We start from the raw sequence: 87,100 nt of genomic DNA on the forward strand, positions 1-87,100 counted from the left end.
AACGACCAGTTGCCGTTTTCATCGATAACGGTAGTGACGGTGCTGCCGTCCGGCAGTTCGACGACCACGGTGCTGCCAGGCTCGCCGGTACCGCTGATACCCGATTCATTGTTCTGGTCAACGGTCGGTGCCGCAGGTGGAGTCTGGTCGCTGGAACCGGTGTTCACAGCCTCGCTGGCGTTGCCCGTCGGGTCGATGACGGTGATCGAGCCTGCTTCGCCCGGTTGCAGCGGGTTTGGTACAAACGACCAGTTGCCGTTTTCATCGATAACGGTAGTGACGGTGCTGCCATCCGGCAGTTCGACGACCACGGTGCTGCCCGGCTCGCCGGTACCGCTAATGCCGTCGCCGTTGTTCTGGTCAACGGTCGGCGCCGCCGGTGGAGTCTGATCGCTGGAACCGGTGTTCACCGCTTCGCTGGTGTTGCCCGCCGGGTCGATGACGGTGATCGAACCTGCTTCACCCGGTTGCAGTGGGTTCGGCACGAACGACCAGTTGCCGTTTTCATCGATAACGGTAGTGACGGTGCTGCCGTCCGGCAGTTCGACGACCACGGTGCTGCCCGGCTCGCCGGTGCCGCTCAGGCCATCACCATTGTTCTGGTCAATAGTGGGAGCAGCAGGAGGATTCTGGTCAGCGGGAGCTGGGGATGGCTGCTGGTCATTGGTACCAGTGTTCACCCCTTCAGTGGCGTTGCCAGCCGGGTCGATGACGGTGATCGAACCTGCTTCACCCGGCTGCAGCGGGTTCGGCACGAACGACCAGTTGCCGTTTTCATCGACAGTGGTGGTCACGGTGCTGCCGTCCGGCAGTTCAACGACTACAGTGCTGCCCGGCTCGCCGGTGCCGCTCAGGCCATCGCCATTGTTCTGGTCAACGGTCGGGACCGCAGGTGGGGTCTGATCGCTGGAACCCGTGTCGACGCCAGTGCTGGTGTTGCCATCTGGATCGGTGATGGTGACCGAGCCTTCTTCACCCGGTTGCAACGGGTTCGGCACGAACGACCAATTACCGTCTCCGTCGACGATGGTGGTCACGGTACTGCCGTCTGGCAGTTCGACGGTCACGGTGCTGCCTGGCTCGCCGGTGCCACTCAGGCCATCGGCGTTGTTCTGGTCAACAGTGGGAGGTACCGGTTGCGTGGAATTGATGATTCCGGTGTCGACGCTCGCACTGGAGTTACCGGCGGCATCAGTGACGACGATCGATCCGCTAACGCCCGGAGTCAGCGGGTTCGGGGTGACATTCCACTGACCGTCTGCCCCCACGGTCGCAATGACGGTACTGCCATCGGCAAGACTGACGGTAATGGTACTGCCCGGCTCGGCCATACCGGCCAGGCCATCCTGGTTGTTCTGGGTCACTACCGGCTCGGCGGGCGCCGTGACGTCAGCCACGCCGGTGCTGGTGGAACCGCTCTGCACGCCATTCAGGCTGGCTTGCAGGGAACCCTGTTCGCCATCGGCCAGCGGATTGGGGTTGAAATGCCAGAGCCCGGTATCGTCGGCCACAGTAGTGACCACGGTACCGTCAGCCAAGGTAAGGGCAACGGTAGCCCCGGCATCGGACTTGCCGGTCAGGCCATGCATGTTGTTGAACAGCACGCTCGGTGTCGAAGGCGTGGTCAGCCCCTGATCGGCATTCGCCGCATCAGCACTGCTACCGCCACCGCCACCGCTGTTATGGTTGGCAATCGCCACCGCACCGCCCACGGCGGCCAGGCCCAGCAAGGGCGCCAGCAGGCCCATGGAATCGGCCTCGGCCACGACAAGCAGCGAATCGATCGACTCAAGCGGCACCAGGGCAACGCCGGTCCAAGGGACCGAATAATCAGCGATCAGCAGCTCGCCGGTCTTGGGATCTTCAAACACCAGATCGCTTTTCACGCCGTCGATCACATCGAAGAAGCCATCGATGGAGATGGTTTCGCCAGTCTTGAGCTTGATGACCAGACGTTCGCCTTCGCGACTGACCGACTGAATATCTTCCGCTGGCGCGGACATCTTGATGACCGCCGGCCGATTGATTGTCAGCAGATTGCTGCCAGTGACATCCAGGGGATGCCCAGTGTCTTTTGCGATGATCTTGATCGGTAACATAACCACTCCGTTAAACATTCAATTCAAGTCCTGCACAGAGCGAAACGGCTACTCAAATGGCGTTTCGTACTGTCGTACCTCCTTCCAATGCCGGCCTGCGGGAACAGCTTTTTCTCAGGGCTGCTTCACAATGGGCAGAGCCAGTGCTTGGAATTGATCAAATGGTAAGGAGCGCCCCTGGAGGGGTATTTAGGGAAAAACCTAAAACGCGCCGATCCGAGCAGAGTCGAGGCGCGATCAAGGAAGGAATCAAAATACGAGCAGCAAGAATCCAATTGGATCAATGCTGGAGACATGACCACCCAAGGTGGTCAGCAACACGAAAAATAGTCGCAAGAAGGTAAGTCAGTCGTTGAATCCAGGTCCTTTCAGACGACCTGATGCTCCTGACAGAATGCGAACAGCTCCTGGTCGGAGTGGACACATAATTTGCGCATGACCGAAGTCTTCTGAGTACTGACAGTCTTTGCACTGCGTTGCAGGCTGGTAGCGATATCCTTGAGCCGCTCACCCGCCAAAAACAGCCGCAGCACTTCTGCTTCCTTGATTGAAATACTCGCGATGCGCTCACTGACTGACGACGTAGAAGCCATCACACTGTCAGGCTCAAGAGTGAAGTTGCCCTTGTAGATGCCGCCCTTGGAGATAGTGCGCAACGCCACATTTATTTCATCGAGGTTGATGCTTTTCTGCAGCACGCCGGACACTCCGCAATCGTAAAGGCTCCCCAGGATCGAACGGTTGTTCAGCATGGTCAGCACCAGAAAACGCACCTGCGGGAAATGACGCACCAGGTAGCTGATCAGGCGCATGCCATCGCCATAGTGCTCATCGCCTGGCATGTAGAAATCAGTGATCACGATATCCGGCGAATGTTCGTTGATGGCACTCATCAACTCGCCAGACGTCTTGGCCACGCTCACCACGTCATACACGCCGTCACTCTCGATCGTTTCTTTCACCCCTGCCAATACGATGGGGTGATCATCGGCCAGCACCACTTTTATTTTATTCATGCTAAGACTGCCCTTGAAAAAGAAATGACCAAACCGCTCCCGACGCTCTCCGTAGCATTCATAACTTTTCCATCTCCTGCGTGATTTGCTCGAGGACATCCTCTACTTCACGCCGTCTTTCCTCCACCCAACCCTGTGCATCCAGTTGCGCTTCAATAGCCACGCAACGATCGAGCAGATCCTGTGCCTGAACCACCGACAACCCACCGCGTATCCGGTGCAACATGGAGCCCACTGCCTTGGCATCTTTGTCCCGCACTGCTGCGCGAGTTTTGGCAAGGTCTTCCTTGAACGTCTGAATGAATACATCACGCAATTGACTGGACACTTGCATGACACTTTTCTCTTCCGACGCCTCTTCCTCGGACAGTATTGCGCCATCCAGGTGTCCGCAGAGCTTCAACAGCACATTGTGCAGGGTTTGCAATGACATCGGCTTGACCACACAAGCGTTCATGCCTACGCCGATACAGCGTTCCTCTTCCTCGCGCAACGCGTTGGCGGTCACGCCGACAATGGGGGTGTTGCTATCGGCTCGACGTAGCGCCGTGGTCAATTCATACCCATTCATTTCCGGCATATTGACGTCAGTCAGCACGACATCGAAAGCATCATGATCCCAGAGTCGCAGCGCTTCCACGCCGTTGGATGCCAATGCCACGCTGCACCCCAGCTGCTGGAGCTGCTCCTTGATCAAGGTCTGGTTGATCGGGTTATCTTCGGCGACGAGCACATGCAAGCTGAACCGACACCAACTCTGTATCGCTTCGGCGCTTTCATTCGCAGCCAATGGCTCGCCCTGGGCCAGGGCCACAGCTCGTAGCAGGCCCTTGAGGCTGTGCAGACTGACGGTATAGCCATCGGCGGTACGCTGTGGCTTGATCAATCCCTCTTCCGAGCAACGAACCCGCTCACCACTCCATTCCAGCGCCGGCAAAAGTTCCGGGATCACATCGACAAGCACCGCGCCAGGATAGCGGTCATCGGATACCTCGCTACCGGTCACCGCCAGCGCTCCGAAATGCGACAGCCAGTTACAGACGCTGATGGCCAACTCCTTGATGGGAGCGCGTACTGCAACGGCCTCGTTCTTCAGGGTGAACCCAGGCAGGAGCGGATGTTCACCAGGCACAACCGTGAGTGGCAGGCTCAAGGTGAAACTGCTGCCCAGTCCTGTGTCACTGACGATCGCCAGGTTGCCGCCCATCAATTGCGTCAAGCGCCAGCAAATCGACAGGCCAAGCCCGGTACCACCGACGGTGTGCTGCTGGCTATGTGCCTGATAGAAGGGTTCGAACAGGCGGACCTGATGCTCGCTGGAAATGCCACAGCCGGTATCGGTGACCTGCCACTGAAACTGCCAGGCACCCTCGACCTGCTCGCTTTTGACCCGCAAGGCGATTCGTCCGACATCGGTGAACTTGATCGCATTGCTGAGCAAATTGTTGAGTATCTGCCGAATTCTGGCTGCGTCGCCTCTGACTCTTCGCGGTAGCTCGACTTCCACGCAGGCATAGAGGTGCAGACCTTTGGCACCCGCAGCAGCCGAATAGGCCTGCAGGACATCCTCGATCATTTCCAATGGACTGAACTCGACGTGTTCGATCGCCAGTTGCCCGGCTTCGATTTTCGACACGTCCAGAATATCGCTGATCACCTGCAACAGAATCGAAGAGGAACGTTGCATGGTTTGCACTTGCGAACGTTGCAGGGCATTGAGCGGCGACAGGGTCAGGAGTTCCAGGGTGCCGAGCACCCCATACAGCGGCGTGCGGATCTCATGGCTCATGGTCGCCAGAAATACGGTCTTGGCCTCGTTTGAAGCGTCCGCCGATTGCTTGGCTTGAGCCAGTGCCCGCTCCGCCAGCTTGTAAGCACTGATGTCACTGAACGCACAAAGCACCACGTCTTCGCCTTGATAGCGCGACGGCAAAAAACTGACTTCCAGCTGTCGGTCGTTGATTGTGATCGATAGATGCTTGTCCTCGACGGCTCCAGCCGATTCGGCTACGGAAGGCCAGCCGCGGCTAAGCTGACTGATGGTTTGTGTGTCTCCCAGCCATTGCAGCGCCAGCTCGTTTTCCATCACCACCTTGCGATCTTTGCGCGCCAGCACGCACAACGCCACTGGGGCGTTCTGAATGATCGCGCGGCTGAACGAGTCACTCTCTACAACCCGGTCATGAGCCCGGCGAGCCGGTACGACCACTCTCATGGCATACCAGCGCAACAAGAAATAACCCACGACAACAAACGCCAGACACACAGCCAGCAACACCAGTAACTGCCACTTGGCATATTGAAAAAAGCTTCGGTAATCAAGGTGATAGTAACCGCGCCAGCCGTCTTTGCTGGTGGTCTTGACCAGGAACCCGGCACTGGTCAATTGCAACCCTTCTTGAGCATCGTCGAAGCTGGGTATCTTGCCCGTCAGCAACAACCCATCGGGGGTTATGAGTTCCATGGCATCGAATACCGTCCAATCGCTGAGACGAGAAGAGTCGGTAATTGAACGCAGATCCAGCAACGAGGCGATGACCAGTTGACGCTTCGATTGATCGTGGACCAACAGGTTTTGTGGCGTGTCGGTGTACATGTAGGTAATGAACTTGATAGACGACCCATCACCCTGGACATGATTGGCCGGCGCCCACATCACGGCATTATCCGATTGTGCCGGGCGGAACTTCAAAATTTGCTTTTTCAGGTTTTCACTCAGCTCCAGGTAGTCGTTCTTACCGACCTGTCCATTTTCCCTTGAGGCAGTGGCTGCCGGAACACCAATGCTGATTGAGCTATCAAGATCCAGCAGTAGCGTTTGCGGCGCAGCATAAGAAGAAATGCTCCAGTACGAGCCGTACAAGTTGGAAATCAGCACCCCAAACTTCCCAATACCGGCAACTTGATCTTCACCCTGCGAAGCCATCTCAGTGGGCACAGCCAGAGTGAACGGCATGGAAAAGGAGAATTCGCGTCCTTCGTAGATCCAGGAGTCGCGTGCTTCCTTGAGCAAGCGATGCTGAAACGGAATGACTGCCTGATCCCGTTTTTGTGTCACCTCATCGCTATGCCGGGCAACACGCAGCAAGAATTCTTCCTGCTCATGGATGTTGCCCATCAAGCGCGAGAAGTGAAATTCTATCTTGTACAACTGTTCCTGAACCAGGCGCTCGGCAGCCCAGTAGGTCATGGCGAACAACAGAATTGCCAGCGAAACCGCTACGATCAGTAGCATGTTCAACCGCAAGGAAGTACGGGCAAAATTTTTAATTAGATTATCGTTTCCCATAAATCATCCGGCTGATCCAACCCAGTGAGAAGCCTAGAGGGTCGACTGTTTCATCATCGACCCTCCTGTTGTAGCAAAGCCGAAAACGACTCTTTCGATACGGCTTTGGAAATCAAGAACCCCTGTACCGCGTCACACTCGAACTGGCGCAATAACGCCAGCTGCGCGTGATTCTCAACACCCTCTGCAACGACTTCAAGTCCCAAATGCTGCCCCAGTGCAATAATACTTTTGAGCGCCGCGGCGGTACTTTCTTCATGCTCGCAATTGGCTATTAGCGCACGGTCGATTTTCAACTCGGTAAAGGGCGTTTTCACCAGGTTGTAAAACGAACTGAACCCTTGTCCGAAGTCATCCTGGGCCAATCCGAAACCTTTCATCCGCAACCGGCATACCCCGGCGATGTAGTGGCTGAGCAACTCGGTCATGCTGCATTCGGTCAGTTCGAAACACAGCCTGGACGGCATGCCGTTCAAGCGTAGAACACATTCATGAAGCCGATCGGGCAAGGTCGGGTCATTCAACAAGTGAGTCGGCAGGTTGATCGAAACCGGAACTCGAAAACCACTGTTCTGCCAGCTGAACTGGGCCTTCACAGTTTGTTCGATCATGCAGAACAACAATGCCTCTTCCAGCCCGGCATCAACCATCTGCGATAGAAACTGCCCAGGCAACAAAGTCCCCAAAGCCGGGTGTTCCCAACGCACCAACGCCTCGGCCGAGGCGATCCTGCCGCTTCTCAACGCCTTCTTCGGTTGGAACCACGCTTTGAACTGCCCCTGTTCCAAGGCCTCCTGCAACTGCTGTCGGTTGAAAACCAACACCGGAGCCGGCGCGCTCTCGGGAACCGCCCGGGGAGCCGCACACTTGTCAATCAGGCTCCTGATCGAGGCCGGCATGGCAGGTTTGGAAATCGTATCGATCACTTCGATTCCCAGCATTTCAGCCACGGTACAGGCGCTCCCCAGCATGCGTCGCGAGGACGAGCTCATCAGCGCCAGGCGGGGCGGCTTCTTCGACAACGACAGCTGCTGGATGAACTGCACGCCATCGAGCTCCGGCATCATCAGATCACTGAGCACCAGATCGAAGTCTCGCTTGTCCAGCCATTGCAGGGCTTCCTGTCCGTCAGCGGCAATCTCGATACGATGCACGCCCTCGGCCTTGAACAGCGATTTCAGATATTCGCGTTGAAAATGGTGATCTTCGACGATCAATACACTCATGGCGCACATACGATTTTCTCCGGCTTTAAGGCGTTCAAGCTGTTGAACAGGGACAGAAGATCCACGGGCTTCGTCAAACACAGGTTCATGCCCGAATCAAGACAACGCGCAGCTTCTTCGGGGTCAGTGTTGGCCGTTGCTCCCACGATCGGCACGGCGCAACCGATACGGCGCATGTGTCGCGCCAATTGGTGGCCATCCATGCCAGGCATGTTGATGTCGGTCAGCACCAGATCGAAGGTGCCGCATGCCCATTGCATCAGCGCTTCGCGTCCGTCGCTGGCCAGAGTCACCTCACAGCCCAGCACTTCGAGTTGTTCCTTGAGCACCAACTGATTGATGGGGTTGTCTTCGATCACTAACACTCGTTGCAACAATTGACGAAAGGGTTCGGTGCTGGTCTCGGCACGCGCCTGGCTGCTGCCTTGAGCCAGGCTGACCGCCTGGCCGATAGCGTGAATATTGTTGAGGTTGACCTCCCAGGCGCTGTCCGTCAGTACTGGCTGCCCTGGCGCCCCAAGGTAAGCCCGTACCCGCGAACTGCTGGGTAATAGCAGTGAGTTGGCAGCGCCGTTCTCGACGGTCAGTTCCACCAACGTCGCCCTAGGCGGCAGTTGCAATTCGGTGCTGTTGAGGATCTGAGCGGACGCCCCCCAACGGTTCAGCCAGCCGCACACGTTTTCTGCCGCTTCCTGGAGAGGAGAGCTGACGAAAACCGGTAACGATGCCAGGCGAATGCCCTGCTCGCTCATGCTCTCCGGGCGACCCAGCTCCAGCGGTAACGACAAGGTGAAACTGCTACCCAACCCGTAGGCACTGACCAGACGGATATCGCCATTCATCAACTCGGCCAGACGCTGACAAATAGACAAGCCCAGCCCGGTACCACCGGCTCGGCTCTGACGGTCTCCGGCCTGATAAAACGGCTCGAACAGACGACTTTGCTCTTCCATGCGAATGCCGCAGCCGGTGTCGGTCACTTGCCAAAGCAGGTTCAACCGTTCGCAATCGCGACTTTCGATCCTGACGCGCAACACCACTCGACCGGAGTCAGTGAACTTCAAGGCATTGCCCAGCAGATTGCTGAGAATCTGCCGAATCCGCGCCGCATCTCCGCGCATCATCATCGGTAGTTTCGGGTCGCAGAACGCTTGTAGGATCAATCCCTTGCGTTGTGCTGCCGCGGAAAACATCTGAATCAACTCCTGCACCAATTCGCAGGGGTTGAAATCATCGGGCTCAAGCACCAACTGGCCAGCTTCGATCTTGGAGACATCCAATACATCGTTGATCAAATGTCCCAAGGTCGATGCTGAGCGCTGCATGGCATCCAGATAATTCGCCTGCTGTGGTTCGAGCTTCGTCAAGCCAAGCAACTCCAGCGTGCCGAGCAACCCATAAAGAGGCGTGCGGATTTCGTGACTGATGGTCGCGAGAAAGACGCTTTTAGCCTCGTTGGTCGCATCGGAATGCTGCTTGGCCCGAGCCAAGGCCAGCTCCATTTGTTTGCGCGCGCTGATATCGCTGAAGGCACAGAGCAGCACGTCCTCCCCCTTGTAGCGGGTAGGCACCGAGCTCAGGTGCAAATGATGACCACTGGCAGCCTCCAACTCCTCGCAGACAGGTGAATTGTTGTCGAACGCGCGTCGTATCCAGTCCTGCTCCAGAGCAATGCGCTGTGCGTCTCCACCTAACCACTGCACGCACAGACGATTTTCCAGCACCACCTGGCCATCAAGACGCCGTAACACACACAGGGCTACCGGAGCCGTGTCGATGACCGTACGACTGAACTCTTCACTTTCGATCAAGGCTTCCAAACGATGCAGAGCCGGGTTGACCAACCGCCGATTAATCCGCAGCACCAGACGCTGAACGCCTATGGCCATCAGGCCGAACACCAGCAGGGCCAGCACGGAGTCCCGCCACAGCGGCGTCAGCAGCGCCTTGAACGGTACGTAGTAGATCAACATCCACCTTGAACCGCCGATGCTTTTGCTCAGGGACAGATAACCGAGGTTCAGGCCGCGGCCAGTAAAGCCGAAGTCGTCCTTGGACCAGACCCTGGAAAAATAGGTGCTCAGGTCTTTGTCCGGCTCGCTGCCCAACACTTGCTGGCGCGCCCTGTTCAACAACAGATAACCATCCGAACCTTGGCCAAGCAGCCCCGCCGCCAGCTCTTTGCCAACAATTTCCAAGCCCAGCCAACCAGCATCCTGACCATTGGAAATGCGCCGAAAGATGTAGATTCGCGTGAGCGGATCACCAGGATCGTTCAACCAGATGAACTGCTGATTACTTGCCATGGTCGTCGCAGCCAGCGCATTGAGCACGCTGCTCGGCAGGACGTAATGGTCGAAGCTGCGATCGTAGATGCGGCTGATGGTGTGCTCTGCATTGTTGGACACATACACGAGGCCGAGCTGAAACTCTTCCAACTCGCGAATATCGCGCCCGGAAAGAGTCAGGCTCCAAGGCGAATCGTAGTTGCCCAGCAGGATTCTCTTGCGTTGGTCCTGACCCAAAGGAACTTTCAGTGCTTCGGGTGCAGACACCACATCCGGTGAATTCAAATGAACCGAGCGGCTGAAATGCAGCAACAAGGCCTCGCGCTGAAACAGCGACTCTTGAACGCTGTAAACCTCGTCATTCATCACTCGGCGGTGCTTGGAGATTTCGTTATTTAAACTGGACACCCAATAGAAGCAGAGACCGCAGAACAGGCACAACAGGAGTAACCAGGCCAAAAGCAGAAGGAGCTTGCCAACCGCCTTGGGCGAGGAAAAGTTTTTGTCCAGTGGTTGAAGAAACTGTTTGTATTTCATGCATCCAAGGTTAGGGATGCAGCCAAACAGAACCTATCGGAAAATCCCTAAAGCCACCTTTGTGCGTTCAGACCAGCCCATGATGCAATTAATAAGAACATTGACCTTCATCACCTGCCCGATAGGCGGATATCCATCCAGGCAGCAGAGGGTTCGACAGCCCTTCGCGTTGTACCTGTGTAGCTTTTCCCCCCTTTCCAGTTCACCTGAGCGCTGCGACGCGAGCTTCAGCGCACTCCTCACTCGCCTGCGAATCAACTCGCACCGGCCTGGAACTTCTTGCGGTACGCCGCCGGCAGCAGGCCGACCCGTTGCTGGAACAGCCGGCGAAACGAGTTGCTGTCTTCGTAGCCCACTTTGTAGGTGATGCTGTCCAGGGTCATGCGCGTGGATTCCAGCAGCTCCTTGGCCTTTTCCAGGCGCAGGGTCTGCAGATAGGCCAGCGGTGTGTAGCCGGTGGCGTCCTTGAAGCGGCGCTTGAAGTTCCGCACGCCAAAGCCGAAGCGCCGGGCCGTATCGTCGATCAGCAGTGGCTGGTCGAAGTGTTCCTCCAGCCAGTCCTGCACCCGCAGGATCTCGCCATCGCCATGGCTCTTGGGCAGCGACCACATGACATAGACCGACTGCTCGCTGCGCACCTTGTCGATCAGCAGGTACTTGCCGCACTTCTGCGCCAGCTCCAGGGACGCGAAACGCCGCACCAAATGCAGCAGCAGGTCCATGGCCGCGCTCGCGCCGCCGCTGGTGATCAGGCGATCGTCCTCGCAGAGGAGTTGCCCCTCGTCCAGCTCGACCCCGGCATAACGCCGCCGGAACAGCTCGGCGAAGGCCCAGTGGGTAGTGGCGCGGGCGCCCTTCAATAGGCCGGCTTCGGCCAGCAGGAAGGTGGCGGTGCACATCGAGGCCAGCACCGCGCCCCGGGAGTGCTGTTGCCGCAACCAGGGCCCATGCCTGGCAAATGCCGGCAAGGCTTCCTTCAGGGTGAAGAGAAAACCGGGGATCAGCACCAGATCGGTCTGGGCGATCTCGGCCACCGAGCGCTGCACCCGCAGCGCTTGCCCGCCCCAGGCGCTGACATCGGCGCCATCCAGCGAGGCGACCACCACCTCGAACGGCGCGCTGGCGCTGTCGGCGAACAGGTTGGCGGCGCTCAGCACTTCCAGGGCCAGGGTGGCGCTGGCGGCGGAACAGTGATCGGCCAGGAGCAAGGTGACGTGCATAGTGGATTCCGTTGCGCTTTTCGCATGAAAAATGTCATTTGCGCACCTAGCTTAGCCGATCCCCCTTGCCTAAAGTGCGGCCATCCTTTCAATCATCGGTGTACTCATGAATCTCTGGTTCCGCATGCTGCTCATGCTGTTTCGTCGTCCGTGGCGCAAGCCGGTCGAAGGCCTGGCCACCACCGTGGTGCGCATGCGCGTCTGGCCGCTCGACCTCGACCTCAACCGCCACGTCACCAATGGCCGCTACTTCACCCTGGCCGACCTCGGGCGCATGGACTTCGTCCTGCGCAGCGGCGCCTATCGCGTGGCCCTGCGCCACAGGGCCGTGCCGATCGTTGGCGATGTGTGGGGCAAGTTCCGCCGTGAACTGAAGCTGTTCGAAGCCTTCGAGATCCACAGCCGGATCCTCGGCTGGGACGAGAAATGGAGCTTTATGGAACACCGCTTCGTGAGCAAAGGCCGGGTGATCGGCGTGGTGGTGATGCGCGGACTGTTCCGCTCGGCCAAAGGCACGATTGCTCCCGGAGAGTTCGTCCACGAACTGGGCGTGGACCAATCACCCAAGTTGCCGCAGTGGCTGCAAGACTGGTCGCAAAGCTGCGACGACATGAGCGTTCAGTTGCGCGCCGAGGAAGATCCAGCGCGTTAAGGCGGTTCGCTGAAACAACAACGCCATTGCCGATCCAGGTCGACAATGGCGTTGTTGCGCGACAGCCAGCGCTTGAGCGAGCGCGACGCCGTGATGGCGCCGCGCCCGCCCGTCACTCAGTGCGGGGCGCGGGGGATGGTCTTGAGCAGGTCTTCGGGGCTGATGTGGCCGACCACGCTGCCCGGTTGCGGCATGTTGAGGATATGGCCTTTCATCTTGCCGATGATGTGCATCTCGCACGGCTTGCAGTCGAACTTCAGGGTCAGCACTTCGTCACCGTGAATCAGCTGCATCGGCGCCACCTTGGTGCGCACGCCGGTGACGCCCTTGGCCTGTTTCGGGCACAGGTTGAAGGAGAAACGCAGGCAGTGCTTGGTGATCATCACCGGCACTTCGCCGGCCTCTTCGTGGGCCTCGTAGGCCGCATCGATCAGCTTCACCCCATGGCGATGGTAGAAGTCGCGGGCCTTCTGGTTGTACACGTTGGCCAGGAACGACAGGTGCGACTCCGGGTACACCGGTGGCGGCGTGGTCTCGGCCTTGCGGCTGCCACGCGGGTGAGCGGCAACCCGCGCGGCGGTCAAGGCTTCGATCACTTCGCGGCGCAAGGCCTTAAGCTGCGAGTTGGGGATGAAGTAAGCCTGCGGCGCATCGAGCTTGATGTCGATGGCGTGGTACTGCGTGGTGCCGAGCTGGCCGAGCAGGTCGCGCAGTTGTTCCAGCGCCTGCTCCGGCTTGTTGGCGACGCCGAACGGGCCGTCCAGGGTCACGCTGGCGCTGATCCCCTCTTCACTCGTCGCGGTCACTTCCAGCTGTTCTTCGCGCAGGCGCGCGACCCAGCTCAGGGCCACGCGACGCTCGGACGAAGTCTTCTGCAGGGCCTGCTGCCAGTTGTGATCGAGGTTGCGGTTCAGCGGGTGGTTCGGCCGCAGCTTGTACAGGCCTTCCGGCATCTCGTTGGGCTCGACGCGATAGCGATAGCGCTTTTCGCCGTCCTCTTCGAACTCGCCCTTGGGCTCGGCGATGTTGGCGCGGAAACCCACCACTTCGCGCTTGACCAGCACATTGAGGCCGTCGCCATTGGACAACGGCTCATGGGTCACCACGTGCAGGTCGCGCTTGGCGACTTTCTCGACCACACCCACCGGCAGACCGGTAAAGGTCGGCGAGTCGAAAGCGCCGATGTCGATCTTGCGATCGGTGACGAAATAATCGGTGCTGCCGCGGTGGAAAGTCTTTTCCGGGTCGGGCAGGAAGAAGTGCGCGGTGCGGCCGCTGGAAGCGCGGGCCAGGTCGATACGGTCTTCGAGCACGTCGTCCAGGCGCTGGCGGTAATAGGCAGTGATGTTCTTCACATAACCCATGTCCTTGTAGCGCCCTTCGATCTTGAACGAACGCACGCCGGCTTCCACCAGGGCGCGGATGTTGGCGCTCTGGTTGTTGTCCTTCATCGACAGCAGGTGCTTCTCGTAGGCGATCACACCGCCCTTTTCATCCTTGAGGGTGTACGGCAGGCGGCAGGCCTGGGAGCAGTCGCCACGGTTGGCGCTGCGGCCGGTCTGCGCATGGGAGATGTTGCACTGGCCGGAGAAGGCCACGCACAGCGCGCCATGGATGAAGAACTCGATCGCCGCGTCGGTCTCGTCGGCGATGGCGCGGATTTCCTGCAGGTTCAGCTCGCGGGCCAGGACCAGTTGCGAGAAGCCGGCCTGGTCGAGGAACTTGGCCCGGGCCAGGGTGCGGATATCGGTCTGGGTGCTGGCGTGCAGCTCGATCGGCGGAATGTCCAGCTCCATCACGCCCAGGTCCTGGACGATCAACGCATCGACGCCCGCGTCGTACAGCTGGTGGATCAGCTTGCGCGCCGGCTCCAGCTCGTTGTCGTGGAGGATGGTGTTGATGGTGGTGAAGATCCGCGCGTGGTAACGGCGGGCGAACTCCACCAGCTCGGCGATTTCACTCACTTCGTTGCAGGCGTTGTGGCGCGCGCCGAAGCTCGGGCCGCCGATGTACACGGCGTCGGCGCCATGCAGGATGGCCTCGCGGGCGATGGCGACATCGCGGGCAGGGCTGAGCAATTCCAGGTGATGCTTGGGCAAGGACATATTTTTTTAGTCAGGCTTGTCACAGTCGAGGCGCGCATTGTAGCGGCGAAACGCCTGACCGGCACCCGTGTACTGCCCGGTGGCGCCCACTCGCCGAGCGGCACCACCGGATAACGCCGCAAACTCAGCCCTTGGCCGCCATCGCGGTGACTTCCACGCGCATGCCTTCGACCGCCAGGGACGCCACGCCAACGGCGGCGCGCACCGGCCAGGGCTTGGCGAAGAAGCGCTGGTAGACCGCATTGAACGCGGCGCGCTCGGCCATGTCGGTGAGGTAGATGGTCAGGTGCAGGACCCGGTCCATGGAACTGCCGGCCTTTTCCAGGGCCACCTTGAGCGCCTGCAGGGTGCACTCGCTCTGCGCAGTGATGTCGCCCAGTTCCAGGCTGCCGTCGGCGCGGGTGGGGATCTGGGTGGAGACCAGGATGCCGGCGAAACCGGCAACGTCGGAGGAGATGGAATCCGCGTCGGGATCGGGAATGAAATCGATATCGTGGTTGGCCATGGGGCTCTCTTGTTCGAGGGGATAAAGGGCGCCAGTTTACAGCCCCGGCGCCGGGTCGTGCGCGAATCGGCGGGAAAACCCGGCCCTGCTGCCACCGGTACATCAAATACGGAGGAAGAACCCCATGAAGATCGTGATCACCAGCGTGGTCGTCGACGACCAGGCCAAGGCCCTGGCCTTCTACCGGGACGTGCTGGGTTTTCAGCTCAAGCACGACATCGCCATGGGCGAGCATCGCTGGCTGACGCTGACCTCCCCCGGCGATCCCGACGGCGTCGAATTGCTGCTGGAGCCCGACGCTCACCCGGCCGCCAAGCCATTCACCTCGGCACTGAAACGCGATGGCATCCCCTTCACTTTCTTCGGGGTCGAGGATGTACACGCCGAATATGCCCGGCTGAGCACCTTGGGCGTGCAGTTCACCCGAGCGCCGACAGTTGCCGGCCCGGTGACCCTCGCGGTCTTCGACGATACGTGCGGCAACCTGATCCAGATCGTGCAGCAGAACTGAACAGCCCCGGCGCGGCGAGCTGAAAACAAACGGGTCCTCTCCCTTGCGGGAGAGGACGGGCGAAGACTTTCAAGCGTGGTGAATATCCCGATCCTTGGTTTCCGGCAGGAACAAGGTGCCCAGGATCGCCGTCATCACCGCGATGACGATCGGGTACCAGAGCCCGTAGTAGATGTCCCCGGTGGCCGCCACCATGGCGAACGCCACCGTCGGCAGGAAGCCGCCGAACCAGCCGTTACCGATGTGATACGGCAGCGACATCGAGGTGTAGCGGATGCGCGCCGGGAACAGCTCCACCAGCCAGGCGGCGATCGGGCCGTAGACCATGGTCACGTAGATCACCAGCAGGGTCAGCAATGCCAGCACCGCCGGATAGTTGGTCTTGGCCGGATCGGCCTTCTCGGGGTAGCCGGCGTCCTTGAGGGCGCTGCCCAGGGTGGCGACGAAGGCATCGTTCTGCGCCTTGAAGTCGGCGGCCGGCAGGCCGGTGCCTTCGAAGCTCGGCAGCACCTTGTCGCCGATCCGCACCTGCGCTACCGCGCCCGGCATGGCCTTCTCGTTCTCGTAGGGAATGGCCTTCTTTGCCAGCACGCTCTTGGCCAGGTCGCAGGAACTGGTGAATTTGGCCTTGCCCACCGGGTCGAACTGGAACGAGCACTGGGCGGGATCGGCGACCACCGTGACCGGGTTGCGCTCCTGGGCGCTGAACACCTCGGGGTTACCGTATTCAGTCAGCGCCTTGAAGATCGGAAAGTAGGTCAGCGCCGCGAGGACGCAGCCGGCCATGATGATGCCCTTGCGCCCGATGCGGTCCGACAGGCTGCCGAACAGGATGAAGAACGGCGTGCCGATCAGCAGCGAGCCGGCGATCAGCAGGTTGGCGGTCTGCGGGTCGATCTTGAGCGTCTGCAGCAGGAAGAACAGCGCGTAGAACTGCCCGGTGTACCAGACCACCGCCTGGCCGGCGGTGCCGCCGAGCAGCGCCATGATCACGATCTTGAGGTTGTCCCAGCGGGCGAAGGACTCGGTCAGCGGCGCCTTGGATGACTTGCCTTCGGCCTTCATCCTCTGGAACACCGGCGACTCGCTCAGTTGCAGGCGGATGTACACCGAGACGATCAGCAGCAGGATCGACAGCAGGAAAGGAATCCTCCAGCCCCAGGCCTCGAAGGCTTCGGTGCCGAGGATCGTGCGGCAGGCGAGGATCACCAGCAGCGACAGGAACAGGCCCAGGGTCGCCGTGGTCTGGATCCACGACGTAAAGTAGCCGCGCTTGCCCTTGGGGGCGTGCTCGGCCACATAGGTCGCCGCGCCGCCATACTCGCCGCCCAGCGCCAGGCCTTGCAGCAGGCGCAGGCTGATCAGGATGATCGGCGCCGCCACGCCGATGGTCGTATAGCTGGGCAGCAGGCCGACCACGGCGGTGGAGACACCCATGATCACGATGGTGATGAGGAAGGTGTGCTTGCGCCCGATCATGTCGCCCAGGCGGCCGAACACGATCGCGCCGAACGGCCGCACGGCAAAGCCCGCGGCGAATGCCAGGTTTCCCTGAAGCATAATCAGCTTCGTGCAGATATCCACTCGCCCGCCGCCTGGCGGCCCTCATGCCACGCCGCCGTCAACCATCACTGCCGTCGATCATTCAAATCATGAAAGCGGATTTTTCATTTTCCAGCGATGCCTTCAGAATGGCGCCACCTTCAATACCGTCGGACAAGTACGTCATGAATATCAATTTTGCGGTCGCCTGCATGATCGTGGTTTCCTTTGCCATCGCCCTGTTCCACACCTGATCGGCAGCCCCGCTCGACATAGCCCCCGGCCATCGGCACGGGTGCAGGCCACTGACTTGCCGCGTTCCCCACGCGGCATTTGTGTTTAAAATGCCCGCCCTTTTCCGCTGCTGGCCCCTGCGATGAACTCCGACGCCCTCTCCATCCTGCACCATCACCTGCTGACAGCCCTGGCCTGCGCTCCGGCGGAAACCCGGCGCCTGTTCCATGGCCGCGGGCGTTGCTGGCCGGGGCTGGAGCAAGTGACCGTGGACTGGCTGCAGGGCGTGGTGCTGGTGGCGCTGTTCAAGGAGCCGGAGCCGCAGCAGCTGGAGGCGCTCAAGCAGTTGCTGCTGGCACTCAGCACCTCGCCGCAGTGGCAGGCCTGTGGCGCCCATACCCTGCTGCTGCAACACCGTTATCAGCTGCAAAGCCCGGTGGACTGGCTGGTGGGCGAACCTATCGATGAATGGACCCTGGTCGAGGAAGGCCTGCGCTATCGGGTGGACCTGGGCCAGAAGCAGAACAACGGCCTGTTTCTCGACATGCGCTACGGTCGCAACTGGGTGCGCGCCAATGCCCGGGGCAAGCGCGTGCTGAACCTGTTCGCCTACACCTGCGGCTTCTCGGTGGCGGCCATCGAAGGCGGCGCGACCCATGTGGTCAACCTCGACATGTCGCGCGCGGCCCTGAGCCGTGGCCGCGACAACCACCGGCTCAACGGCCACGACCTGAGCCGGGTGAGCTTTCTCGGCCACGACCTGTTCAAGTCCTGGAGCAAGGTGAAAAGTAGCGGGCCCTACGACCTGGTGATCATCGACCCGCCTTCCTTCCAGAAAGGCAGCTTCCTGCTGACCAAGGACTACGCCCGGGTGCTGCGGCGCCTGCCGGAATTGCTCACGGCCGACGGCTGCGTGCTGGCCTGCATGAACGACCCGGCCGTCGGCTCGGACTTCCTGATCGACGGCGTCACCCGCGAGGCCCCGGGCCTGCGCTTCGAGCAACGCCTGGACAACCCGCCGGAGTTTCCCGACAGCGATATCGAGAGTGGCTTGAAGGCGCTGGTGTTCCGCCGGGTCGAATAAGCCCGGCGCCCCTCGCCCGGCCCCTCAGCAGACACCACCGCCCTCGGCCTGAGCCCCGATAGCCTAGAGGTCACTCCAGCCCCAACCCACGCCGGCCGATGGCGTTGAGTTCCTCGGGGCCGAACCGGCCCTGCCAGGTGCTTTCATAGTCTTCCCGGGGAAAGTCCGGCGGCGATACGCCCCGCTCGAAAGCGCCATACACCGCCTTGGCGTAAGCCTGGTTTTTCGCGCACATGGGCGCCGCCGGCACGTACATCACATTGCCCCAGCCCTGCTGGTTTTCCACGGCGGCCACGCTGTGGACCAGGTCGCAATGCCACCACACCGAGTCACCGGCGCGAACCTCGGGGATCGGCCGCAAGGCCTGCATCAACAGCGGGTGCCATTGCCGGGAAACCGGCAACACCTGGCCCGGCGCCACGCCACACAATTCATCTTCCGGCACGTCGTCGAGCAACGGGCGCAACAGCAGGTAGGCCATGGCCTTGGGAATCGGCACGCAGTGCAGCACGCCCTGGTCGGCGCGCATGTCCGACAGCGCGGTCCAGCCCTGGAAGGTCCTGAACACCGAGCACGTCACCGTGTCGCGGTAAGCGTACTCGTCGACCTCGGTGCGATGCGCCGCGTCCCAGGGATCATAGGCCGCGAAGTCATTGCGGTAGAGGCTGTCGAAGACCTTCAGGTAGGCCGGGTGCAGCCAGCGTTCCAGAGCGCCGGAATCGGTGTGCGGGCCCAGGCCCCTGGAACAGGTGCCCGGCGGCCCGCGCCGGACCCGGTCGGGGTACAGCGCATTCACCTGCGGGTCGAACCATTGCCGGCCCTGGGACTCGCTCTTCCACAGCCGATTGAGAAAGACCTGCACCCGGGCCATGCGCTCGTGCTGGCGCAACTGCATCTGCGCCCGCGACCAGTAGATCGGCAAGATCTGCGGCCGCGAAGCCTCCAGGTTGCCGAAGAAGCGGTCGACCGGGCCGCGGTAAACCCGTTCGAAATCATTGCGCGCCAGATAGCCCAGCAGATCCTGGTCCCAGGCGCTGACCCTGTCCCGGGCGAAATGCCCGCGCACCACCACGCAACCGCGCCGGTGGATCGCCGCGCGCTGTTCGGCGCTGACCCGGCCCGCGGCGATCTGCGCATAGTCCAGCTGCGGCCAGGCCTGGCCGCCCTGGGCATCGATCGAGGCGATCTCCTGCTCGATAAAGGCGCTGACCTCGGCGAACAGCGACTGCACGTCGCCGATCCGCGCACGCAGGGCGCGCTTCATCCGCACTATGTGCTCACGGTAGTTGTCGGGCAGGGTCTGGCAGTGGAAGGCAGCGTAAGGATTCATGGTCATGGCCTGTGTCGTTCGGGTCGAGAGAAGCGCTGCGCGAACAGGGCGCCGCGCTATTGCCATGAAACCCCAGGGCCCTGGCCGCAGGCAGTGGGGTTTGGCGCGTCGAGCGATACGATTGTGGCGTTTCCAGCGCCGCTGGCAGCAGGATACTGTCACTGGAAATGCGCGCGGTGGCGCTGGCGGAAAGCCGAAGGGGTCATGCCCTGCCGGGCCTTGAACTGGCGATTGAACAGGGCCAGCGAGCCATAGCCCACGGCCTCGGCAACCTGGGTCACCGGGGTCTGCGGCCCTTGCACCAGCAGCGCGCAGGCACGGCCGATGCGCAGGCGGGCGATGTACTCCAGGGGCGTCGCCCGGGTATGGCGGCGGAACATCCGGTGAAACGCCGAGACGCTGACACAGGCCATCCGCGCCAGCTCGGCGATGCTCAGCGCTTGGCAGTAATGCGCGTGAATATGCTCCAGCACCCGCTGCAGACGCCCGTCCTCGAACACCGCCGGGCCGGCGGCGGCCGGCAGGATCATCTCGGCGCCACGGTCGCGACTCAGGCGCGTCAGCAACGCCAGCAACGACACCAGGCGCGTCGGCTCGTCCTGCGCGACCATCGCCTCGATCAGCGGGCGCGACTCCCGCGCCGCCTCGCCGCTGAACTGCACGCCCCCCCGGGCCGCGGCCAACAGGGGGCGCAGGCCGGCCATTTCCGCAAACAGCTCGACCAGGGCAGTCGCCCAGGCTTCGGAAAACCAGATCACCAGGGCGATATGGGGCAGGCGCGGGTCGATCCGCTGCTGCGAACTCCAGCTGTGGGGCACGTTCGGCCCCACCAGCACCAGGTCGCAATCGTCATAGGCACGCACATCGCCGCTGATATAGCGCTGCCCGCGACTGTTGAGGGTCAGGGTCAGTTCGTATTCGGGGTGGTGATGCCATTCGAAGGGAATTTCCTCGGGCAGGCGCCGATCGAGCATCGACCAGGAGGCAGTGGCCGTGGTGGGGATCTGCTCGAAGCTCGGTTTCATGGCGACACGCTGTCCTGTTGGCGAGGCTCATGGCCAGAGAAAGTACCCTGAAGCGGCGCCGCCGTCACACCGGCGCCTGCACCACTTCGATGCCCAGGCGCCGGTAGTCCTCGATGCTGCCCGAGGCCAGGTGCTGCTCGGTGATCAGCGTATGCAGGCGATTGCACGGCGCCACGGCGAAGGGTTCCACCGCGCCGAGCTTGTCGGCGGTGGTCACCGCGATGACCTGGGACGCGCTGTCGAGCAAGGCCTGCTTCACCGGTACCTCATCGAAGTGCAGCGAGGTGATGCCGACCTCCGGGTGAATCGCGCACACCCCGGTGAACAGCAGGTCGGCGCGGATGCCTTGGATCAGGCGTACCGCCTCATGGCCACCGGAGGACAGGGTCGCCGGGTTGAGCCGGCCGCCGGCGAGAATCACCTGGCTGCGCGGGTATTCGGCCAGGGCGACGGCGATCAGCGGCGAAGCGGTGACCGCGGTGATGCCGATATCGGCAGGTAGCGACTGGGCAATCAGCAGCGTGGTCGAGCCCGAGTCGAACATCACGATCTGCCCTTCCTGCACCCGCTGCGCGCCGAGCCTGGCCAGGTGGCGCTTGACCTCGCTGCTTTCGCCCAGGCGGGTGAACACATCCTTGCCGGTGTCCTTGGGCCGTGGCAGCGCGCCGCCGTGCACCCGCTGCAGCAGCCCGGCATCGGCCAGTTCCGCCAGGTCGCGGCGGATGGTGTCCTCGGAGACCGCGAAATGCTGGCCCAGCTCGGACGCCATGACCTTGCCGTCGCGTTCGAGCAGCAACAGGATCTTCTGCCGGCGCACATGGGGCAGTTCGGCGGTGGAATGCTGGCTTTGCATGGTTATGCCTGTTTTTGCGTGTTTATGCGAGATTAGCCAAGGCTTTGCCCAAACACAACGCCAGCCCTGCGCATTGGCCGCCCGGGCCCAGGCTTGCTTTACTGAGGCAACCGGGGCGAATTCGTCCCGCCCACAAGTCATGTGGCACCCGGACGCCCATGAGTGAGGAGATAACGCGCGATGCAACGTCTCAGTGCCAAAGACTTCGCCCCCGAGCTGCTCGAGCTCTACGACTACTACGCCCACGGCAAGATCAGCCGCCGCGAGTTCCTCGACCGGGCGGCGGCCTTCACCCTGGTCGGGCTGACCGCCAGCTCCACCCTCGCCGCCCTGACGCCGAACTACGCCCTGGCCGAACAGGTGTCGTTCACCGACCCGGCGATCGTCGCCGAATACATCACCTACCCCTCGCCCAAGGGCCACGAACAGGTCCGGGGTTATCTGGTGCGCCCGGCGAAAGCCGAAGGCAAGTTGCCGGCGGTGGTGGTGGCCCATGAAAATCGCGGGCTCAACCCGTACATCGAGGACGTCGCGCGGCGCCTGGCCAAGGCCGGTTTCATCGCCCTGGCCCCCGACGGCCTGACCTCCCTCGGCGGTTACCCCGGCAACGACGACAAGGGTCGCGAACTGCAACTGAAGATCAATCCGGAAAAGCTGATGAACGACTTTTTCGCCGCCGTCCAATGGCTGCTCGAGCACGACGCCAGCACCGGCAAGGTCGGTATCACCGGCTTCTGTTATGGCGGTGGCGTAGCCAATGCCGCGGCCGTGGCCTACCCGGAACTGGCGGCGGCGGTGCCCTTCTACGGGCGCCAGCCGGACAGCGCGGAAGTCGAGCGGATCCAGGCGCCACTGCTGCTGCACTACGCCGAACTGGACACCCGCATCAACGAAGGCTGGCCGGCCTACGAGCAGGCACTGAAAGCCGCGGGCAAGACCTACGAGGCCTACATCTACCCCGGGGTGAACCACGGTTTTCACAACGACTCGACCCCGCGCTACGACGAGGCGGCGGCCACCCTGGCCTGGGACCGGACGCTGGCGTGGTTCCACAAGTACCTGGTCCAGGCCAGCGGCTGACAGCGGTTTGCAGGCGACGGCACGAGCGCGCCGTCGCTTGTGCTCAGCGGCTCAGCCCTTGTTCAGCAACGCCGTGGCGATCACCGTGCCCATGGGCGTCGGTTGCGGGTCGTTCTGGTGCGCGACCGCGTTCACCGCCCAGTCCTCCAACTGCACCCGGCCCTTCTGGAAGATCATCATGTGGGTCGAACCGCCGAACTCGAAATGCCCGATCTCGGTGCCACGGGTGATGTTCACCGGTGCCGCGCCTTGGTCGACGATGAACGGAGGCTCGATCACGCAGGTCGAGACCTCGACCATGCCGATGCAGATCAGCGCGACATAACCGCAGGTCGGGTGCTCGAAGACAAAGATCGCCCGGGCGGCGACATGCCCCAGGTACGGCTGCGACTCGGTGCCCTCCCAGGTGCCCTCGTCTTCGCCCTGGGCCGGACGCTGGGCGAAATAGGTGCCCGGCTGCACCCAGGAGCGCACCAGCTTGCCATCGAGCGGGGCGTTCCAGCGGTGATAGTGGGTCGCCGACAGGAAGCCCTGGTAAGCCTGCCCGCCCTGGAACGGCGCGGCCCACTGTTCCTGGCCGCCGAACAGATCGAGCAGCGAGTAATTGACGTCCTTGATCCAGAACTCGGTCTCGAACGCCACATCGCTTTCGTACTGCCAGGGCGTGGTCTCACAGCCGATATCGACCTGGGTCAGCGGATTGCCCTGGAACGGCCGCGCGCCGGGCACGAACCTGCGGATGAAAAACGCGTTCCAGGAATCGAAGCCGTAGCCGGGCAGGTTCGGGTCATGCTCCATCTGCGTCCAGACCCCGGCCTCATGGGCCGCCGCGGAGATCCACGAGCCCTCTTTTTCCGGGTCGTTGATGTCCAGCTTGTCGAGGGAAGCGCTGCTCTTGAGGAAGGCGTTCCAGGCATTGAGGACCTTCTTGAACTGCTGGTTGAAGGTCGTGTCATGGAACAGCGCGACACCCGCCTCGGTGCCCATCGACACCGCCAGGAAGGCGTTCATCGGCGTGCCGACCTGGGCCGTGGTGTTGAACGACGAGGAGGTGCTGATGATCTCGTTGAGAATCTCGAAGAAGCTGTCGTAGCCGGCGATCCACAGTGCATCGCCGTCCGTGTCCTTGATCTGCTCCTTGGTCGCCTCGTCCAGGGTCGCCACGTAGGCGTTCGACTGTTCGATCATCGAGTTGACCCACATGCGGTACACGCTGTTGTGGGTGACCCAGGTCTTGAACTCGATGATTTCCGTGCGCATCGGGGTCAGGGTGCCGGCCTTTTTCTTCTCGGCGATCAGGTTGCGCAGCGGCACCAGGAATTTGGCCGTGGCCCATACCCGGTTGGGCACCCAGAAGCCCATCTGGATCGGCCCGGCGTTGGCCAGCGTCAGGCGTTCGGCGCCGGTGCTTTCCAGGCGTGCCTGGCGCGACGGCTGTTTGGGGTTGTTGAGCTGTTTGTCGTACTGAGTCATGTCTTTACTCCTTTAAAGAGGCGGCGCCCGGGCTGCGATGGCACGGGCGCGACCAGACCGCGATGAGGTACTGGCCAGCAAACGACTGCTCCAACAGGCGTTCATGTCAGGGGGGCGACAAGGGTCTGGTACGGGGTTGAACGACACTCCGTGTCCTTCTCGCAATGCCGGTCCCGGGCAGAATGCGGCGGCCGAACGGCCATCTACAGGCGCGACTTGCCTGGACAAGTAAAGCTGCTCTGGCGGGTTTCTGGGGGGCGCCCAGAAAATTCATGTAACCGGTCGCTTCACGCCCCTGCTCGGCTGGCGATGGGCGCATGTTCGGCCATCAGCTCGGCGACCCAGTCGATAAACACCCGCAGCTTGATGCTGATATGCCGATTGGGCGGGAACGCCACGTAGATCGGCATCGGCTCGAGCCGCCAGTCCTCGAACAGACGCACCAGCTCGCCCCGTTCCTGATGCGCCCGGGCCATGTAGTCCGGCAGCCAGAGCACGCCCAGGCCCGCCAGGCCGGCGGCGAGGTAGGCATTGCCATCGTCGACCGCCAGCACGTAGCGGCCCTTGATCTGCAGGCTCTCGCCGTGGCCGTGCATGGCATAGGGCAAGGCCTTGCCGGTGCGCGCCCAGAGAAAACCGACGATGCGATGCAACGAATCCTCCAGCTCGCGCGGATGCGCGGGCGTGCCGAGGCGCTCCAGGTAGCCGGGCGCCGCATACACGCCCAGCTGGAGGTCGCCGACCCGCCGCGCCATCAGCGACTGGTCCGTCAACTCGCCGCCGCGCACCACGCAATCCACGTTCTCGCCAAGCACATCGACGATGCGGTCGCTGACGCCCAGGTCGATCTGGATGTCCGGGTAGCGGGCGTGAAACCCGGGCAGCGCCGGCACCAGGATCATGCTCGCCAACGGGCTGGGCACATCCACCCGCAGGCGTCCCCTGGGCAGCGCCGAGGCACTGGACAGGCTGGTCTCGGCATCGTCGAGGTCGGCCAGCAGACGCACCACACGCTCGTAATACACCGCGCCGTCAGCGGTCAGGTGGACCCGGCGCGTGGTGCGGTTGAGCAACTTGACCCGCAGGCGTGCCTCCAGCTGCTGCACCAGTTGCGTCACGCTGGTCTTGCTCATGTGCAGCGTGTCGGCGGCCTTGGTGAAGCTGCCCGCCTCCACCACCCGGGCAAAGGCCTGCATCGCATCAAATCGGTCCATTTCCACCCCGGCTAACCATTGGATTGTTTGGATTCCACAAACAGTGATGGCTACGGTTGCTGGTTTATCGGCCCGGCGCAAGTGCCTAGAGTCAGCTTCATCGTTCATTCCAGGTCGGCTTCGGCCCTTATCGATGGAGGCAACACATGACTCAACGCGACGTGGTTTTTCCGCCCGGACGCCAGGCGCTTTACCAGCGCAACCGCTACTCGCCGGCGATCCGTTCCAATGGTTTTCTGTTTGTCTCGGGGCAGGTCGGCAGCACCGCCGACGGCTCGCCCGAGGCGGACCTCGAGGCCCAGGTCCGCCTCGCCTTCAACAACCTCAACGCCATCCTGGCGGCCGCCGGCAGCTCCTTCGAGGATGTGATCGATGTCACCGTGTTTATCGTCAATCCCGAAACCCGCTTCGAAACCATCTGGAAGGTGGTGCCGGAATTCTGGGGCCAGGCGCCGCACCCGACGCTGACCGCCGTGGGCGTGACCTGGCTCTATGGCTTCGACTTCGAGATCAAGGTCATCGCCAGACTGCCGGAAAGCACCGCCGGCTGACTCACACCCCTCGACCGGGTCACGCCCGTGGCCCGGGATTCCACGGCCGGACCGGCCTCGCGGCTCCCATTCCCAAGCCCATTCCCACGCCTGACCCAGCATCACCCATCTGCTGAGCAATGATCTTTTGTCAGCCCCGCGCGGCCGAGCGTTAACTCTCGTCCCGCGAAGTCCTTTGACGGACCCCGTCACAAAATCAATAAGAGGGTTGGCCGATGCAAAGCAATGGCGCGTTGCTGTGGGTGTTGTTAGCCGCGATCGTGATGATCGTGGTGCTGATTGTCAGGTTCAGAGTGCATGCCTTTCTGGCGCTGATCGCCGCCTGCGGCCTGGTCGGGATGGGCTCGGGGATGCCCTTGAATGCCATGCTCGAATCGTTCCAGAAGGGCCTGGGCGATACCCTGGGGTTTCTCGCCGCGATCATCGGGCTGGGCAGTATCCTCGGCAAGATGCTCGAAGAGTCCGGAGGTGCCGAACGCATCGCCCGGACCTTGCTCGACACCCTGGGCGAGCGGCGCGCCTCCTGGGTGATGATGCTGGTGGGGTTCATCGCCGGCATCCCGGTGTTCTTCGAGGTCGGCTACATCCTGCTGATTCCGCTGGTGTACGTGGTGGCCAAGGCCACCCGCCTCAACCTGTTGCACCTCGGCGTGCCGCTGGCGGTGTCGCTGATGTGCGTGCACTGCATGCTGCCGCCGCACCCCGCGGCCATGGCCATCACCCACTTGCTGGGGGCCGACGTCGGCAAGGTGATCCTCTACGGCCTGCTCGTCGGCCTGCCCACCGCCATCGTCGCCGGGCCGCTGTGGATCCGCCTGGTGGCGCGCAGCCGGGCCGAACCTTGGCAGGCGGCCTTCCTCGAGGAGCGTTGCGAGGCCCGTGGCGAACGAGTGCTGCCGGGCTTCTGGCTGACGTTGCTGACCATCTTGCTGCCGCTGCTGCTGATGATCGGCAAGACCTTCGCCAGCGCCCTGCCCGCCGGCTCGACGCTGTCCGGGCTGCTGTCGTTCTTCGGCAACCCGCTGGTGGCGCTGCTGATCGCCGTGGTCTTCGCCTACTGGTCCCTGGGCCTGCGCCGTGGCCTGGGCATGCAGGACCTGCTGGGGCACACCCAGAAAAGCCTGCCGCCGCTAGCCAGCATCCTGCTGATCATCGGTGCCGGTGGTGCCTTCAACGGCATCCTTATCGATAGTGGCGTGGGCAAGGTGCTGGCCGATTCCCTGACCCGGCTGGACATCAACCCCGTAGTCCTGGCTTGGCTGGTGGCGGGCCTGATGCACTTCGCGGTGGGCTCGGCGACCGTGGCCATGATGAGCGCCGCCGCCATCGTGCTGCCGACCCTGGGCGTCGACTCCGGCTACAGCAAGGAGATCATCGTGGTCGCCATCGGCGCCGGGGCCATCGGCTGGACCCACGTCACCGACTCGGCCTTCTGGGTGGTCAAGGAATACCTCGGGGTGTCGCTGGCCGATGCCCTCAAGACCTTCACCAGCGCCACGGTCCTGGCCTCGGTGGTCGCCCTGCTGCTGACCCTGGCCCTCTCTGATTTCGTTTAAACCTTTGCCACAGGAGACTTCCCCATGATCGCAGGCCAGCCACTCGCTACCTGGACCCGTCGCTTCCCGCTGCTCGAAGAGCTGATGGCGTTGCGCGAAACCACCTGGTTCACCCCCATTCGAGCGCCCCTGGCCGATGGCCTCAGCGATCTTGCGCTGAGCGCCGCCGACGTGGCCGACGCCAGCGCCCGCCTTGAGCGTTTCGCCGCGTATTTTCGCGTGGCTTTTCCCGAGACCTTGGCCAACAACGGCATTCTCGAATCGCCGATCCAGCCGCTGCCGGCCTTGCAGGCGGTGCTGGCCAGCCGCTACGGGCAAGCCCTGCCCGGCGCGCTGTGGATCAAGCAGGACAGCCACCTGCCGATCTCGGGGTCGATCAAGGCCCGCGGCGGTATCTACGAGGTGCTCAAGCACGCCGAACGCCTGGCCCTGGAGGCCGGCCTGCTGCGCCCGGACCAGGACTACAGCGTGCTCGACTCGCCCCAGGCCCGGGCGTTCTTCAGCCACTACCGGATCGCCGTCGGCTCCACCGGCAACCTGGGCCTGTCCATCGGCCTGATGGGCGCCCGGCTGGGCTTCCAGGTCACGGTGCACATGTCCGCCGACGCCCGCCAATGGAAGAAGGACAAGCTGCGCGCCCATGGCGTGAACGTCATGGAGTACGAAAGCGACTACAGCATCGCCGTGGCCCAGGGGCGCCAGCAGGCCAGCGCCGATCCGGCCTGCCACTTCGTCGATGACGAAAACTCCACCGACCTGTTCCTCGGCTACGCCGTAGCCGCCGAGCGCCTGAGCCGACAACTGCAACAGGCCGGGGTCCGGGTCGATGCCGAGCACCCGCTGTTCGTCTACCTGCCCTGCGGCGTCGGCGGCGGCCCCGGCGGCGTGGCGTTCGGCTTGAAGCTGGCGTTCGGCGACGCCGTTCACTGTATATTTGCCGAGCCCACCCATTCGCCGTGCATGCTGCTTGGGGTGCACACCGGACTGCATGACGAGGTGTCGGTGCAGGACTTCGGCATCGACAACCTCACCGCCGCCGACGGCCTGGCCGTCGGCCGTGCCTCGGGTTTCGTCGGCCGCGCCATGCAGCGGCTGATCGAGGGTTACTACACCGTCAGCGATGACGAACTGCATGCCCTGGTCTGGCTGATGGCCAAGCACCAACAGCTGCACCTGGAGCCTTCGGCGGTGGCTGGTGTCCCAGGCATCGCCCGGGTGCAGGCACAGCGTGACCAGTACCTGCAGCGCAGCGGCCTGAGCGCCGCGGCTTACGCCCGGGCCACCCACCTGGTCTGGGCCACGGGCGGCAGCATGGTCCCGGACACCGAGATGCAGGCCTACCTGGCGCAAGGCGCCCGGGTGCTGAAAGGCTCATAACCGACCGACAGGAGAAGCGCCGGCTTGTACAACCTACCGCCCCGACTGGATGCCAAGCTCAACAGCAGTCAGTTCTCGAACCTGTTCACCTTCCAGGCCGCGGCCCGCCACCTGAGTTTCAGCAAGGCCGCCGATGAGTTGTGCCTGACCGCCAGCGCGGTCAGCCATCGCATCGCCCGGCTGGAGGCGGAGCTGTCGATCCAGCTGTTCCGCCGGCTGACCCGGCGGGTCGAGCTGACCGAGGCCGGCGAACGGATTTTCGCGATCCTCCAGCAGACCCTGGGCGAGCTGTCCGAAGTCCTGGCCCAGCCGGTCGACGCCGATCTGGCCGGGCCGCTGACCCTGTACGCCCACCCGTCCATCGCCCATGCCTGGCTGGTGCCGCGCCTGGCCGAGTTCGGCCAGCGCTTTCCCGGGGTCAGGCTCGACCTGCGGGTGGGCAACGACCGCATCGACTTCCGCACCCGGCAGATCGACCTGGCGCTGTACTACGGCAATGGCGAGTTCCATGGGCTGGCGGCGCACAAGCTGATGCAGGAACGGATCGCGCCGGTGTGCAGCCCGCAATACGCCGAACGCCATGGATTGACCGGCGCAGTCGAGCAACTGCAACAGTGCACCCTGCTGCATGACTCGCTGGCCTGGGACCATGCCACCTTCGATTCCGAATGGGCGCTGTGGATTCGCCAGCACGGCAGTGGCGTGGCCATGCCGAAGCGCGGGGTGACTTTCGATCGCTCGGACCTTTGCGTCACCGCCGCCATCCACCATGCCGGCGTGGCGATCGGGCGCGAGCATCTGGTCAGCGAGGCGATCGGGCAAGGCCGGCTGGTGCTGCCGTTCACGGGTTTTACCCGCAGCGGCGAATACGATTACTACATCGTCCACCCGGCCCTGGAGGCCCTGCCGCGACGGGTCTCGGCCTGTATCGCCTGGTTACGCGAGTGTGCGGCGCAGACGCCGGGAACCTGAAGGCCGGCGCTGGAGGCCGGCTGGGGGGGAGGTCAGCGGCTGGCGCCGCCGCCCTTCTTGCGCAGCGCCTTCAAGCGCTGGCTCGCCCGCTGCACCGCCGCCATCTTTTCCGGGCGCTTCATGCGCTTCCATTGGCGGATGTCGTCCTTGCTGCGCCCGCAACTCAGGCACAGGTCGCCGCTCAACTGGCAAACGGCGATGCAGGGGTTGTCGATTTCCTTGGCCATGCTTCAGCCTGGCTGCCGGTCGTCGCAGGTGCCGCCAACCATCAATGCTGCATCTTGCTGTGGTCGGGCATATTCAGGGCGCGGGCCTGGGCCTCGACCTTGATCGACTCTTTCTCGCCCTTGGTATTTTCCACCACCAGGGTCAGCGGCACCTTGTCGCCTTCCTTCACCTGGGCGACCAGGTCGATCAGCATCACGTGATAACCGTGGGGGTCCAGGGCGACGGCCTTGCCGGCCGGCAACGCGACGAAGTCCGCCGGGCGCATGCTCATCACATCGTTGTGCATGCTCGACTGGTGAATCTGCACGATCTTGGCCACTGGCGACTCGACGCTGAGCAGCTTGCTGTCGTCGCTGGCGGTCAGGGTCATGAAGGCCCCGGTCGCCTGTTGCCCGGCGACGGTGGCGCGTACCCAGGCGTCGTCGACCTGGGTCTGGGCCGCGGCCTGGCCCGCCAGGCCCAGCAGGGACAGGCCGATCAGGATGCGTTTGGCGCGTTGGGCGATAGCGGTTTTATTCAGGGCCGGGTACATCAGCAGACCTCCATGACGGTCAGTAGATCTTCCGCGCACTCTTGCGCGGTAAGCGATTGGGATAAGCCAAGGCGCAACGTGCCCCGGGAGTCGTAGACAAAACTGGTGGCGGTGTGGGACAGGGTGTAGGTCGAACCGCTGGGGATCTTCTCGTAGAACACGTCGAATTCCTTGGCCGTGGCCGCGGTCTGCTCCAGCGTGCCGTACAGCGCGACGAACGACGGGTCGAAGGCCTTGACGTAGGCGTCGAGGACCTCCGGGGTATCCCGCTCGGGGTCCAGGGTGATGAAGATCACTTGCAGGCGGTCGCCGTCGCGGCCCATCAGTTTCTTGGCCTGGGCCGCGCGCGCCAGCGTCGTGGGGCAGATCGCCGGGCACTGGGTGAAACCGAAGAACACCATCGGCATCAGGCCGCTATAGCTGGAGAGCGTCCTGACGTTGCCCTCGGTGTCCTTCAGCTTGAAGGTACGGCCCATGATCTTGTCGCTCAGATCCTTGCCATATTTGTACGACAGCTGGCCCCGGGTATCGCAGCCGGCCAGAAGACCGAGACCCAACACCCCCATACCTGCAATCACCTCGCGGCGACTCAACAAAACACTCATTCGTTACCGCCCTTTGAGGAGCCGAAAGTCCAGACGAGTCGCCAGGCGACTCATCCGTAAAAGCCACGCATGGTAGCAAAACGAGGCACCCCGCTTCCTGCCAAATGGATGACAGGTTGTGTGCGACCTTGGTCGGGTGCGGCGTTTAGCCGCGCTTGCCAGCGATTCTCAGCCGAGCCGCGCCAGACGTTGTTGCCAGTTGCCGCCGTTGATGCGCTGGCATTGTTCTTCGCTGTCGTACCGCACATGGGCCGCCAGCGCCTGCAACTCCACGCCGGCGTCATGCAGGGCCATGGCTGTCAGTTCGAGCATGCGCTCGCCCTGCCCGCAGGCCAGGGCCAGGGCCTTGCTGGCCTGGGTGTCGAATACCCATACCACTCTCAGGCTGGCGCTAAAGGCCGCGTAATCGGCCACATGGGTCAGCCAGGAGAACCCAACGATTTCTGCCTTGGCGGTTTCGCAGGCGTCGGTGAGGCTGGCGACCAGGCGGCGTTCGAGACGCGCCTGCTCGTGTTTGTTTAATGGCATGGTGGCTCCTTGGCTGCCCGGTATTAAGCGCCGGAGCCGTGCAGTCTTGCCGCGAGCGCCCATCAATACAAGCCCCATGGCTGGCTGGCGCGGCTGTAATTCCGTAACATTCGCCGCCTTTCGATAATCCCCCGCAACCCCGGCCGCCCCTGGCCACCCTCTCAGGTAAACCATGAAACCCGCTCGCCTTCGCGCCGACGTCCTGGCCGGACTCACCACCTCTTTCGCCCTGGTGCCCGAGTGCATCGCCTTCGCCCTGGTCGCCCACCTCAACCCGCTGATGGGCCTGTACGGGGCCTTTATCATCTGCACCCTGACCGCGCTGTTCGGCGGCCGCCCGGGGATGATTTCCGGCGCCGCCGGGTCGATGGCGGTGGTGATCGTCGCGCTGGTGGTGCAGCACGGCGTGCAGTACCTGCTGGCCACGGTGCTACTCGGTGGCCTGGTCATGATCGCCTTCGGCCTGCTGCGCCTGGGCAAACTGGTGCGGATCGTGCCGTATCCGGTGATGCTCGGCTTCGTCAACGGTCTGGCGATCATCATTGCCCTGGCCCAGCTGGAGCACTTCAAGGCCGATGAACGCTGGCTCGGCGGCACGCCCCTGTGGCTGATGCTCGGGCTGGTGGCGCTGACCATGGCCATCGTCTATCTGCTGCCACGCTTGAGCCGCGCGGTGCCGCCGGCGCTGGTGGCGATCCTCGGGGTCGGCCTGCTGGTCTACCTGCTGGGCCTGCCGACCCGCACCCTGGGCGACATGGCCCATATCGCCGGCGGCCTGCCGCGCCTGGTGCTGCCGGACATTGCGTGGAACCTGGAGACCCTGGGCATCATCGCCCCCTACGCGTTCCTGATGGCCATGGTCGGGCTGCTGGAAACCCTGCTGACCCTCAACCTCACCGACGAAATCACCGAGAGCCGCAGCTTCCCCGACCGCGAATGCGTGGCCCTGGGCGCGGCCAATATCGCCTCCGGCCTGTTCGGCGGCATGGGCGGTTGCGCAATGATCGGCCAGACCGTGATCAACCTCAGCTCCGGCGGCCGCGGCCGGCTGTCCGGGGTGGTCGCCGGGACGATGATCCTGCTGTTCGTGCTGTTTCTCTCGTCCCTGATCGAGCGCATTCCGCTGGCGGCACTGGTCGGGGTGATGTTCGTGGTGGCCCAGCAGACCTTCGCCTGGGGCTCGCTGCGGGTGCTGCACAAAGTGCCGTTGAACGACATGCTGGTGATAGTCGCGGTGACCATCATCACCGTGTTCACCGACCTCGCCATCGCGGTGCTGTGCGGCATCGTCATCGCCGCCCTCAACTTCGCCTGGCAGCACTCGCGCGAGCTCTACGCCGACAGCCACGAGGAAGCCGACGGCAGCAAGCTGTACCGGGTCCACGGCACCCTGTTCTTTGCCTCGACCACCTCCTTCCTCAACCACTTCGACCCGGCGGGCGACCCGGCCCAGGTGACCCTCGACTGCCGCCACCTGAGCTTCGTCGACTACTCGGCCATCGCCGCCCTGAAAACCCTGCGCGAACGCTACGGCAAGGCCGGCAAGCACCTGCGGGTGACCCACCTGTCCGAGCGCTGCAAGCAGTTGCTGAAACGCGCGGGCATCCAGCACGGCTGAGCCCGGACTCAAGGGGGCGTCCCACGCAGCGCTCGACAAAGATCTTTACACCCCCGCCCCGCTTTCTTACTGTCGGGCGGCCCCCGGCTCCGGCGGGGTCACCTGCCCATAGAACATCACAAGGAACCAGCCATGCCAGGGAAAGACCTGTTGCTCAATAGCATCGAGACCCTCAGAGAAAGCCTGATGCTCGGGCACAAGCAATCGCAGAAGTACTCGTCGACGGTCATGGGCAACGAACGGGAACTGATCATCGAAAGCCTGCTGGCGCGCGTGCTGCCGCAAAACGTGCGCTACGGTTCCGGGGTCATCATGGACTGCTACGGAAAAACCTCGGGCCAGGTGGATATCGTCCTTGAGTGCGAACAAAGCTTCAGCTTGCCCATCACTTCCGGCAAGCAACGGCTCTACTTCGCCGATACCGTGGCGGCGGCCATCGAAGTGAAGTCCGACCTGCGGAAGCAGAAGGTCGAGGCATTCGCACAAAGCGATGCGGTCCAACAGCTACGACGAAAAAAGTCGAAGGAGAAACTCAGGCTCAACAACAAATATGTCGTTCCCTCCTACATCATCGCGTTCAAAGGGCCGGCCGAAAAAAAACTGTCCGATCTGCTGTACAAGGAATGCCGGGAAAAGAAACAGCATTACCCCACCGGAATCCTCTGCCTGGAACCCGCTTACTTTTTCAGCTTCGAACCCTCTGGAAACTTCGAAGCATCCGGGGACAGCGCGGTTTTCGCCTTTCTTTGCAGCCTCTCCAATTGGCTTTCCTTCAATAGAGACAGCCGCTTCGACATCAAGAGCTACGTCTCGCTCCTGGATGAAGCCGAGAGTGACTGACGAGCTCCGACGGTCCCCGCAAGCACTGTGAAAAACAAAAGGCGAGCCGCAGCTCGCCTTTTTCATCAGCCAAACACAGGTTGCTTCGGCCAAAAAAGCGACATCACTGTGATATCATCACCCCCTCTCCGGCCAGGGTCCGCACGACCCCACCCACCCCGGAAGACCCCATAAAAGAAGGCGCCACGATGCGCCTCCCGCCTGTCTTGCCTGCAAGAACCGACGACGCCCCGGAACTTTTCCGAGCGCGCGCCGCTTTGCTGCGAACCTGCCGGATGCCGCGCAGGTTGTGCCTTTTGCCGCCACAAGGAACACAGTCATGCTTTTACGATCGATGAACATTTCCCGCCGTGCAGGCCTCAGTTTTGCCCTGATCGCGTTGCTCGCGGTTGCGCTCGGGGCGTTCTCCCTGCTGGAAATGCGGCGCATGAACGAGCAGTCGCTCGAGGTCGACAGGAACTGGCTGCCCTCGATCGTCGCGGCCAACGCCGTGGCCCTGACCAGTACCCAGATCCGTACTCTGACCCTGCGCCTGCTGGTCGTACGCGACAGAACCGAAGTCGAGGCCCTGCTGGACCGGGTCAAGCAACTCGACGAACAACTGTCGGCCCAGCAACTGGCCTACGAAAAACTCAGTATCGCCCCCGAAGAAAAGGCTGCGTATGCGCGCTACCTGGGGGTCAGGGCGCTGTACCTCAAGGACCAGCAGCGCGTCCTCGACCTGGCGCGCCAGGGGCGCAAGGACGAGGCGATCGCCATCGTCGACGGCGGGCCGTTCCTGACCAATGCCGACGCCATGCTCAAGGAACTGCTGAGCGTGGTCGAGGTGAATACCCACGGCGGCGAAGTGGCCGCCACGCGCAGCAACGAAGTGTTCCAGAGCGCGGTCGGGCTGGTGCTGGCGATCCTGGCCATCGTGCTGGTGCTGACCGTCGGCCTGGCCATCGTGCTCACCCGCAGCATCGTGCGGCCGCTGAGCCAGGCCGTGGCAGTCGCCGAAACCATCGCCAGCGGCGACCTGTGCCATGCCATCAGCGTGACCGGCAACGACGAACCGGCACGCCTGCTGCACGCCCTGCAACGCATGCAGAACAGCCTGCGCAACACCCTGCAGAAGATCGCCGATTCCTCCAGCCAGCTGGCGTCGGCCGCCGAGGAACTGCATGCGGTGACCGAGGATTCCAGCAAGACCCTGCACCAGCAGAGCAACGAGCTGGAACAGGCCGCCACCGCGGTCAACGAAATGACCGCGGCGGTGGAAGAAGTGGCGCGCAACGCCGTCAGCACCTCCGAAGCATCCCGGGAAACCGACGCCACCGCCCACCACGGCCGGCAGCAGGTGCAGCACACCGTCGACTCCATCGGCGACCTGGCCGACGAGGTGACCCGCACCTGCGAGCAGGTCGAGCACCTGGCGGTGGATGTGCGCAATATCGGCCAGGTCCTGGAGGTGATCCGCTCGATCGCCGAGCAGACCAACCTGCTGGCCCTCAACGCGGCCATCGAGGCCGCCCGGGCCGGCGATGCCGGACGCGGTTTCGCCGTGGTCGCCGATGAGGTGCGGGCCCTCGCCCATCGCACCCAGCAGTCGACCCAGGAAATCGAAAGCATGATCAACACCATCGAAGAAGGCACCGAAGGCGCGGTCAGCGCCATGCGCCACAGCAACGAACGCGCCCACCTGACCCTGGAAGCCGCCCGCGCTTCGGGCCTGGCCCTGGACCAGATCACCCAGGCCATCACCTCGATCAACGAACGCAACATGGTGATCGCCAGCGCCAGCGAAGAGCAGGCCCAGGTCGCCCGCGAGGTGGATCGCAACCTGGTGAACATCCGCGACCTGGCGACCCAGACCTCGGCCGGAGCCAACCAGAGCAACGCCGCCAGCCAGGACCTGTCGCGCCTGGCGGTGGAACTCAACGGCCTGGTAACCCAGTTCAAGGTCTGACGGCCAACGGGCTCCCGCGCCTTGCCGCGCGGGGCCTTCAGTAGGCGTATTGAGCAATCACCTTGCGCACCCTTTCCAGCGCCACCCGCAGCTGATCCATATCGACCGAGCCCAGGGCCAGGCGAATCGCGTGGGGCACCGGCGCGGCGCTGACAAAGGGCTCGGCGGTGGACACCGAGACATTCTCCCGCAGCAAGGCCATGGCCACCTGATCGGCACGCACCTCCTCGGGCAGCGGCAGCCAGAGAAAATAGGACGCCGGATGCCCGATGTACGCCAGGCCGGCCAACACCTCCCTGGCCAGCGCCTGCCGGGCTTGCGCGTCCTGGCGTTTCTCGGTTTCCAGGCGCGCCACGGTGCCGTCGTCGATCCAGTTGCAGACTAGCGCCGTCATCACCCCGGGGGTGTTCCAGGTGGTCGCGCGGATCACCCGTTCGATCAGCGGCACCCAGGCCGGCGGCGCGACGACAAAACCGACCCGCAGCCCGGTGGCGACATTCTTGGAAAAGCCCGACACATACACCGTCAGTTCCGGCGCCAGGGCCGCCAGCGGCGCGGGCGGATCCTCGGCGAGAAAGGCATAGGCGGCGTCCTCGATAATCAGCAGGCGATGCTGCCGGGCTATGTGCACCAGACGCTCGCGCCACGCCAGGTCGAGCACCCAACCCATGGGGTTGTGCAGGGTCGGCATGGCGTACACCGCCCGCACCCGTCGGCTGCGACACAGCTGCTCGAAGGCCGCCAGGTCGGGGCCGTGCTCGGTCAGGGCAATCGACACCAGCTCCACGCCATGCGCGTCGGCCACCACCTTGAACCCCGGGTAGGTCAAGGCATCGGTGGCGACCACATCGCCGGGCTTGAGCAGCGCCATCACCGTGGTCGCCAGGCCATGCTGGGCGCCACTGACGATCGACACCTGCTCGGCGTCTACCCGCAACCCGCAAGAAACCAGATACCGCGCCACCGCGGCCCGCTCGTGGCTACGGCCACTGTGGGGCTGGTAGCGCAGCAGCGCCTCCAGGTCACCGGCGGCCGCCAGTTGGCGCAGGCCGCCGCGCAACACTTCGGCCTGACCGGGCAACGCCGGATAGTTGAAATTCAGGTCCAGAGTGCCCGCCGCCGTGGCCTGCTGGTCGATACCCTGGCCCGGCGGCAACGCGGTCTCGCGGACAAAGGTGCCGCGCCCGGTTTCGCCACTGATCAGGCCCATGGCCTCCAGCTCGGCATACACCCGCGAAGCGGTCACCAGGGCCAGCCCTTCCCTGGCGGCCAGCTCGCGGTGAGTCGGCAGGTGGGCGCCAGGCGGCAGTGCACCGCCACGGATATCGGCGGCAAAAGCATCGACCAGTTGTTTGTAGCGGGCACGGGCCATAGCGGAATGTATCCATGACAATATTTTGATTGTATTGCTTAGCGCTCCTAGGATGGGGCCTGAGCAGCCCAGGCGCAATCTCGCCCTGCGGCGCAGCGCTTACCCTTGAACAGAGCTGAGCCCCTGAATGGAACGGACATCCCCCCTGCCACACCCCACCACGCAAAAGGCCGCGAGCGGCTGGCTCAACGGTTTTATCGGCGTGCTGATTTTCAGCGGCTCGCTGCCGGCCACCCGGGTCGCCGTGCTGGAATTCGACCCGTTGTTCCTGACCGTGGCCCGCGCCAGCATCGCCGGGGTCCTGGCCTTGTGCCTGTTGCTGCTGTTCAAGGAAAAACGCCCGAACAGAAACCAGCTGTGGCCCTTGGCGATAGTCGCCCTGGGCGTGGTGGTGGGCTTTCCCCTGCTGACCGCGCTGGCGCTGCAGTACGTGACCTCGGCCCACTCCATCGTCTTCCTGGGCTTGCTGCCGCTGGCCACCGCGGTGTTCGGCGTACTGCGCGGCGGCGAGCGGCCGCGGCCGGTGTTCTGGCTGTTCTCGGTGCTGGGCAGCCTGCTGGTGGTGGGGTTTGCCCTGTCCCAGGGGCTGAGCGCCGCGCCGGCCGGAGACATCCTGATGCTGCTGGCGATCCTGGTCTGCGGCCTGGGTTACGCGGAAGGCGCCAAGCTCTCCCGCACCCTGGGCGGCTGGCAGGTGATCTCCTGGGCTTTGGTGCTGGCGCTGCCGGTGATGGCCGTGCTGAGCCTGTTGCGTGCCCCGCCTTCATTTAGCGGCATCACCCTGCCCGCCTGGCTGAGCCTGGGGTACGTCGCGTTGTTCAGCATGCTGATCGGCTTTGTCTTCTGGTATCGCGGGCTGGCCCAGGGAGGGATCGCCGCCGTCGGCCAGTTGCAGTTGCTGCAACCGTTCTTCGGCTTGGCCCTGGCGGCCAGCCTGCTGCATGAACAGGTCAGCCTGGGCATGCTGGGAGTGACCGTGGCGGTGATTTTGTGCGTGGCCGGGGCGAGGAAGTTTTCCAAATAGCGGTTCGGCCCGCCTCGGCGAGACTGGGCTGAGGTTTCCCCTCAGACCGGGGAGATGGTCGCCAGCAGACCGATCGCGATGGTCAGCGCCAAGAATCCAAACAAGAAAATCGCCATCTTCGCCATAAAGGCCTCCTGAACAATAGGTTTTCGCCAACGCGAAAAGCAGAACGCAGCCTCAGGCTCCAGCCGGCAGGCCGGTGCGCCTGAGGGGTGCGTTATTGTCAGGCCAGATCTGATCCCGATACAGACGCAGGTGACGAAGAAAAATACGGCTCAGATGGCGGCGGACTCTGTCGATCCATGGACCAAAGGTCCGGGTACATGAGGCAAAGCCGACATGCCTCGACCCAGGATCGCCGGCGCCCACGCCAGCATGGCAGCCCGGGCAACCGGCAATTGCGCGTGCCTTCCCGGGTTATTTGCGCGCCAGCTTGTAGCGCACGCAATCGTCGTAAAAACTCTGCCGCACCGTCGCCGGCTTGGCCCGCGAGGGGCTGTCGTAGGTCTGTTCGGTAATGCCCAGGGCCAGCATGCGCATCCAGCCCTTGCTGAACTTGTAGGTCTGCAGCTTCTGCCGCGCGGCATACAGCGAAACGCCCGACAGTTTCAGCTCCTGCGCCCGCGCCGCCGTCCCCGCGCCCCAACTGCACACATACCGGTCATTGGCCGGCAACTCCTTGCCCTCGGCCGCGACAGCCACGCTGACCAAGGCGAACGAGGTCAGCGTCATCCACACATTGCGCATTTTTCGATCTACCTAACCACCTGAAATTAAAGTGATTTTGGCGGTGATTGAGCGACCGCGGGGCCAGCATCGGGCCTTATTGGAGAAGGCAATATGCCTCTCTTTTACTGGCCACTTGTTCACTACGGGCGCCAGGCTCGGCAACAACCGCCGGTCCAGGTTCCTGGCGCAGGGTTTCTCGCCCCCTCCGGGCAGAAAATTACCCCTGCAAGCGTCTGGCTGGTATCGTGCGGCCCTGTGAAAACACGCCGCATGACTTGAGGAAATGGATGTTGAGCACTGAAGAAAAACTGACCGGGGATCTGTTCGAAGTCGACAAGCGCCTGGGGCTCAAGCCCGTGGTGGACTTCAACACCTATCTGCGCACGGCCTTCGGCGACGGCAAATGCACCTGCGGTCGTTGTGTCGCCAGCGCGGGCGTCGAGAGCGGTTATGCCTACCAGCACAGCTTCGACTTCGGCGGTAAAGTCACCCACCGCCGCTTCGCCACCACCGCCGGCAGCGACGTACTGCTGGTACTGAAGAAGGCCTGGCTGTCCTACACCAAGGCCGAGCTGGAAACCAGCGGCAACCTGGCGCTGGACACCGTCAAGGAATTCGTCGAGCCGCAATTGCACCAGCGCCTGCTGCCCCTGCTGCTGGCCAGCGGGCTGGTCAAGGACATCGACGGCGACCTGCAGATACAGGCACAGGCGGCCTGAGGTTTTCCTTCTCCAACAACAAGAAAGGTAAGACACATGCACCCACTCTCCCTGCAAGACAGCACCGCGCCGGACGGCGTTTGTTTTGGCTGCGGCAGCCGCAACCCCCATGGCCTGCACATCAAGAGCCACTGGCATGAGGATGGGGTGCATGTGATGGCCGAGCACCTGCCGGACAGCCAATACTGCGGCTGGCCCGAGCTGGTGTACGGCGGCCTGATCGCCATGCTGGTGGATTGCCACTCGAACTGGACCGCCATGGCCTACCACTACCGCGCCGAGAAACGCGCCCTGGACAGCCAGCCGCGGATCAACTGCGTGACCGGCAACCTCGGCATCAAATTCATCAAGCCCACACCGATGGGCGTGCCCCTGACCTTGCGCGCCAGGGTCGAAGGCGAAGTCGGGCGCAAGAGCCGGGTGATCTGCGAGGTCTACGCCGGCGATGTGCTGACGGCGATCGGCGACTCGATTTTCGTGCGGGTCGATACCGAGCAGCTGGCCGCGGCGGCCCACGGCCGGGAAGCCTGAGCCGGCCCAGGCTCGCTCACGATATTGAAACCTTTGGGAACCACGATCTGAAGCAGGTAAAACCAGCTTACAAGGGGAACGCCTAGTTCTTGCTCGCGATGGCGGTTAACGATAACGCGTGTCGAGTGGATGAACGCGGCGCTCTCAAGTCCATCGCGAGCAAGCTCGCTCCTACACCAGCCCCCACTCTCGTCCTTCACTGATCGGCATTAGCCAGAATCGTCCTGCTTGTCAGCCCGTAAAAAATAAAGACTCGCCCTTCAAACCTTTCAGATTCCTCCCGCAGTAATGCCTCGCTATAGCCAATAGGGTTGATGCCATCCCGCCTCCGGCTGGAAAACCGCAACGGATGGACAGGCAGAACCCTCGATGGCGCACAACAGACTCCCCCCGATCAAGAATCCCCCTTCCGGCGACGGGCACCATGTCAGCTACCGAGACATGACCCCCAGCGAACGGGCGGAACAAGAGGCCAGGCAAAACGCCTATGAACGGATGCTGGTTCGCCAACAAGCCTACGCAGACAGCCTCGCCAGCCCACCCCGCAAGCAACAGGCGATGGCCGGCTGCACATTCACCAAATCCTGCAAGCTGCCCGACGGGGTCATGGACTACCTCAGCCCATCCGGGACGATTCCCACCGACGCCATCAAGGACTATGGCGAGCTTGTCTTGCTGGGGGGCCGTGGAACCGACGCGACGGGGAATATTCCGCTCAAGAAAATCAGCGGCGCCCTTCCCGCCGCGCTGGGTAGCCTTGCGCTGGGTGGCGAGGCCGTGGCGTCCGCCGGGGTCGGCGGCGTGGTCGCGGGTGCCCTGGCTGGCGTGGTGGCCATGCTCTGGCCGTCGAGCCTGGGCGACAGCGCCTTGTACACGCCAGAGCAACTCGACGCGCTGAAAGAAGGCCGCACCCGCGTGCGCCTGCATATCGAACAACGGCCCGACGACACGCTCAAGGGCTATGGCTACAACACGCAAAAGCAGCGTGGCTGGGAAATGGTCCCGGTGGTGCGCTTCGTTGCCAAAGGCCAGCAACAGGTGGCCGACTTCGGCGACGGCGTCACCCTGATCTGGACACCCGCGGTGGACCCGTCCAGCACCTCCGACATCCCCCCACTGGAGGCCGCGCCCCAAGCGCCGCACATCTGGATCTTTCCGCCCACCGAACAGGCGGACACCCTCATCGTCAACCCGATCTACCCACCGGAGTACAAGGACTTCATCCTGGTGTTCCCGCCGGGGTCCGGGGTTCGGCCGCTCTATATCGTGCTGAGCGTGCGCAAGACGCCCGGTACGGTTACGGGTCGGGGGCAGGATATAGATGGAACCTGGCTTGCCGGGGCGGGCTCAGGGTTAGGCTCTCCGATACCCACGGAGATTGCTGATGAGTTGCGCGGGAGGGAGTTCAGAAGCTTTGATGCTTTTCGGGAGGCGTTTTGGAGGGCTGTGGCAGCGAATCCAGAACTGAGTGGCCAATTTGTTCCCGACAACATACAACGTATGAAAAATGGCTATGCGCCCAAGGCACGAAGGCAGGACCATATAGGAAAAAAACGCTCCTTTGAGCTCCATCATGTAGATCAGGTTTCAGAAGGCGGCGAGGTATATAACATTGATAATTTGCGAGTAACCACTCCTAAAAATCATATTGATATTCATCGGAGCTAGAGCCGTGCAAAAAACTTTTTCTGATTACACCGAAGCTGAATTCATGAGTTTTATGCAGGAGCTATTCGCTGCAAACAAAGGGGCTCCTGATGAAGTCCTCGACCCGTTACTCGATGAGTTCGAGCGAATCACCGAGCACCCCGCCGGCTCCGATCTGATCTATTACCCCGAAAGCGGCGCCGACAGCTCAGCCGAGGGCATTATCAAGACCGTGAAAGAGTGGCGCTCGGCCAACGGTTTTCCGGGTTTCAAAGAAACCTGAATCAATGGCCTTGAAGCGCCATTCCACTAAACCCATCAAAGCTGAATCAAGGACGATATGAGTTTTCTCAACCGTATCGCAGGTCTTTTTGACCGCGCGCCCAAAGAGCAAATTGCTGGCTACTCCCGGTCAGAACTCCAAGCGGTTTTCACCGAGCCCCTTAAACACACCACTCCTGCCCTACCCCTTCCACTGTGCGCGGTTTCTTTGGAAGGCACAGGCGTACCGGCTTATTACGGGGCCTTGCTGATCGATGGAAGCGACAGGGATTCTTTCCAAGCCCTTATCGAATCCAGCTTCACCCTGGCCGACGAGCGCAGCTTCAACGACCTCCCCGTCAGGCAGTATGAAAACCTCCAAAACCACCAGCGCCTGATCTGTTTTATATCCACCCGGGAATTCAACGCCGTCACGGTACGCCTGGTAACCAACAGCACTGACTTTCTCGAAGCCATTCAGCGCCAGCGTTTCGCCGTTCCGCCGCCCTGGATAGCCTTCGAGGGTTACGACCCTGCATGGTGGGGAACGCAGTTGCAAGGTGCCCAGGGTTACTACAACGACCAGTACTTCCTGCCGTTTTTTACCGGCTTGAGTAAGGCAGAAAAGCTGGCTTATTACGCCCGCTACGCTGCCAGCCAAGCGTGGGCTGCCAGCCTGATGTCAATCGGTGATGAGTGAGAGGAGCTGATGCCGCAGGCCGCGACCTCCTCCCCCCAACCACCTGGCCCGCTTGCCGAAAAGCGCAAGACTTCGCGCTGAAAAACCGGATAATGGCCGCCATTTCGTTTTGCTCGTTATTCGGTGTGCCCCATGGAAATCAAGGTCAACTTTCTCGACAACCTCCGACTTGAAGCCAAGTTCGATGACTTCACGGTGGTGGCCGATCAACCCATCCGCTACAAGGGCGATGGCTCGGCACCGGGTCCGTTCGACTATTTCCTGGCGTCATCGGCGTTGTGCGCGGCGTACTTCGTGAAGTTGTACTGCGACACTCGCAATATCCCCACCGATAACATTCGCCTGTCGCAGAACAACATTGTCGATCCGGAAAACCGCTACAACCAGATCTTCAAGATCCAGGTCGAGTTGCCGGCGGACATCTCCGACAAGGACCGCCAGGGCATCCTGCGCTCCATCGACCGTTGCACGGTCAAGAAAGTGGTACAGGCCGGGCCTGAGTTTGTGATCGAGGAGGTGGAAAACCTCGACGCCGATGCCCAGGCCCTGTTGATGCCGAGCGCGGGCTCGCACAGCACCTACATCGCCGGCAAGGACCTGCCGCTGGAACAGACCATCGCCAACATGTCCGGCATCCTGGCCGGCCTGGGCATGAAGATCGAGATCGCTTCGTGGCGCAATATCGTGCCCAACGTGTGGTCGCTGCATATCCGCGACGCGCAGTCGCCGATGTGCTTCACCAACGGCAAGGGCGCGACCAAGGAAGGCGCCCTGGCCTCGGCCCTGGGCGAGTTCATCGAGCGCCTGAACTGCAACTTCTTCTACAACGATCAGTTCTGGGGCGAGGAGATCGCCAACGCGCCATTCGTGCACTACCCGGACGAGCGCTGGTTCCAGCCAGGCCCCAACGACGAGCTGCCGAGCGAAATCCTCGATGCGTACTGCCGGAAGGTCTACAACCGCGAAGGCGAGCTGCGCGGTTCGCACCTGTTCGACACCAACTCCGGCAATGAAGAGCGTGGCATTGTTTCGCTGCCATTCGTGCGCCAGTCGGATGGCGAAGTGGTGTATTTCCCGTCGAACCTGATCGAGAACCTCTACCTGAGCAACGGCATGAGCGCCGGCAACACCCTGGCTGAAGCCCAGGTGCAGTGCCTGTCGGAGATCTTCGAGCGCGCCGTCAAACGCGAAATCATCGAAGGCGAATTCGCCCTGCCGGATGTACCGGCAGAAGTCTTGGCCAAATACCCGGGGATTCTCGCCGGCATCCAGGGCCTGGAAGCCCAGGGCTTTCCGGTGCTGGTCAAGGATGCGTCCCTGGGCGGTGAGTTCCCGGTAATGTGCGTGACCTTGATGAACCCGCGTACCGGTGGCGTATTTGCCTCGTTCGGCGCGCACCCAAGCCTGGAAGTGGCGCTGGAGCGCAGCCTCACCGAGCTGCTGCAAGGCCGCAGTTTCGAGGGTTTGAACGATCTGCCGCCGCCGACGTTCGAAGGTCAGGCAGTCACCGAGCCGAACAACTTCGTCGAGCACTTCATCGACTCCAGCGGCGTGGTGTCGTGGCGCTTCTTCAGCGCCCGGTCGGATTACCAATTCGTCGAGTGGGACTTCTCCGGCCAGGGTGAAGACTCTAATACCCAGGAAGCCGCGACCTTGTTCGGCATTCTCGAAGGCATGGGCAAAGAGTCCTACATGGCCGTGTACGAGCACCTGGGCGCCACCGCCTGCCGCATCCTGGTGCCGGACTACTCGGAAATCTACCCGGTGGAAGACCTGATCTGGGACAACACCAACAAGGCACTGTTCTTCCGCTCCGACATCCTCAACCTGCACAGCCTCGACGAGGAAGAGTTGCAGGCGTTGCTCGAGCGCCTGATAGAAAGCGAACTGGACGACTACACCGATATCACCACCCTGATCGGCATCGAGTTCGACGACAACACTGCCTGGGGCCAACTGACCATCCTGGAGTTGAAGCTGCTGATCTTCCTGGCCTTGCAGCAATATGAAGAAGCCAAGGAGTGTGTGGAGATGTTCCTGCAGTACAACGACAACACCGCCGAGCGCGGCCTGTTTTACCAGGCGATGAATGCGGTGCTGGAGATGGAACTCGACGACGATCTGGACCTGGCGGATTACGAAACCAACTTCCGCCGCATGTTCGGCAACGAGCGGATGGACGCGGTGATTGGCTCGGTGAATGGCGATGTGCGCTTCTATGGCCTGACGCCGACCAGCATGAAGCTGGAAGGGATCGACCGCCACCTGCGGCTGATCGACAGCTACAAGAAGCTGCACGCGGCGCGAGCCAGGGTGACGGCGCTGTCCAGCTGATGGCCAGGCCGGGGATCAGCGCCCGCCGTTGAATCGACAGGCGCTGGCCCCACAGCCATAGGAAATGGCCCGGGCGATCAGCGGGCCAACCCGCCGGACCCACGCCGCTGCCGGCTCGAACCAGCTACTTCTCAGCGACCTTCCACCTCCTTCCCTGCTAGCCCCCGGCGACACCTTCCTCCCCCGGCGCCGTATTGCCGGCAATGGCAGCCCCGAGGAAGTACAGCATCCCGCCCGCGACGATAAACAGCATCAGCATGTAGAAGATGTATTGGGGCGGCTGCACCGCCAAGACCGCCCCGCACAATACCGGCCCCAATGCCGCGCCCAGGTTGCTCAGGTTCTGCGCCCCGTAATACATGCCCCGCAAATGGCTGGGGGCGATGTTGTCGATGAACATGTATTCGGCGGGAAACACGATAATCTCGCCGAGCGTGAAAATGACCATGGCGCCGACCCAGAACACCAGGGTGGTCGACAGGGCGAAGCCCGCCAGCCCCAGGACAAACATAACCAGCCCGCCGGCGAGCCACAGGTTCAAGTGTTGCTGGGAGATTTTCCTGCCGATGAGGTATTGCAGGCTGATCACCGTCAGCGCATTGGTCGCCACGATGCTGCTGATAATCCGGTAGGCGGTTTCGGTTGTGGTAGTCACCACCAGGTACTGCGAGAGGTAGGCGCTGAACTGGCCGAAGACCACGGCGCTGAGCAGCCCGCCCAGGGTAAAGCACACCAGCCGGCGATCGCTCAGCAACAGCTTGCCCACGGCCAGGAACGGCGCGCGGGGCTGGCTTGGCTCAACGCCCGCCAAGCCCCTGTCGCCCCACACGAAGTAGATAAACAAGAACCCTGCACCCAGCCCCGCGGACAACAGAAAAGGCAGGCTGATATCCAGCCCGGCCAGCCCTGTGCCGAGAAAGGGGCCGACGGCATAACCGATATTGGTCAGCGTGTATTTGATCGAAAACACCTCGCCCCGGCCAGCGACGGGGAGCAGGCTGCCAAAGCCCGATTTCACGGCGATATCGATGACCGCGTAGGCCAGGTTGATCGACACCAGGCACAGGTAGAACAGCCAGAGATCGCGCGCGACAAAGGTGCCGAGAAAACCCGCGGTGAACACACCACTGCAGACCAGGATCAGCCTGTAGCTGGACATCCGGTCCACCAGGAACCCGCCATACAGGCTCAACAGCGAGCCAATGATCAGCGTGCTGCCGATGACCAGGCCGACATCGGCGATGCTCAAGTGGAAGTGGCCCGATAAATAAATGACCAGATAAGGCAGGGTGATCGCGCGGGCAAGGGTCAGGATCAGGGACGCTGAGAGCAGCAGGTTTACCGTGGTCGGATAGTTTCTTAGCGTGGCCAGCATCCTTGCCTCATCGTTATCGCCATTATTTTTGTCGGGTTCGCGCAGTGGCAATCACAGGAAAGCCGACGCGGATCAAGCATACTACTGACCCCAATTCTCATTGCTGATGGTTTTTACCGGGTGTGTGGAGCCAGATTCACGAATAAGGAATGTCTATGTTTTCCTCCGAACGCTTGAAGGGCATCGATGTATTTGTCTGCGTGGCCGAGTCTGGCAGCTTCACGGCCGCCGCCGAGAAAATGCACCTGACAGGCTCCGCCGTCAGTAAAAGCATCGCGCGCCTGGAGGGCCGGCTGGGCACTCGCCTGCTGCATCGGACCACGCGACGCGTGGCACTGACCGACGCGGGAATGACCTTCTATCGCACCTGCACCGGCGTGCTGGCCGACCTGGAAGACGCCGAGCTTGCACTGAAGGCCGAAGCCAGCGAGGTCCGCGGCAGCGTTCGCATCGACCTGCCAGGGGCTTTTGGCCGCGCCCAGGTGCTGCCGATCCTGCTGCGCCTTGCCCAGAATCATCCGGCCCTGGTGCCGCATGTTTCCTTCTCCGACGGTTTCGTCGACCCGTTCAAGGAAGGCGTGGACATCGTTGTGCGTATTGGCGGCGCGGATGCCTGGCCCGATACGCTGGGGCAGCGTTGCCTGGCCCGCGAACGACACCTCTTCTGTGCATCCCCCGCCTATCTGGCCAGGCAGGGCATCCCATTGACCGAAAGCGATCTGCAGCAGCATCAGTGCATCGCCTATGGCTGGGTGGATGGCCGGATCAATCCCTGGAATTTCGCCGACGACCAGGGCGTAACGACGCGCCGACAGGTCGCCGCCCAGCTTGTGGTGGGCAATGGCGAAGGCATCGTGATGGCGGCCATGGCCGGTTGCGGTATCGCGCAGTTGCCGTCCTGGCTCATCCAGCGGCAGCTGGACGAAGGGACCTTGGTGGAGGTGCTTGCCCATCGGGCAAGCGAGGGGATGCCGATCAACCTGGCCTGGGTCAAAAGTCGTGAAACGCTGCCCAAGGTCAGGGTCCTGCTGGAGGCCCTGGTCACAGGGCTGACGCCGATAGATGACGGCGACCTGACCGCCAGCCCTGCCCGCTGACAGACAAGGATCGGCCAGTACCTGCCGCCGGCCGATAGCCCCCGCCCAGCCCTCAGAACTTCGTCAACACCCCCACCCGCAGCGTCCGCCCCGGCGCCGGCATGAAGCTCTGCGCCAGCGGGTCCAGGTAGTAGCGATCGGTCAGGTTTTGCAGCGAAACATTGAGGTGGGTGTGTTCCTTCAACTTGTAGTTGAGGAACAGGTCGAACAGCGCCACCTCGCGGTAGACCAGCTGCGGCGTGGTCGCACCGGTCTGCCAGTTCTCGTCGGCCTTGACCGTCGGCCCCGAGCTGTAGGTGGCGCGCCCGCCGACGGTCAGGGACTGGTCAAAAAAGCGCAGGCCCGAGGTCAGGTTCGCCGAGAACCGTGGCGGGTTCTGGGTGTTGGAGTACGAGCCCATGAAGCTGCCCGGCGTGCAGTCCGGCGTGTTGCTCAAGTCCCGATAGCGATTGCTGCTGGCCCGCAGCCGCGCGGCGAAGGCCGAGTCGCAGGTTTCGGTCTTCAGGTAGTAGGTGGACGAAAAGTCCGCGAACACCCGACCCGCGTCGTAGTGCGATTGCAGCTCCAGGCCGCTGGTCTTGTAGCTGTCGGTATTGCTGAAGCGCATCTGGCCCATCAGGCCCGGGCTCGGGTCGTAGTAGCGGGTGATGTAATTCTTGATGCTGTTGTTGAAGTAGGCCAGCTTGATCGCCGCCGAGTCGTTGTCCAGCAGCAGGCCTTTGTGCATCGTGCTGGCGCCGATTTCCCAGTTGCTGGAACGTTCGGGTTTCAGGCCTTTGCCCGGCGTGGTCTGCAACACGCCCTGGCTGGTTTCGAACAGCGAGGGCATGCGCAGACCCTGGGTGTAGGACGCATAGACGAAGGTGTCCGGCAGCACCTCGACATTGATGCCGAAGGCCGGTGCAAAGGCGCCGCCGCTGTTGCTCTGCTTGCCGGAATAGTCATAACCGCTGACCACCTCGCCCACCTGCGACGGATAGACCGTCGAGTCGGTCGCGCCGAAGTCGTTGTAGCGGATGCCCTCGAACGGAAAGTTGGTGTTGTTGAAGACAATGCCATTGTTCCGGCGCGGGTCCGTGGCGTCGGTGTACTGCCCGTTCGAGTCCGGGAACCACAGCATGTTGCCGGAGGTGTCCGCGTTCGAGACCCGCAGGTACCTCAAGTCACGCTCCTCCCAGCGCGCCGTCGCTTGGGCGACATGGTCCTTGCTGCGGTAATAGGTATAACGACCGCCGCCCCACAGGGTCAGGCTATCGACCGGTTTGTACTCCAGCTTGCCGTTCAGGCTGAACTCCTGCCGTTCTCCTTCGCGCAGCATGCGGTTGGCGTTGATGTCGTCCTGGGTGGTGACCACGCCCTTTTGCGGGCGCAGGTCTTCGATCTGGAACGAGCCGCCCAGGTCCAGCTTGAAATCGCCATAGTCGCTCTGCAAGTGCGAGGTATTGGCCAGGTCGCCGCCGATGCGGCGGTCGGCCTGGCGGCTCCATTTGCGGTCCGAGCGATAGGCTTGCGAAGCCGGCGCCGCTACCGAGGTCAGTTGGCTGGTCTGCGCGTCAGTCATCCACAGGCTGGCCGTCAGGTCCACCAGCGGATTGCCGTCCGGCAGGTAGTGGTAGCGCGCGGTGTAGGTGTCGATCTTGGTATGGCCCAGGGGGTACTGGTAGATGCCGCCGGTGCCGAAACGGAAAATGTCCGACGGCATGATCTCACCGATGCGCCCGTCGTAGCGGCGGTAGCCCAGGTCGAAGCTGTGGCCGTCCGCCGGGCGCAGGGTGGTCTTGAGCAAGAAGGACTCAGTCTCCGAAGAGGAGTTCAGCACCTCCTCGCCGGCGTTATAGGTGGTGGCCACCGTCATGTCCTCAGCGCCGTAGCGGTCATAGGTGCGGTAGCGGTCCTGGCCCTTCCTGCCGGCGAAGTAGTTGCCCTGGTTGCGGTGGGCATAGGCCGCCACCAGATCAAACAACTCATGGCTATAGGCGAACGCTGCACTGCCAGACTCGGCCTTCGAACCGAACAGGCCGCCACGGCTGCGGTGCGGTTCCGAGTACAGGTCCTCGGTCGAGGAGTGGCCGTCGCGGGAGGCGGGAGCGACGCCGTTGTTCCACAGGTCGCCCTTCAAGCGCAGGCCGAAGTTCTTGCCGTCCTGCAGGATGTCGTCGACGCCGAGGGTGCGCATCTTCACCGTGCCGCCGATGGCGCTGGAGGTCAGGCTCGGGCCCTTGTCGATGGCGATGTCGCTGATCAGGTCCGGATCGATGTAGCTGCGTTGCTGGGTGCCGGCATACCCGCGATAGACATCCAGCGCCTGCTGCGAGCCATCCACCGTGACCGCCACCCGGCTCTGGCCCTGGATGCCGCGGATGTTCACATCCAGGCCGCCGCCGTTGCGGCTGTCGCCGACTTGCACCCCAGGCTGGCCCTTGAGCACGTCGCCGACCGAGATCACGCCAAAGCGTTGCATGTCCTCGCCGGAGATATACAGCGAGGAGCGCGGCGCCGAATACACCTCCTTCTGCTCCAGGTCTTCGCCGACGACTTTCTGCGACGGCAGCACCATATCCCCGCCCGCCCGATACAACTCGAAGCTGCCGTCAACCTGGCGCTGATAGCCCAGGCCGGTTCCCGCCAGCAACCGCGCCAGGCCCGCCTCGGTGCTGAAATCGCCTTGCAGGCCCTGGCTGCGCTTGCCTTCTGTCAGCGTGGCGCTGCCCGCCATATTGATCCCCGCCTGCACGCCGAAACGCGACAGCGCCTGGTCCAGGGGGCCGGCGTCGATGCTGTAGTGCTGGCGCTCGCCAGCCGCGAACACGGCCGCGCCGCACAGCGGCTGCAGGCTGAGGAAAAGCAGGCCAAAGGTGCGGGCGCACAAGGCTCGGGCGGGGAAGATCATGCAAGGCTCCTAGGGGTTGGCACCCACCTGTCCCGGTGGGTCATACCTGAAGGCCAAGCCAGATCGAAAAAACTGCGCCCCGGGGAAAAAATATTTTCAGGCCGGCACCACAGTCACCCAATAACGGGTTCGTCGCTCGATGCGCACCGGCAGCGTATTGGCCACCAGCGCCAGCGCGGCATCGGTGTCGTCCAGCTGAAAACTGCCGGTCACGCGCAAGGCCGTGACCGCTGCGCTGCAACGCAAAAAGCCCGGGCGGTAACGCGAAAGTTCAGCCAGCAAGGTATCCAAGCGCATGCGTTCGGCCGGCAAGATGCCGCGCAGCCAGGCCTGGGCCATAAACGGATCAACGCGGCTCGGCGCCGCGACGCCCTGGCGGTCGATCCGGGTTTGCCAACCGGCCTGCAGCGGCACCGGTAGCCAATGGCGCCGCGCACTGACCTGCACCAGGCCGCGCAGCGCCGTGACCTGGGTGCCCTGGCGATCGTGGCGCACCAGCAGATTGGCGCCGCGGCTGTACAGCACCGCGTCCGGGGTCAGCAGTTGCAGCGATGCCGATTCCGCCGGCGTATCCAGTGCCAGCTCGCCCTCGACCAACTGCACACTGCGCCGCTGCGCGGTCAGCTCCAGGTTCACGGCGCTGGCGGTGTTCAGCCACAGCGAGCCACCGTCCGCCAGGGCCCAGCGCCGACGCTCGCCGATACTGGTGCGGTAAGTCGCCAGGGCCGAACGCACCAGGGTGGAATCCGCGCCTTGCCAGGCAACCCCGCCGAACAGTCCCAGGGCGAGCAGACACTTGAGCACCTGCCGACGCCGCTGCGGATCGGCCCCGGCCGACTCCAGTGCCCGCCGCGCCGTGGCATCGGCCAACAGATTGGCCCCGGGCTGCAGCATCAGCGGCAAGCTGCTGACCCGCTGCCAGGCGTATTCATGCTCGGCGCTCGCCTGCCGCCACTGCTGCAAAGCCTGATGCTCGACATCGCTCATCAGCCCGGACTGCGCGCGGACCATCCAGTCGATGGCGCTGTCGCGCACCCGCGGATCAACCACGGCGCCACTCATTCAAAACGGCTCGCGTAACAGACACTGAACGCCTTGCCCATGGCCCGCTGCACCTGGGCCACGCTCAGGTTCAACCGCGCGGCGATCTGCGGGTAGGTCAAGCCGTCGAGCTGGGACAAAAAGAAAATCTGCCGCACCTGCGACGACAGCCCCACCAGCAGCGAATCCAGCTGCAACAGGGTTTCGATCATCAAGTGCCGCTCTTCCGGCGAAGGCTCCTCGGCCACCGGCCGCGCCGCCAGCGCTTCCAGATAAGCCCGCTCGATCGCCTGGCGCCGCCAGCGATTGATCAGCAAGCCATTGGCAATGGTCGCGAGAAACGCCATGGGCTGGCGCAGCTCACGTACATCCTCCTGCGAGCGCATCACCCGGACAAAGGTGTCGTGGGCCAGGTCCTCGGCATCGGCACTGTGCCCCAACCGCCGATGCAACCAGCCGCGAAGCCAGCCGTGATGGTTCGCATACAACCGGGCGACGGGCGAGGCAAAGCTGTCGTCGTGCATGTCAGATCCGCATTAATGATAATGCTTCTCATTTTAGAGTTTGGCGACAGGCGTTGTACAGCACCGAGGAAATGGCTCGGGTTTTAGCAGAGCCCTGAAATGCCCTCGGCATAGCACATTTGCCCTATATGCCCCCCTCCAACGCCATGCTGAAATAAATCCCCCTATTGAGTCAGATTTAACAGGGGCCGGCCGTGCCAGATTCCCTGACTCCACGTTTTCTGACGTGCCCCGTTGAGGATCGCTGATAACCAGGGCGAAACACTATTAAGGAAGATATGCCATGAACAAAAACTACCTCTTTGCCCCCGCGTTACTGCTTCTGGCGGCTACCTTGGCCGGTTGCTCGACCAATCCCAATGTCTTGCAAATACACAAAGTCACCGCGGAAACCATTGGCCTGGCCTCCACCGACGAACTCACCATGGGCCCCGTCACCAAAGGCAAGGAAGACTTCCTCGGCGGCTCGGAACTGACCTTCAAGGCCACCACCGCCAAAGGCCGCGTCTTCAACTGCTCGACCTTCATGACCCCGGGGATCCTGCTCGATCCGCCGAAGTATTCACGGCTTACTTGTACTAACTGAGCGGGTGGCAGCGGCTTGAAGCAAAAGGCCCCGACTTGTCGGGGCCTTTTTGTTTTGAGCGAGCAGTAGATTGCCAGGGTTTCACGTAGCCTGATCTCGGAACCAATTGCGCGGCGACAACCCCGCCAGCCGCGCCGCCAGGGCCTCCATATAAGCCCGCTCGGCTCCCCCTCTATAGCGTCTCTTAAGTGCGTAACAAATCGAGGCGATCAGAAGCTTGGCACCGACATAAACAAGCAGGCGTTGATGCTATGATTTGACAGCTAATGGAGGGTTATTCGATGAGCAAAACCGCCGTTTCTGGCGTTGCCAGTGAAGTTCGCAAGCTTGCCAAGGCTCACAAGGTCACCACTGAGCCTGACAGCATGAGTCGCATGGCTGCCACCATCACCCGCCTTGCCGGTGACTCGGTCGAGCTGGATAGCATTGAGCGATTACTGGTCAATCTCAAAAAGAAAGGCGTGCTGAGCAAGAGCCAAACCCTTGCATTTCAGGAGCGCTATCTCCAGGAAAAAAGGCAGGCCAAAAAGAAACTTAGCGCATGAGTTTCGATCCTTTCGGTGATTTCGAAACGGCCGGCTATCTTCGAAATCATCAACGCCTCAAAGACCCTGTCGAAGTCAAAGAATCCGAACACTTTGTCTTCGAACTGAGTATCGAGGAGGCGCTTTCACACTTGGCTCGAAAGAGGCGACCTGACTACAAAGCCATCCTTGAGGTTCACAAGATCCTGTTTGGCGGGTTTTATCCTTGGGCGGGCAAAGATCGAAATGAGCTAGTCCCGCATCTCGCCATATTCAAAGGCGCATACAACGACCCGCACAGCACCATTTTCGAGCGCCCTGACTTCATCAAGAGGTCCGTCGACTATGCGCTCAAGCTGGCGGCAGACAAGAAAAAGTTCCAAGAAAGACCAGGAGAGGTCATGGGCCAGTTGGCATTCGCCCACCCCTTCCTGGATGGCAACGGACGCACCCTCCTACTGGTTTTCATGGAACTCTGCTACCGGGCCAGATTTGCGATCAATTGGTCCAGAACGAACAAAGATGACTACCTGCGAGCACTGAGCGACGAAATTCGAGCGCCTTTCCAAGGGCACCTCGACAACTACCTGAAACCTTTCGTAACTGCCATAACAAGCCGTGACGAGTGGCCACAGATGATCGGTGGCATTCACAGCCTGGATGGACTCGACAAAGAAGACATCACCTACGAGAGCCTGGATAACCCGGAAGTCCAGCAGCTCTACAAAACCTATCGGGCCCAGCTTCAAGATGCCCCGGCGGTGCCGGGGGCTGATGACTGAACCCGTTGCCCTCAAAACAATTCCGCTCTTCTCTCCTCCGCCTCATGGGTGCTTGCAAAAGCGTTCAGTGAGTCACGCAGCGTCCGAAGGTCACTCTTTGCAACCCTTCGAGGCCGCGGAAAACATCGTGTTACAGACCGTCTAGACTCCAGTATTCCAGGGCCGAAGGTTCCTGGCCCCCAACGGCAGTCATTCCCACCGAGTCGACCCGAGTACACAAAATCATGTGTGAATCATGTGATTCAAACCCCGCCGCAAACACCCACGATCGTCGTCGTTTTCTTCGCTTCGCCGGACTGGGGGCAGGCGCCCTGCTGATAGCCGGCGTACTGCCAGACAGGCTGGTCCATGCCGCCGAAAAAACCGCCGCGCCGCCCAAACCACAAAACGCCATCAGCCCCGACCAGGCACTGCAAAGGCTGATCGAAGGTAATGAGCGTTATGTCAGCGGAAACTCAAAGACCCACGACTTCAAGGACGAGCGCGAAGCCCTGGTTTCCGGGCAGAACCCGTTCGTGGCGGTGCTCAGTTGCTCCGACTCGCGGATCGCTCCCGAATACGCTTTCGACACAGCACGAGGCGATCTTTTCGCCATACGCGTTGCGGGCAACTTCGTAACCGGCGAAGGCCTGGCCAGCCTCGAATATGCCGTTGCGGTACTCGGCGCCCCGCTTATTCTCGTACTGGGGCATGAGAGCTGCGGCGCCATCGAGGCCGGCATAAAAGCCGTAAAAGACCACGCCGTTTTTCCTGGGCATATCCAGAAACTGACCGATGCACTCAAACCCTCTATCGAGAAAGTGCTCAAGCAACCCGGGGTTCTTATGGAAAATGCCACGGCGCAAAACATCAAGGACTCGGTCGACAGCCTTAAACAGGCCACGCCACTGCTCACCGATGCGCTCGACAAAGGCAGGCTGAAAATCGTAGGCGGCATCTACCGCCTTGCCACCGGTAAAGTCGAGTTGATTGCCTGAACCGGACAGTGCGCATCGCCTACCGATAAACCGAGAAAGGGCCCTGCGCGCCGGCTGGGCTCTGCTGGTTTGCGCCGCCTGGATAAACGACCGGGCTTGCGCTGCCCGGCCGTTGGTTGTCGAGATTAAGCGTTCAGCGCCTGAGACTTATCGCCCAAAGTACGCAGCAGATCGCAACCGTCGCTGAGCAGCAGGCCGATGGCAAAGCGGATCTGGGCGACATCTTGAGTGCCGGAAGCACAGTCGAGGATTTCCAGCAGATTGCGGGCAGCGCCGATACGTTGTTGGGCGCAGGTGTAGAGATCGGAGAGTGAGGCGTTGCCATCCAGGTAGAGGACGGGGTGGTCGGTGTCGTTGCGGGTGAGTGGAACGAGGTTGCAAATTTCTGTGCGGGTCATTGGTGAATCTCCATGAGTATTTAAGCCCTGCCCCACCCCGCAACCAAGCAGGGAGTCAGTTGATGGATGAGGCGCTATGCACATAGTTTTTGGCCCGCGATGACCAGTCATCAGTCAGCAATGACGTGCTGAACTATAGAAGCGGTATTCGCTTGAGGACAGTTTTTAGGTGGAAGATTGTTCGGTTTATCGTTTCAAAAATATGCCGTGATCAGCTTGTGAATGGCTACTTTCGGCCAAAATCGATCATTCGAAGACGCCTATGAATCCAAGAGCGATTAATTTTGTTAAAAAAACACCAAGACTACACCTGAGACGAAAGTGGAGACATAGGCCTGGTCATCGTTTCTGGTAGCTGCAGTCGGAAAAATCATCATAGGCATTCAAGAAATCTTCTTTTCATGTTATTCATAAAACTGCACCCATTGGTGTGCGGAAGCTGAACTAGTAAAATACGGAATAGATAAAAACCACGTAGGGACGGATTTATGATACCAATTTATGAGCAGGGGTCTGGCAACGGTATTGGCCATAGCATTAAAACTTTTTTAGCCGAATTTGAAAAAATCGCTATTAATCATGTCGAAAAAGGCAGAGCGAAGTCTATCGCTTTCATTTTTTATGACTTTCAGGATCGCGATTTTAAGAGAGTTTTAAAAAGTGAAGGGGTGTTTACTCAGCTGGATAGACTTTCTGGGAAAGACCTAAGTATTTTCTATTTGCACTCAGGAAATGATCAGGTGCTTTCAAGTTTTAATTCTGTATTGCTCGCTGCCTTAGGCGCTGAAGCGGCTCGCAAACCGTGCGTTGTATTCTGTAAGGCGACTCAGGAAGGGCTTTCTGATATTTCTGTTGCTAATTTAGACAGCGCAGATTTGATTCATGGCTTTCATGAGCTCTACGGGGTGATTGAGTCGTTTTTAAATAGTCAGACTCCAGAAGTAAAGGCAATTGGCTGGGTTGCAAGTGGTGCAAAATTTCTATCGCTGGAAGTGCTTAAGGAGTTAATTAAGGCACTTATTAAAGCTGGTATGTTTTAATTTTTTGGTCTGCGCTGGTTACCGTATGCGGCTTAATTTTACGTGTTTGTTCAGTTGCTTCGACCCTTAGCTTCATAGGCCTCCTTATCGACTTTTTGATTGGGGCTAGCCACTCGTGAGCTTCCGCTCTGGCCGACTCCAGCCTGTCAACACCGGCAGGGGTCGGCCAGAAGCAGACTCTCACTAGACACTGCCTACTAGCCGAAAGATATGAGGTAGTGAATACTCCTCGAACTTATCCTTGATGATATAATTACGCAGACTTAGATTTAATTGAGGTTTGAGATGGAAGATTTTCCGCTAATTTTTGGCGTGGTAATGGGTGTGGCCCCAGCATTCCTTATACTTACGCTGGTTAAAGGGCATGAGCCTTGGAGACTCACCTCGCTTTTAACAGGTATCATCTTGATTGTTGAGGCCACTTTAGTTTTAGGTATGATGACGGAATTTTCTTCGATATTTAGCTTTCTTAAAGACAGAGGGACAATGACAGAAGAAATGATTGAGCACGCCCAACGTAATAATTCACTGTGGACCGTAATGTTCCCAGCTATAGTTGGGGCAATCGGCGCGAACTATATAACCGCTTGGTTTCAGTCTAAGAAGCCATAGGCCAATCACTACATTAGCGACCAACTCTATGGATTGTGGATTCAATCGGCAGCATCAGACCGCAATCGACCCGCAGGCAATGATCCCAGCTTCACGCTAACGCAGCTCTGCTGCGACCTATCACATTAAGTTTTAGCGATTGAGAATTGTAACTAAGGATTATTTGTGGACAAGTCAAAATCTGGGACAAATGCCCTACTCTAAGATTTGAAATACCATAATTGAGGCGATGAGTTCGGCACCGTACTTCTGAATCACGGCACTATAAAATGTTGGTTCCACATGCTTCGCGAATGCCAGCCGCCCTTTGAGTGCATAGATATCTTCACCAGACAATTCGCCAAGTGAGTACTTATGAATCAATGACCTGAAGTATCTTTTCCTCTCCCGACCTAGCGATACTTTGTTGTCATTTGTCAGCACAAGCCCAGTGATATGACGGTTATTTCCTTTTGATGAAAAAACAGTCTTGTCTGAATTTATTCTTAAAGTTGGGTAAGCGAGCTCGGCGCAGATCTTATTAACTATATCGAGAAGCCCAAACAACACGCCTTGAGTATTAGTAGTAAATGTAAGATCATCCGCATACCGAGTATATCTAACACCTATGCGAGCACATTCATCGAAAACCTTACAGTCAAATTCATACATCAAGGTGTTCGATATAAAAGGTGATGATGGTGCCCCAATACTAAGTCTGTGCAAAGGATCTTTCTTTCTAGCCCAGAAAAAGATCTTTTTTACTGCATATGCATCTTCTCGAGAAACACTTCCTCTATGTCTCTTTATGTGCGAAATAAGGTCGCTCGGGCTTATAGAAGGGAAAAAGTCTGAAAAATCCATTTTTAAAAGATATTTGCTATCTAGGTGCGCGGTAGCATTCTCCTTGATACTTACTCCATCTCTATATGCTGTGGCGCAATCATGGACAGGAAGCCCTTTCAAGTAGCTATCGAGAACCATGCGCTGCATCACTTTTAGCACCTCTGTAGGCTGCGCAATAATTCTTACCCCTCGACCGCTCCTTTTAGGGATTGTATATACCTTATATCGATAAGGCGCCGTATTCACAAAGGTTACTAATTCCGCTGTGCTAATCAGTAGCTTGCTTGCCAGCTCTTCTAAAATCAGCATCAATCCGCCCCCGCTGGTAAGATGACTGGCTCGGGAGCAGCTTTAGCGTAGGCCGACTGAATAACATGCATTCTTTTTGTCTCGCCATCATTAGTTGCATAATACTGCTGGGCTGCAAGCTTCACCTTAGTCGGTTCAAATTTACCCGCAAACTCCACCATAACTACATCGAGAGTAACATAATAATACTCGACATGCCCTCGCTTTGAACTGTCAATCAAGTTGAACTTACCAAGAAGAAAAAGAAGCCTTTTGAGCTTATCTCTTGAAATATTAATATCGATAGCCTGAAGATAAGCTTCAATCTCCATGAACTTTAAAGCCCTGAAAACTTTCACAACCTCATAGATTACAAAGGCGATATGTCCCTCATTATCTATATTGAACGCCTCTGAACCATCTCGGTTTGATATCGCACCTAAAATATCCTCTCTCATTTCTTTCAATGAGGTAGAAAGGCTTCCTGCCAGATCATCGTTATCCCATGGATATGAGCAGACGCTACTTTCCTTTACGCCTTGTAGATATCTTAACGGCCCAAGCCTTATGAAGGAGCTTTCCTCATAATGATCCTGTCTTACAAAAACTAGTATTTTATTTTTGAGCGCTTTGTTTTTCACGAACAGCCCCAGCTCAGCTAGCGCACCTGGACTTTCGAGAATTATAACTATCAGGGACGATATGTGAGCAATGTCACTCTCAAAGGCCAAGAGATCTTTATAAACAGCATCATGAATCCAGTCTTTAAAGTCTTCAGCAAGAGTAATACTGTCCGCGAGATGACATTGGGCTTTATGCAAATACTCAACAAGCGCCCCTCTAACAGAGATCGGCGCAGGCGATTTAATGTCGACCTGGCCGCCGCAGAGAAAAAGGATTGGATGAGTCAGGACGATACGGGAATTTTCGAGAGAAATATGCGCTAGCGACTCGAGCCTTTTATCGTCGAACTTCAAAGTCACTTTAGTCAACCCTAGTCCATGGCATTTGTTTGCGTCTCCAGGAGGTTCTCTTTACCAAGATATAGCGGCGAAGGCTCGCGTGGGCTTTGCGAGGAGTGCGAGGTACGAGTGCGACGAGTGAAGCCCACGCGAGCCTTCGTCGCAACTAATACCGTTCAATAAATTAGAGTCTGGCTATACACCGGACTAGAGCTCGAAAGCTCCTAAAACGCGTAAAGAGGACGCCATCTTATTAGGGCACGAGCTTTTGTCAAGCCTACTTTTCGGGTGATCCGTAGGCCTGTTCAATCAGCCTTGACGAGGTTCTAAGCACATTTTCCAGCGGGCGGCACGCTCTACAGCCCGTTCCGGACTCAAACGCAGAAACATGTCCATAACGTCTGCAGCGCCTTGGCACATATCCTCCGACTCACGTCCTCAGATTGCCTAACAGGTATGGTCGCAAACGGTCGCTCATGAACGTCTGCTATTGGCCGATTCTGTTGAAAAAGTCGGTCTGCCCAAACTGCCTGATCATTGACTGGTGAAAACGCCTTTTTTGCACGCTGCTACGTGAAATCCGAGTCCGGGAAGCCCTGCCAAAAGTAAAGATTTCAATCTCGGACGCGTACTTTTCTGATGCGCAAACCATGGCCGACTTTTTCAACAGAATCGGCCGGCAGCGAACGCTCCTCAACCAATCAGATATCTACATTACTCATCAGCATTCAAGAACCGAGAAATAGCTCAAGAGTGCCCCGTAAATCACAGCAGTGATGAGGGTAAGCAGCTATCAATAGCCGTTCAAGATTAAGAGAGTGCTTCAGAAGTTCGCCGGCGTATTCGCACTAATAATCTCCGCCTCATCCTGTCCAATATTGCGAAACTTATGCGGCAAGGTGGTCGGAAAATAATACCCATCCCCCGGATTCAACACGCTCACCTGCCCGTCCACCGTCAGTTCCACGGTGCCACGGGTGACGAGGCCGCACTCCTCCCCTTCCGCATGCACGATGGGTTCGTCGCCGGAGCTCGCGCCGGGGGCGTATTGTTCGCGCAGGAAGCGCATCTGGCGGGTTGGCAGGGCGGCGCCGATCAGCAGCAGGCGGGCGCCGTCGCGGCCGAGGTCGGGTTGTTCGTTGGCGCGGAAGACGTATTGGTGTTCGCGCGGGGGCTGGTCGAAGGTGAAGAAGTCGGCCAGGGACATGGGGATGCCTTCGAGCAGCTTTTTCAGGGAGCTGACGGAGGGGCTGACGCGGTTCTGTTCGATCAGGGAGATGGTGGCGTTGGTCACGCCGCTGCGCCGGGCCAGCTCGCGCTGGGACAGTTTGTAGCTTTCGCGAACGAGTTTGAGTCGGGTGCCCGTGTCCATAACAGCCTTATGCGAGAGGAACTTAAGGGTATTCGGCGCTTGGGTCGCGATTGTCGCGATTTGGGTGCCTCTGGAGCCTGAAAGGCGGCTATTTAAACATGTTTGACGGCGCTGCTGTAAGGGCTGGCGATGAGGGGTTTACGGGGATTTTACGGTGGGTTTGCGGGCCTTGGGAGGTCCTGCGGACCTCGGCGCAGCCTCGCTGGGGCTCGGCAGCGGCTACAGGTCGGCGTTGAGCCGAGGTTGGCCCGGTGCTGAGGCCGTCTGGGGTCTGTAGCCGCTGTCGAGCGTTAGCGAGGCTGCGTACGACCTGGGCGGCATTCCGACGCAGCGGGCGCCAAACCTGGAGACGCGGAGTGTCTGGCGCTCCGCGTTATCGTTCATCGCGAGCAAGCTGCGCTCCTACAAGAGCAGGAACGCGGGGCGCCATGCCCATGTGCCCTGTCGCTTAGATACCGAAGCGGTCGCGCAGCGCGTAGTACGCGGCGCCCATGGCGGTCAGCGGGGCCTGGAAGGTGCGGCCGCCGATCATCGGCATGTGCGGCAGCGACGCGAAGGCGTCGAAGCGTTCGGCGTCGCCACGGATCATTTCCGCGATCAGTTTGCCGGCCAGGTGCGAGCAGGTGACGCCGTGGCCGCTGTAGCCCTGCATGTAGTAGGCGTTCTTTTCGATGCGGCCGAATTGCGGCATGCGCGACATGGTCAGCAGGAAGTTGCCGGTCCAGCGGTAATCGATCTTCACGTCCTTGAGCTGGGGGAAGGTCTTGAGGATCTTCGGCCGGATCAGTTGCTCGATGTCGTTCGGCTCGCGGGCACCGTAGACCACGCCACCACCGTACAGCAGGCGGTTGTCGGCGGTGAGGCGGTAGTAGTCCAGCAGGTAGTTGCAGTCTTCGACGCAGTAGTTGTTGCGGATCAGGCTGCGGGCCACTTTTTCCGACAGCGGTTCGGTGACCACGATCTGCGAGCCGCACGGCATGCTCTTGCGGGTCACCCGTGGGTCGAGGTCCTGCTGCAGGTAGGCGTTGCCGGCGATCAACAGGTACTTGGCGCGCACCACGCCCTTGGCGGTGCGCACGATATTCGGTTCACCGTAGGTGATTTCCAGCGCCGCCGACTGCTCGAAGATCTTGCCGCCCAGGCCGATGATGGCGCTGGCTTCGCCCAGGGCCAGGTTCAGCGGGTGAATGTGCCCGCCCTGCATGTCCAGCAGGCCGCCGACGTAGGCGTCGGAACCGACTTCCCGGGCGATCTGCGCCTGGTCCAGCAGCTTCAGGTTGTTGTTGCCGTAGCGCTCCCAGCTGGCCTTCTGTTCGGCCAGGCCCTTGAGCTGCTTCTTGTTCATGGCGGCGAAGATGCCACCCGGGCGGTAGTCGCACTGGATGTCGTAGTGCTGGATGCGCTGGCGAATGATGTCGGCGCCTTCGAAGATCATGCTGCCCAGCACTTCGGCGCTTTTTTCGCCGTAGCGCGACTCGATCACGTCGACGTCGCGGCTGTAGGAGTTGACCAGTTGCCCGCCGTTGCGCCCGCTGGCGCCGAAGCCGACCTTGGCCGCTTCGAGCACGGTGACGCTGTAGCCCGCCTCGGCGAGGAACAGCGCCGAGGACAGGCCGGTGTAGCCGGCGCCGATCACACAGACGTCACATTCCACCAGTTCTTCCAGCACCGGGAAATCGGCGGTCGGGTTGCGGGTCGCGGCGTAGTAGCTGTTTACGTAGGTTTGCATCATCAGAGTCCCCAGCGGGTGCCGCCCAAGGCCGGCCCCGCTGTTGTTGTTAGGGTTAGAGCTTGATCCAGGTCGCTTTCAGCTCGGTGTACTTGTCGAAGGCGTGCAGCGATTTGTCGCGACCATTACCCGACTGTTTGAAGCCGCCGAACGGCGCGGTCATGTCGCCGCCGTCGTACTGGTTGACCCACACGCTGCCGGCGCGCAGGCCGCGGGCGAAGCGGTGGGCGCGGCTGAGGTTGCTGGTCCAGACCCCGGCCGCCAGGCCGAAGATGCTGTCGTTGGCGATCGCCAGGGCTTCTTCTTCCGTGTCGAAACTGATGACCGACAGCACCGGGCCGAAGATCTCTTCGCGGGCGATGGTCATGGCGTTGGTCACGCCGTCGAAAATCGTCGGCTCGACATACAGGCCGCCGGTGCTTTCCAACGTCCGCGCGCCGCCGGCCAGCAGTTGACCGCCCTGCTCCTTGCCGATGCCGATGTAACGCAGCACGTTCTCCAGCTGACGCTGATCCACCAGCGCGCCGACGCGGGTATCCGGGTCCAAGGCATGGCCGGGTTTCCAGGCCTTGATGGCCTCCACCAGCAGCGGAATGAATTGCTCGCGGATCGAGCGTTCCAGCAACAGGCGCGAACCGGCGGTGCAGACTTCGCCCTGGTTGAAGGCGATGGCGCTGGCCGCCGCTTCTGCCGCGGCACGCAGGTCCGGCGCGTCGGCGAACACCACGTTGGGGCTCTTGCCGCCCGCCTCCAGCCACACGCGCTTCATGTTGCTCTGCCCGGAATACACCAGCAGTTGCTTGCCCACCGCGGTGGAGCCGGTGAACGCCAGCACGTCCACGTCCATATGCAGGGCCAGGGCCTTGCCCACGGTGTGGCCGTAGCCCGGCAGCACGTTGAACACACCCTTGGGGATGCCGGCATCCAGCGCCAGCTGGGCGATGCGGATCGCGGTCAGCGGCGACTTTTCCGAAGGCTTGAGGATGAACGAGTTGCCCGCCGCCAGGGCCGGGGCGAATTTCCAGCTGGCCATGATCAGCGGGAAGTTCCACGGCACGATGGCCGCCACCACGCCGGAGGCTTCGCGAGTCACCAGGCCCAGTTGATCGTGGGGCGTGGCCGCGACTTCGTCGTAGATTTTGTCGATGGCCTCGGCGCTCCAGCGGATCGCGTTGGCGGTGGCCGGCACGTCGATGCTCAGGGAATCGCCGATGGGCTTGCCCATGTCCAGGGTTTCCAGGAGCGCCAGTTCTTCCTGGTGCTCGAGGATCAAATCGGCGAAGCGGATCAGCACGCGCTTGCGCTCGGCCGGGGCCTTACGCGACCACACGCCGGACTCGAACGCCTGGCGTGCCACCTGCACCGCCCGGTTGGCGTCGGCCTCGTCGGTGCTGGCGACGTTGGCCAAAAAGCGCCCGTCCACCGGGCTGATGCACTCGAAAGTGGCCGCGCTGGCGGCATGGCAATACTGGCCGTCGATAAAGGCGCGACCTTCGAGGGTCAAGGACTGGAAGCGCTGCTCCCAGTCGCTGCGGGATTTAGTCATGGCAAATACTCAACGCAGGAAAAGGAACGGCCATCAGACCGTGTGCAGGTACCAGTTGTATTCGAGATCGGAGATCGAGTTTTCGAACTCGGCCAGCTCGCTTTCCTTACAGGCGACGAACACGTCGATGTACATCGGGTCGATGTACTTGGCCATCACCTCGCTGTCGTCCAGCACGCGCAGGGCGTCGCGCAGGTTGCTCGGCAGGCTCTGCTCGTTCTGCTCGTAGGAGTTGCCTTCCACCGGCGCGCCGGGCTCGATCTGGTTGGTCAGGCCGTGGTGAATACCGGCCAGTACCGAAGCCATCAGCAGGTAGGGGTTGGCGTCGGCGCCGGCGACACGGTGTTCGATGCGTACGGCATCGGAAGAACCGGTCGGCACGCGCACGGCCACGGTGCGGTTGTCGATGCCCCAGCTCGGCGAGTTAGGCACATAGAACTGCGCGCCGAAACGGCGGTAGGAGTTGACGTTCGGGCAGAGGAACGCCATCTGCGCCGGCAGGGTTTCCAGCACGCCGCCAATGGCGTGGCGCAGGGCGTCGTTGGTTTCCGGGTCGTCACTGGCGAAGATGTTGTTGCCTTGCTTGTCGAGAATCGAGATGTGCACGTGCAGGCCGTTGCCGGCCTGGCCCGGGTACGGCTTGGCCATGAAGGTGGTGTCCATCTCATGGTCGTAGGCGATGTTTTTCACCAGGCGCTTGAGCAGCACCGCGTAGTCGCAGGCTTTGATCGGGTCGGAGACGTGGTGCAGGTTGACTTCGAACTGCGCCGGGGCGCTTTCCTTGACGATGGCGTCGGCGGGGATACCCTGCTCTTTCGCGCCTTCGAGGATGTCTTGCAGGCAGTCGACATATTCGTCGAGGTCGTCGATCAGGTAGACCTGGGTCGACTGCGGACGCTTGCCGGAAATCGGCGAACGTGGCGACTGCGGGCGACCGTTCACGTTGTCCTGGTCGATCAGGTAGAACTCCAGCTCGAAGGCCGCGCAGATGGTCAGGCCCAGCTCGTCGAACTTGGCAACGACCTGGCGCAGCACTTCCCGCGGGTCGGCGAAGAACGGCTGGCCTTCGATTTCGTGCATGGTCATCAGCAGTTGCGCGGTCGGGCGCTTCTGCCAGGGCTCGACGCTGAGGGTGCCGGGGATCGGGTAGCAGATGCGGTCGGCGTCGCCGATGTCCAGGCCCAGGCCGGTGCTTTCCACGGTGGAGCCGTTGATATCCAGGGCGAACAGCGAGGCCGGCAGGTTGATGCCCTTCTCGTACACCTTGTGCAGGGCGGTACGTTCGATGCGCTTGCCGCGCACCACGCCGTTCATGTCTGCAATCAGCAGGTCGACGTAGAGGATCTCGGGATGGTTCTTCAGGAAGGCGTTGGCTTCGTTGAGCTGAACGGCACGCAGTGGGACCGACATGATGCACCTATGTGTTAATTATTATGTTCAAAGCGGTTTCGTGGCAGCAGTCAATCCGAAAGGAAAAGTGAAGTCAATAGCGAACACGGGGCCCACAGCGTTAAATATTTTGCCCTATATGGCCGCACAAGCAGGCAATAGACCCACAGATACCGAATATCCGACGAGCTGCGTTTAGAATTTTTTACACGAAAGTTGTTAATTAAAATCAACGAGGATAAGCTCTGGAAAAACTCGTTCCAGCGTGAATTTCGAGGTGATAAAAATGGCATTCAAGCCATTGATCGGCGTTACTGCGTGCGTCAAAGAGATCGGGCTGCACCCCTACCACGTCAGCGGCGACAAGTACTTGCGTGCTGTCAGCAGCGCGGCCGAGGGCCTGCCCCTGATCATTCCTTCCCTGGCGGACCTCATCGATACCGAGGCTCTGCTGCAGAACCTGGACGGCCTGCTGTTCACCGGCTCGCCGTCGAATGTGGAGCCCTTCCACTATCAGGGCCCGGACAGCGAACCGGGCACCGCCCACGATCCCCAGCGCGATGCCACCACCCTGCCCCTGCTGCGCGCGGCGATTGCCGCCGGCGTGCCGGTGCTGGGCATCTGCCGCGGCTTCCAGGAAATGAACGTGGCCTTCGGCGGCAGCCTGCACCAGAAGGTGCATGAGTTGCCGGGCTACCTCGATCACCGCGAGGCCGACCACCCGGACCTGGCCGTGCAATATGCCCCCGCCCATGCCGTCAGGGTGCAAGCGAGCGGCGTGTTCCAGGCCCTGGACCTGCCCCAGGAATTCCAGGTCAACTCGATCCACAGCCAAGGCATCGACCGCCTGGCCCCCGGCCTGCGCGCCGAGGCGCTGGCACCGGACGGGCTGATCGAAGCCGTGTCGGTGCAACACAGCACGGCCTTTGCCTTGGGCGTGCAGTGGCATCCGGAATGGCAGGTGCTGTCGAACCCGGTCTACCTGCGGATCTTCCAGGCCTTCGGCGATGCCTGCCGGCAACGGGCGGCGCAGCGCAACGGCTACTGATCAAAAGCTTCACCCACGAAATTGACTGCCACGCCCCCGGCCGGCGGCGGCGCGCCTTTGTGCGCCCGCCCCGGGCCGTGGGGCGGTTCAAGCCACACCCAGCACTACGAGAACCTGCTTTTAACAACAAGAACCAGCGTCAGGCCGCCAGGACGGCAGCGCCGAATAAACCCGCCACCGCGGGTTTGTCATCCATCTATTAAGCCGGGCCGCTTTGGCCCGACGACTGACATCTGTTGGGAGTTCCACATGGCAAACGCCTCCAGCACGTACAGAAAGGCTCTGGAAGGTCACCCGCAACCGCAGAAGGTGCTGGTGAGAGTCGACCGCGTGACCAAGAAGTTCGATGAAACCGTGGCCGTGGACGATGTGTCCCTGGACATTCACCAGGGCGAGATCTTCGCCCTGCTCGGTGGCTCGGGTTCCGGCAAGTCCACCCTGCTGCGCATGCTGGCGGGCTTCGAGCGGCCGACGGAGGGGCGTATCTACCTGGACGGCGTGGACATCACCGACATGCCGCCCTATGAGCGGCCGATCAACATGATGTTCCAGTCCTACGCGCTGTTCCCGCACATGACCGTGGCGCAGAACATCGCCTTCGGCCTCAAGCAGGACCGCCTGCCGGCCAGCGAAATCGACGCGCGGGTGGAAGAGATGCTGCGCCTGGTGCACATGACCCAGTACGCCAGGCGCAAGCCGCACCAGCTGTCCGGCGGCCAGCGCCAGCGCGTGGCCCTGGCCCGCTCCCTGGCCAAGCGGCCGAAGCTGCTGCTGCTTGATGAACCCATGGGCGCCCTGGATAAAAAGCTGCGCTCGCAAATGCAGCTGGAACTGGTGGAGATCATCGAGCGCGTCGGCGTGACCTGCGTGATGGTGACCCACGACCAGGAAGAAGCCATGACCATGGCCCAGCGCATCGCCATCATGCACCTGGGCTGGATCGCCCAGATCGGCAGCCCGATCGACATCTACGAAGCCCCGGTCAGCCGCATGGTCTGCGAGTTCATCGGCAACGTGAACGCCTTCGACGGCACCGTCATCGAAGACCTGGAAGGTCACGCGGTGATCCACTGCCCGGAGCTGGAACAGCAGATCTACGTCGGCCACGGCGTCAGCACCTCGGTGCAGGACAAGTCGGTGACCTACGCCATCCGCCCGGAAAAGATGCTGGTCAGCACCAACCAACCCGAGCACCGCTACAACTGGTCCCGGGGCAAGGTGCATGACATCGCCTACCTCGGCGGGCATTCGGTGTTCTACGTCGAACTACCCGGCGGCAAGATCGTCCAGTCGTTCATGGCCAACGCCGAACGCCGCGGCGCGCGGCCGACCTGGGACGACCAGGTGTACGTGTGGTGGGAAGACGACAGCGGCGTGGTACTGCGCGCATGAATACCTCCAGCATGACTCTCAATCAGCGTTTGTCCCGTGTGCTGCCCAGCGGTCGCAAGCTGGTGATCGGCATTCCCTTCCTCTGGCTGTTCCTGTTCTTCATGCTGCCGTTTTTCCTGGTGATGAAGATCAGCTTCTCGGAAGCGGCCCTGGCCATTCCGCCCTACTCGGAGATATACAGCTTCGCCGAACAGAAATTCCAGCTGCTGCTCAACGTCGGCAACTACGCGTTGCTGGTGGGTGACGAGCTGTACATCTCGGCCTACCTCGGCTCGCTGAAAGTCGCCCTGCTCAGCACCCTGATGTGTCTGGTGATCGGCTTCCCCATGGCCTACGCGATCACCAAGGCCAGCAAGGAAACCCAGAACGTCTTGCTGCTGCTGATCATGATGCCGACCTGGACCGCGATCCTGATCCGCGTCTACGCCTGGATGGGCATCCTCAGCAACAACGGTTTGCTCAACGGTTTCCTGATGTGGAGCGGCCTGACCTCGGAGCCGATCGAGATCCTCAACACCAACACCGCGGTCTATATCGGCGTGGTCTACGCCTACCTGCCGTTCATGGTGCTGCCGCTGTACGCCAACCTGGTCAAGCACGACCAGAGCCTGCTGGAGGCCGCGTCGGACCTGGGTTCGAGCAACTTCAACAACTTCTGGAAAATCACCGTGCCCCTGGCCAAGAACGGCATCATTGCCGGTTGCATGTTGGTGTTCATTCCGGTGGTCGGCGAGTTCGTGATTCCCGAGCTGCTGGGCGGCCCGGAAACCCTGATGATCGGCCGCGTGCTGTGGCAGGAGTTCTTCAACAACCGTGACTGGCCGGTGGCCTCCGCCCTGGCGGTGGTGATGCTGGCGATCCTGATTATTCCGATCCTGCTGTTCAACCGCAGCCAGGCCAAAGAGATGGAGGGACGGGCATGAAACGTTTCGGATTTTCCAGCCTGATGCTGGTGCTCGGCCTGGTGTTCATTTACCTGCCGATGCTGATCCTGGTGATCTACTCGTTCAACGCTTCCAAGCTGGTGACGGTCTGGGGCGGCTGGTCGGTGAAATGGTACGTCGGCCTGCTGGATAACCAGCAGTTGATGGGCTCGGTGGTGCGCTCCCTGGAGATCGCCTGCTACACCGCGATCGCCGCGGTGGCCCTGGGCACCCTGGCGGCCTTCGTGCTGACCCGGGTCACCCGCTTCAAGGGCCGCACCCTGTTCGGCGGCCTGGTCACCGCGCCGCTGGTGATGCCAGAGGTGATCACCGGCCTGTCGCTGTTGCTGCTGTTCGTGGCCATGGCGCAGATGATCGGCTGGCCGCAGGAGCGTGGCATCGTCACCATCTGGATCGCCCACACCACATTCTGCGCCGCCTATGTGGCCGTGGTAGTCTCCGCGCGCTTGCGTGAGCTGGACCTGTCCATCGAAGAGGCGGCCATGGACCTGGGTGCGCGGCCGTGGAAGGTGTTTTTCCTGATCACCATCCCGATGATCGCCCCGTCGCTGGCGGCCGGCGGCATGATGTCCTTCGCCCTGTCCCTGGACGACCTGGTGCTGGCGAGCTTCGTCTCCGGCCCGGGTTCCACCACCTTGCCGATGGAAGTGTTCTCGGCGGTGCGCCTCGGGGTGAAACCGGAAATCAACGCCGTGGCCAGCCTGATCTTGCTGGCGGTGTCGCTGGTGACCTTCCTGGTCTGGTACTTCGGCCGGCGCGCCGAAGCGGCCCGCAAGCGGGCGATCCAGGAAGCCATGGACTACACCGCCAACGAATCCTGGCAGCCAGCGGCCGCCAGCAAACCCGCTGCACCAGCGCCTGCGACGGCCTAGGCCATCGCGTTCACGACACACGGCGGCGCCTGGATCGCCAGCACGCTCGCTCCTACAGACATGCACCGTCCCTGTAGGAGCCAGCTCGCTGGCGATGGCGCCCACCCTGACACACCGCATTGCGAATGCAGCAATTCTGCACAATAAGAAATGGAGTTGTAGTGATGAAAATGCTTGGCAGGACACTGTTCGCCAAAACCATGCTGACCCTGTCCTTGATGGGCACGATGGTGACCGGCGCTCAAGCCAGCGACAAGGAGCTGCGTGTCTACAACTGGTCGGACTATATCGCCCCGGACACCCTGAAGAAGTTCGAGGCCGAGACCGGCATCCATGTCATCTACGATGTCTTCGACAGCAACGAAACCCTGGAAGCGCGCCTGCTCACCGGCAAGTCCGGCTATGACATCGTGGTTCCGTCCAACAGCTTTATGGCCAAGCAGATCAAGGCCGGGGTCTACCAGGCACTGGACAAGTCGCGGCTGCCGAACTGGAAGAACCTCAACCCGGTGCTGCTGCAGAACGTCGCCGCCAGCGACCCGGACAACGCCCACGCCTTCCCGTACATGTGGGGCTCGATCGGCATCGGCTACAACCCGGACAAGGTCAAGGCGGTGCTCGGTAGCGACGCGCCGACCAACTCCTGGGACCTGCTGTTCAAGCCGGAGAACGCCGAGAAGCTCAAGGCTTGCGGCATCAGCTTCCTCGACTCGCCGACGGAAATGCTCCCCGCCGCCCTGCACTACCTGGGCTACCCGGTGACCAGCAAGGACAAGGCGCAGATCCTCGAGGCCGAGGCGCTGTTCATGAAGATCCGTCCTTCGGTGACCTACTTCCATTCCTCCAAGTACATCTCCGACCTGGCCAACGGCAATATCTGCGTGGCCGTGGGTTACTCCGGCGACGTGCTGCAGGCCCGCTCGCGCGCCGCAGAGGCCGGCAACAAGGAAAAGGTCGCCTTCAGCATTCCCAAGGAAGGCGCCGGCAGCTTCTACGACATGATGGCCATGCCCAAGGACGCGGCCAACGTCGACAACGCCTACCTGTTCATGAACTTCCTGATGCGCCCGGACATCATCGCCGAGGTCACCAACAGCCTCGGCTACAGCAACGCCAACGCCGCCGCCACGCCGCTGGTGGACGAAGCCATCCGCAACGACCCGGCCTCGTACCCGCAGCAGGCCGTGCTCGCCACCCTGTACGCGGTACCCGACCAGCCGATCGCCATCCAGCGCGTGATGAACCGCGGCTGGACGCGGATCAAGCTCGGCAAATGACACCCCGCGCCCGCCATCGCGGCGGGCGCCGCAGCCCTCTTCCGTTCAGTCGCGCCTTACCACCGCGACACCCCTGCGAACGGGCTCGCCTGGCTCCCTCGGTTCAGGTGACTCCCTGGCGCCCTCCTCGGGCGCCTTTTTTCTGTAGCCGCTGCCGCAGGCTGCGATCGGCCCGAAGGGGCGCGGCGATCTCAAGACCCCTGAAGGCCCTACGGGCCTTATCGCAGCCTCGCAGGCTCGGCAGCGGCTACAGGATCGGGGCATGGCTTCATGTAGCCGCTGCCGCAGGCTGCGATCGGCCCGAAGGGACGCAAGGATCTCAAGCCCCATGAAGGCCCTGCGGGCCTTATCGCAGCCTCGCGGGCTCGGCAGCGGCTACAGGGCCGCTGCCAGGTTTCATGTAGCCGCTGCCGCAGGCTGCGATCGGCCCGCAGGGACGTGGCGATCTCAAGACCCATGAAGGCCCTGCGGGCCTTATCGCAGCCTCGCAGGCTCGGCAGCGGCTACAAGGGCGCTGCCAGGTTTCATGTAGCCGCTGCCGCAGGCTGCGATCGGCCCGAAGGGACGCTGCGATCTCAAGACCCATGAAGGCCCTGCGGGCCTTGTCGCAGCCTCGCAGGCTCGGCAGCGGCTACAGGGCGCGCTCTTGGATGGGGCGCTTTCCAGGCAGAAACGATTCAGTGGCGTTTTTCCTTCTGTGGGTGCCGCTTTCAACCTTGCCCCTTCGTTCACTCTCTACGATTCTGTAGAGACCCCCGCGGGGCGGCGCCAGGCCGTCCCAGGCAAAACAACAGGAGCGCCCCATGAAGAGCGTCGCTGAAGTACTGAAGTTGAAGGCCAAGCACAACCAGCAAGTGCACACCATCGCGCCCCACCAGATGGTGCTCGAGGCGCTGATGCTGATGGCCGAGAAGAACGTCGGCGCCCTGCCCGTGATGCAGAACGGCGAAGTGGTCGGGGTCATCAGCGAACGCGACTACGCGCGCAAACTGGTGCTGCACGGCCGCTCCTCGGTGGGCACGCCGGTCAGCGCGATCATGAGCTCGCCGGTGATCACCGTGGACTCGCACCAGAGCGTGGAAACCTGCATGGGCATCATGACCGACAGCCACCTGCGGCACCTGCCGGTGGTGGAAGACGGCCAGTTGCTGGGCCTGCTGTCGATCGGCGACCTGGTCAAGGAAGCCATCGCCGAACAGGCCGACCTGATCCGCCAGCTGGAACAGTACATTCGCGGCGAGTAAGCCCGCCCCCACGACCCAACCCCCTGGAGCCGGCGGCGCCTTCGCACGCCGGCCCTACACGGGAAATTGCACGCGCACCTCGAACCCATCGCAACGGCCACTGGCCGGTGATGCCAGGTGCAGTTCGCCGCCCACGCCGTGAACGATGCTCTGGGCAATCGCCAGCCCCAGGCCGGAGCCGCTGGCCTCGCTGTTGCCGCGGACAAAACGCTCGGTCAGGCGTTGCAGCACTGGCGGCGGCACCACCGGCCCGCCATTGACCACCCGCAGGCAACCATCGGCGCCAAGGCTGACGTCTACCGGCTGCAACGGATCGCCGTACTTCAGGGCGTTTTCGATCAAGTTGCGCAGCAGGATGCCAAAGGCGTCCGGGTCGATGGCAGTACACACCCGGGCCGTCTCCGGCAACTGCAGCCGGATGCGCGGCGCAGCGCCGCGATTCCACTCCTCCACACCGTGGGCCAGCAGCGGAATCAAGTCCTCGGGGGTTTCGGACAACAGCCCGCCGCCCTCGGCCTTGGCCAGCTGCATGAGTTTTTCCGAGAGCCGGGCCAGCTCCCGCAGGGCGTTCTCGATCTTCGCCGCCCGTAGCTGCAACGGCCCCTCCGGGGCTTCATGGCGCAGGCGCTGGATCTGCGCCAGGGTCGCCGCCAGGGGCGTGCGCAATTCATGGGCGCTGTTGGCGGTAAAGCTGCGCTCGGTTTCCAGGGCTTTGCGCAGGCGCTCCAGCAGATGGTTGACCGCTTCGGCCAGGGGATCGATTTCCGCCGGCAGGCGCGCCACCTTGATTGGTGACAGGTCGCCCACACCGCGGGCCTCCACTGCTCGCCGGTAGGCCAAGACGCTGCGCAGGCTGATGCGCACGAACAGCCAGGTGCCCAGCAGGCTGATGGGAATCAACCCGAGCAAGGGCACCAGCAAGGCGAACAGCGCCTCCCGGGAAGCTTCGCGGCGCTGGGCCAGGGGCTCGGCGATCTCGATGACGATCGAGTCGTTCTCGGCGCTGGCGCTGTACAAGCGGTATTTGCCCCGGGTGGTAAACCCCGGGCTGGGCCGGTGGCTGAAGATCTTCAGCTTGGCGTCGTGGGAGCGCATCAGAATCTGCCCCTCGGCGTCGCGCACCACGTAGGTCAGGTATTCGCTGTCCATCTTCAGGGTCGCCACATGTCGGGCTCGGCGCGGCCCGGAACGGTTGCCGATTTCCAGCGCGGCCAGGGGCAGGATGCGCTGGGCCGTGGCTTCCAGGGCGCTGTCGAAGGTTTCTTCCAACTCATGCTGGACCGCCAGCCAGGTGCCGGCGGTGGCCCCCAGCCAGAGTAGGGTCATGCCCAGGGTCAGCCCCAGGCTCAGGCGCTTTTGCAGGCTGGTCGGACGCTTCATGCGGGCATCAGCCGGTAGCCCATGCCGCGCACGGTTTCGATCAGTTCGCGCCCGAGTTTCTTGCGCAGCCGGCTGACGTAGACCTCGATGGTGTTGCTCTCGATTTCCGCGCCGAAGGCATACAGCCGCTCCTCCAGCTGGGACTTGGAGAGCAAGGCGCTGGGGCGCTGGACAAAGGCTTCGAACACCGCCCACTCACGGGCGGTGAGATCGATGATGGCGCCACCGCGCTGCACGGTGCGGGCGCTGATGTTCACCTGCAGCTCGCCGAGGCGGATCTGCGGGTTGGGATTGCCGCTGTAGCGCCGGGCCACCGCCGCGACCCGCGCCGAGAGCTCAAACAAGTCGAAGGGCTTGACCAGGTAATCATCGGCACCGGCGTTGAGCCCGGCGATGCGCTCGGAAATCTGGTCCTGGGCGGTGAGGATGATCACCGGCGTCACGTCTCCGGCACCGCGGCGCTGGCGCAGAAATTCCAGGCCGCGCCCGTCGGGCAGCATCAGGTCCAGCAGGATCAGGTCGTAGGCTGTGCTGGCGACACTGGCCCGGGCCTGCTCCAGGCGCTGCACCCAATCCACGGCGTGGCCATCGTCGGCAATCTGCTCGCGCACCGCTTCCCCGAGTACCGCCGCGTCCTCGACCAATAACACCCGCATGACGCCCTCCCCTGATCTGTGTGGTGACGCACCTTAACCGCCGAACCTGACGCCAACCTGAAGATTCAGCTGGCCATCAAAATCCTCATCAGGGTAGCCACACGCGCCCCCCGACAGCCGGAGCCAGATCATGAAAAGCCCATTCGCCCGGCCTCGAAGCTTTTTCAACGTCCTTCAGGTTGCTGTCAGCTAAGCGGCTCAGGCTGCAGCCACATCACTTGAAAAGGACACCCTCATGAACAAGCTTGTCGTCGCCAGTTGCCTCGCCGCGGTTCTGGCCTTGCCTGGGCTGGCCCAGGCCCGTGAAGTGACCCTGACCACCCGCCTGAAGGACTACAGCGGCAATAACGCTTACCTGGCGATCTACCTCACCGACGCCAATGGCACCTACCAGCAGACCCTGTGGGTCGCCGGCAAGAAGGCCAAGTACTACAAGCACCTGCCGGACTGGGCCCGGGGCAGCCGCATGGCCGCCGCCCAGTACGACGGCATCAGCGGTGCCAGCGTCGGCAGCGGCGAGACCCTGACCGTCAGCGCCGAGCTGGCGGACAGCCTGATCGACGCCGGGTATCAGATCCGCATCGACAGCGCCGTGGAGGACCAGCGCGATGTCCGCGCCGACGTGGTCCTGCCCCTGACACTCCAGGGCGCAGGCCAGCCGGCCAGCGGCAGCACCTACGTGCAATCCCTGCGCTACGACCTGTAATGCCCACGCCGTCAGGAGGCACAACCATGTTGCGCTCGTTGCACTCGATTCCCGGGCTGATCGCCGCCCTGCTGGTGATGCTGCTGGCCATCAGCGGCGCAACCCTGGCACTGAACCCGGCGCTGGAACGCCTGCATACCCCCCAACCGGCTGCGGCGCAAGTCTCGGTCGGGCAACTGGCCGGACGCATTGCCAGCCATCTGAGCGGGATCGAGCAGATCCGGCGCACGCCCTCGGGTTCGGTGATCGTCTACCACAGCCAGGACGGCCAGGCGCTGGCCAGCACGGTCGACCCGCTGACCGGCTCGGTGCTCGCGCCCTACTCCCCCTCGGCGTTTGCCCGTTGGGTCAAGGAACTGCACCGCTCGCTGTTTCTCGACACAACGGGCCACGCCGTATCGGCCCTGGGCGCCCTGGCGATGCTTTTGCTGGCGTGCTCCGGTGCCGTGTTGCTGGCCCGCCGCGTCGGCGGCTGGGGCAACCTGCTGCGGCCCTTGCGGGGCAGCTTCAGCCAGCGCTGGCACGCCGAGCTCGGACGCCTGACCACCCTGGGCCTGCTGCTGTCGGCCCTGAGCGGGTTGTACCTGTCGGCCGGCACCTTCGGCTTGATTGCCGACGGCAGCCAGGCCGACCCGGCCGTCCCCACCCTGCTCAGCGCCGGCCCGGCCTTGCCGGTGGCCAGCCTGCCGGCGTTGCAGGCCCTGGACCTGAATGACCTGCGCGAGCTGGTCTACCCCAGCCCTGGCAACCCCCAGGACCTGTACAGCCTGCGCACCACCGCCGGCGAGGGCTATGTCGACCAGGCCAGCGGCGCCCTGCTGTCCTTCCAGCCCTACGCCGGCGCGCATCAGGCCTATGAGCTCATCTACCGGCTGCACACTGGCGAAGGCCTGTGGTGGCTGGGCCTGCTGCTGGGGACCTGCGCCCTGGGCGTGCCGCTGATGAGCGTCACCGGCCTGTGGCTGTGGTGGCGTCGGCGCCAAGGCGCCACGCCGATCCACGACAACAGCACGGCCGCCAACGCTGACTGCGTGATTCTGGTGGGCAGCGAGAACAACAGCACCTGGGGCTTTGCCCACACCTTGCACCAGGCGCTGGTGATGGCCGGGATCAAGGTCCACAGCGCGCCGATGAACCAGTTGCAAAGCGATTACCCCAAGGCGCGCCACCTGCTGATCCTCACGGCCACTCACGGCGATGGCGATGCCCCGGCCTCGGCCACGGCTTTTCTCGCGCGCCTGGGGCAAAACCCGCCGGGGCCCGGGCTGCCATTTGCCGTGCTGGGTTTTGGCGACCGTCAGTTCCCACGCTTCTGCGGCTTCGCCGAACAAGTGCAGAACGCCCTGGCCGCCAGCGGTGCGCGCCCCCTGCTGCCCCTGGACTGCATCCATCGCCAGTGCGCCCAGGAGTTCCAGCGCTGGGGCCAGGCGCTGGGAGCGGCCCTGGGGCTGGGGCTGGACTTGCAGCACCACAGCCAAACCCCGCCCAGCCATGACCTGGAGCTGGTCGAGTCCGTGGCCTATGGCGCCCAGGTCCAGGCACCGACCCGGATCCTGCGCTTCAAGGCCCCGGCCGACGGCAGCGGCCAAGGCTTGCCCGAATTCCAGGCCGGCGACCTGGTGGGCATCCTGCCCCCCGGCACTGCGCAGCCGCGTTTCTACTCCCTGGCCAGCAGCAGTGCCGACGGGGTCCTGGAGATCTGCGTGCGCAAGCACCCTGGTGGCCTGTGCTCAGGCTTTCTCCATGACCTGCAAGCGGGAGCGCGGATCCAGGGCTTTATCCAGCCCAACCCGCAATTTCGTCCGGTCCAGGGCCCGCAACCGGTGATCCTGATCGGCGCCGGCACCGGGATCGGCCCCCTGGCGGGCTTTATCCGCGGCAACCGGGCCCGGCAACCGATGCACCTGTACTGGGGCGGGCGCCACCCGGCCTCGGACTTCCTCTACGAGCCGGAACTCAAGGGCTATCTGGCCGACCGACGCCTGACCGCCCTGCACGCGGCCTTCTCCCGGGTCCCGGCGCGCGGCTACGTGCAGGACCGGCTGCTCGCCGATGCCCTGGCGCTACGCCGGCTGGTGGAAAAAGGCGCCCAGGTGCTGGTCTGCGGCAGCCGGGACATGGCCAAGGGGGTGATCCAGGCCCTGGACGAAGTGCTGGCGCCGCTCAACCTCAGCGTACTGACCCTCAAGGCCCAAGGACGTTACCGTGAAGACATCTACTGAAACCGCCGGACTGCAACGCTACAGCCTCAACGGCCCGACCATGGGCAGCCGCTACACCGCGCTGTTCTATGCCGCCCCGGGATTCGCTACCCGAGACATCGCGGACCGCCTGGCCCAGGCGGTAGAACGGGTTGAACAACAGATGTCGAGCTGGAACCCCACGTCCGATCTCAACCGACTCAACTCGGCGCCCAGGCACCACTGGGTCAGCGTGCCCAGGGAACTGATGAACGTCATCACCACGGCGCTGCAGGTCAGCGAGCAATCCGCCGGGGCCTTCGAGATTGCCGTGGGCGAACTGGTCCAGGGCTGGGGCTTCGGCCCCACGGCCCGGACACTGGATCAACCGGCGCTGGCCGAGCTGGGCCGGCAGCGCCTCGCCCCCGCCAGCTACGGCCTGGAGCTGCAACCCCGGCGCCACCGCTTGCGCAAGCGGGCCAAGCTGCGCCTGGACCTCAATGGCATTGCCAAGGGTTTTGGCGTCGATGAACTGGCCCGCGCCCTGGAAGCTTCGGGCATCCGTGACTACCTGGTAGGGATCGACGGCGAAATGCGCGCCAGGGGCAGCAAGCCCGCCGGACAACCCTGGACCGTGGCCTTGGAGAAACCCCTGCGTGGGGTACGCCAAGTCATGGGGGTGATGGAGCTGGGCAATGCGGCCATTGCCACCTCCGGCGACTACCGGCGCTGGGTGGAGATCGCCGGGCAGTCCTATGCCCATACCCTCGACCCGGCCACCGGCGCGCCCCTGGACAACCGCCTGGCCTCGGTCAGTGTGGTGGCCGCCAACTGCATGCTGGCCGATGCCTGGGCCACCGCGCTGCTGGTGCTCGGCGAAGTCGAGGGACCGCGGTTGGCCCAGGAGCGCGGCATGGATGCCTTGTTCGTGATCCGCGACGGCGCGCAGTTGCGGGAAGTGTCTATCATGGGCGGACAGTTGCAGGCGCAGATCGAGACCCGCTGAAGCCGGTGTCTGTTGCCCCGATGAAACTCATGTACCGGCACTACGAACGGCACGCTAACGACCGCATCGGTTGGCCGCGAGCTTGGTGGTTGGCCCTTGCGGTGGGAGCCCAGCGTGGCGCCGTGGATCGGCGGCATGTCCCTGATGTTCCTCGCTGGCAAGGTGAGGCTGGAGGCGTAACCTTTGGCAATTTTTGCCAAGCGTGGACAAAACCATGAGCACCATGAACATTTCCATGCCGGAAGCCCTCAAGGCCTTTGTCGACGATCAGGTCAGCCAGCGGGGCTACAGCACCAGCAGCGAGTACGTCCGGGAGCTGATCCGCAAGGATCAGGATCGACAGTACCTGCGCGGCCTGCTGCTCGCAGGAGCTGAATCGGCGCCTGGCGCTCCTGTGGGCGATTGTTACTTCGACGCTCTACGCGCCAGGGTCCGCAAGGAATGAAGACACAGCAGGACATTCCGAGACCCTGGCCAATCAGGATGTAGAAGATGCTATCGATGACTACCTGGCTCAACAGGCCGAGCAGGCGACCTTGGGCTTCATCGACGACCTGCAAGCCGCCTATGCGCATATCGCCCGGCATCCGGCCTCAGGCCTTTCTCGCTACCCCCATGAGCTCGATTTGCCAGGGCTTCTCTACTGGCCATTGAGTCACTATCCCTATCTGGTGTTCTACGCCCGGCACGACGACCCCATTGACGCGTGGCGCGTCCTGCATGCCATGCGGGACATTCCCGCCTCGCTGACGCAAAGCCCCGCACACTGATCGACCAGCAGCATTCAATTACGCCGGCTTTGCCGGCTATCGCGAGCAATCGAGCGTCGACCGGCTGCTCCTACGGAGGCACGCCATGCGTAGCCCCTTACCAGGCGCCGTTTACCCCGCGGTGAAGAACTGCCGCCCATCGCGCTTGAGCAAATCCAAAAGCAGCTGGGCCGCCGGCGACAGGTAACCTTCGGTCCGCACCAGTACCACGATGCTGCGGTGCATGCGGGTTTGCGCCAGCGGCACTTCCCGCAGGTGGGCGATGCCCTTGAAGTCGTCCAGGGTTTCCCGGGCCAGGAAGCTCAGCAGCCCGGTCTTGGCGATCAGCCGCGGCAGCAGGGAAATGGTGTTGGTCTCGATCTGCACCGCCGGTAGTGGCAGCTGGTGGCTCTGGAACACATTGTCGATCCAGCGGCGGGCCGAGACCCCGGTTCCCGGCAGTACCCAACGGTAGTCGCACAGGTCTTGCAGGCGCATCGGCGTGTCGAACACCGGATGGTCGCGGCTGGCCACCACCACGGCCTGGTCTTCGAACAGGGTGTGATGGCTCAGGTGCGGGTCACCCTCGGACAGCGGGCAGATCACCATATCCAGGCGCCCCGAACGCAGGGATTCGCGGAGCACGTCGTCCTGGCCGATCACCAGGTTCAGAGTGATGCCCGGGGCGCGTTCCAGCAACGTTGCGGTCATCTGCGGCAGCAAGTGCTCGGCCATGCTGGCGGCACAGCCCAGGCGGATATTGCCGAGCACGCCACTGGCAAAATCGCGCACCTCGCGATGGGTCTCGGCGATGTTCTGCTGCAACTGCCGAGCGCGCTGTTGCAGCAACTGGCCCACCGCCGTCAGCTTGATCCGCCGCCCGTCACGCTCGAACAGCTTGGTGCCAAAGGACTCCTCCAGGCGCTGAATGCTCTTGGTCAGCGCCGGCTGGCTGCGATTGAGCTTCTGCGCCGCGCGCCCGAGGTGGCCGAGCTCGGCGATGGTTTCGAAATAGGTCAGGTCGCGCAGGTCCATAATCGATAAACCAGAGTTATTGGTTGATCACAATTAGAAACTGGACTTGATCAATTGCGCTATCAATAATTTGCTCCGAAGCGCTGGTAGCAACGGTCCCGCAACAGGAACGGCCAGCGCGCTGGAGAATGCCCTTGCCTCGTCCCTCGCCTTTGTCCCTGTCCGCCTGGCCCCTTGTCCTGCAATGGCTGGCGCTGCTGATCCTCGCCGGCAGCGCCGGGCAGTTGCTGAACCACTTCGAGGTGCCCGCCGGGCAGTTTCTCGGGCCGATGCTGGTGGCCATCGGTTTCGGCGTCAGCGGTGCCAGCATCCGCGTGCCGCGCCAGGCCTTTCGCCTCGGCCAGGGTTCGGTCGGGGTCCTGGCCGCCCACTCCATGACCATGGCCGTGCTGGCCTCGATGGCCCAGTCCTGGCATGTGATGCTGTTCGCCACCGTGCTCACCGTCTGCCTCAGTGCCCTGGTCGGCCTGGCGCTGGTACGCCTCGGCGGCCTGCCACCCAGCACTGCGGCCTGGGGCACCGCGCCGGGGGCGGCCTCGGCCATGGTCGCGATGGCCGACGACTTCGGCGCCGACTCGCGGGTGGTGGCCACCATGCAGTACGTGCGAGTGGTCTGCGTGGTGATGATCGGCGCCCTGGCCGGCCACTGGATCGGCGTCCCGGCCGGCGGCAGCCAGGCCCACAGCACCGAGGTGGTCCTGCAGACCTTCACCCTGCTCAACCTCGGCCTGACCCTGGGCACCATCGTGCTCGGCGTGCTGCTCGGCTCACGGGTGCCGGCCGGGGCCCTGCTGGTACCGCTGCTGATCGGCGGCGCCTTGCAGATCTCCGGGCTGCTGCACATCACCCTGCCCGGCTGGCTGCTGGCCCTGGCCTATGGCGCCATCGGCTGCTACATCGGCCTGCGCTTCGACCGGCCGACCGTGCGCTACGTCTGGACCCGCCTGCCGGCGATGATCTTCGGCGCGGTGCTGCTGATCGCCCTCTGCGCGCTGTCGGCCTGGCTGCTGGCGCACTGGCTGGACAAGGATTTCCTCTCGGTCTACCTCGCCACCAGCCCCGGCGGCCTGGACGCCATGACGATCATCGCGGTGGACACCCACTCCGACGTCGGCCTGGTGCTGGCCATGCAGACCCTGCGGCTGTTCGCGGTGATCGTCAGCGGCGCTTTTTTCGCCCGGCTGATCATCAAGTGGTCGCGCTGAACCTGGAGCCGCGCGTCTTTAAACACTCTGAAATAGTAAATCCAAGCGCTATCCGCCCTTCCCTGGCTCCGCCGCCAGGCGCCTGAATACGGGCTTCAAGCCACCGTCCTGCAGCACCCCGGGCCGTTTCGCCAGCGACCCGGGAGCTTATTTCCTTCTCGAATAAGAAACGTCTTGCCGCCGGCTGTTGTTACCATGGCGCACATTTGCGTGAAGATTTAATGACTGGCAGGTTTTTCGTGAATTTCATCCGGCGTGTTTTCCATCATCCCCTGGCCCCCCTCGGCGCACTGCTGAGCCTGGTGCTGCTCGTGCCCCTGGTGGCGCGCGCGCTGCTCGGCTGGTCCGATCCCCTGGGCTATCTCTCCGACCTGGGCACCGCGGGCCTGTTGACCCTGCTGCTGTACCGCCGGCCCTGGTGGCTGGCCCTGCCGGTGCTGCTGGTGTGGAGCCTGCTGAGCATTGCCAGCGCCGAGCTGGTCAGCGCCGTGGGCCGCCTGCCCAATGCCTCCGACCTGCATTACCTGTTCGACCCGCAGTTCGTCGGCAACTCCACCGGTGGCGGCCTGGCTCATCCCTGGCTGGCGGCGGCGCTGCTGTCCGGGCTGGCGTTGTGGCTGGGCGTGCAATGGGCGGCCCGCGGCACCCGCGCCCCGCGCTTGCCGCGCCATGCCTGGACCGCCCCGGCGCTGCTGTGGCTGGCCCATGGCGGCGTGCAATACCTGAACCCCAGCGAAGCCGATCAATGGCGCCTGTTCAACCTGCCGCACCAGTTGCTCGCGGCCGCCGCCGGCCAGGGCCAGGTGCAGCTGGAACAATGGCTGGAAGGCGATGTGCCCGAGCTGCCGGTGCAGATGGCCGGCCTGACCCAGCTCGACCTCGACGGCGAGCCGCTGCTGGCCGCCCCGGGCCAGGCGCGCAACGTGCTGGTGATCACCCTGGAAGGCATACCCGGGGCCTATATCAAGACCAACCGCGAGGCCCTGCACAGCCGCTACCAGGACAACCTGATGCCCAAGCTCAGCGCCTGGGCCGAACGCGGCATGAACACCCCGGACTACGTATTGCACAGCCACCAGACCATCCGCGGCCTGTACGCCATGCTCTGCGGCGACTACGACAAACTCGACAACGGTACGCCCAAGGGCATCGAGCTGCTGACCCAGAGCCAGCGTAACCAGGCCTGCCTGCCGGCGCAGTTGCGCAAGCAGGGTTTCAACACCCATTACCTGCAAGGCGCCGGCCTGCGCTTCATGGCCAAAGACAAGATCATGCCGCACATCGGCTTCGACTCGACCCACGGCCTGGAGTGGTTCAGCAACGCCAACTACCTGGACTTCCCCTGGGGCAAGGACGACAAGGCTTTCTTCGAAGGCGCGCTGGACTATGTCGGCCAGCTGAAAAAACAGAAGCAGCCGTGGATGCTCACCCTGCTGACCGTCGGCACCCACCAGCCCTACTCCGCGCCGGAGGACTACCTCAACCGCTTCGACACACCCAAGCAGGCCGCGGTGGCCTACCTGGACGATGCCATCGGTGAGTTCATGGACCAGCTGGAGCGCCAGGGCGTGCTCAAGGACACCCTGGTGGTGATCACCTCGGACGAGTCCCACGGCATCGATGGCGTACGCCTGGCCTCGTCCTGGGGTTTCAACCTGATGCTCGCCCCGGAGCAGGCGCAGTTGCCCAAACTCAAGTCCGGGACCTACGGCCATGTCGACCTGAGCGCCTCGGTGCTCGACTACTTCGGCTTCCAGGTGCCGGAGAGCCTCAGCGGTCGCTCGCTATTTCGCGACTACGCCCTGGGCCGGGAGATCATGTCCTACACCAACGGCAAGCTGCGTTATCACGATGGCCAGGGCACCCTGACCGAGTGCGATTTCCAGCAGCGCTGCCGCTACTACTCAAGCACCGGCTTCATCGCCGACAGCGCCACCTTCAAGGGCCAGTACGGCGGCCTGCGGGCGCGCCAGATCAGCGCCCGGGCTGAAGGCCTGGACCGCACCCTGCTGCAATCGCCGCTGAACCTGCGCTACCAGTTCGGCAGCCCGGCGATCATCCCGCTGCAGGCGCAGATCAAGGATGACTGGGCCGACAACCTGATCGGCGCGCAGTACCTGGAAATGCCCAAGGGCTCGCTGACCCGCGTGCGCTTCACCGTGCGCTCGGCCGACCCACAGCAGAACGCCTACATCCTGCTCAAGGGCAAGGAGCGCGAGCAGGACGTGGCCCTGGGCCTGCCGGAAGAGATGCTGGTCACCCCCGACCAGCCGCTGGAAATGGACTTCAGCTTCGCCAACCCGGAATCGCGCAAGGCCTTCTCCTTCCACCTGCTGGGCTACGGCCTGGGCGCGGTGGAAGTCAGTGACTTCAGCGTGATCACCGAACTGCCGGGGCAAGAGCAAGACAGCGAAGAACCCCAGGACGACAACCCGCACGCCTCCTGAGTCGCCTCCCCGGGACGCTGGGCGGCAGCACGACCGTCCAGTTCCCGCGCCCTTGTCTAAACTCCTGGTCAGGCACAAGGTATGGCCTCGCTGCGGTCCGCAGCGCCACCGCCGGAGTACGAGGACGCACATGACCGACACCCTGGACACCCCTCTGGAGCAGCTGCAGCGACTGATGGCCGAGCGCCCCTTCATGGTCCTCACGGGCGCCGGCATCAGCACCCCTTCGGGGATTCCCGACTACCGCGACAACGACGGCGTGCGGCGCGGCCAGCAACCGATGATGTACCAGGAGTTCCTGGCCGAACCCAAGGCCCGGCGCCGCTACTGGGCGCGGGCCATGCTCGGCTGGCCGCGGATCCGCCAGGCCCGGCCGAACGCGGCCCACGAGGCCCTGGCGCATTTACAGGCGCGGCAGAAAATCGCCGGCTTGATCACCCAGAACGTCGACACCCTGCACGACCAGGCCGGCAGCCGCGACGTGATCGAACTGCACGGCAACCTGCACCGGGTGGTCTGCCTGGATTGCCGCCAACGCAGCGATCGACAGGCGATCCAGCAATTGCTGGAACTGCACAATCCCTACCTGGCCGGCGTCGACGCGGTGCAGGCGCCCGACGGCGACACCCTGCTCGACCCGGTGTTCGAAGAACGTTTCCAGGTGCCCCGCTGCCCTCATTGCGCTGGCGAGCGGCTGAAACCGGATGTGGTGTTCTTCGGCGAAAACATGGCCCAGGCCACCGCGGCCAAGGCCCTGCACAGCATCGAGCAGGCCGCCGGCCTGCTGGTGGTGGGCTCGTCGCTGATGGCCTATTCGGCCTTTCGCCTGTGCAAGGTCATGGCCGACCAGGGCAAGCCGCTGATCGCCATCAACTTCGGCAAGACCCGCGCCGACGAGCTGCTGGACCTGAAGATCGCCGCCTCCTGCGAGCAACTGTTGCCGCTGCTGGCCGAGCGCCTGACCTCCTAGGCAACCCCCGACAGGCGCTCGGCCAGACCGGCCCCGCGCAGAATGTCGAACAGCGCCTGGGCCGCGCTGGACAGTTCATGCCCGGGGTTGGTCAGCACGCCGATGGCGCGTTCCACCACCGGGTCGCGCAGGGTGATGCAGCGCGCGCCCAGCTCGCGCATCTGTCCGGCGCACAGGGCCGGCACCGCGCTCACACCGAGGCCGCTGGCGACCATGCGCCCCACCGTCGCCAGTTGATGGCTTTCGAATTCCACCGGCAGTTTCATCTCCCGTGCCCGCAGGTGCTCTTCAAGCATCACCCGCACCGTGGACGGCCGTTGCAGGGTAATGAAGGGCTGTTCCAGCAGCGATTGCCAGTCGATGTCCTTCAGGTCGGCCAGGGGGGAATCGCTGGGCACCACGGCGACGAAGCGGTCGATGTACAGCGGGGTGAATTGCAGCGACGCACTTTGCTGCGGCTCGAAGGCCACCCCCAATTCCACCTGGCGGTCGCGGACCATCTCCAGTACCTGCTCGTTGATCACGTCGTTGACCGTGACGTTGACCTGCGGGTAACGCGCGCGAAAGGTCTTGAGAATCGGCGGCAGCAGGTTGCCGGCAAAGGACGGCATGGCCGCCAGGGTCACCCGCCCGCGCTGCAGGGTGAAGCGCTGACGCAGTTCGTCCTCGGCGTTGTCCCAGTCGGCGATCAGACGCCGCGCCAGGGGCACCAGCGCCTCGCCTTCCGGGGTCAGGGCGACATTGCGTGTATTGCGGCTGAACAGGCGCCCGCCGAGGCCGTCCTCCAGAGCCTTGATGGTCAGGCTCAGGGCCGACTGCGACAGGTGCAGGCGCTCGCAGGCCACGGCGAAACTCAGGCTCTGGGCCACCGCCAGGAAGGCGCGGATCTGTTTGACGGTCATGCTCTGCCCTCGGGATCGACTGTTGAGTTTTATCTATCAATCAACCTTAAAAATCAACTTAACAAATCAATCCCCTGGCGCAACACTGCGGCTCACTCTCTTCATACGGCCAGCCAGCCGGCTGGCAACGCAAACACCAATAACAAGAGGATGTGCAGATGGCAGGTTTCGACAAGCGCGTAGCGTCCTACGAGGAAGCCCTCGAAGGTCTCAAGGACGGCATGACCGTGATCTCCGGCGGCTTCGGCCTGTGCGGCATTCCGGAAAACCTGATCGCCGAGATCAAGCGTCGCGGCACCCGCGACCTGACCGTGGTCTCCAACAACTGCGGCGTCGACGGCTTCGGCCTCGGCGTGCTCCTGGAAGACCGGCAGATCAGCAAGGTGGTGGCCTCCTACGTCGGTGAAAACGCCCTGTTCGAGAAGCAACTGCTGAGCGGCGAAATCGAAGTGGTGCTGACCCCGCAAGGCACCCTGGCCGAGAAAATGCGCGCCGGTGGCGCCGGCATCCCGGCCTTCTTCACCGCCACCGGCGTCGGCACCCCGGTCGCCGACGGCAAGGAAACCCGTGAATTCAATGGCCGCGCCTACCTGATGGAAGAGTCCATCACCGGCGACTTCGCCATCGTCAAAGGCTGGAAAGCCGACCACTTCGGCAACGTGGTCTACCGCCACACCGCGCAGAACTTCAACCCGCTGGCCGCCACCGCCGGCAAGATCACCGTGGTCGAGGTCGAAGAGATCGTCGAGCCGGGCGAGCTGGACCCGACGCAGATCCACACCCCCGGCATCTACGTCGACCGGATCATTTGCGGCACGTTCGAAAAACGCATCGAACAGCGCACCGTGCGCAAGTAATCGCCCGCCCAACGACTGACGGAGAATAAAAAATGGCTCTTACCCGCGAACAAATGGCTCAACGCGTCGCCCGCGAACTGCAGGACGGCTTCTACGTGAACCTCGGCATCGGCATCCCGACCCTGGTGGCCAACTACATCCCCGACGGCATGGAAGTGATGCTGCAATCGGAAAACGGCCTGCTCGGCATGGGCGCCTTCCCCACCGACGACGAAGTCGACGCGGACATGATCAACGCCGGCAAGCAGACCGTCACCGCGCGCATCGGCGCGTCGATTTTCTCTTCCGCCGAATCCTTCGCGATGATCCGTGGCGGCCATATCGACCTCACCGTGCTCGGCGCCTTCGAGGTCGACGTGCAGGGCAACATCGCCTCGTGGATGATCCCCGGCAAGCTGGTCAAGGGCATGGGCGGCGCCATGGACCTGGTGGCCGGCGCGGACAACATCATCGTCACCATGACCCACGCCTCGAAAGACGGCGAGTCGAAACTGCTGTCGCGCTGCAGCCTGCCGCTGACCGGCGCCAACTGCATCAAGCGCGTGCTGACCGACCTGGCTTACCTGGAGATCGAGAACGGCGCGTTCATCCTCAAGGAGCGCGCCCCGGGCGTGAGCGTCGAGGAAATCGTCGGCAAGACCGCCGGCAAGCTGATCGTGCCGGCCCACGTGCCTGAAATGCAGTTCGCCTGAGGAGCAACCAGACCATGCAAGACGTCGTAATCGTTGCCGCCACCCGCACCGCGGTCGGCAGTTTCCAGGGTTCGCTGGCAACCATTCCCGCGGTCGACCTGGGGGCCGCGGTGATCCGCCAGTTGCTGGCCCAGACCGGCCTGGACGGTGCCCAGGTCGATGAAGTGATCATGGGCCAGGTGCTCACCGCCGGCGCCGGGCAGAACCCCGCGCGCCAGGCCGCGAT

77 protein-coding genes and 2 pseudogenes are annotated in these 87,100 nt (G+C 62.3%); 44 read left to right on the top strand and 35 right to left on the bottom strand.

The genetic code is table 11. From position 1 onward, the window contains the following. From AC07VU_RS24475 to AC07VU_RS24500, 6 genes are all read right to left on the bottom strand, one after another. A partial coding sequence (locus AC07VU_RS24475; RefSeq protein ID WP_495030635.1) for an Ig-like domain-containing protein occupies nucleotides 1-2,099 on the bottom strand: 2,099 nt, incomplete at its 3' end. Between the two features lie 368 nt (nucleotides 2,100-2,467). Next, nucleotides 2,468-3,115 carry a response regulator gene (locus tag AC07VU_RS24480; RefSeq protein ID WP_053260594.1) on the bottom strand — a complete coding sequence of 216 codons (648 nt, stop codon included), beginning with the start codon at nucleotides 3,113-3,115 and terminating at the stop codon, nucleotides 2,468-2,470. Nucleotides 3,116-3,173: 58 nt separating this feature from the next. Then, the gene (locus AC07VU_RS24485) at nucleotides 3,174-6,404 is read right to left on the bottom strand and encodes a hybrid sensor histidine kinase/response regulator (protein WP_053260593.1); all 3,231 of its coding nucleotides are present in this window, start codon (nucleotides 6,402-6,404) and stop codon (nucleotides 3,174-3,176) included. 53 nt (nucleotides 6,405-6,457) lie between these two features. Next, a complete protein-coding gene (pvrR, locus tag AC07VU_RS24490) occupies nucleotides 6,458-7,639 on the bottom strand; it encodes a response regulator cyclic di-GMP phosphodiesterase PvrR (RefSeq protein ID WP_053260592.1) in 1,182 nt (393 codons plus the stop codon). Then, entirely contained in the window at nucleotides 7,627-10,455 is a 2,829-nt protein-coding gene (locus AC07VU_RS24495; RefSeq protein ID WP_053260591.1) for an ATP-binding protein, read from the bottom strand. The genes pvrR and AC07VU_RS24495 overlap by 13 nt, the downstream gene beginning before the upstream one ends. Nucleotides 10,456-10,709: 254 nt before the next feature. Next, nucleotides 10,710-11,675: a GlxA family transcriptional regulator gene (locus tag AC07VU_RS24500; protein ID WP_495030636.1), complete on the bottom strand. Its 966-nt coding sequence runs from the start codon at nucleotides 11,673-11,675 to the stop codon at nucleotides 10,710-10,712. Between the two features lie 106 nt (nucleotides 11,676-11,781). Here AC07VU_RS24500 and AC07VU_RS24505 point away from each other — a divergent pair, with 106 nt between their 5' ends. Continuing rightward, the gene (locus AC07VU_RS24505; RefSeq protein ID WP_277588427.1) at nucleotides 11,782-12,327 is read left to right on the top strand and encodes a thioesterase family protein; all 546 of its coding nucleotides are present in this window, start codon (nucleotides 11,782-11,784) and stop codon (nucleotides 12,325-12,327) included. Between the two features lie 116 nt (nucleotides 12,328-12,443). Here AC07VU_RS24505 and AC07VU_RS24510 read toward each other — a convergent pair whose 3' ends face one another. Together AC07VU_RS24510 and AC07VU_RS24515 are read right to left on the bottom strand one after the other, a co-directional pair. After that, nucleotides 12,444-14,432: a peptidase U32 family protein gene (locus AC07VU_RS24510; protein WP_101337498.1), complete on the bottom strand. Its 1,989-nt coding sequence runs from the start codon at nucleotides 14,430-14,432 to the stop codon at nucleotides 12,444-12,446. 124 nt (nucleotides 14,433-14,556) lie between these two features. Then, nucleotides 14,557-14,937: a RidA family protein gene (locus AC07VU_RS24515; protein ID WP_053260587.1), complete on the bottom strand. Its 381-nt coding sequence runs from the start codon at nucleotides 14,935-14,937 to the stop codon at nucleotides 14,557-14,559. A 124-nt stretch (nucleotides 14,938-15,061) separates the two neighbouring features. Here AC07VU_RS24515 and AC07VU_RS24520 point away from each other — a divergent pair, with 124 nt between their 5' ends. After that, the gene (locus AC07VU_RS24520; protein WP_274306387.1) at nucleotides 15,062-15,448 is read left to right on the top strand and encodes a VOC family protein; all 387 of its coding nucleotides are present in this window, start codon (nucleotides 15,062-15,064) and stop codon (nucleotides 15,446-15,448) included. A gap of 69 nt (nucleotides 15,449-15,517) precedes the next feature. Here the strand turns inward: AC07VU_RS24520 and AC07VU_RS24525 are convergent. Beyond that, a pseudogene (locus tag AC07VU_RS24525) lies at nucleotides 15,518-16,993 on the bottom strand (MFS transporter); the annotation flags it as partial. Between the two features lie 62 nt (nucleotides 16,994-17,055). Here AC07VU_RS24525 and AC07VU_RS24530 point away from each other — a divergent pair. Both AC07VU_RS24530 and AC07VU_RS24535 read left to right on the top strand, forming a co-directional pair. Continuing rightward, the gene (locus AC07VU_RS24530) at nucleotides 17,056-17,244 is read left to right on the top strand and encodes a hypothetical protein (protein WP_495030637.1); all 189 of its coding nucleotides are present in this window, start codon (nucleotides 17,056-17,058) and stop codon (nucleotides 17,242-17,244) included. Between the two features lie 122 nt (nucleotides 17,245-17,366). Then, entirely contained in the window at nucleotides 17,367-18,308 is a 942-nt protein-coding gene (locus AC07VU_RS24535) for a class I SAM-dependent methyltransferase (RefSeq protein WP_495030638.1), read from the top strand. A 70-nt stretch (nucleotides 18,309-18,378) separates the two neighbouring features. Here AC07VU_RS24535 and AC07VU_RS24540 read toward each other — a convergent pair whose 3' ends face one another. From AC07VU_RS24540 to AC07VU_RS24550, 3 genes are all read right to left on the bottom strand, one after another. Next, complete coding sequence (locus AC07VU_RS24540; RefSeq protein WP_495030669.1) at nucleotides 18,379-19,638, bottom strand: DUF1479 domain-containing protein; 1,260 nt, start codon at nucleotides 19,636-19,638, stop codon at nucleotides 18,379-18,381. A 158-nt stretch (nucleotides 19,639-19,796) separates the two neighbouring features. Next, nucleotides 19,797-20,663 (bottom strand): helix-turn-helix domain-containing protein, encoded by an 867-nt coding sequence (locus AC07VU_RS24545; protein ID WP_495030639.1) that lies wholly within the window; start codon nucleotides 20,661-20,663, stop codon nucleotides 19,797-19,799. A 64-nt stretch (nucleotides 20,664-20,727) separates the two neighbouring features. After that, nucleotides 20,728-21,516 carry a DeoR/GlpR family DNA-binding transcription regulator gene (locus AC07VU_RS24550; RefSeq protein ID WP_495030640.1) on the bottom strand — a complete coding sequence of 263 codons (789 nt, stop codon included), beginning with the start codon at nucleotides 21,514-21,516 and terminating at the stop codon, nucleotides 20,728-20,730. Between the two features lie 180 nt (nucleotides 21,517-21,696). Between AC07VU_RS24550 and yghX the strand changes: the two genes are divergently transcribed. Then, nucleotides 21,697-22,596 (top strand): YghX family hydrolase, encoded by a 900-nt coding sequence (gene yghX / locus AC07VU_RS24555; RefSeq protein ID WP_495030641.1) that lies wholly within the window; start codon nucleotides 21,697-21,699, stop codon nucleotides 22,594-22,596. Nucleotides 22,597-22,647: 51 nt separating this feature from the next. Here yghX and AC07VU_RS24560 read toward each other — a convergent pair whose 3' ends face one another. Both AC07VU_RS24560 and AC07VU_RS24565 read right to left on the bottom strand, forming a co-directional pair. Next, nucleotides 22,648-24,069 (bottom strand): phophatidylserine decarboxylase associated domain-containing protein, encoded by a 1,422-nt coding sequence (locus AC07VU_RS24560; protein ID WP_495030642.1) that lies wholly within the window; start codon nucleotides 24,067-24,069, stop codon nucleotides 22,648-22,650. Nucleotides 24,070-24,356: 287 nt separating this feature from the next. Next, nucleotides 24,357-25,283, bottom strand: coding sequence for a LysR family transcriptional regulator (locus tag AC07VU_RS24565; RefSeq protein WP_124350501.1), 927 nt, complete (start codon nucleotides 25,281-25,283; stop codon nucleotides 24,357-24,359). A gap of 146 nt (nucleotides 25,284-25,429) precedes the next feature. Between AC07VU_RS24565 and AC07VU_RS24570 the strand changes: the two genes are divergently transcribed. The 4 genes from AC07VU_RS24570 (at nucleotide 25,430) to dsdC (ending at nucleotide 29,739) form a co-directional block, all read left to right on the top strand. Continuing rightward, nucleotides 25,430-25,834, top strand: a complete 405-nt coding sequence (locus tag AC07VU_RS24570) for a RidA family protein (protein ID WP_495030643.1) — start codon at nucleotides 25,430-25,432, stop codon at nucleotides 25,832-25,834. A gap of 215 nt (nucleotides 25,835-26,049) precedes the next feature. Continuing rightward, nucleotides 26,050-27,390 (top strand): GntT/GntP/DsdX family permease, encoded by a 1,341-nt coding sequence (locus AC07VU_RS24575; RefSeq protein ID WP_495030644.1) that lies wholly within the window; start codon nucleotides 26,050-26,052, stop codon nucleotides 27,388-27,390. A gap of 24 nt (nucleotides 27,391-27,414) precedes the next feature. Beyond that, a complete protein-coding gene (gene dsdA, locus AC07VU_RS24580) occupies nucleotides 27,415-28,767 on the top strand; it encodes a D-serine ammonia-lyase (protein ID WP_495030645.1) in 1,353 nt (450 codons plus the stop codon). Between the two features lie 24 nt (nucleotides 28,768-28,791). Beyond that, nucleotides 28,792-29,739: a DNA-binding transcriptional regulator DsdC gene (gene dsdC, locus AC07VU_RS24585; RefSeq protein ID WP_495030646.1), complete on the top strand. Its 948-nt coding sequence runs from the start codon at nucleotides 28,792-28,794 to the stop codon at nucleotides 29,737-29,739. Nucleotides 29,740-29,771: 32 nt separating this feature from the next. On the opposite strand, the gene AC07VU_RS24590 is transcribed toward dsdC, so the two are convergent. The 4 genes from AC07VU_RS24590 to AC07VU_RS24605 all read right to left on the bottom strand — a co-directional run bounded on the left by AC07VU_RS24590 (nucleotide 29,772) and on the right by AC07VU_RS24605 (nucleotide 31,632). Then, complete coding sequence (locus AC07VU_RS24590; protein WP_007924891.1) at nucleotides 29,772-29,966, bottom strand: DUF1289 domain-containing protein; 195 nt, start codon at nucleotides 29,964-29,966, stop codon at nucleotides 29,772-29,774. Between the two features lie 41 nt (nucleotides 29,967-30,007). Next, the gene (locus AC07VU_RS24595; protein WP_495030647.1) at nucleotides 30,008-30,499 is read right to left on the bottom strand and encodes a copper chaperone PCu(A)C; all 492 of its coding nucleotides are present in this window, start codon (nucleotides 30,497-30,499) and stop codon (nucleotides 30,008-30,010) included. Beyond that, nucleotides 30,499-31,104, bottom strand: coding sequence for an SCO family protein (locus AC07VU_RS24600; RefSeq protein WP_007924889.1), 606 nt, complete (start codon nucleotides 31,102-31,104; stop codon nucleotides 30,499-30,501). The genes AC07VU_RS24595 and AC07VU_RS24600 overlap by 1 nt, the downstream gene beginning before the upstream one ends. 168 nt (nucleotides 31,105-31,272) lie before the next feature. Continuing rightward, nucleotides 31,273-31,632, bottom strand: a complete 360-nt coding sequence (locus AC07VU_RS24605; protein ID WP_495030648.1) for a hypothetical protein — start codon at nucleotides 31,630-31,632, stop codon at nucleotides 31,273-31,275. A 172-nt stretch (nucleotides 31,633-31,804) separates the two neighbouring features. Between AC07VU_RS24605 and AC07VU_RS24610 the strand changes: the two genes are divergently transcribed. The 4 genes and pseudogenes from AC07VU_RS24610 to AC07VU_RS24625 all read left to right on the top strand — a co-directional run bounded on the left by AC07VU_RS24610 (nucleotide 31,805) and on the right by AC07VU_RS24625 (nucleotide 36,038). Then, nucleotides 31,805-33,250 (top strand): SulP family inorganic anion transporter, encoded by a 1,446-nt coding sequence (locus tag AC07VU_RS24610; protein WP_495030649.1) that lies wholly within the window; start codon nucleotides 31,805-31,807, stop codon nucleotides 33,248-33,250. A gap of 132 nt (nucleotides 33,251-33,382) precedes the next feature. Next, nucleotides 33,383-34,090: a DUF6602 domain-containing protein gene (locus AC07VU_RS24615; protein ID WP_457276095.1), complete on the top strand. Its 708-nt coding sequence runs from the start codon at nucleotides 33,383-33,385 to the stop codon at nucleotides 34,088-34,090. Between the two features lie 334 nt (nucleotides 34,091-34,424). Beyond that, nucleotides 34,425-35,180 (top strand): annotated as a pseudogene (locus tag AC07VU_RS24620) (MCP four helix bundle domain-containing protein); the annotation flags it as partial. Continuing rightward, nucleotides 35,175-36,038, top strand: coding sequence for a methyl-accepting chemotaxis protein (locus tag AC07VU_RS24625; RefSeq protein WP_495030670.1), 864 nt, complete (start codon nucleotides 35,175-35,177; stop codon nucleotides 36,036-36,038). The pseudogene AC07VU_RS24620 and the gene AC07VU_RS24625, both read left to right, overlap by 6 nt. Before the next feature lie 37 nt (nucleotides 36,039-36,075). Here AC07VU_RS24625 and AC07VU_RS24630 read toward each other — a convergent pair whose 3' ends face one another. After that, entirely contained in the window at nucleotides 36,076-37,410 is a 1,335-nt protein-coding gene (locus AC07VU_RS24630; protein ID WP_495030650.1) for an aminotransferase-like domain-containing protein, read from the bottom strand. 127 nt (nucleotides 37,411-37,537) lie between these two features. Here AC07VU_RS24630 and AC07VU_RS24635 point away from each other — a divergent pair, with 127 nt between their 5' ends. Further along, nucleotides 37,538-38,434, top strand: coding sequence for a DMT family transporter (locus AC07VU_RS24635; protein ID WP_457276093.1), 897 nt, complete (start codon nucleotides 37,538-37,540; stop codon nucleotides 38,432-38,434). 417 nt (nucleotides 38,435-38,851) lie between these two features. Here the strand turns inward: AC07VU_RS24635 and AC07VU_RS24640 are convergent, their stop codons facing one another. Next, the gene (locus AC07VU_RS24640; protein WP_007924875.1) at nucleotides 38,852-39,181 is read right to left on the bottom strand and encodes a hypothetical protein; all 330 of its coding nucleotides are present in this window, start codon (nucleotides 39,179-39,181) and stop codon (nucleotides 38,852-38,854) included. Between the two features lie 272 nt (nucleotides 39,182-39,453). Between AC07VU_RS24640 and AC07VU_RS24645 the strand changes: the two genes are divergently transcribed. The 6 genes from AC07VU_RS24645 to AC07VU_RS24670 all read left to right on the top strand — a co-directional run bounded on the left by AC07VU_RS24645 (nucleotide 39,454) and on the right by AC07VU_RS24670 (nucleotide 45,355). Then, a complete protein-coding gene (locus tag AC07VU_RS24645; protein ID WP_087088203.1) occupies nucleotides 39,454-39,882 on the top strand; it encodes a hypothetical protein in 429 nt (142 codons plus the stop codon). A gap of 36 nt (nucleotides 39,883-39,918) precedes the next feature. After that, nucleotides 39,919-40,413, top strand: a complete 495-nt coding sequence (locus AC07VU_RS24650; RefSeq protein WP_007924872.1) for a PaaI family thioesterase — start codon at nucleotides 39,919-39,921, stop codon at nucleotides 40,411-40,413. Nucleotides 40,414-40,782: 369 nt separating this feature from the next. Continuing rightward, nucleotides 40,783-42,081, top strand: a complete 1,299-nt coding sequence (locus tag AC07VU_RS24655) for a pyocin-S2/colicin E7-DNase domain-containing protein (RefSeq protein ID WP_495030651.1) — start codon at nucleotides 40,783-40,785, stop codon at nucleotides 42,079-42,081. A gap of 4 nt (nucleotides 42,082-42,085) precedes the next feature. Beyond that, entirely contained in the window at nucleotides 42,086-42,343 is a 258-nt protein-coding gene (locus tag AC07VU_RS24660) for a bacteriocin immunity protein (protein WP_495030652.1), read from the top strand. Between the two features lie 57 nt (nucleotides 42,344-42,400). Then, complete coding sequence (locus AC07VU_RS24665) at nucleotides 42,401-43,021, top strand: hypothetical protein (protein ID WP_495030653.1); 621 nt, start codon at nucleotides 42,401-42,403, stop codon at nucleotides 43,019-43,021. Nucleotides 43,022-43,153: 132 nt separating this feature from the next. Further along, entirely contained in the window at nucleotides 43,154-45,355 is a 2,202-nt protein-coding gene (locus AC07VU_RS24670) for an OsmC domain/YcaO domain-containing protein (protein WP_495030654.1), read from the top strand. A gap of 157 nt (nucleotides 45,356-45,512) precedes the next feature. Here AC07VU_RS24670 and AC07VU_RS24675 read toward each other — a convergent pair whose 3' ends face one another. Then, on the bottom strand, nucleotides 45,513-46,730 hold the full coding sequence (locus tag AC07VU_RS24675) for an MFS transporter (RefSeq protein WP_495030655.1): 1,218 nt from the start codon (nucleotides 46,728-46,730) through the stop codon (nucleotides 45,513-45,515). Nucleotides 46,731-46,885: 155 nt separating this feature from the next. Here AC07VU_RS24675 and AC07VU_RS24680 point away from each other — a divergent pair, with 155 nt between their 5' ends. Continuing rightward, a complete protein-coding gene (locus AC07VU_RS24680; RefSeq protein WP_495030671.1) occupies nucleotides 46,886-47,827 on the top strand; it encodes a LysR family transcriptional regulator in 942 nt (313 codons plus the stop codon). A 52-nt stretch (nucleotides 47,828-47,879) separates the two neighbouring features. Here AC07VU_RS24680 and AC07VU_RS24685 read toward each other — a convergent pair whose 3' ends face one another. From AC07VU_RS24685 to AC07VU_RS24695, 3 genes are all read right to left on the bottom strand, one after another. Next, entirely contained in the window at nucleotides 47,880-50,717 is a 2,838-nt protein-coding gene (locus AC07VU_RS24685) for a TonB-dependent receptor (RefSeq protein WP_495030656.1), read from the bottom strand. 96 nt (nucleotides 50,718-50,813) lie between these two features. After that, complete coding sequence (locus AC07VU_RS24690; protein ID WP_495030657.1) at nucleotides 50,814-51,779, bottom strand: FecR domain-containing protein; 966 nt, start codon at nucleotides 51,777-51,779, stop codon at nucleotides 50,814-50,816. Continuing rightward, nucleotides 51,776-52,282 (bottom strand): sigma-70 family RNA polymerase sigma factor, encoded by a 507-nt coding sequence (locus AC07VU_RS24695; protein ID WP_274306365.1) that lies wholly within the window; start codon nucleotides 52,280-52,282, stop codon nucleotides 51,776-51,778. The genes AC07VU_RS24690 and AC07VU_RS24695 overlap by 4 nt, the downstream gene beginning before the upstream one ends. A 283-nt stretch (nucleotides 52,283-52,565) precedes the next feature. On the opposite strand from AC07VU_RS24695, the gene AC07VU_RS24700 reads away from it, so the two are divergent. From AC07VU_RS24700 to AC07VU_RS24715, 4 genes are all read left to right on the top strand, one after another. Then, entirely contained in the window at nucleotides 52,566-52,868 is a 303-nt protein-coding gene (locus AC07VU_RS24700; RefSeq protein ID WP_053260562.1) for a hypothetical protein, read from the top strand. Nucleotides 52,869-53,149: 281 nt separating this feature from the next. Further along, nucleotides 53,150-53,413: a hypothetical protein gene (locus AC07VU_RS24705; protein WP_007922928.1), complete on the top strand. Its 264-nt coding sequence runs from the start codon at nucleotides 53,150-53,152 to the stop codon at nucleotides 53,411-53,413. After that, nucleotides 53,410-54,174, top strand: a complete 765-nt coding sequence (locus AC07VU_RS24710) for a Fic/DOC family protein (protein ID WP_495030658.1) — start codon at nucleotides 53,410-53,412, stop codon at nucleotides 54,172-54,174. The genes AC07VU_RS24705 and AC07VU_RS24710 overlap by 4 nt, the downstream gene beginning before the upstream one ends. 224 nt (nucleotides 54,175-54,398) lie before the next feature. Beyond that, entirely contained in the window at nucleotides 54,399-55,151 is a 753-nt protein-coding gene (locus AC07VU_RS24715) for a carbonic anhydrase (RefSeq protein ID WP_053260560.1), read from the top strand. A gap of 125 nt (nucleotides 55,152-55,276) precedes the next feature. Here AC07VU_RS24715 and AC07VU_RS24720 read toward each other — a convergent pair whose 3' ends face one another. After that, nucleotides 55,277-55,549, bottom strand: a complete 273-nt coding sequence (locus tag AC07VU_RS24720) for a hypothetical protein (protein WP_101337470.1) — start codon at nucleotides 55,547-55,549, stop codon at nucleotides 55,277-55,279. Between the two features lie 488 nt (nucleotides 55,550-56,037). Between AC07VU_RS24720 and AC07VU_RS24725 the strand changes: the two genes are divergently transcribed. Both AC07VU_RS24725 and AC07VU_RS24730 read left to right on the top strand, forming a co-directional pair. Next, nucleotides 56,038-56,589, top strand: coding sequence for a hypothetical protein (locus AC07VU_RS24725; protein ID WP_495030659.1), 552 nt, complete (start codon nucleotides 56,038-56,040; stop codon nucleotides 56,587-56,589). A 285-nt stretch (nucleotides 56,590-56,874) separates the two neighbouring features. Continuing rightward, a complete protein-coding gene (locus AC07VU_RS24730; RefSeq protein WP_493185139.1) occupies nucleotides 56,875-57,201 on the top strand; it encodes a hypothetical protein in 327 nt (108 codons plus the stop codon). A 195-nt stretch (nucleotides 57,202-57,396) separates the two neighbouring features. On the opposite strand, the gene AC07VU_RS24735 is transcribed toward AC07VU_RS24730, so the two are convergent. The 6 genes from AC07VU_RS24735 to AC07VU_RS24760 form a co-directional block, all read right to left on the bottom strand. Continuing rightward, a complete protein-coding gene (locus tag AC07VU_RS24735) occupies nucleotides 57,397-58,335 on the bottom strand; it encodes a retron St85 family RNA-directed DNA polymerase (RefSeq protein ID WP_101337468.1) in 939 nt (312 codons plus the stop codon). Next, nucleotides 58,335-59,297 (bottom strand): retron St85 family effector protein, encoded by a 963-nt coding sequence (locus AC07VU_RS24740; protein ID WP_256593483.1) that lies wholly within the window; start codon nucleotides 59,295-59,297, stop codon nucleotides 58,335-58,337. The genes AC07VU_RS24735 and AC07VU_RS24740 overlap by 1 nt, the downstream gene beginning before the upstream one ends. Nucleotides 59,298-60,099: 802 nt before the next feature. Beyond that, on the bottom strand, nucleotides 60,100-60,648 hold the full coding sequence (locus tag AC07VU_RS24745) for a cupin domain-containing protein (protein ID WP_007922919.1): 549 nt from the start codon (nucleotides 60,646-60,648) through the stop codon (nucleotides 60,100-60,102). Between the two features lie 448 nt (nucleotides 60,649-61,096). Next, on the bottom strand, nucleotides 61,097-62,380 hold the full coding sequence (locus AC07VU_RS24750) for an NAD(P)/FAD-dependent oxidoreductase (RefSeq protein WP_274306360.1): 1,284 nt from the start codon (nucleotides 62,378-62,380) through the stop codon (nucleotides 61,097-61,099). Between the two features lie 52 nt (nucleotides 62,381-62,432). Continuing rightward, complete coding sequence (locus AC07VU_RS24755) at nucleotides 62,433-63,923, bottom strand: aldehyde dehydrogenase (protein ID WP_495030660.1); 1,491 nt, start codon at nucleotides 63,921-63,923, stop codon at nucleotides 62,433-62,435. Nucleotides 63,924-63,956: 33 nt separating this feature from the next. Continuing rightward, entirely contained in the window at nucleotides 63,957-65,333 is a 1,377-nt protein-coding gene (locus tag AC07VU_RS24760; RefSeq protein ID WP_007922908.1) for a glutamine synthetase family protein, read from the bottom strand. Nucleotides 65,334-65,598: 265 nt separating this feature from the next. Between AC07VU_RS24760 and AC07VU_RS24765 the strand changes: the two genes are divergently transcribed. The 6 genes from AC07VU_RS24765 (at nucleotide 65,599) to AC07VU_RS24790 (ending at nucleotide 72,089) form a co-directional block, all read left to right on the top strand. After that, on the top strand, nucleotides 65,599-66,360 hold the full coding sequence (locus tag AC07VU_RS24765) for a gamma-glutamyl-gamma-aminobutyrate hydrolase family protein (RefSeq protein WP_495030661.1): 762 nt from the start codon (nucleotides 65,599-65,601) through the stop codon (nucleotides 66,358-66,360). 249 nt (nucleotides 66,361-66,609) lie between these two features. Next, nucleotides 66,610-67,752, top strand: coding sequence for an ABC transporter ATP-binding protein (locus tag AC07VU_RS24770; RefSeq protein WP_087088242.1), 1,143 nt, complete (start codon nucleotides 66,610-66,612; stop codon nucleotides 67,750-67,752). A 41-nt stretch (nucleotides 67,753-67,793) separates the two neighbouring features. After that, the gene (locus AC07VU_RS24775; RefSeq protein WP_162235127.1) at nucleotides 67,794-68,675 is read left to right on the top strand and encodes an ABC transporter permease subunit; all 882 of its coding nucleotides are present in this window, start codon (nucleotides 67,794-67,796) and stop codon (nucleotides 68,673-68,675) included. After that, the gene (locus AC07VU_RS24780; protein ID WP_284168689.1) at nucleotides 68,672-69,568 is read left to right on the top strand and encodes an ABC transporter permease subunit; all 897 of its coding nucleotides are present in this window, start codon (nucleotides 68,672-68,674) and stop codon (nucleotides 69,566-69,568) included. The genes AC07VU_RS24775 and AC07VU_RS24780 overlap by 4 nt, the downstream gene beginning before the upstream one ends. A gap of 164 nt (nucleotides 69,569-69,732) precedes the next feature. Further along, entirely contained in the window at nucleotides 69,733-70,845 is a 1,113-nt protein-coding gene (locus AC07VU_RS24785; protein ID WP_495030662.1) for a polyamine ABC transporter substrate-binding protein, read from the top strand. An 803-nt stretch (nucleotides 70,846-71,648) separates the two neighbouring features. Continuing rightward, nucleotides 71,649-72,089, top strand: coding sequence for a CBS domain-containing protein (locus AC07VU_RS24790; protein ID WP_007930897.1), 441 nt, complete (start codon nucleotides 71,649-71,651; stop codon nucleotides 72,087-72,089). Between the two features lie 54 nt (nucleotides 72,090-72,143). Here the strand turns inward: AC07VU_RS24790 and AC07VU_RS24795 are convergent, their stop codons facing one another. Beyond that, a complete protein-coding gene (locus AC07VU_RS24795) occupies nucleotides 72,144-73,469 on the bottom strand; it encodes an ATP-binding protein (protein ID WP_495030663.1) in 1,326 nt (441 codons plus the stop codon). Next, nucleotides 73,466-74,125 carry a response regulator transcription factor gene (locus AC07VU_RS24800; RefSeq protein WP_053260548.1) on the bottom strand — a complete coding sequence of 220 codons (660 nt, stop codon included), beginning with the start codon at nucleotides 74,123-74,125 and terminating at the stop codon, nucleotides 73,466-73,468. The genes AC07VU_RS24795 and AC07VU_RS24800 overlap by 4 nt, the downstream gene beginning before the upstream one ends. 235 nt (nucleotides 74,126-74,360) lie before the next feature. Between AC07VU_RS24800 and AC07VU_RS24805 the strand changes: the two genes are divergently transcribed. The 5 genes from AC07VU_RS24805 (at nucleotide 74,361) to AC07VU_RS24825 (ending at nucleotide 78,787) form a co-directional block, all read left to right on the top strand. Then, nucleotides 74,361-74,831, top strand: a complete 471-nt coding sequence (locus AC07VU_RS24805; protein WP_274306353.1) for a DUF2271 domain-containing protein — start codon at nucleotides 74,361-74,363, stop codon at nucleotides 74,829-74,831. A 26-nt stretch (nucleotides 74,832-74,857) separates the two neighbouring features. Further along, nucleotides 74,858-77,053 (top strand): PepSY domain-containing protein, encoded by a 2,196-nt coding sequence (locus AC07VU_RS24810; RefSeq protein WP_495030664.1) that lies wholly within the window; start codon nucleotides 74,858-74,860, stop codon nucleotides 77,051-77,053. Then, nucleotides 77,037-78,017, top strand: a complete 981-nt coding sequence (locus AC07VU_RS24815; protein WP_495030665.1) for an FAD:protein FMN transferase — start codon at nucleotides 77,037-77,039, stop codon at nucleotides 78,015-78,017. The genes AC07VU_RS24810 and AC07VU_RS24815 overlap by 17 nt, the downstream gene beginning before the upstream one ends. A gap of 214 nt (nucleotides 78,018-78,231) precedes the next feature. Continuing rightward, nucleotides 78,232-78,462, top strand: a complete 231-nt coding sequence (locus AC07VU_RS24820; RefSeq protein ID WP_053260615.1) for a ribbon-helix-helix domain-containing protein — start codon at nucleotides 78,232-78,234, stop codon at nucleotides 78,460-78,462. A 64-nt stretch (nucleotides 78,463-78,526) separates the two neighbouring features. Further along, nucleotides 78,527-78,787 carry a type II toxin-antitoxin system RelE/ParE family toxin gene (locus tag AC07VU_RS24825; protein WP_495030672.1) on the top strand — a complete coding sequence of 87 codons (261 nt, stop codon included), beginning with the start codon at nucleotides 78,527-78,529 and terminating at the stop codon, nucleotides 78,785-78,787. A 111-nt stretch (nucleotides 78,788-78,898) separates the two neighbouring features. Here AC07VU_RS24825 and AC07VU_RS24830 read toward each other — a convergent pair whose 3' ends face one another. Then, on the bottom strand, nucleotides 78,899-79,801 hold the full coding sequence (locus tag AC07VU_RS24830) for a LysR family transcriptional regulator (RefSeq protein WP_277588387.1): 903 nt from the start codon (nucleotides 79,799-79,801) through the stop codon (nucleotides 78,899-78,901). A gap of 128 nt (nucleotides 79,802-79,929) precedes the next feature. On the opposite strand from AC07VU_RS24830, the gene AC07VU_RS24835 reads away from it, so the two are divergent. From AC07VU_RS24835 to AC07VU_RS24845, 3 genes are all read left to right on the top strand, one after another. After that, a complete protein-coding gene (locus AC07VU_RS24835) occupies nucleotides 79,930-81,006 on the top strand; it encodes an AbrB family transcriptional regulator (protein ID WP_495030666.1) in 1,077 nt (358 codons plus the stop codon). A gap of 221 nt (nucleotides 81,007-81,227) precedes the next feature. Further along, the gene (locus tag AC07VU_RS24840; RefSeq protein ID WP_274306350.1) at nucleotides 81,228-83,453 is read left to right on the top strand and encodes an LTA synthase family protein; all 2,226 of its coding nucleotides are present in this window, start codon (nucleotides 81,228-81,230) and stop codon (nucleotides 83,451-83,453) included. Between the two features lie 130 nt (nucleotides 83,454-83,583). Further along, nucleotides 83,584-84,423: an NAD-dependent protein deacetylase gene (locus AC07VU_RS24845; RefSeq protein ID WP_274306349.1), complete on the top strand. Its 840-nt coding sequence runs from the start codon at nucleotides 83,584-83,586 to the stop codon at nucleotides 84,421-84,423. Here the strand turns inward: AC07VU_RS24845 and AC07VU_RS24850 are convergent. Next, nucleotides 84,420-85,325 (bottom strand): LysR family transcriptional regulator, encoded by a 906-nt coding sequence (locus tag AC07VU_RS24850; RefSeq protein ID WP_101337456.1) that lies wholly within the window; start codon nucleotides 85,323-85,325, stop codon nucleotides 84,420-84,422. The genes AC07VU_RS24845 and AC07VU_RS24850 overlap by 4 nt on opposite strands. Nucleotides 85,326-85,483: 158 nt before the next feature. Here AC07VU_RS24850 and AC07VU_RS24855 point away from each other — a divergent pair, with 158 nt between their 5' ends. From AC07VU_RS24855 to AC07VU_RS24865, 3 genes are all read left to right on the top strand, one after another. Next, on the top strand, nucleotides 85,484-86,182 hold the full coding sequence (locus tag AC07VU_RS24855; RefSeq protein WP_007920583.1) for a CoA transferase subunit A: 699 nt from the start codon (nucleotides 85,484-85,486) through the stop codon (nucleotides 86,180-86,182). Nucleotides 86,183-86,214: 32 nt separating this feature from the next. Then, on the top strand, nucleotides 86,215-86,874 hold the full coding sequence (locus AC07VU_RS24860; protein WP_009043191.1) for a CoA transferase subunit B: 660 nt from the start codon (nucleotides 86,215-86,217) through the stop codon (nucleotides 86,872-86,874). A gap of 14 nt (nucleotides 86,875-86,888) precedes the next feature. Beyond that, nucleotides 86,889-87,100, top strand: a 212-nt coding sequence (locus AC07VU_RS24865) for a thiolase family protein (RefSeq protein WP_495030667.1), incomplete at its 3' end; no start/stop codon positions are given.

It is taken from the genome of Pseudomonas sp. GW821-FHT02B10 (genome assembly GCF_059421865.1).

What these genes read in the sequence shown, in the direction of transcription:
- AC07VU_RS24480 (WP_053260594.1), bottom strand. Translation starts at nt 3,115, where the DNA reads ATGAATAAAATAAAAGTGGTGCTGGCCGATGATCACCCCATCGTATTG.
- AC07VU_RS24485 (WP_053260593.1), bottom strand. Translation starts at nt 6,404, where the DNA reads ATGGGAAACGATAATCTAATTAAAAATTTTGCCCGTACTTCCTTGCGG.
- pvrR (WP_053260592.1), bottom strand. Translation starts at nt 7,639, where the DNA reads ATGTGCGCCATGAGTGTATTGATCGTCGAAGATCACCATTTTCAACGC.
- AC07VU_RS24495 (WP_053260591.1), bottom strand. Translation starts at nt 10,455, where the DNA reads ATGAAATACAAACAGTTTCTTCAACCACTGGACAAAAACTTTTCCTCG.
- AC07VU_RS24500 (WP_495030636.1), bottom strand. Translation starts at nt 11,675, where the DNA reads ATGCACGTCACCTTGCTCCTGGCCGATCACTGTTCCGCCGCCAGCGCC.
- AC07VU_RS24505 (WP_277588427.1), top strand. Translation starts at nt 11,782, where the DNA reads ATGAATCTCTGGTTCCGCATGCTGCTCATGCTGTTTCGTCGTCCGTGG.
- AC07VU_RS24510 (WP_101337498.1), bottom strand. Translation starts at nt 14,432, where the DNA reads ATGTCCTTGCCCAAGCATCACCTGGAATTGCTCAGCCCTGCCCGCGAT.
- AC07VU_RS24515 (WP_053260587.1), bottom strand. Translation starts at nt 14,937, where the DNA reads ATGGCCAACCACGATATCGATTTCATTCCCGATCCCGACGCGGATTCC.
- AC07VU_RS24520 (WP_274306387.1), top strand. Translation starts at nt 15,062, where the DNA reads ATGAAGATCGTGATCACCAGCGTGGTCGTCGACGACCAGGCCAAGGCC.
- AC07VU_RS24530 (WP_495030637.1), top strand. Translation starts at nt 17,056, where the DNA reads ATGCCACGCCGCCGTCAACCATCACTGCCGTCGATCATTCAAATCATG.
- AC07VU_RS24535 (WP_495030638.1), top strand. Translation starts at nt 17,367, where the DNA reads ATGAACTCCGACGCCCTCTCCATCCTGCACCATCACCTGCTGACAGCC.
- AC07VU_RS24540 (WP_495030669.1), bottom strand. Translation starts at nt 19,638, where the DNA reads ATGAATCCTTACGCTGCCTTCCACTGCCAGACCCTGCCCGACAACTAC.
- AC07VU_RS24545 (WP_495030639.1), bottom strand. Translation starts at nt 20,663, where the DNA reads ATGAAACCGAGCTTCGAGCAGATCCCCACCACGGCCACTGCCTCCTGG.
- AC07VU_RS24550 (WP_495030640.1), bottom strand. Translation starts at nt 21,516, where the DNA reads ATGCAAAGCCAGCATTCCACCGCCGAACTGCCCCATGTGCGCCGGCAG.
- yghX (WP_495030641.1), top strand. Translation starts at nt 21,697, where the DNA reads ATGCAACGTCTCAGTGCCAAAGACTTCGCCCCCGAGCTGCTCGAGCTC.
- AC07VU_RS24560 (WP_495030642.1), bottom strand. Translation starts at nt 24,069, where the DNA reads ATGACTCAGTACGACAAACAGCTCAACAACCCCAAACAGCCGTCGCGC.
- AC07VU_RS24565 (WP_124350501.1), bottom strand. Translation starts at nt 25,283, where the DNA reads ATGGACCGATTTGATGCGATGCAGGCCTTTGCCCGGGTGGTGGAGGCG.
- AC07VU_RS24570 (WP_495030643.1), top strand. Translation starts at nt 25,430, where the DNA reads ATGACTCAACGCGACGTGGTTTTTCCGCCCGGACGCCAGGCGCTTTAC.
- AC07VU_RS24575 (WP_495030644.1), top strand. Translation starts at nt 26,050, where the DNA reads ATGCAAAGCAATGGCGCGTTGCTGTGGGTGTTGTTAGCCGCGATCGTG.
- dsdA (WP_495030645.1), top strand. Translation starts at nt 27,415, where the DNA reads ATGATCGCAGGCCAGCCACTCGCTACCTGGACCCGTCGCTTCCCGCTG.
- AC07VU_RS24590 (WP_007924891.1), bottom strand. Translation starts at nt 29,966, where the DNA reads ATGGCCAAGGAAATCGACAACCCCTGCATCGCCGTTTGCCAGTTGAGC.
- AC07VU_RS24595 (WP_495030647.1), bottom strand. Translation starts at nt 30,499, where the DNA reads ATGTACCCGGCCCTGAATAAAACCGCTATCGCCCAACGCGCCAAACGC.
- AC07VU_RS24600 (WP_007924889.1), bottom strand. Translation starts at nt 31,104, where the DNA reads ATGAGTGTTTTGTTGAGTCGCCGCGAGGTGATTGCAGGTATGGGGGTG.
- AC07VU_RS24605 (WP_495030648.1), bottom strand. Translation starts at nt 31,632, where the DNA reads ATGCCATTAAACAAACACGAGCAGGCGCGTCTCGAACGCCGCCTGGTC.
- AC07VU_RS24610 (WP_495030649.1), top strand. Translation starts at nt 31,805, where the DNA reads ATGAAACCCGCTCGCCTTCGCGCCGACGTCCTGGCCGGACTCACCACC.
- AC07VU_RS24615 (WP_457276095.1), top strand. Translation starts at nt 33,383, where the DNA reads ATGCCAGGGAAAGACCTGTTGCTCAATAGCATCGAGACCCTCAGAGAA.
- AC07VU_RS24625 (WP_495030670.1), top strand. Translation starts at nt 35,175, where the DNA reads ATGCAGAACAGCCTGCGCAACACCCTGCAGAAGATCGCCGATTCCTCC.
- AC07VU_RS24630 (WP_495030650.1), bottom strand. Translation starts at nt 37,410, where the DNA reads ATGGCCCGTGCCCGCTACAAACAACTGGTCGATGCTTTTGCCGCCGAT.
- AC07VU_RS24635 (WP_457276093.1), top strand. Translation starts at nt 37,538, where the DNA reads ATGGAACGGACATCCCCCCTGCCACACCCCACCACGCAAAAGGCCGCG.
- AC07VU_RS24640 (WP_007924875.1), bottom strand. Translation starts at nt 39,181, where the DNA reads ATGCGCAATGTGTGGATGACGCTGACCTCGTTCGCCTTGGTCAGCGTG.
- AC07VU_RS24650 (WP_007924872.1), top strand. Translation starts at nt 39,919, where the DNA reads ATGCACCCACTCTCCCTGCAAGACAGCACCGCGCCGGACGGCGTTTGT.
- AC07VU_RS24655 (WP_495030651.1), top strand. Translation starts at nt 40,783, where the DNA reads ATGGCGCACAACAGACTCCCCCCGATCAAGAATCCCCCTTCCGGCGAC.
- AC07VU_RS24665 (WP_495030653.1), top strand. Translation starts at nt 42,401, where the DNA reads ATGAGTTTTCTCAACCGTATCGCAGGTCTTTTTGACCGCGCGCCCAAA.
- AC07VU_RS24670 (WP_495030654.1), top strand. Translation starts at nt 43,154, where the DNA reads ATGGAAATCAAGGTCAACTTTCTCGACAACCTCCGACTTGAAGCCAAG.
- AC07VU_RS24675 (WP_495030655.1), bottom strand. Translation starts at nt 46,730, where the DNA reads ATGCTGGCCACGCTAAGAAACTATCCGACCACGGTAAACCTGCTGCTC.
- AC07VU_RS24680 (WP_495030671.1), top strand. Translation starts at nt 46,886, where the DNA reads ATGTTTTCCTCCGAACGCTTGAAGGGCATCGATGTATTTGTCTGCGTG.
- AC07VU_RS24685 (WP_495030656.1), bottom strand. Translation starts at nt 50,717, where the DNA reads ATGATCTTCCCCGCCCGAGCCTTGTGCGCCCGCACCTTTGGCCTGCTT.
- AC07VU_RS24690 (WP_495030657.1), bottom strand. Translation starts at nt 51,779, where the DNA reads ATGAGTGGCGCCGTGGTTGATCCGCGGGTGCGCGACAGCGCCATCGAC.
- AC07VU_RS24695 (WP_274306365.1), bottom strand. Translation starts at nt 52,282, where the DNA reads ATGCACGACGACAGCTTTGCCTCGCCCGTCGCCCGGTTGTATGCGAAC.
- AC07VU_RS24700 (WP_053260562.1), top strand. Translation starts at nt 52,566, where the DNA reads ATGAACAAAAACTACCTCTTTGCCCCCGCGTTACTGCTTCTGGCGGCT.
- AC07VU_RS24705 (WP_007922928.1), top strand. Translation starts at nt 53,150, where the DNA reads ATGAGCAAAACCGCCGTTTCTGGCGTTGCCAGTGAAGTTCGCAAGCTT.
- AC07VU_RS24710 (WP_495030658.1), top strand. Translation starts at nt 53,410, where the DNA reads ATGAGTTTCGATCCTTTCGGTGATTTCGAAACGGCCGGCTATCTTCGA.
- AC07VU_RS24715 (WP_053260560.1), top strand. Translation starts at nt 54,399, where the DNA reads ATGTGTGAATCATGTGATTCAAACCCCGCCGCAAACACCCACGATCGT.
- AC07VU_RS24720 (WP_101337470.1), bottom strand. Translation starts at nt 55,549, where the DNA reads ATGACCCGCACAGAAATTTGCAACCTCGTTCCACTCACCCGCAACGAC.
- AC07VU_RS24725 (WP_495030659.1), top strand. Translation starts at nt 56,038, where the DNA reads ATGATACCAATTTATGAGCAGGGGTCTGGCAACGGTATTGGCCATAGC.
- AC07VU_RS24730 (WP_493185139.1), top strand. Translation starts at nt 56,875, where the DNA reads ATGGAAGATTTTCCGCTAATTTTTGGCGTGGTAATGGGTGTGGCCCCA.
- AC07VU_RS24735 (WP_101337468.1), bottom strand. Translation starts at nt 58,335, where the DNA reads ATGCTGATTTTAGAAGAGCTGGCAAGCAAGCTACTGATTAGCACAGCG.
- AC07VU_RS24745 (WP_007922919.1), bottom strand. Translation starts at nt 60,648, where the DNA reads ATGGACACGGGCACCCGACTCAAACTCGTTCGCGAAAGCTACAAACTG.
- AC07VU_RS24750 (WP_274306360.1), bottom strand. Translation starts at nt 62,380, where the DNA reads ATGATGCAAACCTACGTAAACAGCTACTACGCCGCGACCCGCAACCCG.
- AC07VU_RS24755 (WP_495030660.1), bottom strand. Translation starts at nt 63,923, where the DNA reads ATGACTAAATCCCGCAGCGACTGGGAGCAGCGCTTCCAGTCCTTGACC.
- AC07VU_RS24760 (WP_007922908.1), bottom strand. Translation starts at nt 65,333, where the DNA reads ATGTCGGTCCCACTGCGTGCCGTTCAGCTCAACGAAGCCAACGCCTTC.
- AC07VU_RS24765 (WP_495030661.1), top strand. Translation starts at nt 65,599, where the DNA reads ATGGCATTCAAGCCATTGATCGGCGTTACTGCGTGCGTCAAAGAGATC.
- AC07VU_RS24770 (WP_087088242.1), top strand. Translation starts at nt 66,610, where the DNA reads ATGGCAAACGCCTCCAGCACGTACAGAAAGGCTCTGGAAGGTCACCCG.
- AC07VU_RS24780 (WP_284168689.1), top strand. Translation starts at nt 68,672, where the DNA reads ATGAAACGTTTCGGATTTTCCAGCCTGATGCTGGTGCTCGGCCTGGTG.
- AC07VU_RS24785 (WP_495030662.1), top strand. Translation starts at nt 69,733, where the DNA reads ATGAAAATGCTTGGCAGGACACTGTTCGCCAAAACCATGCTGACCCTG.
- AC07VU_RS24790 (WP_007930897.1), top strand. Translation starts at nt 71,649, where the DNA reads ATGAAGAGCGTCGCTGAAGTACTGAAGTTGAAGGCCAAGCACAACCAG.
- AC07VU_RS24795 (WP_495030663.1), bottom strand. Translation starts at nt 73,469, where the DNA reads ATGAAGCGTCCGACCAGCCTGCAAAAGCGCCTGAGCCTGGGGCTGACC.
- AC07VU_RS24800 (WP_053260548.1), bottom strand. Translation starts at nt 74,125, where the DNA reads ATGCGGGTGTTATTGGTCGAGGACGCGGCGGTACTCGGGGAAGCGGTG.
- AC07VU_RS24805 (WP_274306353.1), top strand. Translation starts at nt 74,361, where the DNA reads ATGAACAAGCTTGTCGTCGCCAGTTGCCTCGCCGCGGTTCTGGCCTTG.
- AC07VU_RS24810 (WP_495030664.1), top strand. Translation starts at nt 74,858, where the DNA reads ATGTTGCGCTCGTTGCACTCGATTCCCGGGCTGATCGCCGCCCTGCTG.
- AC07VU_RS24820 (WP_053260615.1), top strand. Translation starts at nt 78,232, where the DNA reads ATGAGCACCATGAACATTTCCATGCCGGAAGCCCTCAAGGCCTTTGTC.
- AC07VU_RS24830 (WP_277588387.1), bottom strand. Translation starts at nt 79,801, where the DNA reads ATGGACCTGCGCGACCTGACCTATTTCGAAACCATCGCCGAGCTCGGC.
- AC07VU_RS24835 (WP_495030666.1), top strand. Translation starts at nt 79,930, where the DNA reads ATGCCCTTGCCTCGTCCCTCGCCTTTGTCCCTGTCCGCCTGGCCCCTT.
- AC07VU_RS24840 (WP_274306350.1), top strand. Translation starts at nt 81,228, where the DNA reads ATGACTGGCAGGTTTTTCGTGAATTTCATCCGGCGTGTTTTCCATCAT.
- AC07VU_RS24845 (WP_274306349.1), top strand. Translation starts at nt 83,584, where the DNA reads ATGACCGACACCCTGGACACCCCTCTGGAGCAGCTGCAGCGACTGATG.
- AC07VU_RS24850 (WP_101337456.1), bottom strand. Translation starts at nt 85,325, where the DNA reads ATGACCGTCAAACAGATCCGCGCCTTCCTGGCGGTGGCCCAGAGCCTG.
- AC07VU_RS24855 (WP_007920583.1), top strand. Translation starts at nt 85,484, where the DNA reads ATGGCAGGTTTCGACAAGCGCGTAGCGTCCTACGAGGAAGCCCTCGAA.
- AC07VU_RS24860 (WP_009043191.1), top strand. Translation starts at nt 86,215, where the DNA reads ATGGCTCTTACCCGCGAACAAATGGCTCAACGCGTCGCCCGCGAACTG.